This is a genomic window from Bradyrhizobium sp. NC92 (assembly GCF_025200865.1).
In the GTDB taxonomy this organism is placed as follows: Bacteria; Pseudomonadota; Alphaproteobacteria; order Rhizobiales; family Xanthobacteraceae; genus Bradyrhizobium.
In genome coordinates, this window is the sequence record NZ_CP104171.1 from 3,695,345 (window position 1) to 3,806,316 (window position 110,972).

Annotated in this window: 114 protein-coding genes and 1 pseudogene (2 of these 115 running past the window's edge); 63 read left to right on the top strand and 52 right to left on the bottom strand. The window is 65.3% G+C overall.

Features of this window, described 5'->3' with window-relative positions:
* The 3 genes in view from N2602_RS17080 to N2602_RS17090 are tightly spaced (at most 3 nt apart) and all read right to left on the bottom strand, a layout consistent with a single transcriptional unit that may run on beyond the window.
* A protein-coding gene (locus N2602_RS17080; protein ID WP_260383340.1) for a D-TA family PLP-dependent enzyme crosses the window boundary here: on the bottom strand, nt 1-786 show its 5' portion. 294 nt of this gene lie to the left of the window's left edge; only the first 786 of its 1,080 coding nucleotides appear in the window; the start codon lies at nt 784-786; the stop codon falls past the left edge of the window.
* Nucleotides 787-789: 3 nt separating this feature from the next.
* Nucleotides 790-2,604 (bottom strand): ABC-F family ATP-binding cassette domain-containing protein, encoded by a 1,815-nt coding sequence (locus N2602_RS17085; protein ID WP_260383341.1) that lies wholly within the window; start codon nt 2,602-2,604, stop codon nt 790-792.
* A gap of 3 nt (nt 2,605-2,607) precedes the next feature.
* Entirely contained in the window at nt 2,608-3,111 is a 504-nt protein-coding gene (locus N2602_RS17090) for a YaiI/YqxD family protein (RefSeq protein ID WP_260383342.1), read from the bottom strand.
* Nucleotides 3,112-3,217: 106 nt separating this feature from the next.
* On the opposite strand from N2602_RS17090, the gene N2602_RS17095 reads away from it, so the two are divergent.
* Complete coding sequence (locus N2602_RS17095) at nt 3,218-4,018, top strand: hypothetical protein (RefSeq protein ID WP_260383343.1); 801 nt, start codon at nt 3,218-3,220, stop codon at nt 4,016-4,018.
* Nucleotides 4,019-4,195: 177 nt separating this feature from the next.
* Here the strand turns inward: N2602_RS17095 and N2602_RS17100 are convergent, their stop codons facing one another.
* Nucleotides 4,196-6,568, bottom strand: coding sequence for a xanthine dehydrogenase family protein molybdopterin-binding subunit (locus N2602_RS17100; protein WP_260383344.1), 2,373 nt, complete (start codon nt 6,566-6,568; stop codon nt 4,196-4,198).
* A gap of 210 nt (nt 6,569-6,778) precedes the next feature.
* Here N2602_RS17100 and N2602_RS17105 point away from each other — a divergent pair, with 210 nt between their 5' ends.
* Together N2602_RS17105 and N2602_RS17110 are read left to right on the top strand one after the other, a co-directional pair.
* Nucleotides 6,779-7,864, top strand: coding sequence for a Ppx/GppA phosphatase family protein (locus N2602_RS17105; RefSeq protein WP_172786359.1), 1,086 nt, complete (start codon nt 6,779-6,781; stop codon nt 7,862-7,864).
* Between the two features lie 2 nt (nt 7,865-7,866).
* Entirely contained in the window at nt 7,867-8,550 is a 684-nt protein-coding gene (locus N2602_RS17110) for an RlmE family RNA methyltransferase (protein ID WP_260383345.1), read from the top strand.
* Between the two features lie 16 nt (nt 8,551-8,566).
* Here the strand turns inward: N2602_RS17110 and N2602_RS17115 are convergent, their stop codons facing one another.
* From N2602_RS17115 to N2602_RS17125, 3 genes are all read right to left on the bottom strand, one after another.
* Nucleotides 8,567-12,229, bottom strand: a complete 3,663-nt coding sequence (locus N2602_RS17115) for a CHAT domain-containing protein (protein ID WP_260383346.1) — start codon at nt 12,227-12,229, stop codon at nt 8,567-8,569.
* 60 nt (nt 12,230-12,289) lie between these two features.
* Nucleotides 12,290-13,096 carry a peptidylprolyl isomerase gene (locus tag N2602_RS17120; protein WP_260383347.1) on the bottom strand — a complete coding sequence of 269 codons (807 nt, stop codon included), beginning with the start codon at nt 13,094-13,096 and terminating at the stop codon, nt 12,290-12,292.
* 152 nt (nt 13,097-13,248) lie between these two features.
* Nucleotides 13,249-14,739: an MFS transporter gene (locus tag N2602_RS17125; RefSeq protein WP_260383348.1), complete on the bottom strand. Its 1,491-nt coding sequence runs from the start codon at nt 14,737-14,739 to the stop codon at nt 13,249-13,251.
* A 450-nt stretch (nt 14,740-15,189) separates the two neighbouring features.
* Here N2602_RS17125 and guaB point away from each other — a divergent pair, with 450 nt between their 5' ends.
* The 3 genes from guaB to N2602_RS17140 all read left to right on the top strand — a co-directional run bounded on the left by guaB (nt 15,190) and on the right by N2602_RS17140 (nt 18,470).
* The gene (guaB, locus tag N2602_RS17130; protein ID WP_172786362.1) at nt 15,190-16,683 is read left to right on the top strand and encodes an IMP dehydrogenase; all 1,494 of its coding nucleotides are present in this window, start codon (nt 15,190-15,192) and stop codon (nt 16,681-16,683) included.
* 300 nt (nt 16,684-16,983) lie between these two features.
* On the top strand, nt 16,984-18,006 hold the full coding sequence (locus N2602_RS17135) for an NADP-dependent oxidoreductase (RefSeq protein WP_260383349.1): 1,023 nt from the start codon (nt 16,984-16,986) through the stop codon (nt 18,004-18,006).
* Nucleotides 18,007-18,176: 170 nt separating this feature from the next.
* A complete protein-coding gene (locus tag N2602_RS17140; protein WP_260383350.1) occupies nt 18,177-18,470 on the top strand; it encodes a hypothetical protein in 294 nt (97 codons plus the stop codon).
* 10 nt (nt 18,471-18,480) lie between these two features.
* On the opposite strand, the gene N2602_RS17145 is transcribed toward N2602_RS17140, so the two are convergent.
* The 10 genes from N2602_RS17145 to N2602_RS17190 form a co-directional block, all read right to left on the bottom strand.
* Nucleotides 18,481-19,545 carry a LacI family DNA-binding transcriptional regulator gene (locus tag N2602_RS17145; RefSeq protein WP_260383351.1) on the bottom strand — a complete coding sequence of 355 codons (1,065 nt, stop codon included), beginning with the start codon at nt 19,543-19,545 and terminating at the stop codon, nt 18,481-18,483.
* A gap of 238 nt (nt 19,546-19,783) precedes the next feature.
* A complete protein-coding gene (locus N2602_RS17150) occupies nt 19,784-20,812 on the bottom strand; it encodes a succinylglutamate desuccinylase/aspartoacylase family protein (protein WP_260383352.1) in 1,029 nt (342 codons plus the stop codon).
* Nucleotides 20,813-20,873: 61 nt separating this feature from the next.
* Entirely contained in the window at nt 20,874-21,218 is a 345-nt protein-coding gene (locus N2602_RS17155; RefSeq protein WP_172786367.1) for a RidA family protein, read from the bottom strand.
* A gap of 55 nt (nt 21,219-21,273) precedes the next feature.
* Entirely contained in the window at nt 21,274-22,071 is a 798-nt protein-coding gene (locus tag N2602_RS17160; RefSeq protein WP_212257474.1) for a transporter substrate-binding domain-containing protein, read from the bottom strand.
* A gap of 26 nt (nt 22,072-22,097) precedes the next feature.
* On the bottom strand, nt 22,098-22,826 hold the full coding sequence (locus N2602_RS17165) for an amino acid ABC transporter ATP-binding protein (RefSeq protein WP_212257475.1): 729 nt from the start codon (nt 22,824-22,826) through the stop codon (nt 22,098-22,100).
* A complete protein-coding gene (locus N2602_RS17170) occupies nt 22,813-23,463 on the bottom strand; it encodes an amino acid ABC transporter permease (protein ID WP_212257476.1) in 651 nt (216 codons plus the stop codon). The genes N2602_RS17165 and N2602_RS17170 overlap by 14 nt, the downstream gene beginning before the upstream one ends.
* A gap of 11 nt (nt 23,464-23,474) precedes the next feature.
* Nucleotides 23,475-24,134, bottom strand: coding sequence for an amino acid ABC transporter permease (locus tag N2602_RS17175; protein WP_260383353.1), 660 nt, complete (start codon nt 24,132-24,134; stop codon nt 23,475-23,477).
* Nucleotides 24,135-24,144: 10 nt separating this feature from the next.
* Entirely contained in the window at nt 24,145-25,440 is a 1,296-nt protein-coding gene (locus N2602_RS17180) for an alanine racemase (RefSeq protein WP_260383354.1), read from the bottom strand.
* A gap of 143 nt (nt 25,441-25,583) precedes the next feature.
* The gene (locus N2602_RS17185) at nt 25,584-26,426 is read right to left on the bottom strand and encodes a metallophosphoesterase (RefSeq protein WP_172786373.1); all 843 of its coding nucleotides are present in this window, start codon (nt 26,424-26,426) and stop codon (nt 25,584-25,586) included.
* Between the two features lie 69 nt (nt 26,427-26,495).
* Nucleotides 26,496-27,110 carry an acriflavin resistance protein gene (locus N2602_RS17190; RefSeq protein ID WP_260383355.1) on the bottom strand — a complete coding sequence of 205 codons (615 nt, stop codon included), beginning with the start codon at nt 27,108-27,110 and terminating at the stop codon, nt 26,496-26,498.
* Between the two features lie 155 nt (nt 27,111-27,265).
* Here N2602_RS17190 and N2602_RS17195 point away from each other — a divergent pair, with 155 nt between their 5' ends.
* Together N2602_RS17195 and N2602_RS17200 are read left to right on the top strand one after the other, a co-directional pair.
* On the top strand, nt 27,266-27,688 hold the full coding sequence (locus tag N2602_RS17195; RefSeq protein WP_260383356.1) for an MAPEG family protein: 423 nt from the start codon (nt 27,266-27,268) through the stop codon (nt 27,686-27,688).
* A 35-nt stretch (nt 27,689-27,723) separates the two neighbouring features.
* A complete protein-coding gene (locus tag N2602_RS17200) occupies nt 27,724-29,025 on the top strand; it encodes an RsmB/NOP family class I SAM-dependent RNA methyltransferase (RefSeq protein ID WP_260383357.1) in 1,302 nt (433 codons plus the stop codon).
* Nucleotides 29,026-29,234: 209 nt separating this feature from the next.
* Here N2602_RS17200 and N2602_RS17205 read toward each other — a convergent pair whose 3' ends face one another.
* From N2602_RS17205 to N2602_RS17215, 3 genes are all read right to left on the bottom strand, one after another.
* A complete protein-coding gene (locus tag N2602_RS17205) occupies nt 29,235-29,444 on the bottom strand; it encodes a cold-shock protein (RefSeq protein WP_008141931.1) in 210 nt (69 codons plus the stop codon).
* 267 nt (nt 29,445-29,711) lie between these two features.
* Nucleotides 29,712-30,044, bottom strand: a complete 333-nt coding sequence (locus N2602_RS17210) for a DHCW motif cupin fold protein (RefSeq protein WP_260383358.1) — start codon at nt 30,042-30,044, stop codon at nt 29,712-29,714.
* A 185-nt stretch (nt 30,045-30,229) separates the two neighbouring features.
* Nucleotides 30,230-30,601: a nuclear transport factor 2 family protein gene (locus N2602_RS17215; protein WP_260383359.1), complete on the bottom strand. Its 372-nt coding sequence runs from the start codon at nt 30,599-30,601 to the stop codon at nt 30,230-30,232.
* Between the two features lie 147 nt (nt 30,602-30,748).
* On the opposite strand from N2602_RS17215, the gene guaA reads away from it, so the two are divergent.
* From guaA to N2602_RS17235, 4 genes are all read left to right on the top strand, one after another.
* Nucleotides 30,749-32,347: a glutamine-hydrolyzing GMP synthase gene (gene guaA / locus N2602_RS17220; protein ID WP_260383360.1), complete on the top strand. Its 1,599-nt coding sequence runs from the start codon at nt 30,749-30,751 to the stop codon at nt 32,345-32,347.
* 304 nt (nt 32,348-32,651) lie between these two features.
* Nucleotides 32,652-32,894, top strand: coding sequence for a type II toxin-antitoxin system Phd/YefM family antitoxin (locus N2602_RS17225; RefSeq protein WP_172786382.1), 243 nt, complete (start codon nt 32,652-32,654; stop codon nt 32,892-32,894).
* A 3-nt stretch (nt 32,895-32,897) separates the two neighbouring features.
* Nucleotides 32,898-33,335: a type II toxin-antitoxin system VapC family toxin gene (locus N2602_RS17230; RefSeq protein ID WP_172786383.1), complete on the top strand. Its 438-nt coding sequence runs from the start codon at nt 32,898-32,900 to the stop codon at nt 33,333-33,335.
* Between the two features lie 90 nt (nt 33,336-33,425).
* A complete protein-coding gene (locus N2602_RS17235; RefSeq protein ID WP_260383361.1) occupies nt 33,426-34,676 on the top strand; it encodes a serine hydrolase in 1,251 nt (416 codons plus the stop codon).
* A gap of 163 nt (nt 34,677-34,839) precedes the next feature.
* Here the strand turns inward: N2602_RS17235 and N2602_RS17240 are convergent, their stop codons facing one another.
* Nucleotides 34,840-35,190 (bottom strand): cupin domain-containing protein, encoded by a 351-nt coding sequence (locus N2602_RS17240; protein WP_260383362.1) that lies wholly within the window; start codon nt 35,188-35,190, stop codon nt 34,840-34,842.
* A 186-nt stretch (nt 35,191-35,376) separates the two neighbouring features.
* On the opposite strand from N2602_RS17240, the gene N2602_RS17245 reads away from it, so the two are divergent.
* Together N2602_RS17245 and N2602_RS17250 are read left to right on the top strand one after the other, a co-directional pair.
* Nucleotides 35,377-36,039: an SRPBCC family protein gene (locus N2602_RS17245; protein WP_260383363.1), complete on the top strand. Its 663-nt coding sequence runs from the start codon at nt 35,377-35,379 to the stop codon at nt 36,037-36,039.
* Nucleotides 36,039-36,401, top strand: a complete 363-nt coding sequence (locus tag N2602_RS17250) for a helix-turn-helix transcriptional regulator (RefSeq protein ID WP_260383364.1) — start codon at nt 36,039-36,041, stop codon at nt 36,399-36,401. The genes N2602_RS17245 and N2602_RS17250 overlap by 1 nt, the downstream gene beginning before the upstream one ends.
* Nucleotides 36,402-36,522: 121 nt before the next feature.
* On the opposite strand, the gene N2602_RS17255 is transcribed toward N2602_RS17250, so the two are convergent.
* On the bottom strand, nt 36,523-37,023 hold the full coding sequence (locus N2602_RS17255) for a peptide deformylase (RefSeq protein WP_260383365.1): 501 nt from the start codon (nt 37,021-37,023) through the stop codon (nt 36,523-36,525).
* Between the two features lie 79 nt (nt 37,024-37,102).
* Between N2602_RS17255 and N2602_RS17260 the strand changes: the two genes are divergently transcribed.
* Both N2602_RS17260 and N2602_RS17265 read left to right on the top strand, forming a co-directional pair.
* Nucleotides 37,103-37,687 (top strand): TetR/AcrR family transcriptional regulator, encoded by a 585-nt coding sequence (locus N2602_RS17260; RefSeq protein ID WP_260383366.1) that lies wholly within the window; start codon nt 37,103-37,105, stop codon nt 37,685-37,687.
* A gap of 78 nt (nt 37,688-37,765) precedes the next feature.
* Entirely contained in the window at nt 37,766-38,341 is a 576-nt protein-coding gene (locus tag N2602_RS17265; protein ID WP_260383367.1) for a DUF308 domain-containing protein, read from the top strand.
* Here the strand turns inward: N2602_RS17265 and N2602_RS17270 are convergent.
* Nucleotides 38,304-38,810, bottom strand: a complete 507-nt coding sequence (locus N2602_RS17270) for a cupin domain-containing protein (RefSeq protein ID WP_260383368.1) — start codon at nt 38,808-38,810, stop codon at nt 38,304-38,306. The two genes, N2602_RS17265 and N2602_RS17270, sit on opposite strands and share 38 nt — an antisense overlap.
* Before the next feature lie 88 nt (nt 38,811-38,898).
* Between N2602_RS17270 and N2602_RS17275 the strand changes: the two genes are divergently transcribed.
* From N2602_RS17275 to N2602_RS17285, 3 genes are all read left to right on the top strand, one after another.
* Complete coding sequence (locus N2602_RS17275; RefSeq protein WP_260383369.1) at nt 38,899-39,186, top strand: hypothetical protein; 288 nt, start codon at nt 38,899-38,901, stop codon at nt 39,184-39,186.
* Nucleotides 39,183-39,614 carry a PIN domain-containing protein gene (locus N2602_RS17280; RefSeq protein WP_260383670.1) on the top strand — a complete coding sequence of 144 codons (432 nt, stop codon included), beginning with the start codon at nt 39,183-39,185 and terminating at the stop codon, nt 39,612-39,614. Before N2602_RS17275 ends, N2602_RS17280 begins: the two co-directional genes overlap by 4 nt.
* Before the next feature lie 280 nt (nt 39,615-39,894).
* Complete coding sequence (locus N2602_RS17285) at nt 39,895-41,118, top strand: MFS transporter (RefSeq protein ID WP_260383370.1); 1,224 nt, start codon at nt 39,895-39,897, stop codon at nt 41,116-41,118.
* Nucleotides 41,119-41,139: 21 nt separating this feature from the next.
* On the opposite strand, the gene N2602_RS17290 is transcribed toward N2602_RS17285, so the two are convergent.
* From N2602_RS17290 to N2602_RS17305, 4 genes are all read right to left on the bottom strand, one after another.
* On the bottom strand, nt 41,140-41,526 hold the full coding sequence (locus N2602_RS17290) for an ester cyclase (RefSeq protein WP_260383371.1): 387 nt from the start codon (nt 41,524-41,526) through the stop codon (nt 41,140-41,142).
* A 52-nt stretch (nt 41,527-41,578) separates the two neighbouring features.
* The gene (locus N2602_RS17295; protein ID WP_260383372.1) at nt 41,579-42,451 is read right to left on the bottom strand and encodes a bifunctional helix-turn-helix transcriptional regulator/GNAT family N-acetyltransferase; all 873 of its coding nucleotides are present in this window, start codon (nt 42,449-42,451) and stop codon (nt 41,579-41,581) included.
* Between the two features lie 54 nt (nt 42,452-42,505).
* Nucleotides 42,506-42,919 (bottom strand): cupin domain-containing protein, encoded by a 414-nt coding sequence (locus tag N2602_RS17300; protein ID WP_260383373.1) that lies wholly within the window; start codon nt 42,917-42,919, stop codon nt 42,506-42,508.
* A gap of 77 nt (nt 42,920-42,996) precedes the next feature.
* A complete protein-coding gene (locus tag N2602_RS17305; protein WP_260383374.1) occupies nt 42,997-43,398 on the bottom strand; it encodes an Ohr family peroxiredoxin in 402 nt (133 codons plus the stop codon).
* A gap of 148 nt (nt 43,399-43,546) precedes the next feature.
* On the opposite strand from N2602_RS17305, the gene N2602_RS17310 reads away from it, so the two are divergent.
* A complete protein-coding gene (locus N2602_RS17310) occupies nt 43,547-44,005 on the top strand; it encodes a MarR family winged helix-turn-helix transcriptional regulator (RefSeq protein ID WP_212257500.1) in 459 nt (152 codons plus the stop codon).
* An 80-nt stretch (nt 44,006-44,085) separates the two neighbouring features.
* Complete coding sequence (locus N2602_RS17315; protein ID WP_260383375.1) at nt 44,086-44,829, top strand: 2-keto-4-pentenoate hydratase; 744 nt, start codon at nt 44,086-44,088, stop codon at nt 44,827-44,829.
* 53 nt (nt 44,830-44,882) lie between these two features.
* On the opposite strand, the gene N2602_RS17320 is transcribed toward N2602_RS17315, so the two are convergent.
* From N2602_RS17320 to N2602_RS17340, 5 genes are read right to left on the bottom strand one after another with little or no spacing between them, the layout of a single operon-like run.
* On the bottom strand, nt 44,883-46,064 hold the full coding sequence (locus tag N2602_RS17320; protein ID WP_260383376.1) for a VWA domain-containing protein: 1,182 nt from the start codon (nt 46,062-46,064) through the stop codon (nt 44,883-44,885).
* Nucleotides 46,061-48,286 (bottom strand): DUF5682 family protein, encoded by a 2,226-nt coding sequence (locus tag N2602_RS17325; RefSeq protein WP_260383377.1) that lies wholly within the window; start codon nt 48,284-48,286, stop codon nt 46,061-46,063. Before N2602_RS17325 ends, N2602_RS17320 begins: the two co-directional genes overlap by 4 nt.
* Before the next feature lie 16 nt (nt 48,287-48,302).
* Complete coding sequence (locus N2602_RS17330) at nt 48,303-49,379, bottom strand: AAA family ATPase (protein WP_260383378.1); 1,077 nt, start codon at nt 49,377-49,379, stop codon at nt 48,303-48,305.
* Entirely contained in the window at nt 49,376-50,806 is a 1,431-nt protein-coding gene (locus tag N2602_RS17335; protein WP_260383379.1) for a DUF5691 domain-containing protein, read from the bottom strand. Before N2602_RS17335 ends, N2602_RS17330 begins: the two co-directional genes overlap by 4 nt.
* Nucleotides 50,799-52,187, bottom strand: coding sequence for an SWIM zinc finger family protein (locus N2602_RS17340; protein WP_260383380.1), 1,389 nt, complete (start codon nt 52,185-52,187; stop codon nt 50,799-50,801). The genes N2602_RS17335 and N2602_RS17340 overlap by 8 nt, the downstream gene beginning before the upstream one ends.
* 58 nt (nt 52,188-52,245) lie before the next feature.
* On the opposite strand from N2602_RS17340, the gene N2602_RS17345 reads away from it, so the two are divergent.
* The 7 genes and pseudogenes from N2602_RS17345 (at nt 52,246) to N2602_RS17375 (ending at nt 57,528) form a co-directional block, all read left to right on the top strand.
* Nucleotides 52,246-52,458: a hypothetical protein gene (locus tag N2602_RS17345; RefSeq protein ID WP_260383381.1), complete on the top strand. Its 213-nt coding sequence runs from the start codon at nt 52,246-52,248 to the stop codon at nt 52,456-52,458.
* A 79-nt stretch (nt 52,459-52,537) separates the two neighbouring features.
* Nucleotides 52,538-54,202, top strand: a complete 1,665-nt coding sequence (locus tag N2602_RS17350; protein WP_260383382.1) for an acetolactate synthase large subunit — start codon at nt 52,538-52,540, stop codon at nt 54,200-54,202.
* 205 nt (nt 54,203-54,407) lie between these two features.
* A complete protein-coding gene (locus N2602_RS17355; protein ID WP_172786405.1) occupies nt 54,408-54,755 on the top strand; it encodes a Lin0512 family protein in 348 nt (115 codons plus the stop codon).
* Nucleotides 54,756-54,759: 4 nt separating this feature from the next.
* Nucleotides 54,760-55,452: a GNAT family N-acetyltransferase gene (locus N2602_RS17360; protein ID WP_260383383.1), complete on the top strand. Its 693-nt coding sequence runs from the start codon at nt 54,760-54,762 to the stop codon at nt 55,450-55,452.
* A 69-nt stretch (nt 55,453-55,521) separates the two neighbouring features.
* Nucleotides 55,522-56,706 (top strand): serine hydrolase, encoded by a 1,185-nt coding sequence (locus N2602_RS17365; RefSeq protein ID WP_260383384.1) that lies wholly within the window; start codon nt 55,522-55,524, stop codon nt 56,704-56,706.
* A gap of 94 nt (nt 56,707-56,800) precedes the next feature.
* A pseudogene (locus N2602_RS17370) lies at nt 56,801-57,007 on the top strand (DUF2892 domain-containing protein); the annotation flags it as partial.
* Nucleotides 56,971-57,528, top strand: a complete 558-nt coding sequence (locus tag N2602_RS17375; protein ID WP_260383671.1) for an RNA polymerase sigma factor — start codon at nt 56,971-56,973, stop codon at nt 57,526-57,528. The pseudogene N2602_RS17370 and the gene N2602_RS17375, both read left to right, overlap by 37 nt.
* Nucleotides 57,529-57,599: 71 nt before the next feature.
* Here the strand turns inward: N2602_RS17375 and N2602_RS17380 are convergent, their stop codons facing one another.
* On the bottom strand, nt 57,600-58,940 hold the full coding sequence (locus N2602_RS17380) for an RtcB family protein (protein WP_260383385.1): 1,341 nt from the start codon (nt 58,938-58,940) through the stop codon (nt 57,600-57,602).
* A gap of 108 nt (nt 58,941-59,048) precedes the next feature.
* Nucleotides 59,049-60,281 carry a TROVE domain-containing protein gene (locus N2602_RS17385; RefSeq protein WP_260383386.1) on the bottom strand — a complete coding sequence of 411 codons (1,233 nt, stop codon included), beginning with the start codon at nt 60,279-60,281 and terminating at the stop codon, nt 59,049-59,051.
* 1,255 nt (nt 60,282-61,536) lie between these two features.
* On the opposite strand from N2602_RS17385, the gene N2602_RS17390 reads away from it, so the two are divergent.
* On the top strand, nt 61,537-62,208 hold the full coding sequence (locus tag N2602_RS17390; protein ID WP_172786411.1) for a DUF429 domain-containing protein: 672 nt from the start codon (nt 61,537-61,539) through the stop codon (nt 62,206-62,208).
* Nucleotides 62,209-62,214: 6 nt separating this feature from the next.
* Here N2602_RS17390 and N2602_RS17395 read toward each other — a convergent pair whose 3' ends face one another.
* Nucleotides 62,215-62,418: a hypothetical protein gene (locus N2602_RS17395; RefSeq protein WP_172786412.1), complete on the bottom strand. Its 204-nt coding sequence runs from the start codon at nt 62,416-62,418 to the stop codon at nt 62,215-62,217.
* Between the two features lie 163 nt (nt 62,419-62,581).
* Between N2602_RS17395 and N2602_RS17400 the strand changes: the two genes are divergently transcribed.
* Both N2602_RS17400 and N2602_RS17405 read left to right on the top strand, forming a co-directional pair.
* On the top strand, nt 62,582-62,728 hold the full coding sequence (locus N2602_RS17400; RefSeq protein WP_175424029.1) for a hypothetical protein: 147 nt from the start codon (nt 62,582-62,584) through the stop codon (nt 62,726-62,728).
* Nucleotides 62,729-62,803: 75 nt separating this feature from the next.
* Nucleotides 62,804-63,508 carry a glutathione S-transferase family protein gene (locus N2602_RS17405; protein ID WP_260383387.1) on the top strand — a complete coding sequence of 235 codons (705 nt, stop codon included), beginning with the start codon at nt 62,804-62,806 and terminating at the stop codon, nt 63,506-63,508.
* Between the two features lie 6 nt (nt 63,509-63,514).
* Here the strand turns inward: N2602_RS17405 and N2602_RS17410 are convergent, their stop codons facing one another.
* Complete coding sequence (locus N2602_RS17410; protein WP_172786414.1) at nt 63,515-63,886, bottom strand: tRNA-binding protein; 372 nt, start codon at nt 63,884-63,886, stop codon at nt 63,515-63,517.
* A 106-nt stretch (nt 63,887-63,992) separates the two neighbouring features.
* Between N2602_RS17410 and N2602_RS17415 the strand changes: the two genes are divergently transcribed.
* A complete protein-coding gene (locus tag N2602_RS17415; RefSeq protein ID WP_212257515.1) occupies nt 63,993-64,352 on the top strand; it encodes an ArsC family reductase in 360 nt (119 codons plus the stop codon).
* A 3-nt stretch (nt 64,353-64,355) separates the two neighbouring features.
* Here N2602_RS17415 and N2602_RS17420 read toward each other — a convergent pair whose 3' ends face one another.
* The gene (locus N2602_RS17420; RefSeq protein ID WP_260383388.1) at nt 64,356-65,036 is read right to left on the bottom strand and encodes a hypothetical protein; all 681 of its coding nucleotides are present in this window, start codon (nt 65,034-65,036) and stop codon (nt 64,356-64,358) included.
* A 305-nt stretch (nt 65,037-65,341) separates the two neighbouring features.
* On the opposite strand from N2602_RS17420, the gene N2602_RS17425 reads away from it, so the two are divergent.
* From N2602_RS17425 to N2602_RS17455, 7 genes are all read left to right on the top strand, one after another.
* Nucleotides 65,342-66,097, top strand: coding sequence for an ABC transporter ATP-binding protein (locus N2602_RS17425; RefSeq protein ID WP_260383389.1), 756 nt, complete (start codon nt 65,342-65,344; stop codon nt 66,095-66,097).
* Nucleotides 66,090-66,836, top strand: coding sequence for an ABC transporter ATP-binding protein (locus tag N2602_RS17430; RefSeq protein WP_212257518.1), 747 nt, complete (start codon nt 66,090-66,092; stop codon nt 66,834-66,836). Before N2602_RS17425 ends, N2602_RS17430 begins: the two co-directional genes overlap by 8 nt.
* Nucleotides 66,837-66,891: 55 nt before the next feature.
* Nucleotides 66,892-68,112 (top strand): ABC transporter substrate-binding protein, encoded by a 1,221-nt coding sequence (locus tag N2602_RS17435; RefSeq protein WP_260383390.1) that lies wholly within the window; start codon nt 66,892-66,894, stop codon nt 68,110-68,112.
* A gap of 75 nt (nt 68,113-68,187) precedes the next feature.
* A complete protein-coding gene (locus tag N2602_RS17440) occupies nt 68,188-69,051 on the top strand; it encodes a branched-chain amino acid ABC transporter permease (RefSeq protein WP_036000843.1) in 864 nt (287 codons plus the stop codon).
* Between the two features lies 1 nt (nt 69,052).
* Nucleotides 69,053-70,021 carry a branched-chain amino acid ABC transporter permease gene (locus N2602_RS17445; RefSeq protein WP_172786420.1) on the top strand — a complete coding sequence of 323 codons (969 nt, stop codon included), beginning with the start codon at nt 69,053-69,055 and terminating at the stop codon, nt 70,019-70,021.
* A 155-nt stretch (nt 70,022-70,176) separates the two neighbouring features.
* Nucleotides 70,177-70,821, top strand: a complete 645-nt coding sequence (locus tag N2602_RS17450; protein WP_166816744.1) for a DUF47 domain-containing protein — start codon at nt 70,177-70,179, stop codon at nt 70,819-70,821.
* Nucleotides 70,822-70,830: 9 nt separating this feature from the next.
* Nucleotides 70,831-71,835 (top strand): inorganic phosphate transporter, encoded by a 1,005-nt coding sequence (locus N2602_RS17455; RefSeq protein WP_260383391.1) that lies wholly within the window; start codon nt 70,831-70,833, stop codon nt 71,833-71,835.
* On the opposite strand, the gene sugE is transcribed toward N2602_RS17455, so the two are convergent.
* Nucleotides 71,828-72,142, bottom strand: a complete 315-nt coding sequence (gene sugE, locus N2602_RS17460; RefSeq protein WP_172786422.1) for a quaternary ammonium compound efflux SMR transporter SugE — start codon at nt 72,140-72,142, stop codon at nt 71,828-71,830. The genes N2602_RS17455 and sugE overlap by 8 nt on opposite strands.
* A 174-nt stretch (nt 72,143-72,316) precedes the next feature.
* Between sugE and N2602_RS17465 the strand changes: the two genes are divergently transcribed.
* The 8 genes from N2602_RS17465 to N2602_RS17500 all read left to right on the top strand — a co-directional run bounded on the left by N2602_RS17465 (nt 72,317) and on the right by N2602_RS17500 (nt 81,263).
* Complete coding sequence (locus N2602_RS17465; protein WP_172786423.1) at nt 72,317-73,939, top strand: peptide chain release factor 3; 1,623 nt, start codon at nt 72,317-72,319, stop codon at nt 73,937-73,939.
* A gap of 272 nt (nt 73,940-74,211) precedes the next feature.
* On the top strand, nt 74,212-74,790 hold the full coding sequence (locus tag N2602_RS17470) for a hypothetical protein (RefSeq protein WP_260383672.1): 579 nt from the start codon (nt 74,212-74,214) through the stop codon (nt 74,788-74,790).
* A gap of 68 nt (nt 74,791-74,858) precedes the next feature.
* Nucleotides 74,859-75,443, top strand: coding sequence for an NnrU family protein (locus tag N2602_RS17475; protein ID WP_260383392.1), 585 nt, complete (start codon nt 74,859-74,861; stop codon nt 75,441-75,443).
* A 151-nt stretch (nt 75,444-75,594) separates the two neighbouring features.
* On the top strand, nt 75,595-77,187 hold the full coding sequence (locus tag N2602_RS17480; protein ID WP_260383393.1) for a class I adenylate-forming enzyme family protein: 1,593 nt from the start codon (nt 75,595-75,597) through the stop codon (nt 77,185-77,187).
* Nucleotides 77,188-77,352: 165 nt separating this feature from the next.
* Nucleotides 77,353-78,006, top strand: coding sequence for a tetratricopeptide repeat protein (locus N2602_RS17485; RefSeq protein WP_260383394.1), 654 nt, complete (start codon nt 77,353-77,355; stop codon nt 78,004-78,006).
* 31 nt (nt 78,007-78,037) lie between these two features.
* Complete coding sequence (locus tag N2602_RS17490) at nt 78,038-78,577, top strand: hypothetical protein (RefSeq protein WP_260383395.1); 540 nt, start codon at nt 78,038-78,040, stop codon at nt 78,575-78,577.
* Between the two features lie 50 nt (nt 78,578-78,627).
* The gene (der, locus tag N2602_RS17495) at nt 78,628-80,010 is read left to right on the top strand and encodes a ribosome biogenesis GTPase Der (protein ID WP_260383396.1); all 1,383 of its coding nucleotides are present in this window, start codon (nt 78,628-78,630) and stop codon (nt 80,008-80,010) included.
* Nucleotides 80,007-81,263: a TCR/Tet family MFS transporter gene (locus tag N2602_RS17500; RefSeq protein ID WP_260383397.1), complete on the top strand. Its 1,257-nt coding sequence runs from the start codon at nt 80,007-80,009 to the stop codon at nt 81,261-81,263. Before der ends, N2602_RS17500 begins: the two co-directional genes overlap by 4 nt.
* A 180-nt stretch (nt 81,264-81,443) precedes the next feature.
* Here the strand turns inward: N2602_RS17500 and N2602_RS17505 are convergent, their stop codons facing one another.
* The 5 genes from N2602_RS17505 to radA form a co-directional block, all read right to left on the bottom strand.
* A complete protein-coding gene (locus N2602_RS17505) occupies nt 81,444-82,667 on the bottom strand; it encodes an ABC transporter substrate-binding protein (RefSeq protein ID WP_172786430.1) in 1,224 nt (407 codons plus the stop codon).
* 268 nt (nt 82,668-82,935) lie between these two features.
* On the bottom strand, nt 82,936-83,676 hold the full coding sequence (locus tag N2602_RS17510) for an SDR family NAD(P)-dependent oxidoreductase (RefSeq protein WP_260383398.1): 741 nt from the start codon (nt 83,674-83,676) through the stop codon (nt 82,936-82,938).
* Nucleotides 83,677-83,857: 181 nt separating this feature from the next.
* Nucleotides 83,858-85,381 carry an amidophosphoribosyltransferase gene (purF, locus tag N2602_RS17515; RefSeq protein WP_212257527.1) on the bottom strand — a complete coding sequence of 508 codons (1,524 nt, stop codon included), beginning with the start codon at nt 85,379-85,381 and terminating at the stop codon, nt 83,858-83,860.
* Between the two features lie 28 nt (nt 85,382-85,409).
* On the bottom strand, nt 85,410-86,039 hold the full coding sequence (locus N2602_RS17520) for a CvpA family protein (protein WP_172786433.1): 630 nt from the start codon (nt 86,037-86,039) through the stop codon (nt 85,410-85,412).
* A gap of 167 nt (nt 86,040-86,206) precedes the next feature.
* Nucleotides 86,207-87,652, bottom strand: a complete 1,446-nt coding sequence (gene radA, locus N2602_RS17525; RefSeq protein WP_260383399.1) for a DNA repair protein RadA — start codon at nt 87,650-87,652, stop codon at nt 86,207-86,209.
* 190 nt (nt 87,653-87,842) lie between these two features.
* Here radA and N2602_RS17530 point away from each other — a divergent pair, with 190 nt between their 5' ends.
* Together N2602_RS17530 and N2602_RS17535 are read left to right on the top strand one after the other, a co-directional pair.
* The gene (locus tag N2602_RS17530) at nt 87,843-88,991 is read left to right on the top strand and encodes an ABC transporter substrate-binding protein (protein ID WP_260383400.1); all 1,149 of its coding nucleotides are present in this window, start codon (nt 87,843-87,845) and stop codon (nt 88,989-88,991) included.
* Entirely contained in the window at nt 88,991-91,060 is a 2,070-nt protein-coding gene (locus N2602_RS17535) for a bifunctional diguanylate cyclase/phosphodiesterase (RefSeq protein ID WP_260383673.1), read from the top strand. The genes N2602_RS17530 and N2602_RS17535 overlap by 1 nt, the downstream gene beginning before the upstream one ends.
* Nucleotides 91,061-91,072: 12 nt before the next feature.
* Here the strand turns inward: N2602_RS17535 and N2602_RS17540 are convergent, their stop codons facing one another.
* Nucleotides 91,073-91,798, bottom strand: a complete 726-nt coding sequence (locus N2602_RS17540) for a sulfite exporter TauE/SafE family protein (protein ID WP_260383401.1) — start codon at nt 91,796-91,798, stop codon at nt 91,073-91,075.
* Nucleotides 91,799-92,016: 218 nt separating this feature from the next.
* On the opposite strand from N2602_RS17540, the gene N2602_RS17545 reads away from it, so the two are divergent.
* Both N2602_RS17545 and N2602_RS17550 read left to right on the top strand, forming a co-directional pair.
* Nucleotides 92,017-92,793 carry a potassium channel family protein gene (locus N2602_RS17545; protein WP_260383402.1) on the top strand — a complete coding sequence of 259 codons (777 nt, stop codon included), beginning with the start codon at nt 92,017-92,019 and terminating at the stop codon, nt 92,791-92,793.
* A gap of 161 nt (nt 92,794-92,954) precedes the next feature.
* Complete coding sequence (locus tag N2602_RS17550) at nt 92,955-93,323, top strand: GFA family protein (protein WP_260383403.1); 369 nt, start codon at nt 92,955-92,957, stop codon at nt 93,321-93,323.
* Nucleotides 93,324-93,326: 3 nt separating this feature from the next.
* Here the strand turns inward: N2602_RS17550 and N2602_RS17555 are convergent, their stop codons facing one another.
* Entirely contained in the window at nt 93,327-94,097 is a 771-nt protein-coding gene (locus N2602_RS17555; protein WP_260383404.1) for an exodeoxyribonuclease III, read from the bottom strand.
* A gap of 40 nt (nt 94,098-94,137) precedes the next feature.
* Between N2602_RS17555 and N2602_RS17560 the strand changes: the two genes are divergently transcribed.
* Nucleotides 94,138-94,353 (top strand): hypothetical protein, encoded by a 216-nt coding sequence (locus N2602_RS17560; protein ID WP_172786439.1) that lies wholly within the window; start codon nt 94,138-94,140, stop codon nt 94,351-94,353.
* A gap of 135 nt (nt 94,354-94,488) precedes the next feature.
* On the opposite strand, the gene alr is transcribed toward N2602_RS17560, so the two are convergent.
* Entirely contained in the window at nt 94,489-95,763 is a 1,275-nt protein-coding gene (gene alr / locus N2602_RS17565; protein ID WP_260383674.1) for an alanine racemase, read from the bottom strand.
* 46 nt (nt 95,764-95,809) lie between these two features.
* Complete coding sequence (locus tag N2602_RS17570) at nt 95,810-97,321, bottom strand: replicative DNA helicase (RefSeq protein ID WP_061876691.1); 1,512 nt, start codon at nt 97,319-97,321, stop codon at nt 95,810-95,812.
* Nucleotides 97,322-97,872: 551 nt separating this feature from the next.
* On the opposite strand from N2602_RS17570, the gene N2602_RS17575 reads away from it, so the two are divergent.
* Entirely contained in the window at nt 97,873-98,079 is a 207-nt protein-coding gene (locus N2602_RS17575) for a transcriptional regulator (RefSeq protein WP_260383405.1), read from the top strand.
* Nucleotides 98,080-98,088: 9 nt separating this feature from the next.
* Here N2602_RS17575 and N2602_RS17580 read toward each other — a convergent pair whose 3' ends face one another.
* Nucleotides 98,089-99,339 (bottom strand): cyclopropane-fatty-acyl-phospholipid synthase family protein, encoded by a 1,251-nt coding sequence (locus N2602_RS17580; protein ID WP_172786440.1) that lies wholly within the window; start codon nt 99,337-99,339, stop codon nt 98,089-98,091.
* A gap of 276 nt (nt 99,340-99,615) precedes the next feature.
* On the opposite strand from N2602_RS17580, the gene N2602_RS17585 reads away from it, so the two are divergent.
* The 3 genes from N2602_RS17585 to N2602_RS17595 all read left to right on the top strand — a co-directional run bounded on the left by N2602_RS17585 (nt 99,616) and on the right by N2602_RS17595 (nt 101,712).
* Nucleotides 99,616-100,527 carry a hypothetical protein gene (locus tag N2602_RS17585; protein WP_260383406.1) on the top strand — a complete coding sequence of 304 codons (912 nt, stop codon included), beginning with the start codon at nt 99,616-99,618 and terminating at the stop codon, nt 100,525-100,527.
* A 109-nt stretch (nt 100,528-100,636) separates the two neighbouring features.
* Nucleotides 100,637-101,233 (top strand): TetR/AcrR family transcriptional regulator, encoded by a 597-nt coding sequence (locus N2602_RS17590; RefSeq protein WP_260383407.1) that lies wholly within the window; start codon nt 100,637-100,639, stop codon nt 101,231-101,233.
* An 11-nt stretch (nt 101,234-101,244) separates the two neighbouring features.
* Nucleotides 101,245-101,712 (top strand): PaaI family thioesterase, encoded by a 468-nt coding sequence (locus tag N2602_RS17595; protein ID WP_260383408.1) that lies wholly within the window; start codon nt 101,245-101,247, stop codon nt 101,710-101,712.
* A 74-nt stretch (nt 101,713-101,786) separates the two neighbouring features.
* Here N2602_RS17595 and rplI read toward each other — a convergent pair whose 3' ends face one another.
* The 4 genes from rplI to rpsF form a co-directional block, all read right to left on the bottom strand.
* On the bottom strand, nt 101,787-102,386 hold the full coding sequence (gene rplI / locus N2602_RS17600; protein ID WP_172786444.1) for a 50S ribosomal protein L9: 600 nt from the start codon (nt 102,384-102,386) through the stop codon (nt 101,787-101,789).
* Between the two features lie 51 nt (nt 102,387-102,437).
* Nucleotides 102,438-103,415, bottom strand: a complete 978-nt coding sequence (locus N2602_RS17605; protein ID WP_172786445.1) for a DUF2232 domain-containing protein — start codon at nt 103,413-103,415, stop codon at nt 102,438-102,440.
* 131 nt (nt 103,416-103,546) lie between these two features.
* Complete coding sequence (gene rpsR / locus N2602_RS17610; RefSeq protein WP_007592020.1) at nt 103,547-103,786, bottom strand: 30S ribosomal protein S18; 240 nt, start codon at nt 103,784-103,786, stop codon at nt 103,547-103,549.
* Between the two features lie 5 nt (nt 103,787-103,791).
* Nucleotides 103,792-104,259, bottom strand: coding sequence for a 30S ribosomal protein S6 (gene rpsF / locus N2602_RS17615; protein ID WP_025035823.1), 468 nt, complete (start codon nt 104,257-104,259; stop codon nt 103,792-103,794).
* A gap of 346 nt (nt 104,260-104,605) precedes the next feature.
* Here rpsF and N2602_RS17620 point away from each other — a divergent pair, with 346 nt between their 5' ends.
* From N2602_RS17620 to mltG, 7 genes are all read left to right on the top strand, one after another.
* Nucleotides 104,606-105,310, top strand: a complete 705-nt coding sequence (locus N2602_RS17620; RefSeq protein WP_260383409.1) for a TetR/AcrR family transcriptional regulator C-terminal domain-containing protein — start codon at nt 104,606-104,608, stop codon at nt 105,308-105,310.
* Between the two features lie 3 nt (nt 105,311-105,313).
* Nucleotides 105,314-106,339: a fatty acid desaturase family protein gene (locus tag N2602_RS17625; RefSeq protein WP_260383410.1), complete on the top strand. Its 1,026-nt coding sequence runs from the start codon at nt 105,314-105,316 to the stop codon at nt 106,337-106,339.
* Between the two features lie 203 nt (nt 106,340-106,542).
* Nucleotides 106,543-107,502, top strand: a complete 960-nt coding sequence (fabD, locus tag N2602_RS17630) for an ACP S-malonyltransferase (protein WP_260383411.1) — start codon at nt 106,543-106,545, stop codon at nt 107,500-107,502.
* Between the two features lie 10 nt (nt 107,503-107,512).
* The gene (fabG, locus tag N2602_RS17635) at nt 107,513-108,250 is read left to right on the top strand and encodes a 3-oxoacyl-[acyl-carrier-protein] reductase (RefSeq protein ID WP_260383412.1); all 738 of its coding nucleotides are present in this window, start codon (nt 107,513-107,515) and stop codon (nt 108,248-108,250) included.
* A gap of 310 nt (nt 108,251-108,560) precedes the next feature.
* Nucleotides 108,561-108,800 (top strand): acyl carrier protein, encoded by a 240-nt coding sequence (locus N2602_RS17640; protein WP_008551805.1) that lies wholly within the window; start codon nt 108,561-108,563, stop codon nt 108,798-108,800.
* A 107-nt stretch (nt 108,801-108,907) separates the two neighbouring features.
* On the top strand, nt 108,908-110,173 hold the full coding sequence (gene fabF / locus N2602_RS17645; RefSeq protein WP_212257540.1) for a beta-ketoacyl-ACP synthase II: 1,266 nt from the start codon (nt 108,908-108,910) through the stop codon (nt 110,171-110,173).
* A gap of 127 nt (nt 110,174-110,300) precedes the next feature.
* Nucleotides 110,301-110,972: the 5' portion of an endolytic transglycosylase MltG gene (gene mltG, locus N2602_RS17650; protein ID WP_260383413.1), read on the top strand. Its footprint extends 612 nt past the window's final position; only the first 672 of its 1,284 coding nucleotides appear in the window; it begins with the start codon at nt 110,301-110,303; its stop codon lies beyond the right edge, outside the window.

Below are 110,972 nucleotides of genomic sequence, written 5' to 3' on the forward strand. Positions count from 1 at the left end.
CGCGGCGCGGCTCACCACCGTCGAATAGATGTGCAGCGCGCAATCGTCCCACGTGGCCGAGCCGGCCGCGACCTGCATGCGGTCGTTATAGATGTAGGTGCCGAAGCGATGCTCGGTGCCGCCTTTGAGCTTGCCAATGTTGACGAGGTTCGGCGTGCCGCCGGTCGAGACGATTTTTGCATCGAGCCCGTGCGCGCGCACGCCGGCCAGCGCCTCGTCGTAGAATTTCTGCGCGTCAGCCCAGCCGGTCTCGGTCGGGTAGAGCATGAAGCCGGCAAACTCCAATCCCTTGGACGCGGCGATCTCGCGCGCCAGCGCGATCGCCTCCGCGGGCGTCTCGACGCCCGCGCGCTTGCGCCCCGTGTCGCATTCGACCACGACCGAGAGCGGACGGCCCGAGGCCGCGGCGGCCTTCGGCAAGCCCGCGACGACTGTCGAGTTATCGGCCGCCACCGTCATCTTGGTCTTGGCATTTAGCGCGCCGAGCCGCGCCATCTTCTCTTCGCCCAAGAGATTGTAGCTGATCAGGATGTCGTCGATGCCGGCATTGGCCATGATCTCGGCCTCGCCGATCTTCTGGCAGGTGATGCCTTTCGCTCCAGCCGCGACCTGCATCTTGGCGATGGTCGGGTTCTTGTGCGTCTTGATGTGCGGACGATTGGCGATGCCGGCATCGTCGCAGGCCTTCTGGATCCGCGTGATGTTGCGCTCGACCCTGTCCATGTCGATGACGGCGCAGGGCGTGCCATATTCGCGGGCGATTTTTGCGGCGAGAGTTGTTGTCATAAGTTATGCCTGTTCAATCTCTTCACGGAGCATTTCGAGTTCGAGCCAGCGCTCTTCGGCGGCGGACAGTTCTTCATGCGCCTTGGCGATGGCGGCCGAGGTGTCGTCGAATTTTTTGCGATCCTTCGCATAGAGATTGGGATCGTCCAGCACGCGCTGCAATTTTGCAATATCGGCGTGCAACGTTTCCATCTTCTTCGGCAGCGTTTCCAGCGCGTGCTTCTCGTTGAAGCTCAGCTTCCGCTTGGGCGCCGACGCGGCCGGAGCAGCGGCGCGCTCCTCTTTCTTCTCCACTGGCGCTTGCGCCTTCGCCGTCTCGCGCTTGAGGTCTGCGCCGCGCTGCGCCAGCATGTCGCTGTAGCCGCCGGCATATTCGATCCATTTGCCGTTACCCTCGGGCGCGATCACGGAGGTGACGACGCGGTCGAGGAAGTCGCGGTCGTGGCTGATCAGGATGATAGTGCCCTCGTAGTCGCCCAGCATCTCCTCGAGCACGTCGAGCGTTTCGAGATCGAGATCGTTGGTCGGCTCGTCCAGCACCAAGAGGTTTGACGGCTTTGCCAGCGCGCGCGCCAGCATCAGGCGGCCACGCTCGCCGCCGGAGAGTACTTCCACGGGCGTGCCACGCTGCTCCTGGCCGAACAGGAAGTCCTTCATGTAGCCGACGACGTGCTTCGGCTTGCCGCCGACCATGATCTGATCGCCGCGGCCGCCGGTGAGGGCTTCTGCCAGTGTCGATTTGGGATCGAGGCTTTCGCGGTGCTGATCGAGCGTGGCCGTTTCCAGATTGGCACCCAGCCGTACGATGCCGGAATCGGGTTGCCCGCCGCCGGTGAGCAGATTGACCAGGGTGGTCTTGCCGGCGCCGTTCGGGCCGATGATGCCGAGCCGGTCGCCGCGCTGGATGCGCGTCGAGAAGTTCTCGACGATTTTTCTCTCGCCATAGGCCTTGGTGATGCCCTTGGCCTCGATCACCAGCTTGCCGGATTGTTCGGCTTCCGCCGCAGCGAGACTCGCGGTGCCCGCCGTGCCGCGATAGTTGCGGCGCTGGTCGCGCAGCGCGTGAAGATTGGCGAGGCGCTTGACGTTGCGTTTGCGCCGTCCGGAGACGCCGTGGCGCAGCCAATGCTCCTCGTCGACGATCTTGCGGTCGAGCTTGTGCTGGTCGCGCTCTTCTTCCGCGAGCACCTCGTCGCGCCAGGTCTCGAACGAGGCAAAGCCGCGGTCGATCTGCTTGATCTTGCCGCGGTCGAGCCATGCCGTGGAGCGCGACAGATTTGTCAGGAAGCGGCGGTCATGACTGATGATCACCAGCGCCCCGCGGCGGCTGTCGAGCTCCTGCTCCAGCCACTCGATGGTGGAGAGGTCGAGATGGTTGGTGGGCTCGTCCAGCAGCAATATGTCGGGCGAGGGCGCCAGCACACAGGCGAGCACGGCGCGACGCGCCTCGCCGCCGGAGAGATTGTGCGGGTTCTCGTCGCCGGTGAGGCCAAGCTGCTCGAGGAGGTAGCGCGCCTGGTGATGGTCGTCGCCCGGCGCGAGCCCCGCCTCGACATAGGCGAGCGTGGTCTTGTGCTCGCCGAAATCCGGCTCCTGCGGCAGATAGCGCACGGTCGCGCCCGGCTGCACGAAGCGCGTGCCGCTGTCGGGCTCGACAAGGCCCGCCGCGATTCTGAGCAGCGTCGACTTGCCCGAGCCGTTGCGGCCGATCAGGCAGACGCGCTCGCCCGGCGCGACATTGAGCTCGACGCCCGACATCAGCGGCGTGCCGCCAAAAGTCAGCCGGATGTCTTTCAGTTGGATCAGCGGCGGCGCCATGAATCAGCCTTGACCCGAATTCTGGCTCGTTGCGGCAGCGTCAGTGGGGCGGCGCTGGATCCGGCGCAGCGTCTGGTCCAGGGCCGAAAGGAACGCGGAGCGATCGCGCGGCGCGAACGAGCGCGGGCCGCCGGTGACTTCGCCTGCGGAGCGCAGATCCGTCATCAGATTGCGCACCGCCAGGGTCATGCCGATGGACTCCTCAGTGAAGGGCTTGCCGTTCGGGGCGATCACGTCGGCGCCGGCCTTGACGCAGCGGCTCGCCAGCGGAATGTCCGATGTCACGACGACGTCGCCGGCCCTGGCCCGTTCGGCAATCCAGTCGTCGGCCGCGTCCATGCCGGCACCCGCGGCGATGCGCTCGATCAGCGGGTCCTGCGGCACGCGAATAAAATTGCCGGCGACGACGCTCACGGGCACGCCGTGCCGGAGCGCCACGCGGTAGATCTCGTCCTTCACCGGACAGGCGTCGGCGTCGACATAGATGCGGGTGAGAGCGTCGGTCATTCCGCCGCGTGGTACCCCATTCGGGCTGCAAAGGCGAGGGGATTGACCGATGTTCCCTGGGCCCTACGATCAGCCCTGAAACAACAAGAACAGGGAAGATGACCCCATGCCGAACCGGCTCGAAACCTACCGCGTCGAGGCCTACAACACCGCCAAGCAATCCGAAAACAAGATGCACGACGACAATGTGGCGCGCCGCTTCGGCTTTGAAGGCGGGCTGGTCCCGGGCGTCGACGTCTTCGCTTACATGATGCACGTGCCGATCGCGCGCTGGGGCCGCGATTTCCTTTCCCGTGGGCTGGTCGAGGCGCGCTTCATCAAGCCGGTCTATGACGGCGAGACTGCCGACGTCGACGCGACCGAGCACAACGGCTTGCTGACCATCGAGGTGTTCAGCCGTACCGAGCTCTGCGCGACCGGAACGGCGTCGCTGCCGGCGGAGGCGCCAGTGGTAGCATTGAGCGACTATGTCGAAGTCCCCGCTGTCGCCGAGCGCAAGCCGGTCAGTCCTGCGACGTTCGAACTGGGCAAGTGGCTGGGCACGACGCCGCGCCGCTGGGCCGGGCAGGACGCGGCCGACTATCTCACGGATGTCAGGGAGAAGGATCCGATCTTCGCGCGCGAGAGCCTCGGCCATCCCGGCCTGATCCAGCGGGTCATGAACCGCGTCCTCGTCGACAACACCATTCTGGGGCCCTGGATCCATGTCGGCAGCCGCATGCAGCTGCTGTCCGCCGCGCGCGCCGGTGACGAGATCACGGCGCGGGCCAAGGTCACCGCGAACTACGAGAAGAAGGGCCACCGCTTCGTCGAGCTCGACGCGCTGGTCGTCGCCAACGGCACGATGCCGCTCGCCCACTGCCTGCACACCGCAATCTACCAGCCGCGCGAGCAGGCGGCGGCGTAGCGGAGGCAAGCCTGTCACCACAAACGCGGTGTCATGCCCCGGCTTGACCGGGGCATCCAGTACGCCGCGGCCCATCCGTGAATCACGATTGCCTCGGAGTACTGGATCGCCCGATCAAGTCGGGCGATGACAGCTGTGCGTGTGGACGCGGCGAATGACCTTCTGCGATAGAGCCTCTTACGCCGCCTTGGCCTTCGCCTCCTGGATCGCGCGCCACACCCGCTCCGGGGTCAGCGGCATGTCGATGTGCTTGATGCCGTAATCCGACAGCGCATCGAGCACCGCGTTCACCACCGTCGAGAGACTGCCGGCGCAGCCTGCTTCGCCGCAGCCCTTGCTGCCGAGCGGATTGGTGGTGGCGGGCACCGGATGATCGCCGACCGTCATGTTGGGGACGTCCTCGGCACGCGGCAGGGCGTAGTCCATCAGCGAGCCCGTGATCGGCTGGCCGCTCTCGTCGTAGCGGATGTGCTCCATCAGCGCCTGGCCGATGCCCTGGACCACGCCGCCATGGAGCTGGCCCGCGACCAGCATCGGGTTGATCACCGTGCCGAAATCGTTGACCGCGCTGTAGCGCACGATCTGCACCACGCCGGTGTCCGGATCGATCTCGACCTCGGCGACGTGGCAGCCATTCGGGAACGCCGAGGCGACCGGATCGCTGGTGTGATCGACGTCGAGCGTATCAGGCACGCCCTCCGGCACCTTGCCGTCATGCAGCTTCTTCGCGAGCTCCATGATGTCGATGCTGCGATCGGTGCCGGCGATCGTAAAGCTGCCGTCAGCAAACTCGATATCGGCCTCGGACGCTTCCAGCATATGCGCGGCGGCGCGCTTGCCCTTCTCGATGACGAGCTTTGCGGCCCCCACGATGGCTTGGCCGGTCGCCGTGATCGAGCGCGAGCCGCCGGTGCCGTTGCCGGTGTGGACGATATCGCTGTCGCCCTGCACGAGCTTCACGCTCTCGAAGGGGACGCCGAGCTGCTCGGACAGCACCTGCGCGAACGGCGTGGCATGGCCCTGGCCGTAATCGAGCGTGCCGGTGATGAGCTGCACGGTGCCGTCAGCATCGAACACGATCTTGCCGAGCTCGGGGCTCGGCGGCGCCGTGACCTCGAGATAGGAGCCGACCGCGATGCCGCGCAGCTTGCCGGCCTTCTTGCTCTCCTTCTTGCGCTTGGCGAAGTTCTCGTGGTCGGAGATTTCGAGCGCCTTGTTGAATACGGCCTGGAAGTCGCCGCTGTCATAGGTGACGCCGGAGGAGGCCGCGAACGGGATCTGGTTTGGCTTGATGAAGTTGCGCTTGCGCAAGGTCAGCCGGTTGATGCCCATCTCGTCGGCGGCGCGGTCGATCAGGCGCTCCATGTAATAGTTCGCCTCGGGCCGGCCGGCACCGCGATAGGCGCCCATCAGCGTGGTGTTGGTGAGCACCGTCTTGATGTCGACCGCCATCAGCGGCGTGCGATAGACGCTGGAGAAGTTCTTGCCGGTGTTGAGCGAAAGCGGCCCCGGCGCGACGCCGGTGATGTAGGCGCCGAGATTGCCATAGCCGGACAGCTTTGCCGCGAGGAAGTGCCCCTCGGCATCGAGCGCGAGCTCGGCATGGATCTTCTGCGCGCGGCCGTGGCTGTCGGAGAGAAAGCTGGTGGAGCGCTCGTCCAGCCACTTCACCGGCCGTTCCAGCGCCTTCGCCGCATACAGGATGCACATGTACTCGGGATAGTTGATGTTCTTCATGCCGAAGGAGCCGCCGACATTGGCGGTGAGAATGCGCACCTTCTCGTTCGGCACCTTCAGGTTCTTGGCGAGATTGGCGCGATTGCCGGCGACGCCCTGGGTCGGCACCTGAAGCGTGTAGCGCTCGGTCTTCTTATCGTAGGAGGCAAGCCCGACGCGCGGCTCCATCGAGACCACGGCGACGCGGGTGTTCTCGATGTCGAGCCTGGTCACATGAGCGGCGCTGGCGAAGGCCGCGTTGACCTTGTCCATGTCGCCATAGTGGTAGTCGAGCGCGACGTTGTTCGGGATGTGGTCATAGAGCTGCGGCGCGCCGGGCTTGGCGGCTTCCTCGGGATCCGTCACCGCCGGCAGCGGCTCGATGTCGAGCTCGACCGCCTCGGCCGCGTCGCGCGCCTGGGCCAGCGTCTCCGCCACCACGAAGGCGACGGGGTCGCCGACGAAGCGGACCTTGTCGGTCGCCAGCGGCTGGCGGTTGGTCTGGAGCAGGGGCGAGCCGTCACGGCTCTTCAGCGGCAGGCCGCAGGTGAAGGGGCCATAGCCGGCGGCATCGAGGTCCTTGCCGGTCCACACCCCCAGCACGCCCGGCATCGCCTTGGCGGCATCAAGGCCAATGCCACGGATCATGCCATGGGCATGGGTGGAACGGACGACCACGGCATAGGCCTGGCCGGGCAGGTTGAAATCGTCGGTGTAGCGGCCCTTGCCGCGCACCAGGGTGTCGTCCTCCTTGCGGCGGACCGGTTGCCCGACGCCATATTTTTGCAGTGCAATAGCGTTCTCGAGCGTGGACGATTTGGTGTGTTCTTGCATGGAATTGACCTGAAAAGCCGGCATTTGCGCATTTTCGCGGCAGCGGAGCACCGGACTCCCTTGAGATAACCCACCACCCCCGTTCACGACAACGCACGATTGGGCATGGTCCCATGTGATGCGTTGTTGCGCAGGCCTGCCGCGCTGCTAATGTTTCAGGCGAATAATCAATTCCAGACCGGCCCGACCGGCCGCGGAAAGACAGTTTGTATGAATGACCACACGCGGCTCCGCGACGGCCATGTTAGCCAACATGGGCCGCACGGTGAGCTGAATGGGTCGATGGCGGCGGTGGCGTTGGCCACCGATCCGGCCGTCGGCGCGCAAGCGCCGGGAACCGGCGTCTATGCGGCGCTGGACCTCGGCACCAACAATTGCAGGCTGCTGATCGCCTGTCCGACCCAGGACGGCTTTCGCGTGGTCGATTCCTTCTCGCGCATCATCCGGCTCGGGGAGGGCGTCTCGGCGACAGGTTGCATCAGCGACGCCGCGATCGAGCGTGCCATCGCCGCGCTCAGCATCTGCCGGGACAAGATCAACTTACGGAAGGCGCGGCGGCTGCGGCTGATCGCGACCGAAGCCTGCCGCGCGGCTTCGAACGCGGAAGGTTTTCGCAGCCGCGTTGCGGCCGAGACGGGCATCGAGCTCGAGGTGATCGACCGCGAGACCGAGGCCACGCTCGCCGTGCTCGGCTGCTCGCCGCTGGTCGACCCGAGGGGGCGCGGCGCGATCCTGTTCGACATCGGCGGCGGCTCGACCGAGCTGGTGCGGATCGAGCGCGACCCGGAAAACCCGGAGCCGCGCATAAAAGCCTGGATGTCGATCCCCTATGGCGTGGTCACGCTCGCCGAGCAGTTCGGCGGACGCGACGTCACGCCGGAGATCTACGCCGCGATGGAGCAGGAGGTCGCAAGCCACGTCGCGCCGTTCGCGGAAGAGCACGGCCGCGATCTCGCCGACATGCACCTGCTCGGCACGTCGGGCACGGTGACGACGCTGGCCGGGATCCATCTCAATCTGGCGCGCTATGACCGACGCCGCATCGACAGCATCTGGATGAACGATGCCGACATCACCGCGACCATCAACAAGCTGCTCGGCATGAGCTACGAGGAGCGCGCGAACAACAGCTGCATCAGCGTCGAGCGTGCCGATCTCGTGCTCGCCGGCTGCGCCATTCTCGATGCTATCCGCCGCGCCTTTCCTCTGCCGCGCCTGCGCGTCGCCGACCGGGGCTTACGCGAAGGCATGCTGGTCGAGATGATGCGCGAGGACGGCGCGCTCAGGAGCTGGTGAGTATGGCCAAGGACACGACCGGCCGCTTGCACGTCCAGGTCAAGACCGGCGGCAAGCGCAAATTGTCGTCGAAGCTGTGGCTGGAGCGGCAGCTCAACGATCCCTATGTCGCGAAAGCCAAGGCTGCGGGCTATCGCTCGCGCGCCGCGTTCAAGCTCTTGGAGATGGACGACAAGTTCCGGCTCTTGAAGCCGGGCATGGCCGTGGTCGATCTCGGCGCGGCACCCGGTGGCTGGAGCCAGATCGCGGCCAAGCGCGTCGGCTCGACCGAAGGCAAGGGCAAGGTCGTCGCCATCGATCTGTTGGAGATGCCGGAGATTCCCGGCGTCGATTTCGCGCAGCTCGACTTCATGGACAACGACGCGCCCGAGAAGCTCACCGCGATGCTCGGCGGCAAGGCCGACGTTGTGATGTCCGACATGGCCGCCAACACCACCGGCCACCGCAAGACCGACCAGCTGCGCATCGTCGGCCTGGTCGAGACCGCCGCGGCGTTTGCCTGCGACGTGCTCAAACCCGGCGGCGCGTTTCTGGCCAAGACGTTCCAGAGCGGCGCCGATGCCGATCTGCTCGCCCAGCTCAAGCGCGACTTTGCCACCGTGCGTCACGTCAAGCCCGCCGCGAGCCGGCAGGATTCCTCGGAGCGCTACGTGCTGGCGACGGGATTTCGGGCACAGGCGAGATAGTGGTCGCCGTCTCTTACTACTCTCCAATCAGTGCGAAGGCACCCCAGTAGCTTGGATTGGCACGACGCCCCCCGGATTTCGATGTGCTTAGCATAGCTTGGCGCAGAGCTTCAGCACGACGAATTTTGGGATCCTGCTGCAGCAGTCGGAATGTCTCAGTGGTCAGGCTGACTGCAGCTTCCGACTCGACCGCCCAATGCGAGGCGAGAATGGATCGGGCGCCCGCGTAGAAGAACGATCGAGCAAGGCCGGACAAGGCTTCACCACCCGGAACATCACCCGCCAGTGTGTTACAAGCCGACAGAACGACCCAATCGGCGTTGAGCTTGAGTTGGGATATTTCGCTCGAGGTCAGAAGCCCGTCGTCTAGCTCGCTCGGATCTCTTGGCAGGGTCAACGCGAGTGACGGCTCGGCAACTCCCTTGACGTCTCCGGCAACCAAGCCATGCGTCGCGAAATAGACTATGCGGTAGTCCGATAGCTTACTGCGTTTGACAGATGTTTCGGTGGCTTCCGATCCGAAATAGAGCGAGCTTGCCCCGAAGCCCACCGCCTTTGCGACGCTAGTCAACTCCTGCTGGGTTTCCGGCAGCGGCGTGAGTGCAGTCGACAGCTTCTCCCGGTCGATTTCGACGCCTTTCCAGAACTCGCCATATGATCGGCTGACAGAGACGCGCTTTGCGCCTGTCGACGCAGCGCTTGGGCTCTTTGTGGGAGGCCGATTCCTGCGATCGTCTGTGAAGGAGGGGTTGCCGAACCCGACGAGAGGCCGGGGCGCGATGTCCCTTTGCGAAGGGCTGCGAAAGATGTCCAGGCTTGAAACAGAGGGCAGGACAGAGACGGCGTGGTGGCTGATCAGCCAGGATATCTCGGAGTAAGTATAGGCAAGGCCGGCTTTGACGGGGGCCGGCGGTTCGGTGACCAGTAAGTGAAACGGCATTGCCGTCCAGACACCCGCCGGCGCGATGAGCAGGTTACGCTTGTCGCGGATCACGCCTTCCATCTTGCCTAGCGTCTGCTGGTACAGATTGTACGAGTTGCCGGCATCAAACGACGCATCGTCGCCGCCGAGAAGCCCCGAGCGGAACGACTTAATGCGATCTTCGGGGTTCGGAACATGAATGTACTCCCACTCGAAACTGTCGGGAGAAACGGCAAAAACAAGGCCGATGTCGCCCTTGATCTGCCAAATCGAAACGAGAGCTTCGTCGCCCCGAAGCCTCCTCTGCACATCCGCTACCGAGGTCGGTTTTAGCCCTGCAATATCGAAATAAGCGGGATAGTCGTGTTTGAGTCTCTGATTGAGCTCAAGCAGCCTGTTCTCGATCCTGGCCAGTGCATCCAATGGGGGCGCTGCATTCGCCCCCGGAAGGCTTGCGGCCTTAGAGAGTTCGCCCCGCCATCGTTCGCGCTCCGCAAGAGCATCCTGGCGCTCGCGCACGATGGCCGCGATGCCGGGATTCTGAGTGCCGAGGCGGACGGTCATCTGCTTCATGGCGATTGAAGCGGTCGACTGACTGACCCACTGGGCAACCTCGAAGAGCTCCCGTCCGTTGCGCTCGTAAGTCTCCATGTCGACCCGGCTCGACAAGGTCAACGCGATGGCGAGGTTGCGGAACACGCCGATGCGGCCGTCGAGCGTATACTTTGCCGAGCCGTGGTCATCGATCGAAAGCTCCTGCGCCGAATGCTTGAGCACAAGGTCCACGGCCCTGCGTCCAAAATCGACCGCAGCTTCATACCTCTTCGTTTTCGTCATTAAGGTCGACAATTGGTCCAGCACGCGAACCGTATCCGGATGGTATGCGGGAAGCCGCGATTCGCAGATGGCGAGCGCCCGCTTCGAGATTTCAATGGCCTTTTCAGGATCCCTTTCGTGATAGGAGAATGACAGATCGACGAGTGCCCCGATCAGCGCCGGCGACTCCGAGCCGCTGACTTTCGCTTGGATTGCAATGGCGCGTTCGAGCGTAGCGGCTGCCCGGTCGAATTCTCCGCCTTCGTTCAGTCGGACGGCGAGATTTACGAGCGGCCCTACGAGCTCGAAAGAATCCGGAGCATAATGCTTTTCGGCGATTGCGAGCGCTCGGTCCAACAACGTCTTGGCTTCGGTTTGGCTTTCAGCCGTGATAGCCCGGTTGTTCAGTAACGTGAGCAACTCCGGCGAATCGTCGGCCCCCGACAACTGTCGCTGAAGGGCGTAGGCACGCTCGAACACGGCGCGCGCATCGCTTACGCGTTCGGTTTCGCGCAACAACAAGCCGAAACTATTGAGCGTATTGACGAGGCTCTTCTTGTCGCCGACGGATTGCGCGATCGCCACAGCGCGCTGCAAGTACCCGCCGGCGGCGCTGTATCGACCCTGCTGCAGGCAAGTGTTTGCGAGGCGATCGAGAAATGGCAGAAGTTCTATCGGCTGTGCCGCGATGTCCGCTTCAATTTGCCTGACGGAATCTTTCAGCACGGCTTCCGATTCCGCGTATTGTCCGACAACATCTAATAACTCGGCTAGCAGAAGATGCCCAGAGCGAGCCTCGCGCGTGTCGCCACCCTCTTTCTCGATGGCGATGATCCGGATTTGCGTTGCAATGGCGACAGAGTATTTGCCGGAAAAGATCTGCAGACGAAGTAGCTTTTGCAGCGCCGGGACGATTCTCGGGTCACGTTGCCCGAACTGGTGCTCCTTGAGCCTCACAAGTCGTTCAGATGCTGCTATCGCTTCGTCATTCCGTCCGGCGGCAAAGGAGCCGACCACGAGATTGCTGAGCGGAAGCTCGAGGAATGGGTTGTCTGGCCCCAACCGCGGATCGGACTCGACCAGTTTTATCGCCCGGCGGCTGACGACGACGGTTTCGTCGTAGCTTTTCAGTTCGTTCAAAGCCCGGCCAAGCTCGTACAAGATGATGGCGAGCGTAGCCGAGTTTTCACCTTCATTCTGTTCGCGGAGCTTGAGGGCCTGACGCATGTGGTCGCGCGCATCGGATGTCTTGCCGAGCGCGAATTCGGATTCCCCCAACTTCAAGAGTTGGAAGTCGAGCTGCCCGCGTTGCTGGTCGGGCGGCATCACTTCGAGCGCGGCGATGATGCGACGCCGAACCGCGATTGCCTGCTCATGCAGATCCTGTTCGGCATAAAGATACGCCAGCCGAAACAGGATTCTCATGTCCGGCTCGGATACCGTCCCCTGCTTGGGCAGGAGCGTGGAAATGCGGGCGTACCACTCGATTCCGCCTTTCTCGTCCTGCAGCAGGTCTGCCGCCGTGGCGAGGCATTCCAGGATACTCCTGAGAGCCGGATTGCGGGCACCCATGACGGCTTCGCCGATTGCCAGTGCCTGACGGCATTTGAGACCAGCCTGGTGGGCCTCGCTCTTGCCGTTCAAGGCCGATCCGACTTGCTGCAGAACCGTCGAGTGTTCCAGCGAGTTCGCACCGAAGTACTGGATGATCGCATTCTCCAGCGCCGGCGCGAGACTCAGCGCGTGATCGTAGTCCTTGCTCTCAATTGATGCGTCAAACTGGCGTTGGAGCGCGGCAATGTCGGCGAAAGAGGGGATTGGCGCGGCCTTCCGCTCCGACGAGGCCGCCCGCTTGTTCGATTGCGGCGCCGCACCCGCGCCGCTGTAGGACGCGGCGAGCAGGATTTGAGTGGCGATGACGGCGATCGTTCGGCGGAGCATCGGCGAGTCCGGAAGGTGTCGAACCGTTGGGAACTGTAGGGCCCGCGGCCTCGGCGCAAATTACTTCTTGTAGGGCGGGAGGTAGACGATTGTCGCTTTGTCGCGCAGGTGCTTGAGATAGCTGTCAACGACCTCCTTCGCCATTTCCTGGCGCAATTGCGCCTCGACCTGCTCGAATGGTGGGATATAATTCTCGTTTCGATCCTCGATCAGCAGAACGTGCCATCCGAAGCCCGTTTTGATCGGCTTGTTGACGACCTTGCCGACGGGCGATGAAAAGGCTGCCTCGGCAAACTCGGGAATCATGGCCTCTTTTCTGAACCAGCCGAGTTCACCGCCTTGATCCGCGCTGGGACCCTTGCTACGGGCTTTCGCGACGGTGCTGAAGTTCTGGAAAGTGACGGACTTCATGATCTCTCTGGCTTCAGCTTCGGTCGGCACGAGGATGTGCTTGGCCTTGACCGCTGGAAAACCGAGGTTTTGCTTGACTGCCGCGTAGCGCTGTCGGAGCGAATAATCGGTGAGCGATTCCTTGACGTAGCGTGCGACGACCGCATTTGCCTGTAACTGCAGCTTCACAAGTTCGAGTTGCTTTTGATAGTCCGGGTCATCCTCGACCTTTAGCCGGGTAGCTTCTTGCGCGACAATCTCCTGATCGATCACGCGATCCAACACTTGGCGGCGAGTTTCTTGCTCGCGCCCCTTGAGAAGATCCTCCGAAATCTGCGCCATTTGGTCGTCGATGCGCGACTGCCGTACGGCTATGCCGTTAACAGTCGCGACGATGGCGTTCGGAGCTTGGGCGAGGGCGGGCATGGCTACGAAGATGGCGAATAGACCTGCGGTAAAGCATTTCACGAATTTCATAATAAATGTCCCCGTCGGACCGCGAGACGAAGGGCGGCCCAAAGTCCTAATTGCTCAATTTCGATACCACGGGATGTGATGTGCGGCACAGAATTTTGGCAATGTGGGGTTGCGCTCGCATAGTGACCGACCAAGGTCTTTGGGGGCGCTAACTACCCCAACCTCTGATCCCGCACGTCCTGGGTGTCCTCCGTCGCGGTCTTGACCGCCGCCTTTTCCGCACCCTTGCCCGCGCCCTTGCGGCTGGCGATCTCCACGGCCTTGCGACCGGAGATCTCGTGGCCGGCATCCGCGGGCATCTGCCAGAAGAACCAGCTCGATGCCGCCGAGGTCAACGCGACCACGACGAAGGCCGGCGCGAACACCGTGGCGTCGATCTCGCTGATATGGTGGAACCACATCGTCGTTTCCACGCAGGCCGCGCCGACGGCGACGCCGGCGGAGACCGCGAGCTGCTGGTTGACGCTGACGAGGGTGGTGGCGCGGCTCATTTGCGCGGTCTCGACGTCGGCATAGGCGACCGTGTTGATCGCGGTGAACTCCAGCGAGCGGAAGAAGCCGCCGACCACCAGGATGACCATGATGATGAGCAGCGGCGTCGTCACCGTGAACAGCGCGCAGACGGCAAGAAAGAACGCGCTGATGATCGCGTTCACCGTCATCAGGTTGCGGAAGCCGAAGGTGCGGATGATCCGCGCGGCCAGCGTCTTCATGCCCATGGCCCCGAGCGAGGAAGCAAAGGTGACGAGGCCGGAATGGAACGGCGACAGGCCGAAGCCGATCTGCATCAGGAGCGGCAGCAGGAACGGCAGCGCGCCGATGCCGAGCCGGAACAGGAAGCCGCCGAACACGGCTGCGCGCAGTGTCGGCAGCCTCAGGAGCGAGAAGTCCAGCACCGGCGATCCGGTCCGCCGCGCGTGGATGACGTAGAGCGTCATCGAGATCGCACCGCCCACGACCAGCGCGGCCACCGTGCTCCATGGCAGCAGGTTGAGCCCGGCGACTGAAAGGCCAAAGGCGATCCCGGCAACGCCGATGCCGGCGAGCACCATGCCGTAGAGATCGAACGGCTCCTGCGCCTCGCTCTTGATGGGATCGATGAAGCGCAGCGCCATGAAGATGCCGAGCAGGCCGATCGGGATGTTGATCAGGAAGATCCAGTGCCAGGACGCATAGGTGGTGATGAAGCCGCCGAGCGGCGGGCCGATCACGGGGCCGATCAGGGCAGGGACCGTCACCCAGGCCATGGCGTTGACCAGCGCGCTCTTGTCGACTGAGCGCAGCAGCACGAGGCGTCCGACCGGCGTCATCATGGCACCGCCCATGCCTTGCAGGATGCGCGCGAATACGAAATCGGTGACCGAGGTCGAGAGCGCGCAGCCGACCGAGCCGACCATGAACACGCCGACCGCGATCGCGAATACCATCCGCGCGCCGAACCGGTCGGCGGTCCAGCCGCTCGCCGGGATGAACACCGCGAGCGACAGCAGGTAAGATGTGATCGCGAGCTTCAGCGTCAGCGGGCTGGTGCCGATGTCGGCCGCGATCGCCGGCAGCGAGGTGGCGATCACGGTCGAATCCATGTTCTCCATGAACAGAGCCGTGGCCACGATCAGCGGAATGACGCGTTGCTTGTCGACCATGAAATTAATGAAAGCTGAAGGAGGGGCGGAGTTGCGGCTTATCACCGCCGTCCGCCGCCGACCATTGCGGATCGGCGCATAGCACCTAAGTCCCGCGTAACAACGGTGTGACCGTCTTTCGTCATTCCGGGGCGCGCCCCGTGGCGCGAGCCCGGAATCTATTGGGCCACAGCGTTGCTGCGCGATGGATTCCGGGTTCGCGACTTCGTCGTGCCCCGGAATGACGCCGGAGGGGACGGCGGACGGAGCCGACCCCGCTAAATCGGCCCAAAAAAGCCTGTGCATGGCTGGCCAGCGGCCCGAATTGCTTTGATTCGTCACGCGGCCGTGCTATCGACCCGCGTCAACCCCACCGATGGGCTCCGATTCTCAAGGCGTTGCCGCAAGGGACGCCGAGGGCGGCGCTCATCCATTAGCATTTGCGGCAAGGCCGCAGGAAGGAGTTGGCAGATGGCCACGGTGCAACTTCAGGGCATCCGCGAAGCCTTTACGTTCGACGACGTGCTGTTGAAGCCGGGCCTGTCGGACGTCATGCCGGGCGAGGTCGACATCCGCTCCCGCGTCACCCGCGCCATCCCGCTCAACATCCCGATCATGGCCTCGGCCATGGACACCGTCACCGAGGCCCGCATGGCGATCGCCATGGCGCAGGCCGGCGGCCTCGGCGTCATCCACCGCAATTTCGATCCCGAAGGGCAGGCCGCCCAGGTGCGGCAGGTCAAGCGCTACGAGTCCGGCATGGTGGTGAACCCGCTCACCATCAGCCCCGACGCCACGCTCGACGATGCGCTCAAGCTGATGAGCGATCACGGCATCTCCGGCATTCCCGTCGTCACCGGCGCCGGCAAGAACACGCCCGGCAAGCTGGTCGGTATCCTCACCAACCGCGACGTGCGCTTTGCCACCGACCGCCGGCAAAAAGTCTCCGAGCTGATGACGCATGAAGGGCTCGTCACGGTCCGTGAGAATGTCAGCCAGGACGAGGCGCGGCGGATGCTGCACCAGCACCGCATCGAGAAGCTGCTGGTGGTCGACGATCAATATCGCTGCGTCGGTCTCATCACGGTGAAGGACATGGAGAAGGCGGTCGCCCATCCGCTCGCCTGCAAGGATGGGCAGGGCCGCCTTCGCGTCGCTGCCGCCACCACGGTCGGCGACACCGGCTTCGAGCGCACCGAGCGGCTGATCGATGCCGGCGTCGACCTCGTCGTCGTCGACACTGCGCACGGTCATTCCCGTCACGTGCTGCAGGCGGTGAACCGCATCAAGCGCCTGTCCAATTCGGTGCAGGTCGTCGCCGGCAACGTCGCCACCACGGAAGGCGCGCAGGCGCTGATCGACGCGGGCGCGGATTGCATCAAGGTCGGCATCGGCCCGGGCTCGATCTGCACCACCCGCATCGTCGCCGGCGTCGGCGTTCCCCAGCTCACCGCAATCATGGATGCGGTCGACGCGGCGAAGAAGGCCGATGTCCCCGTCATCGCCGACGGCGGCATCAAATATTCCGGCGACCTCGCCAAGGCGCTCGCGGCCGGCGCCGACATCGCCATGGTCGGCTCGCTGCTGGCCGGCACCGATGAGACGCCCGGCGAAGTGTTCCTGTGGCAGGGCCGCTCCTACAAGGCCTATCGCGGCATGGGCTCGGTCGGCGCGATGGCGCGGGGATCGGCCGACCGCTACTTCCAGCAGGACATCAAGGATACGCTCAAGCTCGTGCCTGAAGGCATCGAGGGCCAGGTGCCCTACAAGGGCCCGGTCGGCAATGTCATGCACCAGCTCGCCGGCGGCCTGCGCGCCGCGATGGGCTATGTCGGCGCGCGCGACATGAAGGAGCTGCACGACAAGGCCCAGTTCGTTCGCATTACCGGCGCCGGCCTGCGCGAAAGCCACGTCCACGACGTCACGATCACGCGCGAGAGCCCGAATTATCCGGGCGGGGGTTAGTCGTTCCATTCTCGGCGTCATCGCCCGCCTAGTGCGCACTTGCGCACAGGGGCGGGCGATCCAGTACGCCGCGGCTTCTCGGTCTAACAACGATTGTCTCGGAGTACTGGATGCCCCGCCTTCGCGGGGCATGACAGCGCCTGTGTGGCGTGCGCGTGCCACAAGCTCGTCATTGCGAGCCAACGGGTCCGCGCGAAGCGCGGCCCGATGACAGGCTCCGCGAAGCAATCCAGTCCTTTTGTATTGACGCGGCTGGATTGCTTCGCTTCGCTCGCAAGGACAGAAAAGTGGAGGAAGCCAATGGCCCAAGCCAAACGCATCGTTCTCGCCGCGCGTCCCGTCGGCGAACCCAAGCCGTCTGATTTTCGCCTGGAGGAATTCGCCGTGCCGACGCCAGGGCAGGGCGAAGTCCTGCTGCGCACGATCTGGCTGTCGCTCGATCCCTATATGCGCGGGCGCATGAACGATGCTCCGTCTTATGCCGCGCCGGTGCCGGTCGGCGGCGTGATGGAAGGCGAGGCGGTCAGCGAGGTCGTGGCCTCCAACAATTCCGATTTCGCGGTCGGCGACATCGTCCGCGCGCGCACCGGCTGGCAGTCGCACGCGATCTCGAACGGCAAGGGCCTGATCAAGGTGGATCCCAAGCTCGGTCCGATCTCGACGTCGATCGGGGTGCTCGGCATGCCCGGCATGACCGCCTATACGGGCCTGCTCGATATCGGCAAGCCGCAGCCGGGCGAGACCGTCGTCGTCGCCGGTGCGTCCGGCGCGGTCGGCTCGGCGGTGGGGCAGATCGCCAAGATCAAGGGCGCACGCGCGGTCGGCATCGCCGGCGGCAAGGACAAGTGCGACTACGTGGTGAAGGAGCTCGGCTTCGATGCCTGCATCGATCACCGCGATCCCGATCTCGCCGCCAAGTTGAAGGACGCCTGCCCTGGGGGTATCGACGTCTATTTCGAGAACGTCGGCGGTGCCGTGTTCGAGGCGGTGTTCCCGCTGCTCAACCCGTTTGCGCGCGTGCCCGTTTGCGGCCTGATCGCGCACTACAACGACACCGAGGCCAACCCGCCGAAATGGGCCGCCCGCCTGATGTTCGCGACGCTGACCAAGCGGCTGACCTTCCGCGGCTTCATCGTGTCGGACTTTGCCGCCCGCCATGGCGACTTCCTGCGCGACATGTCCGCCTGGGTTCGCGAGGGCAAGGTCAAGTACAAGGAGTTCGTCACCGAGGGCCTGGAGAGTGCGCCCGGCGCCTTCATGGGCCTGCTGAAGGGGGCCAATTTCGGCAAGCAGCTGGTCCGGGTCGGGCCGGACAAGGCCTAGCGCGACAGGGAATGGGACTCACGTGGCCCCGCGGCCACACGCCGGGTGGGGATAGTTAAGAGAGAGTCACCAAATGGTCACACCTGCCCGCAAAAGCCGCAGGTGTGACCGCCTGTTCATTGACGGCCGGAGGAAGGCATTGAATCATCGCGCATATTTTAGGTGCTGCGATGTTAGAGATTGGTATTTTCTGCGTAATCCTCCTGGCCGCCAGCTATTGGGCGACCATGTTCATCATGGGCCGTCGCGACGACGTCATCCATGGCAAGTTCGTTCACGCCGAGAACGAGGGCGAATTCACGCCGGCCGCAAGGCCTGCTCCACCGCCATTCCCGAAGCGCCCGGTGAAAGCTGCGCAGCCCGCCTCTGTTCAGCCGGTCGGCACCGCGGCCAAGCCGGTGAACAGCGCCGCGCTGCAATCGCTGCTCGCTGCCATCCAGCAGGATCTCAAGAGCGTCGCGTAAGCCGCAACGCTCAGACGCTGCCGCGCTCGACCAGGAACAGATCGACCGCGAGCCGCTGCTCGGCGCGCGGCGTGCCTGAGAGCCGCGCCAAAAGCAGTTCGCCCGCGAGACGTCCCACGGCCGCCGCGTCGAATGAGATGGTCGTAAGGCCGGGCATGATTTGATCGGCGACGTCGTTGTCACCGAAGCCGAGCACGGCCAGATCGCGCGGCACCGACAGGCCGCGGGCGCGAGCCTCGATCAGCGCACCGGTCGCGAGCAGGTCGTTGGCGCAGAACACGGCGTCGACGTCGCCGCTGCGCTCGAGCAGGGCGGTGAAGGCGGCACGGCCGTCGACGAGGCCCGTCACCTCTCCAACGAGGATTTCGTGAACGATCGTGAGGCCGAGCTGTGCGGCGGCGGCGCGAAAGCCGTCGCGGCGGAGTGCGCCGCGGCCGCTGCTGCGGCCGATGAAGGCGATGCGGCGATGTCCCGCCTGCGCCAGCCGGCGCGCCGCCATCGCGCCGGCATCCGCATTGGGCAGGCCGACCAGCATGTCGATGGGGTCGCGCGGAAACGCCCAGGTCTCGATCACGGGAATGCCGAGCTCGGCCAGCGCCGTGCGGTTCTCCTCGAGCTCGATGACGCCGGTGAACATCACCGCCGCGGGGCGGATGCCGCGCAGCGACTGGATCATCGCGACCTCCTTGGCATAGGAGTAGGAGGTCTGGCCGACCAGCACCTCGAAACCCTCCGGCTCGAGCGTCGCGGCAAAGCTGCGCACCGCAAGGCCAAACTGCTGGCTGAGGATGTTGGAGACGAAGGCGACGACCACGTTCGAGCGGCCCGAGCGCAGCGCGCGGGCATGCGGGTTGGAGGCATAGCCCGTCGCCTCGATCACCTCGAGGACTCGCTCGCGGGTCTTGCGATTGACCTTCTCGGGGTGGCGCAGCACCCGCGACACCGTGATCGGCGCGACGCCGGCGCGTTCTGCGACTTCCTCGATGCGCGGCGGCCGTCCGGTCGCATTGCTGCGGCCGGGCGGCGCCGGAATGCGCACGACGTCGTCATAGCTCGGCTTGGCCCGATCGGTCATCGAATTCCTGAAGAGACGTCAGGTTAGAGCATCATGAGATCAGATCGTACTGCAACCGCATTGGCACTGCGCTCCCTCCCCCGCTTGCGGGGGAGGGTTGGGGAGAGGGTGTCTCCACGTCGGGATCGTCCAAGGTTACGGACGAAATCCCCAAGAGGAGAAAGCCCTCACCCGGATCGCTTTCGCGATCCGACCTCTCCCGCAAGCGGGAGAGGTGCAATGAGCATGCGGCCGAAGCTCACCGTCCCAAAACTTCCTCACGCTTCAAGGCGCGGCCGACCTGCACCAGGCAGTCGCCGCTCTGGCTGTCGGTGTGCAGGCGCTGCGAGATCACGATGCCGTCGGCGGGGAAGCGCAGCACCTCTTCGGCAAGCTCGGGGCGCTCGAAGTCGTGATACCAGCCAGCGATGTCGCCCGCCTTCACGCGCGCACCGACGGTGACAGCGGGCTCGAACCAGCCACGGCGCGTCGCGAACACGGCCTGGGCATGGCTCTGCAGGGCCAGCAGTTCGGTCGCGCGCTCGACCGGCGCATGCGGCCCGAGCACGGGCGCCTGGACGAGGCCGAGCGCGAGCAGCAGCCGGTCGACCGCGCGCGCGGTGAACGCCATGGTCTGCGGCGTGACAGTGCCGCCGCCGCCGAATTCACCGGAGAGCCCGATCGCGCCGGCGCGCGCGGCCGCCGCCATCGAGGTCGGCGCCGTGGCGCCGTTCTCGGCGACGAAGGCGAAGGGCATCCCGAGCCCTTCCATCAGGCGCAGCGCGTGGCCGAACATTTCTGGCGGTCCCTGCCGCTCGATCAACGCGCAGGGCACGTGCGCCATCGACGTGCCGCCGGAGTGGATGTCGAAGACGACGTCGTGGCGCGGAAACAGCTCGTGCTCGAGGAAATGCGCCAGGCGGAAGGTCGGCGTGCCCGCGGCATCGCCCGGGAAGGCGCGGTTGAGATTGCCCTCGTCGAGCGGCGAGCGGCGCCGTGCCGCCATCACGGCGGGCCAATTGGCGAAGGGCAGGATGGTGATCTCGCCCTTGATGGCGCGCGCATCGAGCCGGCGATACAGCCGCGTCAGCGTGATCTCGCCCTCATATTCGTCGCCGTGATTGCCGGCCATCAGGAGCAGCTTCGGTCCGGCGCCGTTCTTGATCCGGAAGATCGGGATCTTGAGCTGATAGTAGGGGGAGCGATCGATCGAGAAGGGAATGCCGAGATGGCCGGACCATTTCTGGTCCTTCTCGAAATCGATCTCGTGAAACAGTCCGGTATGCATGGGAGGCCTCGTGGCCGCGCCGTCGCCGGCGCCGGCCGAAGGTTGAAAGAAAGGCGGCGGCTTAGAGCAAGGCGACCGCGGTCATCTCGACGCGCAAATCGGGATCGGCGAGGCGGGCTTCGACGCAGGCGCGCGCCGGCGGATTGGCCGGATCGATCCAGGCGTCATAGACCGAGTTCATGGTGTCGAAGTCGGTGATATGCGGCAGGAAGACGTTGACCGCGATCAGCTTGGAGCGGTCGGAGCCGGCCTCCTTGAGCAGCGCGTCGATCTTGCCGAGCACCTGCTCCGTCTGCGACACGATGCCGGCCTTGCGGTCATCCGCAACCTGGCCTGCGATGTGCACCATGCCGCCGGCGGCGACGGCCTGGCTCATGCGCGATCCCACGACGTAACGTTTGATCATCTCAATTCTCCTCGTAAAGGTGGGCTCTCACATAATGCGAGAGCCCGTCCAAAACTCACAGCGTCGGCAACGACTGCTCTTCCTTGAACCATTTCAGCTGAAGTGCGCCGAGCTTGCCGTTGAGCTTGTTGAAGAAGATGTCGGTGTTGATCCAGTTGAGCAGGTTCTGCTCGCCCTGGCGGACGCCGACATGGGCCGGCGACTGGCGGATCAGGAATTTCAGCTCGACCTCCTTGGTCGGGTTCTGGTCCTGCACCTTCAGTGCGATGGCGCTGTTCTCCGCGAACGTGTCGGCCTGTCCGGCGAGATAGGCCGCAATCGCAGCCGGAGTGTCCTCGAAGCGCACCAGCTTCACCTTCGGCGCGTTGTCGGTGAGCCAGACGTCGAGCGTCGTACCTTTGGCGACGGCTACCGTGCGGCCCTCCAGATTGTCGGGCTTCTTGCCGGTGGCGGAGGGGAGCGACTTGGCGCCATAAACGCCGAGATTCACCACCGCATAGGGCTGCGAGAACATCACCTGCTGGGCGCGCTCCGGCGTGGCGCCGAGACCGGCGATCAAAATGTCGAGCTTGTCCGAGAGCAGGCTCGGGATGCGCGCGGCACCCGTCACCGGCACCAGTTCGAGCTTCACGCCCATGTCGGCGGCGATCAGTTTTGCAAGATCGGCATCGAGGCCGGCGATCTCGCCCTTGTCGTCCTTGAAGCCCCACGGCGCGGCATCGGTGAGAATGCCGACGCGAATCTTGCCGGCGCCGAGCACGTCCTGGAGCTTGTCGGCCTTGGCAAGGCCGGGTGCGGCGAGGACGGCGAGGGCCGCCGCTGCAATGGTGAAGAGGGACTTCAACTTTCTCATGACTCTCTCCTTGAAGGGGACGGTTTTCACTTGGCAGATGCGATGAAGCTTGCGAGCTCGGGTGTCTCAGGACTGGCGAACAGTTTTGCCGGTGGGCCCTGTTCCCAGACGCGGCCCTGATGCATGAAGACGATGCGGTCGGCGACGTTGCGGGCAAAGCCCATCTCGTGGGTGACCAGGATCATGGTCATGCCCTGTTCCGCCATCGCTTCCATGACCTTCAGGACTTCGCCGACGAGCTCGGGGTCGAGCGCCGAGGTCACTTCGTCGAACAGCATGAGGTGGGGCGCCATGGCGAGACAGCGGGCGATGGCGACGCGCTGCTGCTGGCCGCCGGAGAGTTGCTCGGGCCAGGCGTCGATCTTGTCGGCGAGCCCGACGCGGGTCAGCACGTCCTCGGCCAAGGCCCGCGCTTTCGTCCTCTCGATGCGGCCGGTGAGCAGCGGAGCGAGCGTGATGTTGCGCTCGACCTTCAGATGCGGAAACAAATTGAAGGCTTGGAACACGATGCCGACGCGCTGACGGAATTTCTTCAGGTCTGGCATTTTGGCGTGAACCTTCTGGCCCTCGACCCGGATCTCGCCGGAATCGACGCTCTCCAGCGCGTTGATGCAGCGGAGCAGCGTCGACTTGCCCGAGCCGGAGCGCCCGATGATGGTGACGATCTCGCCTTCCTCGACCTCGAGCGAGACGCCCTTGAGCACCTCGACCTTGCCGAATGTCTTGCGCACGTCGCGGATTTCAACGAGAGCCATCGAGGCGGGCCTCCAGGGAGCGGGACCAGAGCGTGAGCGGCAGGCACAGCGCGAAATAGATCGCGGCGACCAGGGCGTAGGTGAGCAGCGGCTGGAACGTCGCCGCGCTCACCACCTGTCCGGCGCGGGCGAGCTCGACGAAGCCGAGGATCGAGGCGAGCGAGGTGCCCTTGATGAGCTGCACCAGGAAGCCGACGGTCGGCGGCAGCGACAGCCGCAGCGCCTGCGGCGCGATGATGTGGCGGAATTGCTGCCAGGCGGAGAGGCCGAGACAGGCGCCGGCCTCCCATTGCGCCTGCTTCACGGCCTCCAGGCCACCGCGCCAGATCTCGCCGAGGAAGGCGGCGGTGTAGAGCGTGTAGGCGACGGTCACGGCGATGAGCGCCGGCACCTGGATGCCGAGGAAGACCGGCATGCCGAAATAGAAGAAGAACAACAGTCCGAGCAGCGGCACGCTCTGGATCACCTGGATGCACGCCGCCATCGCCCAGCGCAGCCCTGCGAACCGGCTGATGCGGCCGAGCGCAAGCCCGAGCGCCAGTGGCGCACCGAAGAGAAGCGCGAGCACGACGAGGGTGACGGTCCAGCGCAGCGCCGCGAACAGCGAGACGAAATCGATGAGGGAGAAGGATCGCATCGCTTCGCTCCTCAGCGCCGCCGCGGCCAGCGGAAGGCCGCCAGGCCGATCACGGCGAACAGCGCCTTGAACGCCATCGCCATCGCGAAATAGACCGCGCAGATCACGGCATAGACCTCGAAGCTGCGATAGGTGCGGCTCTCGATGAAGCCGGCGACGTGGAACAGCTCATCCGTGGCGACCTGCGAGGCGAGCGAGGTGCCGAGCAGCAAAAGCACGAACTGGCTGGTCACGGCCGGATAGGCGTTGCGCAGCGCCGGCGGCAGGATGATGTGGCGAAACACCTGCCAGCCCGACAACCCCAAGCACTGGCCGGCCTCGACCTGGCTGCGCGGAATGGAATCGAGACCGGCGCGGATGATCTCGACGGAATAAGCGCCGAAATAGAGTGACAGCGCGACGGCCGCGGCCTCGAAGGCGGGCAGCTTCAGGCCGAAGTTCGGCAGCACGAAGAAGACGATGAAGATCTGGATCAGCGAGGGCGTGTTGCGGAACAGCTCGATGTAACCGCGCACCAGCCAGCGCAGCGACGTGATCCGCCCCTTCAGCGCGACCGCGCCGGCGATGCCGATCACGAGCCCGGCGAGCGCCGAGATCACCGTCAGCTCCAGCGTGACGATGGCGCCGTCGATGAGCTGGTTCTGATAGCGCCAGAGCGGCAGGAAGTTCATCGCGCCGCTCTCAGCCGAACTGGGTGGGGAGGGCGCGCGCCACGACGCCGTCGGCATCGAGGCCGAAGATCACCCGCCAGCGGTCGAGGCAGGTGCAGGGATGCGAGATGCCGAAGGCGATGATGTCGCCGACCGCAAGCGCAGCTTCGGATGCGACCGAGAGGAACGCGTGCTGGTCGTTGAGGCGGGTTACCGCGAGCGCCGCGGCAAGGCCTTGCTGCTCGACTCCGTCCCGGAACACGCGCAACGGCACGGGCAGTCCCTGGTCGAAGGAGGCGTCGCGCATGCCGAAGCCGGCGATCGCAAGTCCGTCTTCGGGCCGCGACAGCACCTCGGCCCAGAGCGTCAGCGTGGGCCGAAAGCTCTCCACGGCCGAGTGGTGCAGGCCTTCGATGAGGAGGCCGCCGCGCCGGTCGACTTCCGCGAAGGCGCGCGCATAGATGCCGTGATCGGCGAAGAACAGTGCGCCCGAGCGCAGGATCACACTGGCGTTGCCGTCGGCCTGAGCCGCGGGCGCAAGCGTCCGCGCGACGACATCGAAATAGGCCGAGCCGCCGGCACTCAGGATCAACGGCCGCTTCGGGGCGGCCGCGCGCACCAACGCAAATGTCTCGATGGTGAGCTCCAGCAGCACCGCGATGGCGCGCATCGTCTCGTCGGTATCGGACGTTGCAGCGGCGCCTTCGTAAGTGGCGACGCCGCCGAGCACGAGCCGGTCGGCGGCGAGCACGGCTGCGATCGTTGCCTCGACCGCGGCGCGGTCGCGCGCGCCGGTGCGGCCGGCGCCGAGTTCGACCAGCACCGATAATTCACTGCGTCCCGCGATCCGCGCGGCCTCGGCGAGAGCTGCCACCGCAGCCGGTGAATCCGCAAAAGCGTGAAATTCGACGTCGGGATAGGCGCCGAGCAGCGTGCCAAGGCGGCGGCCGGCGGCAAGCCCGCCGATCTCGTTGGCCAGCAGCAGGCGTCGCTCGCCGCTCGCGAGCAGCACGGCGGCCTGCTGGACGTTGGCAACCGTCGTGCCCCAGGCGCCGGCGGCGCGCAGCGAGCGGGCGAGCTCCGGCGACATCGGCGTCTTGGCGTGGGGCGCGACGGCAACGCCTGAACTCGCGCACCATTTCAGGAAGAGATCGCGGTTGGCCGCGAAGGCGGCTTCATCCAGGGTGAGGACGGGCAGGGCGAGATCGCCGTGTGCAGGCGACCAGCGCTGGTTGCCGATGTCCGCAGTGGCAACGCCATCGACCATGGGAATGCCCCGCACGGTCGCCGAAAGGCGTTGGTTCTCCCACCGGGACAAGAACTGCATCATCGCTCCCTCAGCGGCCCTCGACCGCTGCCAGGAAACGATACGGCTATATGACAACGTTGTCATTAGCGGATTTTAGCCAATCTGAGGCCAAATTCGGTGCAATGAGGTATCAAGGTAAGGTACGCTGCCCCTGGAGTAGGCTAATGCTCGCCGCCCATCTGGATGAGCAGCTCCTCGATGTCGACATCGACCTGGCCGGCGGCCCTAACGTGACGGACCTCCAGACTGTCGGGCTGGAAGCGGTATTCGACGAGGCCGACTTCCTTGATCGCGATCCGGTCCTGGCGCTGATCGTTGATGACGAAACCCGCTGAAGGCGCCCAGACGTGGCGTGTATGGCGAAAGGTGAAGTCGCGGCGCTGGTGCACGTGGCCGCTGGCGACAAGACGCAGGTCGACATTGCCGAACAACTCGATCAGCCGCGCCCGCGCTGGCTGCGGCACGTAGCGGATCGACGTCTCCGGCGTCTCGGCATCGTCGGGCAGGTTGAGAAACAGCGGCTTGTGCAGGAACAGCGCGACCGGCCTGCCGTTCGTGCGCGAGATTTCCTGAGACAGCCAGTCGAACTGCTCGGCCTCGAAGGCGAGGCCCGAATTCATCACCAGCGAATTGAGGCCGATGAAGCGCCAGCCCGCGGCTTCGAACGACCAATGGTCTTCGCCGATGATGTCGCAGAACTGCCGGCGCTGCGTCTCGCTGACCGGCGGCTTCGGCGCCGGCCCGATCGCGGTCGGATTGTCGCCGATGTCGTGATTGCCGGGGAGATAGCGGCAGGTGACGGGCAGCGCGTCGTGCAGGCCTTTGGCGAATTCGACGTCGTCGCGGCTGGTCGGCCCGTCGAACGAGACGTCGCCGGTGTTGACGACGAGATCCGGCCTGCCGGCGTCGATGTGCTCGCTGATGCGATGGAAGTTGGCGATCAGGCCGGGGAAACGCCGGCCGAGATGAGTGTCGGAAATCTGCGTGAGACGAAATTCGGACATGCGATCATCCTACCGGTCGCCGCGCGTCGGAACGATGACGGGCCGGGCATGGATCGCACCGAACAAAGTTTAAAGCACGCGGTAGCGGATGGTGTAGCCGTCCTGCGGGGCGACCGCGCCGGCGAGCGGGGAGGCGATGCGGTCGGCGAGGTGCCAGGGGCCGAACTCGACGGAACGATGCGGCTCGGCCGGCAGGCGGAGGCGGAACTCGAAGATGCCCTTGCCGGACAAGTTCACGACCAGAACGCGATCGGCCGTGCGGTGGTTGAGCACCACTGCGCCGCGCAGCACCGCCCGGCCGTCCGCGAGATCGCGCACGCCGTCGACCAGCGCCAGCGTCTGATTGCGATCGGTGTGCAGCTCGATCTGGCTGTCGCTCACCGCCGTCAGCATCTCCCGGGGCATGCGGATCTCGAACTCGACGGCAGGCTTGGAGGGATTGAGGCCGAGATAGGCAAGCGCAGCGTGGCGCATGTCGTAGGCGGCGAAGGCGAACAGGGCGACCGCGGCCAAGGCAGCCAGCCCATGGCGGGCGACGTCGCGCCAGGTCCGATAACTCAGGCGGAAGTAGACCGTCATGGCCAGTGCGACCGCGAGGGCTGCCGCGATCCCTGATAGGGCCGACATCAGGATGCCGAGCTGGCCATCGGCGGATTCGGTGAAGAAGCTGGATAAGGAATTCATGGCGCTATCTCGCCTGGGGGTCCACGGGCCCGAAATCGCTCTAACAATCTGTGGTTGGTCGCAGAAGCGGGAACGCCGGTTCAACTCGCTGATTGTCAGCGTGAGAAGCCGCGGCTAATGACGTCTGAGGCGTTCCGCCTTACGGGAAAGTTCCGATGTCCGTTCAAATGGTCTTGCTGCCGGTCTTCGTGCAGGTCGCTCTCACCTTCGCGCTGCTGATCGGCATGGTCCTGGCGCGCCGCAAGACCCTGGTCGCCGGCGAGACCAAGATCCGCGACATTGCCCTGGGCGAGCCGAACTGGCCGAAGGGCGCCACACAAATCGCCAATTGCTACCGCAACCAGTTCGAGCTGCCGGTGCTGTTCTACGTCCTGATCGCGCTGGCATTGCCCTTGCGCCGGGCCGACCTCTTCATCGTGCTGATGTCCTGGGTGTTCGTGGTGACGCGCTTTGCCCATGCCGGCGTGTTCGTCTCCTCCAACGATCTCGGCCGCCGCTCCACGGTCTGGCTCGCCGGCGTGCTGGTGTTGCTCGCGATGTGGATCTACTTCGCGCTGAAGCTCTTGTTGCTGATCTGAGCCTGACGCGCCGGATCCCATCTGAAAGATTTGAAATGACCCCCGCTGCCCGGCTGTCCGCAGCCATCGAAGTCATCGACACCATCGAGAGGGACCGCGTGCCCGCGGCGAAGGCGCTGAAGGAGTGGGGTACCGCGCACCGCTTCGCCGGCTCGGGCGACCGCGCCGCCATCGCCGGCCTCGTCTGGGACGTGCTGCGCCGCTACGCCTCGAGCGCCTGGCTGATGGATTCCGATACCGCGCGGGCCCGGCTGATCGGCATGCTCCGCCTCGAGCGCAACATGGACATGGCAACCATGGGCGCCTTGTTCGACGGCAGCCGCTTTGCGCCGGCGCCGCTGACCGAGGCCGAGCAGGCCGCACTCGCCTCGCGGTCCCTCGCGGACGCACCTGCCGCGATCGCCGGCGACTACCCGGAATGGCTCGACCCGTACCTTGCCAAAGTGTTCGGCGAGACCCGCCCGGCGGAAGCCGCGGCGATGGCGAGCCGGGCGCCGCTGGACTTGCGCGTCAACACGTTAAAATCCAATCGCGACAAGGTGCTGAAGGGGCTTTCTCATCTTCATGCAAAACCGACGCCCTGGTCCGCAACCGGCCTGCGCATCGAGCTTTCCGCCGATGCGCGCAACCCCGGCATCCAGGCGGAAGAGGATTTCATCAAGGGCGCCATTGAAGTGCAGGATGAGGGATCGCAGCTTGCGGCCCAGCTCGCCGCGGCAAAACCCGGCGAGCAGGTGATCGATCTCTGCGCCGGCGCCGGCGGCAAGACGCTGGCGCTCGCCGCCCTGATGCAGGGCAAGGGCCGGCTGATCGCGACCGACCGCGACAAGCGCCAGCTCGCCCCGATCCATGAGCGGCTGTCGCGCGCCGGCGTCCACAATGCCGATGTCCGCACGCCCAAGGGCGAGGCCGATCCGCTTGCCGACATCCGCGGCTCCGCCGACCTCGTCGTGATCGACGCGCCCTGCACGGGAACTGGCACTTGGCGCCGCAACCCCGATGCCAAATGGCGGATGCGCCCCGGCGCGCTCGAGATCCGCCTGCGCGACCAGGCCGAGGTGCTGGAGCGTGCGGTTCCGCTGGTCAAGCCGGGCGGCCGCATCGCCTACATCACCTGCTCGGTGCTGGCGGACGAGAACGGCGATCAGGTGAGGGCTTTCGTCGGCCGCCATTCCGAGTTCACGGTCGTCCCGCCCGAGCAGACCGCGAGCGTGCTCTGGAACCAGGCGGACGCTTTTGGCGAGGCCGCGCTGCAGTCCGCCGAGGGCTGGCTGATGACGCCGCGGCGCACCGGGACGGATGGGTTTTTCGTTTCGGTGCTGAAGAAATCGGGCTGATTTCTCTCCCCGTCATTCCGGGGCGCCCGCAGGGCGAGCCCGGAATCCATCGGGCGGCAGGGTCTGCGGCTCAATGGATTCCGGGCTCTCGCTTCGCGAGCCCCGGAATGACCGGGGCAAACAAAAGCCCCGCAGACCGAACCCGGTCGCGGGGCTTTCGAGTTCCAACGTTCTGCCGGTACGTCCGTGGTCAGAACGCTGCGCCGGCGTTAGCCGACGCGGAGATTGTCAGCCGACGACTTGCCGCTGCGGCGGTCGGCGACGATGTCGAACGAGACCTTCTGACCCTCGTTGAGGGAGGAGAGGCCAGCACGCTCGACGGCGCTGATGTGAACGAACACGTCCTTCTGGCCGTCATCCGGCTGGATGAAACCATAACCCTTTTGGGTGTTGAACCACTTCACGGTGCCCATAGCCATGGGAATTTCCTTTAGTTAGTTAGGTTGAGTACGCACGCAGACCGGTACGCAGCGTTGCGCCCATGGTCCCTGATGAGTCGATGTTTGGAGAATTCATCTGAAGCGTGCGCGCCCGTCAGCAACGAAGCGAAGCGGCCCAGTCGTTCGGCCAAGTATCGATGATCACAATATAGCGAGAATTTGGGGCCACTTCAAGGCACCACCCGCGGCCCGAAACCTCGCGCCACTTTGCTATTTTGCGGTGCAAATTAACCACGCGCTCGCGTCTCAGTCGACGATGAAAAGCGTCGCCCCCACAGCCGTCGAGGACCGGTGCGCGGCGTCGCCGAAATCCGACACCTGGTAGCTCATGCCCGTGGTGAGCTTGAATTTGCGCCCGTCGCGCAGCTCGCTATCGAGCTCGCCCTTCAGCACGTAGAGCACGTGGCCGCGATCGCACCAATGATCGGCCAGATAGCCCGGCGAGTACTCCACCATCCGAACCCGGAGATCGCCGATGTTGAGCGTGCGCCACTTGGCCTCTCCGCGTTCGCCGGGATGCGTGGTCGGCTCGACCTTGCTCCAGTCGGTGACGGTGAAGGGGGAGGCGGGGAGTTTCATGGGGAATCCTGTCTTGGAGCCGGCGGGCGCAGTGTTAGCGCACAGGCGTGCCGCAGTCTCCGTCATTGCGAGCGCAGCGAAGCAATCCAGTGATGCATCCGCGCCGGCAGTCTCGATTGCTTCGTCGCACCAGCGCAAAATTGCTTTGCAATTTTGTCGCGGGCTCCTCGCAATGACGGGGATAGTCAATGCGCCAAATGGTTCGCCGAGCCCTGCACGATCAGCCCCGCCTCATTCACCCGCAGATATTCGCAGATTTTCTTGCCCCGCTCGTTCTCGTAGAACACCACGAGGCTGTCCGGGCTGACGAACAGATCGATCAGCGAGAAATGCAGGTTGGGCAGCAGGGGCAGCGCCTTGCCCCAATAGGCGCGAAGGGCATCCTTGCCGCGCACCGTGCCGCTGGGGTCGAACCCCAGCATCGGAATGCGGTCCGAGGTCATCACGGCTGCCTCGTCGTAGAGCATGAGCACGCGGTCGAGATCGCGCGCATTCCAGGCCTCGACCCAGGTCCGGCCGAGCGCGGCAAGTGTTGACGGCTGATGGTGCTGTGACATGGCATTCTCCCTGATCGGCCCCTTTCTGAAACGGGGCACAATAGGTCAATAATACTTACCTATACCCCTTTGTCCATGCCCAAAGAAGCATGTGGGCGCACTGCTGCCGCGGTTGCGGCCCGCGCGCCGCCAGCGTATTGGCTGGCCATGACAGCAGCACAGAACGACCGCTCCGCGTCGACGCCCTCGGTGGCCTCGGCGCACGACAAGATTCTCATCGTCGACTTCGGCAGCCAGGTGACGCAGCTGATCGCGCGTCGCGTGCGCGAGGACGGCGTCTATTGCGAGATCGTCCCGTTCAACAAGGCCGAAGGGGCCTTCGAGGAGATGAAGCCGAAAGCGGTGATCCTCTCCGGCGGCCCCGAGTCGGTGCATGAAGCCGGCTCGCCCCGCGCGCCCCAGCTGATCTTCGCCTCCGGCGTGCCGGTGATGGGCATCTGCTACGGCCAGATGACCATGGCGGCCCAGCTCGGCGGTGAGGTCGAGGGCGGCCATCACCGCGAGTTCGGCCGCGCCGATGTCGAGGTCAAGGCCGACAGCCAGCTGTTCGCGGACGTCTGGTCGTCAGGCAGCAAGAACCAGGTGTGGATGAGCCATGGCGACCGCATCACCAAGATGCCGCCGGGCTTCTCCGTCGCCGGCACCTCGCCGAACGCGCCGTTCGCGATCATCCAGGACGAGAAACGCAAATATTACGGCCTGATGTTCCACCCAGAAGTGGTGCACACGCCCGACGGCGCAAAGCTCATCCGCAACTTCGTGCGCAAGATCGCCGGCCTCACCGGCGACTGGACCATGCGCGCCTTCCGCGAGGAGGAGATCGCAAAAATCCGCGCGCAGGTCGGCAAGGGCAGGGTGATCTGCGGCCTCTCCGGCGGCGTCGATTCGGCCGTGGCGGCAGTGCTGATCCACGAAGCCATCGGCGACCAGCTCACCTGCGTCTTCGTCGATCACGGATTGATGCGCCTCAACGAGGCCGAGCAGGTCGTCGACCTGTTCCGCCACCACTACAACATCCCGCTCGTGCACGTGGATGCCTCCAAGCAATTCCTCGGCGAGCTCGAAGGCGTCACCGACCCCGAAACCAAGCGCAAGACCATCGGCCGCCTCTTCATCGAGGTGTTTGAAGCTGAAGCCAAGAAGATCGGCGGCGCCGACTTCCTGGCGCAAGGCACGCTCTACCCCGATGTGATCGAGAGCGTCTCCTTCACCGGCGGCCCCTCGGTGACGATCAAGTCGCACCACAATGTCGGCGGTCTGCCCGAGCGCATGAACATGAAGCTCGTCGAGCCCCTGCGCGAGCTGTTCAAGGACGAGGTGCGCAAGCTCGGCCGTGAGCTCGGCCTGCCCGAAATCTTCGTCGGCCGCCACCCGTTCCCGGGCCCGGGCCTTGCCATCCGCTGCCCCGGCGAGATCACCAAGGACAAGCTCGACATCCTGCGCAAGGCTGACGCGGTCTACATCGACCAGATCCGCAAGCACGGCCTCTACGACGAAATCTGGCAGGCTTTCGCCGTGCTGCTCCCGGTGAAGACCGTCGGCGTCATGGGCGACGGCCGCACGTATGACTATGTGGTTGGCCTGCGCGCCGTCACCTCCACCGACGGCATGACCGCGGACTTCTACCAATTCGACATGAAGTTCTTGGGCGAGACCGCCACGCGCATCATCAACGAGGTGAAGGGCGTGAACCGGGTGGTGTACGACGTGACGAGCAAGCCGCCTGGGACGATTGAGTGGGAGTAGGGTGTCGCTTATCTGAGACATTGACTAGCCTTGCGCGTCGAGGGCGACTTCTATTAAAGCGCAGTTGGTAGGATGGGTAGAGCGCAGCGAAACCCATCGCGTTTGCAAAACGAACTTGATGGGTATCGCTTCTCTCCACCCCTCCTACGATCTACTTGTTTAATATCTCCGCTTCGTCAGGGATCGTTCACTGAGGCAACGAAGCGGGCGCCGGGCTGGAAAGCACTCTGAGGCGGGTACGGCCAAGCCGTCTTGAAAATCGGGCAGTTTACCTATATGACTACTGTAGTCATATAGGTGTCCCATGCGCGAAATTCAGCTTCGTGATGCGAAGGCCAACCTGTCCGCAGTCGTCGATGAGGCGGTCGACGGCAAGCCTGCGGTGATCACGCGTCACGGCAAGAAGCAGGCAGTGGTCTTGGGCTACGAGGAGTGGCAACGGCTGTCGAAGGTCCCAAGCTTCGGGCGGCTCCTGATGGCGGCCCCCACGAGTGCGGGCGATTTGCCGGCCCGGAATCGATCTAAGCTGCGCAAGACCGATTTTTGAGACGTGTACCTCGTTGACACAAACATTATATCTGCGGTGTCGCCGAACCGGCCAGTACCTGCGGCGCTGGTCGAATGGATGGATGCGCAATCCGGCATCCTCTATTTGTCGGTGGTGACGATTGCAGAAGTCGAGGATGGAATAGCAAAGCTGCGGCGCGAAAAGGCTACACGCAAGAGTAAGGACTTGGCGCAATGGCTTGACGCCGTGCTGCACCTCTACGGCGATCGTATCCTGCCGTTCGACATGCCGACCGCGCGGCTCGCGGGGCAGCTGTCGGATCGGGCTCGCGGGCTGGGGCATGCGCCTGGATTTGCCGACATCATCATTGCTGCGACGGCGCGCCAGCACGCGCTGATGATCCTGTCCCGCAACGTCAGGCATTTCGAGCCACTCGGCGTGCCCGTACTCGACCCCTTCACTAAATTGCCGCTCTCCTGATTGTTGCGCAGGTGATGCGCGCTTGCGTCGGGTGTGCGCTGTGGTGGTCCATGATACGACATCTGCATCACCTTTCCGGAGCCAAGCTTGATGTCGATTGCGCCCGCCGCCACTCAGCCTGCCACCACCACCGACCCCGAGCCCCTCGGCTGGATGCGCGGCTTCCCGCCTTCGCCCGACCGCACCATCGCCTTCCATGACGGCTCGTTCCGTAGCTTCCCCGAACTGCGCTGGGCCTGGAGCAACATCCGCCAGCTGGTGCCCACCGTGAACGTCTGGCGCGGGGCAGGGCCGGCGTCGCCTCTGCCGCGCGCGGACCACGACATCGGCGCGGTCGCCTCGACCACGATGGACGGCCGGCCCATGACCTTCGCAAAAATGCTGGAGGAGACCTACACCGACGGCATCGCGGTGCTGCATCGGGGCAGGCTGATCTATGAGCGCTATTTCGGCGCGTTGAAGCCGCACAAGCCGCATATCGCGATGTCGGTGACGAAGTCGTTCACCGGCGTGCTCGCAGGGATGCTGGTCGCCGAGGACAGGATCGATCCGCAGGCGCCGGTGACGGACTATGTGCCGGAGCTGAAGGCAAGCGCGTTCGGCGATGCGCGCGTGCGCGAGGTCATGGATATGACCACGGGGCTGCTCTACACCGAGGTCTATACCGACAAGAATTCGGACGTGTGGGGCCTGCGGCGCGCCAACGGCATGGCGCCGATCCCTCAGGGCTATGACGGCCCGACCACCATCTTCGATTTCCTCATCGCGCAGAAGAAGCAGGGCGAGCACGGCAAGGCCTTTGCCTACAAGACCGTCAACACCGACGTGCTCGCGTGGATCTGCCGGCGCGTTAGCGGCATGTCTCTCTCCGATCTTCTCTCCGAGCGGATCTGGCAGCCGATGGGTGCGGAGGAGGACGCGTATTATCACGTCGATCGCATCGGCACCGAGAGTGGCGGTGGCGGCCTCTCGACCTGCCTGCGGGATCTCGCCCGCTTCGGCGAGACCATGCGCAATCACGGCCGCTTCAACGGCCGCCAGATCGTGCCGTCGTCCGTGGTCGAGGACATCGCGCGCGGAGGCGACCCCGAAAAATTCAAGCCGGCCGGCTACACCACGCTGCCGGGCGCGTCCTACCGCAATCAATGGTGGGTGACGCACAACGAACACGGCGCCTACATGGCGCGCGGCGTCCACGGCCAGGGCATCTACATCGATCCCAAGGCCGAGATGGTGATCGCCCGCTACGCCTCGCATCCGATGGCGGGCAACGCCGCCAACGATCCCGTGACGCTGCCGGCCTACATGGCGCTGGCGAAGGCGCTGATGGCGGGCGGGTAGGGTGGATTAGCCTGCGGCTGCGCGAAGCGCAGTCCGCCGGCGTAATCCACCATCTCTCGCCGCGCCGTGTTGCCAGATGGCGGATTACGCCTTCGGCTAATCCGCCCTACGAGCTGGCGAAGGCGCTGATGGCGGGCGGGTAGTGCATCGCGAGGCTCGCGCCTCACTCGCGCGCCTCCTGCCAATGCGGATAGGTGACATAGGCGGTGAGGGCGCCTTGCTCGTTCGAGCGGATCGTGACCGTCTCGCCCTTCGGCATGTAGACGATCTCGCCGGGACCGGCGGTGACGGTGCTGCTGTCGCTGGTGACCGAGAGCTTTCCTTCCAGGACGAGCATGACGTCGTCGACTGCAAGCGTCTCGTTCAGGCTCTGGTTCGGCGCGTAGCGGCCGAAGCCGATGGTGATCGGTCCGCCGTGACGCTGATCGATCACATTGCCGGCGAAGATATCGCCGTCCTGTCCCGGCGAGCGTTCGAGCGAAGCATCGGCGATGGCGAATTTGCGAACTTTCATGAGTTCCTTCCGTTCTAGGCGGGGCTTGGTGGGAACAGGGCACCGATAGACGCCTGGACAGGTGTTTGGTTCGCGTCGGCGTGCGAGGCGGTTTGACGCAGTAGCGTCACTGAATATAAGGATTGACTTATATTAGTGGTGATCGATATTCATGACCTCACACGAAAGCGACAGGGAGAAGCGCCAATGGAATTCGACGTCGCCAGGGTCCTCGGGCTCGTCACACGTTCGGTGAGGAATTTCGCCAAGGATGGGAAACCGGCGAGCGTCGTGACCCTCACGCGGCTCTACGACACCGGCGTCGACGATCTCTGGGACGCCGTGACCAGCAGGGAGCGGATCCCGCGCTGGTTTGCGCCGGTCGAGGGCGACCTCCGGCTCGGCGGACGCTATCAGGTCAAAGGCAATGCGGGCGGCACCATCACGGCCTGTACGCCGCCGACCCATTTCGCCGCGACGTGGGAATTCGGCGGCTCGACGAGCTGGATCGACGTCAGCCTGACAGCCGAGCGAAGCCAGGCGCGCTTGACGCTTGAGCACACAGCGATCATCGAGGATCATTGGAATCAGTTCGGTCCGGGGGCGGTCGGTATCGGTTGGGACCTCGCGCTTGCGGGACTGGAGCGTTATCTTGCGACCGGGGCATCGGTCGATCATGAAACGGCGGAGGCCTGGATGGTCTCGCCCGAGGGCAAGGACTTCATGACGACGAGCGGCGAGCATTGGCGTGCGGCGCATGTCGCAAGTGGGGTCGATCCTGCCACGGCAAAAGAGCGCTCGGACCGCACCATCGCGTTCTACCGCGGCGAGATGCCGCCCGACATCGTTCATCCCGGCACCGGAAGCTGATGCACGCCTTCGAAGTCCTCGCCGATCCCGTGCGCCGCCGCATCCTCGAGCTGCTGGCGCCCGGTGAGTTGGCATCCGGCGAGGTCGTCGAAATCATCGGGGCCGAGTTCGGCATCACCCAGGCGGCGGTCTCGCAGCACCTCAAGGTGCTGCGCGAGAGCGGCTTTGCGAGCGTCCGGGCCGAGGCGCAAAGGCGGCTCTATTCGGTCGACGCGGCTGGGCTGCAAGCGGTCGATGCCTGGGTCGGCCAGTTCAGGAATTTCTGGGAGCCGAAGCTGGAAGCGCTGGCAACCGAGATCGCGCGCGGCAAGCGCGAACGCCGCAACGCGCCGATCACCAAGCGGAGCGGGAAGAGGGCGTGAGGAGAGAGAACGCGTAGGGTGGATTAGCAGACCGCTGCGCAGAGCGCGGCGGGCGGCGTGATCCACCATCTCCCTCGTTGCGTCATGTTCAGATTGGTGGATTACGCTTCGCTAATCCACCCTACGAATTCCGCGCCATCTTCTCGTACTTTTTCACCAGCCGCTCCCGCTTCAGCCGCGACAATCGCTGGATCCAGAATAGGCCGTCGAGTTGGTCGATCTCGTGCTGATGGCACACCGCGCGCAAGCCATCCGATTCCTCGGTGTGCATGTTGCCGTCGAGATCAGAATAGCCGATCCGCACCCGGGCATGGCGCTGCACCTCGTCGTTGACCCCTGGCATCGAGACGCTGCCTTCGCGATGCATGATCATCTCGGACGAGGCCCATGTGATCTCCGGATTGACGTAGGTCTGCGGGCCGTCCTTCGCGTCGAGCTCCAGCACCACGACGCGCAGGGGCACGCCGATATGCGGCGCAGTGATGCCGATGCCGGGCGCGGCGCGCATCGTGTCGAGCAGATCCTGCGCGAGCTCGCGCAAGGCATCGTCGAACACAGTGACGTGGCGGGCCGGCAGCGCAAGCCGGCGGTCGGGATAGCGCACGATCGGGCGAATGGTCATGCAGGCTCCTACCACTCGCTCACGGATCATTGAAGCATGTCTGCTTGACCATCTACCTACTGGAAGGTAGTTAAGCGCCATGAGCACCGTTTCCTCGACTGCCGACGACATTCTTGCCTGCGCCCGCACGCTGATCATCGCCGGCGGCTACAACGGCTTCAGTTACGCCGACATCGCCGATGTCGTCGGCATCCGCAAGCCGAGCATCCACCACCATTTCGCCAGCAAGGTCGACCTGGTCCGCACCCTCGTGTCGCGCTATCGCGAGGAGGCCCAGGCGGGACTGTCGGCGCTCGAACGCAATGTCGCCGACCCCGCCGAGCAGCTCAAAAGCTACGTCGCCTATTGGGAGGCGTGCATCAAGGACGCGACGGCTCCGTTCTGCGTCTGCGCGCTCCTTGCCAGCGAGCTTCCGATCCTGCCCGAGGAGGTGGCGCTCGAAGTCCGCGCGCATTTCCGCTCGTTGTCGTCCTGGCTGGCTGCGGTGATGGAGCGCGGCAAGCGGCAAGGCCGGCTCCATCTCTCCGGCACGGCGCGGGTCGAGGCGGAGGGATTCATGGCAACCGTTCACGGCGCGATGCTGTCCGCGCGGGCCTATGGCGATCCAAAAATCTTCGCGACCATCACCCGGCCGCTGCTGGAGCGGCTTTCCACCAGGCACTGACGTGATCGGCACAGGCCAGGGCGGTTCGAACCTTTCCGCTTCCACCAAAACTACCAACTAGTAGGTAAGGGATAGGCTATGAGAAACAGCGAGATGGCTTTGGGCGCCGATCCGGCGCAATGGCTGAAGCAGTACTATTTGATGCGTGCCGCGTTCTCCGCCGCCTGGGTTGTTGCGGCCTTCGCGCTCGCGCCCTCGTCGGCGGCGATCTCGGCGGCGTTGCTCGTCGCTTATCCCGCGTGGGACGCCGCGGCCAATTATCTCGACGCCCTAAACAGTGGCGGGCTGAACCAGAACCGCACGCAGGGCCTCAACGTGCTGGTCAGCCTCGCGACGACCATCGCGGTCATCCTGGCCTTGCAGGTCAGCATGAACTGGGTGCTCGGAATCTTCGGGGCCTGGGCCATCCTGTCCGGATTGCTCCAGCTCGGCACGGCCCTGCGGCGCTGGAAGCGTTTCGGCGCGCAATGGGCCATGGTGCTCAGCGGCGGCCAGTCGGCCCTGGCGGGCGGCTTCTTCATATTTCAGGCCGCGATGCCCGCGGTGCCGTCGATTGCGAATGTCGCGGGCTATGCCGCGGTCGGCGCGATCTACTTCCTGGTCTCGGCCGTGTGGCTCACGGTCGGCACCTGGCGCCGCAGCGCGGCCCTGTGAGCCGCGATGTCACTTGCGGATAAGGCGTGCCGTCCTTGTGCAGAAAGCGGCCGTCGGATGCCGGGCTCATCATGTCGATGTCGGAGCAGGTGATGAGGTCGCCTGGCGAGCGCGAGCCGATCTCGAGGTAGACCGCGGTGGCGTCCGAGCGGTTGATCATGTGATGGCCGTTGCCGCTGGCCTTGGGGAAGGCGGCGCAATCGCCGGCGCGCAGCACGGTTTCGCCGCCATCCTCGATCAGCGTCACTTCGCCTTCGAGAATGTAGACGAACTCGTCCTCGTGCGAATGCCAATGCCGCTGGCTCGACCAGCCGCCCGGTGGCAGGCGCATCAGATTGACGCCGAAATCCGACAGGCCGCCGGCATCGCCGAGCCGTTTGCGAATGCGCTCGGCGCAAGGCGCGCTGAAGGGCGCCGGATAGCCGGAGCCCTTGCGGGCCGGCACTTTGGCGACGTCGATCTTTGGCATGAGGGGACTCCAATCGTCGGTTACCGAGGTCGGCGCATTCGCGAACATCTTGCGATGTGTTACATAAGGGCGTATGTAAGTCAGCATCATGGCCCATATCAGCATCCGCGATCTACAGAAGATTTCCGGTGAAGCCATTGGTGCATTGCCCGGCCCGACGGCGGTGAAATCGGGTGAGCGAACGGTCGGGCTGCTCATCCCGCTCAAGGCGACCGATCCGGAGCGCTTGGCTGCCGTGCTGGCGCGCGCGGACCGGCTGGCCAAAGGGCGCGACGCGGCGGCGGACGATGCCGCGCTGGCCGAGTTCGGCGAGGTCGATCCGGTCGATTGGTCGATTGCTGCGGTGAAAGCCCTGACGCGCAAGCGGAAGACGTGAGACCACCGTCGGCAACAATCGTCATCGATGCGGCCATTCTGGTCGCCGCTGTTCGCGGTCGAAGTTCCGGGGCGCTTTTGGCCGCCGCGGAGAAGGTGGTCTTCGTGACAACGGACCGTGTCGTCCAGGAGGCACGCCGGCGCATCGCGCTCGGCATGCAGCGCCCCGAACTGCTCGATGTGCTCGACGAGCTCGCCGAGCTGTTGACGATCGTTCCCGTTGCGTCGCTGGAGCCGGTCATGGCCCGGTGCGAGGAGACCCTTCGCGATGCCGTGCCGAGCCGCAATGGATCGGTGCGCGATGCCCACGTGCTCGCGCTCGCGTGGAGCGTCGATGCCGATGTTTGGACCACCGACCGCGACTTCGCAGGAATCGGCGTGGCAACGTGGTCGACTCCCAATCTCGTGCGTGGTCTTGGCGAGATCTGAGCATCGAACCGCACAGCATGCGTGGCCCAGCGATGCTCTCGAATGGGGGGATGATGCCGTTATGCCGGTGTTTTGCCCGACGGGTCAACCCGCGCCTCGACCTTGCAAATGGCCGTTCTCGTAAGCCATTGATCCCGCTGGCGCCGGCTACTGTGCATGGGGTTGTTTTTCGAGTTTTGTTGGCAGGTCACGAAAGCGTGCGGCAAAAACGACGCCGGCCTGTCGGCCGGCGCAGTTCCCATTCGTCTTCCACGCGAGGCAGACCTGACGGGAGACTGAAATGACTTCTTCCAACTATCGCTGGGTGATCGTCGCCGCCGGCGGCGTGCTTGGCTGCGTCGCGATCGGCGGCATGTTTTCGCTGCCGGTGTTCCTGCAGCCGATCACCAAGGACACCGGCTGGTCGGTGACCGGCATCTCCAGCGCGATGACGATCGGCTTTCTGGCGATGGCCTTCACCAGCATGGCCTGGGGCACGCTGACGGACCGGTTCGGGCCGCTGCCGGTGGTGCTGACCGGATCGACCGTGCTGGCGCTCAGCCTGTTCGCGGCGAGCCTCGCCACCTCGCTGATCGTGTTCCAGATCGTGTTCGGCCTGTTGGTCGGCGCCGCCTGCGCGGCGATCTTCGCGCCGATGATGGCGACCGTCACCGGCTGGTTCGATACCAATCGCGGCCTTGCGGTGTCGCTGGTCTCGGCCGGCATGGGCATGGCGCCGATGACGATGTCGCCGCTGGCGGCCTGGCTCGTCTCCGGCCACGACTGGCGCACCTCGATGCAGATCATTGCGCTCGTGGTCGGCGCCATCATGATCCCGGTCTCGTTCCTGGTGCGCCGTCCGCCGGCGCTCGCGCAAGGCCCGGCGGCGCCCGTCGGCGAAGCCGCCGCCGGACAAAACGAGATGTCGATAGGTGAGGCGCTGCGTTCGCCGCAATTCCTGATCCTGCTCGCCACCAACTTCTTCTGCTGCGCGACGCATTCCGGCCCGATCATCCACACCGTCAGCTATGCCGTGAGCTGCGGCATCCCGCTGGTCGCGGCGGTGACGATCTACAGCATCGAGGGGTTTGCCGGCCTCGGCGGGCGCATCGCCTTCGGCCTGATGGGCGACCGCTTCGGCGCCAAGCGCGTGCTGGTCTCGGGCTTGCTGCTGCAGGCCTTCGGTGCGCTCGCCTATGTCTTCGCGCAACAGCTCACGACGTTCTATGCGGTCGGCGCGATCTTCGGCTTCATCTATGCCGGCACCATGCCGCTCTACGCCGTGCTCATCCGCGAGAACTTCCCGCTCAAGATGATGGGCACGGTGATCGGCGGCACGGCGATGGCCGGCAGCCTCGGCATGGCGACCGGCCCCCTCGCCGGCGGCCTGATCTACGATGCCTTCTCCAGCTATGCCTGGCTCTACATCGCCTCCTGGGCGATGGGCCTAGGGGCCTTCCTGATGGCGATGACGTTCCGCCCGTTCGCAAAGCCGCAAGGCGAGGTGGCGCCGGCGGCGGCATGAATTCGCGATCGAGGCGCGGCGTCAGAGCTGCGCCTCGATCGCGGCCTTGTCGATGACCGACCAGACCCGCCGGATCTTTCCGTCGCGAAATTCGTAGAACACGTTTTCGCAGAACGACACGCGCCGCCCGTTGACGGCAAGACCAAGGAACGGTCCAGCCGGCGTGCAGTCAAACTTCAATCGGACGGCGATGCGGGGAGGATCTGAGATCAGCATCTCGATGTGGAACTGCAGGTCGGGTATCTGCCGAACATCCTGCTCCAGCATCGCGCGATAGCCCTCAAGCCCAAGCGGCCGCGCGTTGTGAGCGACCTCATCATGCACGAATTGTCCGAGTGCCGGCCAATCCCGCCGATTCAGGCAGGTGATGTAGGCGCGGTAGATGTCGGCGAGGTCGTCTCTCGTCATATCGAAGCTCCCACTTCGACCTAACGCGCGAGGATCGCGAACCGGTCCGGCATCAGAGCCGCTTCTCGAAGAACAGGTCCGGGTAGGGATCGTCATTGAAGCGGGGAATCTCGCGCCAGCCGCTGGTGCGGTAGAGCTGGGCGGCCTCGGGCAGCGCGCTGTTGGTGTCGAGCCGCAGCAGCGTGATGCCGAGTTCGCGTGCTGCGGCCTCGGTCGCGTCCATCAGGCGCCGGCCGAGCCGCAGCCCGCGCGCGGCCGGGGCGACCCAGAGCCGCTTGATCTCGGCGTAGCCGTCATCGGTTCCCTTCAAGCCCACGCAGCCGATCGGCAGCGTGTCCGACATCGCGACGATGAAGGTGCCGCGCGGCCGGCGCATGTCCTTGGCATCGGGATCGCGCGACAGCGAGACGTCAAAGCCTTGTTTGAAGCGGCGGCCGAGCTCGGCATAGTACGCGCCGAGACAGTAGCGAGCTTGTTCGGACTGAGGGTCGATCTCGTCCAGCGAAACGCGCTCTCGCGTCAAGGCGGATGCGATCAGGTCCATCGCCGCGAGCAAGGCCTCGGATTGCGAATTCTGAGCGAGGAAGCCTTCGGCCTGCGCGTTCGAGAGCGCTTCGTAGGCTGTGAACTCGCGCCGGCCCGTGCGCGTCAGCCGCGCCACGCGGCGGCGCGCATCGTCCGCATGCGCGGTGGTCTCAACCAGTCCCTCGTCCTCGAGGCTGCGGAGCAACCGGCTCATCAGCCCGGAATCGAGCCCGAGATAGTCCCGGATCTCGGCGACGTCCGAACGCCCGTGCCCGATCGCATTGAGCACGCGCGCCGCGCCGAGCGGCCGACCGCGCCCGAGAAACGACGTATCGAGTGCTCCGACTGCCGAGGTGACGGCGCGGTTGAAGCGGCGAACGCGGGAGACGGCGTCGAGCATGATGTCTGACTTTAGTCAGATATCACGCGCAGGTCAATCGGGGGAGCGCCGGCGTCACTTCGCCGGCGTCAGCAGCGGCCTGTCCTTGGCGACGATATAGGTGGCAAGTTCGCTGGCGGTCTCACCGCCGACGTTCTTCGCCGCAGGCACCGTGCCGGCAGGGATGAACAGCACGTCGCCGGCTTTCAGCGTCACCGGTGGCTTGCCCTCGACGTCGTATTCGATCGCACCCGCCAGCACGTAGATGATCTCTTCGCCCGGATGGGTGTGCCGGCGGAACGCCACGCCCGGGGCAAGGTCGACGCGCACCTGCACAGCCTCGCGCCCGGGCGCGCTGAGATCGTGGCGCTGGAGGTCGGTGCGCGTGACGCCGGCCTGCGCCGCCGCGGCCGGCAATGTGAACAGGTTTCCCGCGAGCAGGACCGCGCTCGACAGCACGCGGAGGGTTCGCAGATGACGATGGCTCATGGTCGGATCCTTGTGGTCACGAGATTGTCCGCGCCGCGCGGGCCCGGCCGATGCCGGCCGGTCCGCGGCGTGGCGATTCAGACGAGGGTGGTGGTCACCTCGATATTGCCGTGCACCGCCTTGGAGTAGGGGCAGATGCCATGTGCAGCTTCGATCAGCTCCTGCGCCACCACGCGATCGACGCCGGGAACGCTGACGTCGAGACGGGCACGGAGGAAGAAGGCGCCGCCGGCGTTGTTCAGGTCGATCGCGGTGTCGACCGACGGCTCGCTCGGCAGCTTGACCTTGCGCTGGGCAGCGGCGAGCCCGAGCGCGCCGAGATAGCAGGCCGACCAGGCGGCGGCGAACAGGTTTTCGGCCGCCGGGTGCGGCTGGGCCAGCTTGACGTTCAGGAATCCGTCACTGGAGTGCGCGGTGCCGTCGGCGCCCGAGGTGACGTGGGTCTTGCCGGTGAAGAGAACCTTTGCAGCGGAGGTCATGGTCGTATCCTTCGGTTGAATTATTGGTCGTATCCGATCTAATCGGATGCGCATGGAAATATACTCGCCGCACCCATCGGTCAAGCTCTTCCGATTTAATCGGATACGATTTATATTGGTCGGCAGATCACGAATTGCGGAGGTTCCCGTGGCCCGTTCCCCCAAATCAGCCGGCAAAGACCGGAAATTGTCGAATTTCCTCTGCTTTGCGATCTATTCGGCCAATCTCGCTTTCGGCCGGGCCTATAAGCCCCTGCTGGACAAGGTCGGCCTGACCTATACCCAGTACATCGCCCTGGTGGCGCTGTCGGACGAGGATGAGCAGACCGTCAGCACACTGGGCGAGAAGCTGTTCCTGGAATCCAACACACTGACTCCGATCCTGAAGAAGCTCGAGCAGATGGGGCTGATCAAGCGCCACCGCGATCCTGCCGACGAGCGGCAGGTGCGCCTGAGCCTGACGCCCGCGGGGCGCAAGCTGATCGAGCAGGATCTCGGCGGGGCGCTGATTGAGGCGACAGGTCTTGGCGACGATTTTCCGGTGGTGCAGAAGACGGTGAGCAGATTGCGCGACAATCTGCTGCGTGCGACCAAGGCCGATGACTAGCACATCGAGACAGGACAGATCGGGAGTCCCCGCCGCGGCACGCCCGTTGCCGAGGCCGGGCCCCATTACGGGAGGACATCGTGAGCAACGCGAGTGAAGCGGCGGACCGGTTGATCGCAGCCCGAAGCAAAGGCGGATCGGTCGCCTGGCGCGCCATTCTCCCTTCGGATCGTGCGGTCGCCTACGCCATCCAGGATGCCACGCTTGCCCGGCTCGGTCCGCTCGGCGGCTGGAAGGTCGGGGCGTCGGGCCCGGATGCCGAGCCCGTCTGCGCGCCGCTGCCGGCATCCGGCCTGCTTGCCTCCGGCGCGCGGCTCGGTCCTGAATTCCGCCTGCGGGGTGTCGAAGTGGAGGTTGCGCTCCGGGTCGGGCGCGCGCTCGCGGCTGACGACGCCGCGTTGCCCGATCGCGAGCTGGCACGCGCCTTCGACGCCGTCTATCCCGCCATCGAGATCGTCGAGACGCGCCTCGAGGATTGGACGAACAGTGCCGCCCTGGCCCAGCTCGCGGATTTGCAGAGCCACGGCGCGTTGCTGATCGGAGCAGCCTCGACAGTCAGCCCTGCTGCCATCGATCTGAGGGCCGTCGAGGCGGATCTCTCGATCGGTGAAGACATCAGCCCTCGAACCACTGGCGGCAATCCGGCAGGAGACGTCTGGCGTCTGCTGCGCTGGCTCGTCCGTCATTGTGCGGACCGGGGTCTGCCTCTCTTGCCGGGCCAGATCGTCACGACCGGTTCGTGCACCGGCATGGTCTTCGCAGAAGCGGGGACCAGCGCCCGTGCAGGCCTTGTGGGTTTCGGCGAAGTTACTGTCGATTTCTGAGCAACGAGGCTTGCTTCGCTTCGGCGAGCCGCGACGCGCTTTCCGCATCACGCTCAGCTTTGGGGGCGGATCAACTTGATGTCCTGATCGGCTGCCCACGCGGCGACGTCCTCGCGCTTCAGCGCGGTCGCCATCAGATCCGGAAACTGATCCGGCGTGCAGGCGAAGACGGGGATGCCGAGACTTGCGACCTTTGCCGACAACGCAGGATCATAGGAGGGATGCCCTGTGTCGGTCAGTGCCAGCAGCACGATCACATTGACTCCGCGCGTTGCGAGCCGCGCCAGCCGGTCGACCAGCTCATTTGCATTGCCGCCCTCATAGAGGTCGGTGATCAGGACCAGATGCGCTTTCGACGGCCGTTCGATGCGCTCCTCGCAATAGGCGACGGCGCGGTTGATGTCGGTGCCACCGCCTAGCTGGACGCCGAACAGCACCTCGACGGGATCGGCGAGCTCCTCCGTCAGGTCGACGATCGCCGTGTCGAAACAGACGAGCTTGGTTGCGACCACCGGAAGCGAAGCCATCACCGCCGCGAAGATCGAGGCATAGACGACGGAGGTTGCCATCGACCCCGATTGGTCGACACACAGGATCACCTCGTCGAGATCGACGATGCGGCGCTGCTGGCGCAGGAAACCGATCAGCCGTTCGGGCACGATCGTGCGATGCTCCGCCTGATAGTGGCGCAGATTGGCCTTGATGGTGCGCGGCCAGTCGATGTCGGCAAAACGCGGGCGGTTGGTGCGCAGCGACCGGTTGAGGGCGCCGCGGACCGCATCCGCGGTGCGCCGCTCCAGCCGCTCCATCAGCTCGGCCACCACCTTGGCGATCACAGTGCGGGCGGTGTCCTTGGTCTTCTCAGGCATCACGCCGCGCAGCGCGACCAGATCGGCGATGAGGCTGACATCGGCCTCGACGGTCGCGAGGAATTCGGGCTCGACCAGCATCTGGCGCAGGCCCTTGCGCTCGAAGGCATCCTTTTGGATCACCTGGACCACCGGTGCGGGGAAGAACTCCCTGATATCCCCGAGCCATTTTGCGACGCGCGGTGCCGAGCCGCCGAGCCCGCCGCGGCCTTTCTTCGGGGCTTCGTCGCCGTCGCCGTAGAGCGCCGTCAACGCCTCGGACATGCGGCGATCGCTGGCGGACAGAGCAGGGCCTTTCTCGGCGCCTTCGGGGTCGACGCCGAGGGCGAGCGTCCAGCGGCGGCTGCGTTCATCGGCCTCGCTCATCGCGCCGCTCCCGCCTTGACAAGTTCGAGTACGCGGACCTGATGCGCCGGCCAGATCTCGTTTGCGCCGGCGATCAGCCGATAGCCTTTGGCGGCACCAGTGCTTCGCGCGAAGAGCGCGTCCATCAGCCGCCGGCGCTCGGTTCGGTCCAGGGCCGAGAAGACGCGGCGGAACAAGGGCAGGCTGGCGGTGAAGGCCTCCTCGTCCAGCATCATCAACCAGGCATCGACCGCGCCCCGTAGCGCCGCATCGTGGATCAGCCGTTGGCCGGCGCCCTCGAAGAAGCCTTCGAAGAATCCCGCCGCTTCCGCGACCGGCGTTCCGGGCGAGAGCATTCGGGTCAGCAGGTCCGCGGCATGATCGGCTGTCAGCAGTTCGGCTTCGTAGAGCAGCCGCGCGGCGGTGCCGGCGATCAGGCGGGTCGCGTGATCGTCATTCATCAGTGCCCGCAGCGCATCGCGCCAGCCGGCCACGATGTCGGCCTCGATCTGGGCGAGCTGGATCGCGGCGTCGGCCGCAAGGAGCGCACCGCGCAGCTTGGCTGCCGCCGGCTCATCGAGATTGCGCGCAGCATAGGGCAAGGCAAGTGCCGCCTGCACCACGATACGCGGCATCAGCGCCGTCAGATGCTCGACCGTGCCGGTGCGCGCCTCGCCATAGCGCAGGATATCGGCCATCGGGGGCAGTGCGGCAAGGAGCGACGGGCCGTCGCTCGTCAGCGCCGCCTTCGTCTCCAGCGCGGCGATGCCGAACTCGGTGGCGCGCGCCAGGTCGGCGATCATGGCATTGCGCACCAGGCTCGCCAGCGGGCCAAGCTCGGCTTCCTTGCCCATCGCTTCCATCAGGCGCCCGCCCGCGGCTTCCGCGATGGTCGAACCGTAGAGCAGATTTTCCACCAGCCTGACCGCGAATTCCGGCTCCCAGCGCAATTGCCAGTTCTCGCGGAACGTACCCCGGCTGCGCCCCACATCCGTCAACCGTCCCCAGGGCACGTCGAGCGCGTTCAGCCGGTGCAGTAGCGTGGAACGCATCAAGCCGCTTTCGCTGCGCAGATCGATTGTGAGCGCCCGCTCCAGCGCCTCCGGCTTGAGGCGCGTCGCTTTCTGCTGACGCTGGAGATCTTCGAGCAGCGGCGCGAGCGGTGTCGATGCTGGGATTGCACCGACGCCCGCGCCGATCAGGAGTTCGGCCGAAATGTCGTCCCACATGGCGCGCTCGCCGTTGCAGAGGCAGGCGATCGCCGCCTCGCGCAGCTCTGCAAAGCCCGGCGCGGGCCGGTCGCGCAGCGCCGCGAGTGCCGTCCCCAGCCGCTGCGCCTCGATCACCGAGGCGGTGGATACGAAATGGCCGCGATCGCGCAGCGCGCGCGTCACCTTGGCAAGCCACTCGGCAGCGCGATCGCGGTCGCGCGTGTCCCAGACATGTGCGCACCATCCCGGCGCCACGACGCCCGCGCCATAGCCGCTGGCGCGCGCCAGCCGCGGCGCGGTCCATGGCGCCCAGGTCGCCTTGATCTTGGTCCTGGGCCGGCCCTTGAGCAATTCGCGATCCGCAGCAAGGCTGCGGCGCTCGGCGAGCGCCGGCACGTGCCAGGCGCCGCAGACGACCGCAACGGCGCCGTCGCATTCTTTGGCCGCCTTCGCGATCTCGATCCGCATATGGGCTTCGCGCGCGGCCTCGCGCGCCGACAGTGATTTTTCGTCCGCACGCAGCGCGGTCATCGCATCGGCAACGGCCGTGAAGATCGGGCCCGTTGCGGGATTCTCCTCGATGACGTCGGACCACCAGGATTCGCCATCGTCATAGCCTGCGGCAGTTGCGAGCGCGCCGATCGGATCGTGGCTGACCGGGTCGGCCTCGGCCCTTGCTGCGATCTCCTCCGCGATATCGCCATCGCTGGCACCCAGCCGGTCCGATGCCGGCAGGTCGATGAAGCGCAAGGTCGCGCCGTGACGCACCGCCCAGCGTGCGGCCTGGTATTCCGGCGAATAATCGGCAAAGGGAAAGAAGCTGGCATTCGCCGGATTGTCCTCGGCATAGGTGAGGAGGGCCACCGGCGTTACCAGGTCGGGATCGGCGAGCATCGGCAGCAGCTCGGATGCATCCGCCGGGCCTTCGATCAGCACCGCCACAGGTTTCAGCGCGTCGAGCGCTTCCACCAGCCGCCGCGCAGAGCCGGGGCCGTGATGCCGGATGCCGAAGAGAGAGACCTGGCCCGCCATCGCTCGCGCCGCTCCGTCAGATCAAGTCGGTCAGCGACGCGTAATAGCCTTCGAAACCGCATCGCTTCTTCAGCACGGTCTCGAGATATTCGCCGAGCACGGCCGTGTCCTGCACCGGGTCCTTGACCACAGCGCCGATCATGTTGCTGGCGAGCGTTTGGGGCGTCAGCTTGCCGTCATTGAAGAAGGTCGCCTGGCTGATCCCGCCGATCATCACCGCGATCGCCTCGGCCGTCGACAAGCCGCCCGAGGGCGACTTCAGCGCGACCTTGCCGTCCTCGGTCGAACCCGAGCGCAGCTCGCGGAAGATCGAGACCACCCGCGCCACCTCGTCGGCGACGTTCTTCGGCGCCGGCAGGTCGAGAGTCTGCGCCATCTCGCCGACGCGCTTGACGATGATCGCCACTTCCTCCTCGGCGCTGTCTGGCAAGGGCAGCACGACGACGTTGAAGCGGCGCTTGAGCGCCGAGGACAGTTCATTGACGCCCTTGTCGCGGTTGTTCGCGGTCGCGATGATGTTGAAGCCGCGCTGGGCGTACACGGCGGTGTTGAGCTCGGGGATTGGCATCATCTTTTCCGACAGCACGGTGATCAGCGTGTCCTGCACGTCGCTGCCCATTCGCGTCAGCTCTTCGAAACGGCAAAGCTTGCCGCTCTCCATCGCGCGCATCAGCGGAGTAGGCACCAGGGCTTCGCGGCGCGGACCGTGTGCGAGCAATTGAGCGTAGTTCCAGCCGTAGCGGATCTGGTTCTCGTCGGTGCCAGCCGTGCACTGGATCACCAGGGTGGAGTCGCCGGTGATGCCCGCGGCGAGGTGCTCGGAGACCCATGACTTCGCCGTGCCCGGTACGCCCAGCAGCAACAGCGCGCGATCGGTCGCGAGCGTCGCAACGGCGGTCTCGATCAGACGCCGGTCTCCGACATACTTGGGCGTGATCACAGTGCCATCAACCGCCTTGCCGCCCATCAGATAGGTTACGACCTGCCGCGGTGCGAGTGCCCAGCCCGGTGGGCGATGCTGATCGCCCGTCGCAAGCGCCTTCAGCTCCGCCGCATAGCTCTCCTCGGCGGGCAGGCGCAGTTTCTCGCTCATGGTTTTGCTCCCTTGTCGTCCAACGCGGCGTTGAGCCGCAGCATGTCGAGGCGCGGGTCGCCTTGCAGCAGGCCTGCACCGGCTAGACCATTCAGCGCGCCTCGCGCGCCCTCGCGTGAGGCAATCAGGCCGAGCGCATGAAATTCCTCAGCGTCGTCGGAGGGCCTCGCATCGTCCCGCTGGAGCGCCGCAAGCAGCGTCTTGCCCGCAGGTGCGGACAGTGGATCTCGGAGCCGCGCAGCCGTTCCCGCGATCAGTTGCGCCAGCTCGAAACGGATGCCGCGCGCGTTCAAGGCCGCCTCGGCGTGCCTTGCGCGCTCGGCGGGCGCAAGCCGGGCAGCCAGCGATATGATGAGGCCAGTCGCATCGTGTTCGCTGACGGCGTCGGCCGCTTGCGAGACTTGCGCATCGGCTCCCGTGGCCACGATCAGATCGACCAGCGCCGCATCGGCGGTCTGGTCTGTGTTCCAGTCCCAGGCCGCGATCAGCTCCTGCGGTGCAAGGCCCAGCGCGTCGGCGAACGATGTAAGGTCGGCGTCATCGAACAGCGCCTTTCGGCGCAGCGATTGTGCCGCCGTCTTGAGCGGCTCGGCCTGGACCACGCGCGAGCGGCGCAACAGGCCCTTGGTCTTCACCGCAAAAAATCCGGCGAGCTCCGCCGTGTCCTCGCCCGCAGCAGGGCCGCGACCAAGGCGTGCGAGCAGCGAGGTCGCAAGCGCCTTGACCTTGGGGGCACGATCGTTCGCCGCGACGTCTTCGAGAAAGGCGAGATCCTCATCGGACAGGCGTTCCGTCAGCAAAGACAACAGGCGCCACCGCGTGTCGGCAGTCTCACCGGCGAGCTTTGCCTCCAGCACTGCGCGCGCCGCGGACGGGTCGCGCCTCCTGAGCTCGACCAACGCGACCTTGCGCGCTGCTGGGCAGAAATCGTCCCAATTCTCGGCGCTAAGTCGGTCATCCGTCTGCCGCCGCGCGGCGCCATCGGACGCTGCAATCGCCGCCCAGTCGCGCCACCCGGCATAGAGATCGGGCGCATCGTCATCATCGGCTTGGGGCATCCAGTCGGCAGGATGCATCGCCCAGCCGCGCGCCGCGAGGAAGTGGACGAGGTCGGTCTTGACCTTGCCCTGCTTCTTCGTGATCAGGATCCGGCGCACCAGCGGACGCAAGGTCTCGGGCACAGTCGGCAATGCAAGCGCGGGAATGTCGGGCAGAATGCGAAGCGATGAGGAGGGCTCCATCGTCAACGCGGTGCCGAGAAACTGACCCGAAAGTGCAAGCAGCCGCAACTCGGCCTCGACCGCATCGTCGCCGAGCTCGGCACGCCAGAACGAGGCTGCTGGCGCGGCTGGTGATCCCATGGTCCAGCGCGTGAGCACCGCACCCATCGCATCGTAGATCGTCTCGGCCTTGATGACATCACTCATCACTGCCGATCCGTCCCCAGGAGGTCTGTGCGGCCAGGATCGTGAGCCGGTTGCCCGACCAGATCGCGGCTGTGCGCATCAGCTCTGTTCCGGCCAGCAGGCCCTCCGCGTTGCCGGCGACGGGCAGCGTGGCGGTGCCGTCAGCGGCGCGCCACCAGGCACCCCCTGTCTCGTCGCGCGCGATCCGCCCCTGCGGCAGCAGCAGCGGCATTTCGATCACCCACGGCTCTGCGAGCAGGGGGCATGTCAACGCGTCGCCGAGCGCGCTGTCTGCAGCCGGCCATTCCAAGGCAGGTGTCTCTTCGCTCGCATCGCGCCGCACGAGCAGGGCGCGCAGCGGCTGCTGGGACGGATAGAAGACGAGCTCAGCCTGGAATCGGTCGCCGGGCGTGAATACCGAGCCGCGTCGTCCGGCACTCGCCGGGAAGAAGTCGAGCAGCATCGCAAAGCGCGGACCGTTCGGAGCCAGATTGAGCAGCCAGGTCGTTTGCGACACCAATCCGTCGCGGCGCGTCTGCACATGCTCGGTCAGGACCTCCCAGCGCGCATCGACCCGCAGCGCTTGCGGATCGCTCAGCACGGTCTCGCGCGTTTCCGATGCGGCGACGGCGCGCCTGATCTCGGCATCGCGCGGGGCGGCACGGAAGGCGCGCGCGAGCAGGACCAGCTTGCCGAGCTCGACCACGGCGGCACGTGGCCGGTCGCCTGCGGCAAGTGCGAGCAGGCGGGACGGCAGTTCGTCGATCCGGCCGGCGAGCACCGCGGCCTTGCCGTCGACCAGCCGTGCCGCGATCCGCCGGCATCGCGCGGTGGCATCGTCGATGAAGCCCGACAATCCCAGGCGCAATTGATCGCCGATCCATTGCTCGAGCGCATCCAGCGCGTCGAGAATGGCCCGCTCGGTCTCCTCGCTGCGTCTGGCGGCCTGGGCCTCGCGCCGCGCTATATCCTTTGGATCCTCGGCCACTTCGGGGTCGGCCGCGCGCGCGGCGCGCAAATCCTTGTCGCCGGCGGGCGGCGCATTGCTCCCGGGCTTTGCCGCGGACGTGCCGCGCCGGCGGCCCAGCCAATCGCTGACCCAGGCCGGTGTTTCCGCGGGCACGAACGGCACGATCGCTTCTGCATTCAGCCACAACAGGCCGAGCACGTGCTTGCAGGGGAATTTGCGCGAAGGGCAGGTGCACTTGTTGCCGAGATCGCGCAAGTCGGCCATCACGCGGTACGGATTGGCGCCGGAGCCCGCGCATTCGCCCCAGATCAGCGCGCCATCCTGGCTTGCGCCGACGCCGGACCATTTGGCGGGCTTGGCGAGGCCAGCTGCCGCCTTGAGCGAGGATTGATCGGTAGCGAGTTGCTCGACCGCTTTCAGATCAATCGCCACGCCGCTGTCCCAAATCGAATCCAGGAGCGGCAGTATATCGGTCCAGGATGAAAGCTCAATGTCGCCGCGAGCGATCCAGGTGCTGCACGCGGGGATGGTCGTGTCGCTCGGCTTCCGCCAAGTCGAGCTCAAGCTCATGGCGGACCTTCCGCGAGAGCTTTGCCGCGATCAGCACATGCGCCTGCATGAGTTAGGTCGTGAGCTCGGCGTCCGGCAGGGTGCTGTTGCTCGCATGGCAACAGCGAAGTTGATGTGCTGCCGCTCTTTGTGAGTTGTGCCGGGGCAGCGGACCGCTACCATGCGCCGGCTCTACTGGAACTCGAGAGCCAAGCACAACGAGCGGAGGCGACATGAGCGGCCAGCAACGCAAAGCGAAGGGATCGGACCTGTTCGTCGCGGCACTGGAGAATGAAGGTGTCGACCGCATCTTCGGCATTCCCGGCGAAGAGAATCTCGATCTGGTCGAATCGCTGCGCGCCTCCAGGATCGAGCTGGTCCTGACCCGCCACGAGCAGGCCGCCGCCTTCATGGCCGCCACGCATGGGCGGCTGACCGGCAAGCCCGGCGTTTGTCTGTCGACGCTCGGCCCCGGTGCACTCAACCTGTCCACGGGCGCCGCCTATGCGCATCTCGGTGCCATGCCGATGATCCTGATCACCGGCCAGAAGCCGATCATGAGCAGCCGGCAGGCGCGCTTCCAGATCGTGGACGTGGTCGCGACCATGAAGCCGCTCACGAAACTGTCGCGGCAGATCGTCAGCGCCTCGAGCATCCCGACCGTGGTGCGCGATGCGTTCCGCGCGGCGATGGAGGAGCGTCCGGGTCCGGTGCATCTCGAGCTGCCCGAGGACATCGCCGGCGACGAGGTGCCCGATGTCCCGGTGATCCCCGTTCACCCGATTGAAATCCCGGTCGCCCATCGCGCCGCGCTCGACCGCGCCGCCGAGATGATCATGGCCGCAAGGCGCCCGCTGGTGATGATGGGCGCTGCGACCAGCCGGCCGCGGTCGACGCATGGCATCGCAAGCTTCGTGCGGCGGACCGGCATTCCGTTCTTCACCACGCAGATGGGGAAGGGGACCGTGCCCGGCGGCACTAATCTCTACATGGGCACTGCGGCGCTGTCGGAGCGCGATTACGTTCACGACGCGATCGATGCCGCCGACCTGATTGTCGCGATCGGTCACGACCCGGTCGAGAAGCCGCCTTTCATCATGGGGCCTTCAGGGCCAAAGGTGATTCACGTCAGCTACACGCCGGCGAGCGTCGAGCAGGTCTATTTCCCCGATGCCGAGGTCGTCGGCGACGTCGGCCCGAGCCTGGAACTGCTGGCTGACCGGCTCGAAGGCAAGCTGCCGCAGGCCGCGGCGCTGCTCCCGCTGCGCGAAGAGATCCTGAAGCACATCGCCGACCGCGCCACCGAGGCGCGCTGGCCGCCGACGCCGCAGCGCATCGTGCACGACATCCGCCAGGTGATTCCCGAGAACGGCATCGTCGCGCTCGACAACGGCATGTACAAGATCTGGTTCGCGCGCAATTACCGCACCCGCGTCGCCAACACGCTGCTGCTCGACAATGCACTGGCGACCATGGGCGCCGGCCTGCCGTCGGCGATGATGGCTGCGATGCTCTATTCCGACCGCCGCGTGCTTGCGGTTGCCGGCGACGGCGGCTTCATGATGAACAGCCAGGAGATGGAGACGGCGGTCCGCCTCAAGCTCAACTTGGTCGTGCTGGTGCTGGAGGACAACGCCTACGGCATGATCCGCTGGAAGCAGGCGGTGGATCATTTCGCCGATTACGGCATGACTTTTGGCAATCCGGACTTTGCGCTTTACGCCAAGGCCTACGGGGCGAAGGGACATCGCATCGAGAGCATCGACAGCTTCGGCCCGACGCTCGACGCCGCCTTCAGGGAAGGCGGCGTGCATCTGGTCTCGATCCCGGTCGACTATTCGGAGAACGTGCGGGTGCTCGTCGACGAGCTGCGGGCGCATGAGAAGGCGAAGGGGTGATTGATGAGGACAAAACTGTTTCCACATCGTCATTGCGAGCGCAGCGAAGCAATCCAGACTGTCTCCGCGGAAAGATTCTGGATTGCTTCGCTGCGCTCGCAATGACGGGCGCTATCGGCGGTATCTCCAGCCAACTGAGATCCGCACTTGTACTGCGGATACCGATCCCCGACACTCAGTCATTCACCAACCACAGGACTATGAAATGACCCGCATTCGTTGTGTCACCGAGATGGGCATGGGCGTCGACGTCCACGGCCGGGACGCCACCAAGGCGGCGAAGAGGGCGGTGTCGGATGCCATCAGGCATTCCAGCCTCGGCTTCTTCCGGATGATCGGCAAGACCGCGAACGACATGTTCGTGGACGTCACGATCGGGGTTCCAAATCCCGAAGCCGTCGACAAGGAGGCTGTCGCCAAGGAGCTGCCTTACGGCACGGTGACCGTGACCGCGGTCAAGGGCGGGCTCGAGATTCCCTCGGCCACGGAAGTCGCCAACGACCCCATCCTCATTGCCAATGCCGCCGTCATCGTTAGCTTCGACAGGGACTAGGCCGATGTCGGCGAGCAATGAGGCGCTGCTGGATCGCCCGATCTGGAGCGCGTTGACGACGAGCCACAAGCATCTGGCGGAGGGCGGCCCGCAGGCTCTGCGCTATCCCGTGGACATGACGCCGTTTGCCGATATGCCAGACATGTCCGCCGCAAGCTTTGCGGCGCTCGGCGAACTCATGTCGGGCTCGCAAGTCGCGGTGCTGTTCACGCCCGAGCCGGTCGAAATTCCCGCCGGCTTCAAGGTGCTGCTCGCCGAGACCGGCGAGCAGATGATCGGCTCGCCCGCCGACACGTCGCTGCGTGATGCCGAGATCGTCCGCCTGGGCGCGGCCGACGTTCCCGCCATGATGGCGCTGATCGAGCTGACCAAGCCCGGGCCGTTCGCGGCGCGGACACACGAGCTCGGCACCTTCCTCGGCATCCGCGCGCACGGCGAGCTGGTCGCCATGGCCGGCGAGCGGATGAAGCCCGGCAATTTCACCGAGATGACGGCGGTCTGCGTGCATCCCGATCATCGCGGTCGCGGTTACGCGCAGGCGTTGCTCGCCGCCGTCGCGCGCCAGATCGAGGCGCGCGGGGAAATTCCGTTCCTGCACGTGTTCTCGAACAATACGTCGGCCATTGCGCTGTACCAGCGGCAGGGCATGCGGATTCGGCGGCGCCTGCACGTCACCGTGCTGATGAAGCAGGTCTGAGCTGCGCGGTGGGCTTCATATTCCGGCAAATCGCGCTATATCGATTCCAACCACAATTGGGGGGAGCACATGGACGCCAGAACGCCTGATTTTTCCGCCGTACGGACGGCGATGCAACGCTACGTCGATCAGGAGATCATTCCGGGCGTGTCCTGGGCCGTGCTGCGCGGCCGCGAGGTGGTCGATCAGCAATGCGTCGGTTTTGCCGACCGCGAGGCCAACACTGCGCTGCGGCCCGACCACATCTTCCGCGCGTTCTCCAACACCAAGATCTTCGTCACCTGCGCGATCATGCTGCTGGTCGAGCAAGGCCGCATCGGGCTCGATGATCCAGTCGAAAAGTTCCTGCCGCAGCTCGGCAACCGCAAGGTGCTGAAGCAGGACGCTTCAAGCCTCGCCGATGTCGAGCCGGCAAAGAGCCCGATCACGATCCGCCAGCTCCTGACCCACACCTCCGGCCTCAGCTACGGCATCTTCGATCCCGGCACGGTGCTGTTCAAAGGCTACAACGAGGCGCGGGTGCTCAATCCGCTGACGCCGCTCAGCGACATGATCGACAAGCTCGCCGACCTGCCGCTGTCCTATCACCCAGGTACGGCCTGGGAATATTCGGTGGCGACCGACGTGCTCGGCCGGATCGTCGAGGTCGTCTCCGGCCAGCCGCTCGATGCCTTCCTGAAGGCGCGCATCTTCGATTCCCTCGGCATGACCGACACCGGCTTTTATGTCCCCGAGGCCCGGCAGGGCAGGCTGGTCGCGCTCTACAATGGCGCCGATGTGCTCGATCCCATGAAGCCCGGCCTGACGCGCGCGGACAATCTGCCGTTTCCACAAGCCTATCGACGGCCGTTCCCGCGGCTCTCGGGCGGCGGTGGTCTGGTCTCGACCCTGCCGGACATGCTTGCGCTGGTCCGCGCGCTGCTGCCGGGCTCGGACGCGCTGCTGAAGCCGGAGACGCTGCGGCAGATGATGACGAACCAGCTGCCAGCGGGGCAGACCATCCGCTTCGCCAATCTCGGGCCGATCCCCGGCAAGGGTTTTGGCCTCGGCGGCGCCGTCACCTTCGCGCCGACGCCGTTCGATCCGCCGAACTCGACCGGCGAATTCCAATGGGGCGGCTTGGCCGGCACCCATTGGTGGATCTGCCCGGAGGCCAATACGGCCGGCGTCCTGATGGCCCAGCGCTATATGGGCTTCTGGAATCCGTTCTTCTTCGAGTTCAAGCGCCTGGCCTATCAGGCTGTCGGAAGCTGATCGCAAAGAATCTTCCGTCAGCGCGAATCCTTTTTGGCCGTCGCGTCCTCTTGATGGTCGAGGCAATCGGTCTCGGCCCATGTCGGAGGATGTGATGGGATTCTATCGAAAGAACATCGGCGGACTGCATCAGGCGGTGCGGGTCGTCCTGGGTATCGCGGTCGCGGTTGCGGCGTTCGTTTATCTTGCCGGTGCGGCGGCATGGCTGGTCGCGCTCGGTGGCGCCGGCTTCGCGCTGACCGGTCTCGTCGGTTATTGCCCGATGTGCGCGATGGCGGGCATCGGCAAGGGAGGGATGTCGAGAGTGCGGCGGCGATCTCGCCAAGTCTGTTCGAGGCCGCACGGCTCGGCGATATCAGGGCGATCGCGCGCCTGCTCGAGACGGCACAGCCGGACATCCGCCGCTACGCGCGCGCGACCTGCCGCAGCTCGGCGGACGCCGAGGATGCGACGCAGGAGGCGCTGTGGATTCTGTTCCGTCACGTCGGCACGATTCGTTCGCTGCTGGCATTGTCGGCCTGGTTGTTCAGCGTTGTCCGGCGCGAATGCCTGCGGCTTGCGCGTCGGGCCGGCCTTATGCCGGCTGTCGATGAGGGCGAGGCGGAGGCCGCACTGCTGTTGCGCCCTGAGGCCGACCTGCGGCTCGACGTCGCCGCGGCGTTCGAGGCGCTGCCGCCGCACTATCGGGATGTCGCGCTGATGCGCGACGTCAAGGAGATGACGATCGATGAGATTGCCGCCGCGCTCGGCGCGACCAGGCAGACCGTGAAGGCGCGGCTGCATCGCGCCCGCGCGTTGATGCGCGAATATCTGACGAGATGAGAGACGATCGAATTCAGAAAAATATGAAGTGACGTGGGCGGGAGACATCGCCTCCCGCCCACTGTTTCGCTTCAATCCTTCCACGGATCGAACTCGCCTTCGCCGGCCATGGCGACGGCGAACGGCCGCAGCGTGTGCAGCACCCGCACGGTGCCGGCATGCTGCGCGAGCACGTCCGGCAGGCGGCGATAGGCCATCGGGCTCTCGTCGAGGTCGGCACCAATCAAGGTGACGCCGCGCTCGTTCAGCCAACGGTCCATCTCCTCGCGCGAGAAGCGCCGCTTCGCCTCACGTCGTCCGAACAGGCGGCCGGCGCCGTGCACGGTCGAGTAGAGCGAAGCCTTGGCTTCCGGGCTGTCGACGCCTTCGAGGATGACGGCGTCGTCGCCCATCGAGCCGCCGACGAATCCCTTCTGGCCGGGAAACGCCGGGGTCGCGCCCTTGCGCACCACCCACAAATCCTTGCCGCCGTGGGTCTCACGCCAGGCATAATTGTGGTGGTTGTGCACGCTCTCGGTGACGCTGCCACCGATGATCCGGCGGACGCGCTCGACGACCCACTCGCGGCCCGCATAGGCGTAACGCCCGGCGAGCTGCATCGCCGCGATGTAGCGGCGGCCGAGCTCGCTGTCCTCGTCGACTACGGCGGGCGGGACGTTCATGCCGTCCTTTCCGCCGGCGGCCTTGAGGTAGCGCGTCGCGGAGGTGTGTCCGAGGCCGCGGCTGCCGAAATGGACGCCGATCCAGACGAAGCCTTCCTCGTCGCGCATGAGGTCGACATAGTGGTTGCCCGATCCGACCGTGCCGAGCTGCTTCACCGCCTTCTGACGGTAGTCCTCCATGTCGCTTTCGCGCCAGGCATCGCCGTCGTCGAACAGGTCGTGTTCGGCCCGTTCCGCGTTGGCACGTCCGACGCCGAACGAGATCACCTTGGCGACGTCGCGGATGATCGTGGGAGCGATCTCCGCAATGTCGTCGAAGCGGGTGTCGAGCCGGGCCGCCATGTTGCCGCAGCCGATGTCGAAGCCGACGCCGGAGATGCTGATCTGCTTCTCGTAGGCGATGACGCCGCCGACCGGCTGGGCGTAGCCGAGATGGCCGTCGGCGCAGATCACGCCGGAGACGACGTTGCCGATCGCCATGCAGTTGCGCATCTGCGCGATCGTCGCATCCTCGTGCGGGCCGAACACCTTCAGGGGCGCGTTCTGGAAGCGGGCGTCCTGCGTCCGGAACTCGGCGATCGAGCTCGCGGTCGCATTGGCCTCGCGGGCAAGATGCTCCTTGCGCGCGGCGTCCTTGTACAGGCACCAGGCCGGCTGGCCGCGTCCTTCGCCGACGCGCGAGTCGGGATCGACACCGGCGGCGAGGCAGAGCTCGCGGGCGCGTTCCATGTAGGGATCGGGTCGTCGCATGGTCCTAGGTCCTTGTCATTCCGCGCGCGCCATAACGGGGCGGGCGGTTCATTTCAGGGATTTGCTGGCCCCGGGCGCGGCTCGCGTCCGGGGCCATTGTCGTTGCGCTCAGTTCAACGCCGTCTCCGACGCCGCGATCCACGCGACCACGGCCTCGGAGAAGCCGTTGACGCGGGTCCAGGCGCCGTGGCCGACACCGTGCTGATACGAGGCCACGTTCACCATCGTGCCGCGCGCTTTGGGCTCGGGCACCTGGTCATGGCTCTGCTCGTCGGTGAAGACGATCAGGCGATCGCCCTTGCGGTCGATCTCCGCCACCGCCTTGCCGAGCCAGGTTCCGCTATGCGGCTGCGAGTCGATGATCGCATCTCGAAGCGCGAAGCCGCGGCGGGGAGGGACCTTCACCACCCTGTCGGAGAAGGTGAAGATCTCGACCTCGTCGCAGATCTCGCGCGCGAGGATGGAAAGGCCACACGCCGCCTCCGCGCGCGTCATTTCCGACTGCGCGGAGAGCGTCGCGAACATCGAGCCCGACACGTCGATCAGGAGCCGGGTACGGCCCGGAAGCCGCGCATGGTCCTTGACTGACTTGAGCATCGCGGCCTCGAGCTCGGGCTCGAAGTCCGGCGCATAGCGTGCCGCCGTGATGAAGCGATAGGGAAGGATACGATCCGTCCGCATCGCCTCGATCGCGCCTGCGATGGTCTCGCGCGGGACCTGCGCAGTCTGCATCAGGCGCAGATTGCGCAGCAGCGCGAGGCCGCCGAGCTTTCGCTCGGCGATCAGCCGCTCGAAGGTCTCGCGCTTGTCCTTGCCGGCCGAGAGCGAAACCTCCCAGGTGTCGGGGGAGGCGAGCTCGCCGTCGACGAGCTGCTTCCACACCTTCGCCTGTTCGGCATCCCTGGGCTTGGCGTGCACGAGGAACAAGACGTCCCTGATCCGCACCGCACCGTCGCGGTCCCACTTGGCGAGCTGGTAGGCGTCGAACTTGGTCAGCGCCCGGGCAAGACCCTTCTTCACCTGCGCCGACACCGGCTGCCGCTTGCGCTGCTGCATTGGCCCCAGCGCATCCGCCCAGTAGATCGCGAGCAGCTCCGTCATCTCGTCGGGACGCTGGATCACCTGAGCGAGCGTGTCCGCGACGAGGCCGCGGTGCTTCTCGTTCCGCGCCATCTCGCGGATGACGAGCAGCGGTGCGTGCCGCAGCTTCATCACCTCGCGGGCCTCGATCGCGAGCTGCGCGACGCGCTCCGGCGCCACCTTGGGCACGAGGGCCTTGATGCGGTCGGCGATCGCAACGCCGTCCTCATAGAACTGGTCCTCCCACAGGAGGCAGTTCATCAGTGCCCGCTTCAGCTCCATCTCGGGCGTGAAGCGCCTTGCACGCGCGCCCTCCCGCGTGAAGGGCGAACGATCTTGTTGAGCCTGACCATGACGGCCTCCTCTTGGGTTGACGGGGACATGAAACGGTGCCGGGGAACAGTCGAGGCTGTCCTGCCCACGAGGGGCTCCACATGCTCTACCGCTGAGCTACGGACTTTCGTCCGGAAGGAGTCGAACCTTCGACAGTGTGATCACGAAGTAACAGCACTCTTCACCACCGGCGGTGGCAGAACGGACACGATCCGGGAACAGGCGATTGCTGTACCCAGCGAGCCGAAGCTCGCCGGAAAGCGCTCTATCCTCTGAGCTACCGGTGCATGGAACACCGGGCGGGATTCGAACCCGCGACCTCTCGCGTTGCAGGCGAAGTAACAGAAATCTTCACCACGGACCGTGATGGGGTTAGCGGGGAACGATCGATGCTGTTGCTGCCCTTGCGGGCGATCCGCCTTTCGGCGCGCAGGGTTCGAACCTGCTCGGCGCTTTCGCGCCTTCACCACGAAGTAACAGACATCTTCACCACCGCCAGGCCGACGCCTTCGCATCGGCCGTTGATGGGTACGCTGGGGAACGGGCGATATCGCCTTGTTGGGATGGCAACCAGGTGTCCTCCACCCGTGACAATAGCGCAGAGCGCGTAAGTCAGAGGCGAAGTTCGAGCCCGCTCTTCCATCGTGTGAAGTATTCGATATCCTCACCACCAGCGTCGGTTGAGCCGCGACCACTCGCGGCAAACCGAGTTACATTCGATCGCGGCGCTGTCGACGCGCCGCATGTTGCGAACCCTGAAGGGTCGCTCTGCCATCGGTGTCCGGCTCATCGCCTCGTTCCCTCCGGCAGGCCCCGCGCACTTGGACACGCGCCTTCTCAGCGCGAGCCCGGGATCCGGGTCTCCCGTTCCGGCCATTGCCGGGTTGTTCGGTTGGGCCGCGCGGCGGGCAACAAAAAACCCTCCGGAGCGGCAGGCTCGGGAGGGTCCGTGAGAAGCGGACTGTCGATCTTGCGGTCAGGCAAGATCGCTCCCATGAGCCGGGCATGCGCAATCGAATAGCTTGTGGCTATTCGGCGTGCGGACATTTCTTTCGTAGCGGTACGACATCGCTCGGTTCATGGTGTCTGTCGCAAACGGAAGTGCTTGCGAGGGCGCGGGACATACGCCCGCAACTTGCGGATGTCAAGCGAGACGCGTGCGGAAACTGAAATTGACGGACGCATGACTTGCCAAAATTATTTGGGGCTCGACGGATTTCGTTTCGGCTGGGTCGCAGCGTGGATCGACGCGCGCGGCGATCACGGCTTCGATTATTCGCCTAGCCTGACGCGTCTGCTCGCATTGCCGCACGCCCGCGCGATGATCGACATGCCGATCGGACTGAACGTGAGCGGCTATCGTGCCTGCGATTTGCGCGCACGGGAGCTGATCGGCCCTGCCGTGTTTCTGGGCGCGCGCCGCGACCTCTGGACCTTTCCGGACCTGGCGGCGGCCAATCGCCATTACTGGAAGCACGAAGGCGAGGGCAGGGGCGTGTCGGCGCAGCTCTGGAATATCAGGGACAAGATCAGGGAAGTCGATGAGGCCATGACGCCGGCGCGGCAGGCGACGATCGGCGAAGCGCATCCGGAATTGATCTTCTGGAATCTGGCAGGGCGCGTGCGGCTCGAACCGAAGACCTCGCCGCGGGGGCGAGAGCAGCGTATCGCGTTGCTGGGAGACCGCGGCTTCACTGAGGTCGAGAGATGGCTCACGCTTCGCCACGGCACCGGGATCGGTCGCGACGACCTCATCGACGCCTGTGCCTGCGCCGTCGCAGCGCGCGACAGCGCGCAATCCGTTGGCGACGGCAGGACCGATCCGCGCGGATTGCGGATGGAGATCAACTTCTGACGGCGATCAGCCCTCGACTTCGCCTTCGAGCTGACCGCGGCTGTCGGGGTCTGGATATGAGCCGCCCTCGTCGTCCAGTCTCGTTGCTCGCGATTCGTACTCGTCGGCCATCGTCCGCAACCGTTGCGCGGCTTTGCTGTGCTCGAGATCGTTCGCGACGCGGCGACAGCGTTCAGCGTGGTCGAGCAGGGCGCGTTTCTCGATGTTCATCGAGCGACAACGCGCGAGGGGGCCATTGGTCCCTACGCAAGCCGCCGGAACAGCACGATCGCTTCGCAGCGAGATCGGGAAAAAATAGCAATATTTAGTGCCGCCTGGAACGTGACGCCTGAGCCGACGTTCTACGCCAGAGGCTGTCGAGGGACATAATACCATGTACGACGTGTGCCAATTGGCGACCGCGATGCTCGCGATCGCCTTTACGGCCCTGCTGTTGATCACGGGTCAACGGTTCATCGAATCTCGGCTGCAGCGTGAAGCAAAGCCCCCGATCGTAGCGATGGCGACGCTGCCGCCATAAGCACAGCCGGAAGTCACTTGCGCACTGCGGTATCTTGCCTAGATTGAGCACGCCTCAGTCCATGCAAAGGTCCCGATGTCCGATCTGTCCGTCTTCCCCATCACCAAGCGTTGGCCAGCCAAGCATCCCGAACGACTCCAGCTCTATTCGTTGCCGACGCCGAACGGCGTCAAGGTCTCGATCATGCTGGAGGAGATCGGGCTTCCTTACGAAGTCCACCTCGTCGATTTCGGCAAGGACGATCAGAAGACGGCCGAATTCCTCTCGCTCAATCCGAACGGCAAGATCCCGGCCATCCTCGATCCGAACGGCCCCGGCGGCAGGCCGCTGCCGCTGTTCGAATCCGGGGCGATCCTGCAATACCTCGCCGAAAAGACCGGAAAGCTGCTGCCGCAGGATGCCGCGCGGCGTTACCAGACGCTTCAGTGGCTGCACTTCCAGATGGGCGGCGTCGGGCCGATGTTCGGCCAGGTCGGCTTCTTCCACAAATTCGCCGGCAAGGATTACGAGGACAAACGGCCCCGCGACCGCTACGTCGCCGAAGCCAAGCGCCTGCTCGGCGTGATGGATGTGCATCTCGCCGGCCGGCAATGGTTCATGGACGATGACTACACCATCGCCGACATCTCCATGCTCGGCTGGGTGCGCAATCTCATCGGCTTTTATGGCGCCGGCGATCTCGTCGAGTTCACCCAGTTCAGGGCGGTCGGTGACTGGCTCGAGCGCGGGCTTGCGCGTCCGGCGGTGCGACGCGGATTGAACATTCCGCAGCGGCCGTAGGCCATCCTAGAACAGGCGCCCGCCGTTCGGCACCGGCTTGCTCGGCTGCACCAGCACGACCTTGCCGTTGGCATCGGGGAAGCCGAGCGTCAGCACCTCGGAGACGACCGGGCCGATCTGGCGCGGCGGGAAATTGACGACGGCCGCGACCTGTTGCCCCACGAGGGTTTCGAGCGGGTGGTTTTCAGTGATCTGGGCCGAGCTCTTGCGCACGCCGATGGCGGGGCCGAAATCGATCCACAGCCGCCACGCCGGCTTGCGCGCTTCCGGAAACGGTTTTGCGTCGACGATGGTGCCGACACGGACGTCGACCGCGAGAAAAGTGTCGAAATCGATGGTCGGTGCGGCGGCTGCGGCGGGATCGTGGGTGACGTGCATGGTGATGTCCGTTTAAAGAGTTGGCGCGTGCCGCAATATTGTCGCGCGACGCGGAGTTTCGTACAACGCCACGCACATCACCGATACGCCATGCGCGAGGACTGTCTTGCCCACCATCATCTACGGCATCAAGAACTGCGACACCATGAAGAAGGCCCGTGCCTGGCTCGATGCCCATGGCGTGGCGTACGCGTTTCACGACTACAAGGCCGCGGGTGTGGAGAAGGACAGGCTCGAGCAGTGGACCGACAAGGTCGGTTGGGAGACCCTGCTCAATCGCGCCGGGACGACCTTCAAGAAGCTCCCCGATTCTGACAAGGAAGCCCTCACCGAGAAGAAGGCGCTGGCATTGATGCTAGCGCAACCATCGATGATCAAGCGGCCGGTGCTCGAAATCGGAAGCAAGCTGCTGGTCGGCTTCAAGCCGGATATCTATGCCAAGGAGGTCGGTGGCAAGGCCCGCTGACGGCTAGTTCAGCTCGATGATCTCGTTTGAAATAGCGGGGCCCGGCTGGTCCGCGAACTCGACCGTCTCGGCGGGTGCGATGCGGCCGGGGGCGCGATGAAACAGCTCGCGGTCGATCACGGCCCGCAGCTTCGGGCGCGGCAGCGCGTCATTTCCGCGCATCAGATTCTTGATCTCGAAGCCGCCGTCCTCGCAGAAGGTCTTCACTGACGCGATGACGTGGCTGACTCTGCCGTCGGTCAGGAACGGCAGCAGCAGCCGCTCATACGCGACGATGCGGCCATAGGTGTCGTCGACGTCGGCAACGCTGTAGACCGGAAGGCCGCGCGCGACGCATTCGAGATAGACCGGCACCACGTAGGGTGCGAGCCGAGGTCCGACATAGTCATCGAGCGAAACGCCCTTGCCGGTATGCCCATAGGCGCGCGAGATGCGCGTGCCTTCGCTCTGGATGACGAGACGCGGCGTCGGCGTCGAAAGCTCCACCGTATAGTAGATCAGATCCGACAGCTCCTCCTCGAGCCGTGCGGGCTGATACTCCCAGATCGCCGGAGCGATCTGCTGACGCGCATAAAGTCGCAGCCACGTGTTCAGGAGATCGCGCTGCCGGATCGACTTGACGACGGAGGGAGCCGCGCTTGCAAAATCCAAAGCAATATTCTCCGCACGTGAAAACCCGCGCATGATCGGGCTTGCGGGGAAATTATTGATGAAGGCTGGCGCGGGAGACGAAAGACCGTTAACGACGGCTTGATGGCCGGTGCCTTGCGAACCGGGAAGGCCGGGCAGGCACGACATCGACCTCTGCGACTAAGGGAGCATTTGTATCCCAGCCGAAGGCTTGACCTGCTCAGCTTTCCGCCTTGCCTAACCCCCGTCACCTCCGGCATATTCCGCGCCCGGAGGCGGCGCCCCGGTGGGCTGCAAGTCCTCCGGACAGCCGAAGCAACAAGGACAGCCACGCGCCGCGCGGGCAGGGGGAAAACTGTTTGGCCGATGAGTTCATTCTCGAAACGGAAGGCTTGACCAAGGAGTTCGCGGGCTTCTTCGCCGTCCGCGACGTTGCGCTCAAGGTTCGCCGTGGGAGCATTCATGCGTTGATCGGCCCGAACGGGGCCGGCAAGACGACCTGCTTCAATCTCTTGACCAAGTTCCTCAAGCCGTCGGCCGGGAAAATCCTGTACAAGGGGCAGGACATCACCGCGATGGCGCCGGCGGATGTGGCCCGCATGGGTCTGGTCCGTTCGTTCCAGATTTCGGCGGTGTTTCCCCATCTCACCGCGCTGGAGAACGTCCGCGTCGCGCTGCAGCGCCAGCATGGCTCCTCGTTCGACTTCTGGCGCTCCAAGTCGGTGCTCAACCGCTTCAACGATCGGGCGCGCGAGCTTTTGAGCGACGTCGGCCTCAGCGAGTTTGCCAGTACGCCTGCGGTCGAGATGCCCTATGGGCGCAAGCGGGCGCTCGAGATCGCAACCACGCTCGCGCTCGACCCGGAGATGATGCTGCTCGACGAGCCGATGGCCGGCATGGGCCACGAGGACATCGACAAGATCGCGGCGCTGATCAAGCGCATCTCCGCGAAATACACCATCCTGATGGTCGAGCATAACTTGAGCGTCGTGGCCAACCTCTCCGACATCATCACCGTGCTGACGCGCGGGCAGGTGCTCGCGCAGGGCCATTACTCAGAGCTCACCAAGGACGAGCGCGTCAAGGAAGCTTACTTGGGAGCCGGTCATGCCTGACACTGCGATCGCCGAGGCTCCGGCCAAGGCTGCGACCGGCGGGAACATCCTGCAAGTCCGCAACCTCGAAGCCTGGTACGGCGAGTCCCACATCCTGCACGGGATCAATTTCGACGTGAATGCGGGCGAGGTCGTCACCCTGCTCGGGCGTAACGGCGCCGGCAAGACCACCACGCTGAAGTCGATCATGGGCATCATCGGCAAGCGTGCCGGTTCGGTGAAGTTCAACAACCAGGAGATCATCCGCGCGACCTCCGACAGGATCGCGCGCATGGGCATTGCCTTCTGCCCGGAAGAGCGGGGCATATTCTCCAGTCTCGACGTCCGCGAGAACTTGATGCTGCCGCCGGTGATCCGTGAAGGCGGATTGTCGCTCGAGCAGATCTTCGAGTTGTTCCCGAACCTGAAGGAGCGGCTGAACAGCCAGGGCACCAAGCTCTCGGGCGGCGAGCAGCAGATGCTCGCGATCGCGCGCATCCTGCGCACCGGCGCGAGCTTCCTGATGCTGGACGAGCCGACCGAGGGCCTCGCGCCCGTCATCATCCAGCAGATCGGCCACACCATTGCGCGGCTCAAGAAGGAGGGCTTCACGATCCTTCTGGTCGAGCAGAATTTCCGCTTCGCCTCCACCGTCGCCGACCGCTATTACGTGGTCGAACACGGCAAGATCATTGACGGATTTTCCAATTCCGAGCTTGCCGCCAACATGGACAAGCTCCACACCTATCTCGGTGTGTAGCCGAGCAGGGCGGACGATCGAGAGTAACTATCAAATGAATATTGGGAGGCTGATTATGAAGCACGGCATTTCGGCAATGTTGCTCGGGACGGCCCTGGCGCTCGGCGCGGCAGGTGGCGCAGTCGCGCAGGACAAGAACATCAAGATCGGCGTGCTGACCGACAATTCGGGACTTTATGCCGACCTCGGTGGCGCTGGCTCGACCGTCGCCGCACAGATGGCGATCGAGGATTCCGGGCTCGCTGCCAAGGGCTGGAAGCTCGACCTGATCTCCGCCGACCATCAGAACAAGCCCGACATCGGCTCCACGATTGCTCGGCAATGGATCGACGTCGAGAAGGTCGACATCTTCATGGATGTGCTGAACTCCGGCGTTGCGCTGGCGGTGAACAACATCGTCAAAGAGAAGAATTCCATCCTGATCAACACAGGTGCAGCGACGTCGGATCTCACCAACGCGCAATGCTCGCCGAACACGGTCCACTGGGTCTATGATACCTATATGCTGGCCAACAGCACCGGGCAGGCGCTGGTGAAGGCGGGCGGCGACACCTGGTATTTCCTCACCGCGGACTACGCCTTTGGCCATGCCCTCGAGCGCGACACCGCCGCGGTCGTGGTGAAGTCGGGCGGCAAGGTGATCGGCAATGTCAAGCATCCGCTGAATACTGCCGACTTCTCGTCCTTCCTGCTTCAGGCGCAGGCCTCCAAAGCCAAGATCATCGGCATGGCGAATGCCGGCGGCGACACCACCAACACCATCAAGCAGGCAGCGGAGTTCGGCATCGTCTCCGGCGGCCAGAAGCTTGCGGGCCTGCTGCTCTTCATCACCGACGTGCACTCGCTCGGTCTGAAGGTGGCGCAGGGCCTGAACTTCACCGAGACCTTCTATTGGGACATGAACGACGGTACGCGCGCGTTCTCCAAGCGCTTCTCCGAGCGCATGAAGAACAAGGCGATGCCCTCGATGGTGCAGGCCGGCGTCTACTCGGGTCTGCTGCATTATTTCAAGGCGCTGGAGGCGATGGGCGGCAACCCGCATGACGGGGCCAAGGTGGTCGCCAAGATGAAGGAGATGCCGACGGAGGATCCGCTGTTCGGCAAGGGAACGATCCGTGCGGACGGCCGCAAGCTACATCCCGCCTATCTGTTCGAGGTCAAAAAGCCCGAGGAATCCAAGGCGCCCTGGGACTATTACAAGCTGATCGGCACGACCCCCGGCGACCAGGCCTTCCGGCCGCTGTCGGAAAGCGCCTGTCCTCTGGTGAAGAAGTAACGGTGAACGATGCAGGCCGGTGCGCAACGGCGCCGGCCTGTTGTTGAGGAATAAAAGGGACCGGGTGCGGGATCGATGCAGGCTCTTTACGCTCAGCTACTGGTGGGACTGATCAACGGCTCGTTCTACGCGCTGCTCAGCCTCGGGCTTGCCGTCATCTTCGGCATGCTCAACATCATCAATTTCGCCCACGGCGCGCTCTACATGATGGGCGCCTTCGTCGCCTATTTCCTGTTGAACCTCGGCGGCATCAATTATTGGTGGGCGCTGCTGCTGGCGCCGATCATCGTCGGCATCTTCGGCATGATCCTGGAGCGGACCATGCTGCAATGGCTGACCGGGCTCGATCATCTCTACGGCCTGCTCCTGACCTTCGGCATCGCGCTGATCGTGCAGGGCGTGTTCCAGAACTATTTCGGCTCCTCGGGTCTGCCTTACGCCATTCCCGACCAGCTCAGGGGCGGCATGAATCTCGGCTTCATGTTCCTGCCGATCTACCGCGGCTGGGTCGTCGTGTTCTCGCTGGCGGTGTGCCTTGCGACCTGGTTCCTGATCGAGAAGACGCAACTCGGCGCTTACCTGCGCGCCGCCACCGAAAATCCGACGCTGGTGCGCGCCTTTGGCATCAACGTGCCGCGCATGATCACGCTCACCTACGGTCTCGGCGTCGGCCTTGCCGCGCTCGCCGGCGTGCTCTCCGCGCCGATCAACCAAGTGCGGCCGCTGATGGGCGCCGACCTCATCATCGTCGTGTTCGCGGTGGTCGTGATCGGCGGCATGGGTTCGATCATGGGCTCCATCATCACCGGCTTCGCGCTCGGTGTGATCGAGGGCCTGACCAAGTATTTCTACCCCGAGGCCTCCAACACCGTCGTGTTCGTGCTGATGGTGCTGGTGCTCCTGGTGAAGCCAACGGGATTGACGGGAAGGGCGGCCTGAGATGACAACCCTGACGGACGACACGCTGCCGACAACCCCGCGCGCGATGCGCGACGAGATGACCGTGTTCGTGGCGATGGCGCTGCTGCTGGCAGCGGTGCCGTTCACGGGCCTCTACCCGTTCTTCGTGATGCAGGCGCTGTGCTTTGCGCTGCTCGCCTGCGCGTTCAACCTGCTGGTCGGCTATGGCGGCCTGCTGTCGTTCGGCCACGCCATGTTCTTGGGGACAGCCGGCTATTGCAGCGCGCATGCGCTGAAAGTGTGGGCGCTGCCGCCGGAGCTCGGCATTCTCGTCGGCGTGGCCGCGGCGTTCGTGCTCTCGATCATCACGGGCTACATCTCAATCCGCCGCCAGGGCATCTATTTCTCGATGATCACGCTGGCGCTGTCGCAGCTGTTGTACTTCATCTATCTCCAGGCCCCGTTCACCCATGGTGAGGACGGCATCCAGGGCATCCCGCAAGGACGCATGTTCGGCCTGCTCGATCTCTCCAAGCCGACGGTGCTGTACTATGTCGTGCTGGTCGGCTTCCTCGCCGGCTTCCTCCTGATCTTCCGCATCATCAACTCGCCGTTCGGCGAGGTGCTGAAGTCGATCCGCGAGAACGAGCAGCGCGCGATCTCGCTCGGCTACCGCACCGACCAGTACAAGTTCCTGGCCTTCGTCCTGTCGGGGACGCTCGCCGGCTTTGCCGGCGCGCTGAAGGTGTTCGTGGCGCAGAACGCCTCGCTCACCGACGTGCACTGGTCGATGTCGGGCGAGGTCGTGCTGATGACCCTGGTCGGGGGGCTCGGCACCATTTTCGGTCCCGTGGTCGGCGCCTTCGTGATCATCGCCATGCAGCAATATCTGGCGGGTTTCGGCCAGTGGGTGACGGTGATCCAGGGCGCGATCTTCGTGGTCTGCGTGCTCACCTTCCGCCGCGGCGTCATCGGCGAAATCGCGCATTACTTCCGGCGATCGCTCTAAGTGGCTGATATTGCATCAATTTCATTGGTGCAGGAAAGCGGTGGATGATCCGGCTCCGCGGGCGTGAGATGACGCGCGCGGATCGAAAATGGTCTATGACAGTTTTATGACAGCCCCTCGCGGGCCTGACCATTTTCAACCGGTAGCCTATCCCCATGATGCGATGGTTTCGTGCGTTCCTGCCCAAGGAAGAACGGTTCTTCGACCTGTTCGACCGGCATGCCCAGACCGTGATCCAGGGCGCAATCGCCCTGCAGGGCATGCTCAATGGGGGTGAGGAGACGCCGGTCTATTGCCAGCGCGTCAACCAGTTCGAGAACGACGCGGATAACATCACCCGCGAGGTGCTGACGGCGGTGCGCCGCACCTTCATCACCCCGTTCGACCGCGGCGACATCAAGAACCTGATCACCTCTCTGGACGATGCCATCGACCAGATGCAGCAGACAGCCAAGGCCGTGATGCTGTTCGAGGTGCGCGCCTTCGAGCCGCCGATGCGCGAGATCGGCGGACTCCTGATCGAATGCGCCAATCTGGTGGGACGCGCGCTGCCTTTGATGCAGTCGATCGGTCCGAACGTCGCCATGCTGACCGCGATCACGGAAGAGCTCGGCAAGCTGGAGGGCCGGGTCGACGATCTCCACGATATCGGGCTGAAGGAGCTGTTCCTCAAGCATCGCGACGGCAATGCGATGGATTTCATCGTCGGGGTCGAGATCTACGACCATCTCGAGAAGGTGGCCGACCGCTTCGATGACGTTGCGAACGAAATCAACAGCATCGTCATCGAGCAGGTATAGGGCCTCGCCGTGGATGCCGCGTTGGGTCTTCCCGTCCTGGTCGGCTTGATCGCCGTCGCGCTGCTGTTCGACTTCCTGAACGGCCTGCACGACGCCGCCAATTCGATCGCGACCATCGTCTCGACCCGCGTTCTGCGGCCGCAATTCGCGGTGTTCTGGGCTGCCTTCTTCAATTTCATCGCCTTCCTGGTGTTCGGGCTGCACGTCGCCCAGACCATCGGCACCGGCATCATCGATCCCGCGGTCGTCGACGCCCAGGTGATCTTCGCAGCGCTCGTCGGCGCCATCGTCTGGAATCTCGTGACCTGGGCGCTCGGCATTCCGTCCTCGTCCTCGCACGCACTGATCGGCGGGCTGGTCGGCGGCGGCATGGCCAAGGCCGGCATCTCGGCCGCGGTGTGGAGCGGCCTGTCCAAGACCGTGCTTGCGATCGTACTGTCGCCGCTGGTCGGCTTCCTGCTCGCGATGTTGCTGGTGGCGATCGTGTCCTGGGCCTCGGTGCGCTCGACGCCGTTCGCGGTCGACCGCGCCTTCCGCATCCTGCAATTCGCCTCCGCCTCGCTCTATTCGCTCGGCCATGGCGGCAACGACGCGCAGAAGACCATGGGCATCATCGCGGTGCTGCTCTATTCGCAGGGCCATCTCGGCAGCGACTTCTCGGTGCCGTTCTGGGTGGTGCTGTCCTGCCAGGCGGCGATGGCGCTGGGCACGCTGATGGGCGGCTGGCGCATCGTCCGCACCATGGGCCTGCGCATCACCAAGCTGACGCCGATGCAGGGCTTTTGCGCCGAGACCGGGGGCGCGGCGACGCTGTTCATGGCGACCTATCTCGGGGTTCCCGTCTCGACCACCCACACCATCACAGGCGCCATCGTCGGCGTCGGCGCCGCCCGCCGCGTCTCGGCGGTGCGTTGGAACGTCGCCAGCTCGATCGTCTACGCCTGGGTGATCACGATCCCGGCCTCGGCCATCGTGGCCGCGCTGACCTGGTGGGTGGTCCAGCTCGTCAGGTAACGAGCTTCAGTCCGATGATGCCGGCGACGATCAGGCCGATGCTGGCGAGGCGGAAGGCCGTAGCCGGCTCGCCGAACAGGACAATGCCGAGCGTCGCCGTGCCGACCGCGCCGATGCCGGTCCAGACCGCATAGGCGGTTCCGACGGGCAGGGATTTGAGCGCAAGCCCGAGCAGGATGACGCTGCCGGCCATGGCCGCAAGCGTGACCGCGGACGGAACAAGCTTGCTGAAACCTTCGGTGTATTTCAGGCCGATCGCCCAGGTGATCTCGAGAAGACCGGCGACGAACAGGATGCTCCAGGCCATGACGACCCTCCATCAAGGCAGGGTCGTCCCCGCGGCTGAGGTGCTGATGGGCGGGGAAGGCCGTCCTCCCCCAAGACTGATATAATCAAGCGTCGATATGGGGCTGGCCGGAAGTCCCCGCAATCACCAAATGAGGCTTGATCAGGCCCGTTTTCCCTGCCACACGCTCCCGCCATGTCCGACATCGCCACCACCACAGCCGAATCGCCGGCCCGTTCCCCGCTTGCCGCTGAGGTGGCGCGGCGGCGGACCTTTGCGATCATCTCCCACCCCGACGCCGGCAAGACCACGCTGACCGAGAAGCTGCTGCTGTTCGGCGGCGCCATCAACCTCGCCGGCCAGGTCAAGGCCAAGGGCGAGCGGCGCAACACGCGTTCGGACTGGATGAAGATCGAGCGCGAGCGCGGCATCTCGGTCGTGACCTCGGTGATGACCTTCGAGTTCGAGGGCCTCGTGTTCAACCTCCTGGACACGCCGGGCCACGAGGACTTTTCGGAAGACACCTATCGCACGCTGACGGCGGTCGATTCCGCCGTGATGGTGATCGACGCCGCCAAGGGCATCGAGGCGCGCACCCGAAAACTGTTCGAGGTGTGCCGGCTGCGCGACATCCCGATCATCACCTTCATCAACAAGATGGACCGCGAGAGCCGCGACGTGTTCGAGCTGCTCGACGAGATCGAGAAGACGCTGGCGCTCGACACCACGCCGATGACCTGGCCGGTCGGCCGTGGCCGCGACTTCCTCGGCACCTATGACGTCGTCAATGGCGGCGTGCGCCTGCTCGAAGGCGGCGGCGCCAAGACCGGCGCGGCGCAGCAGATCGCGATCGAGGAATTGGCCAAGCTCAACGCCAATCTCGACGTCTCCGCCGTGAAGGACGAGCTCGAGCTCGTCACCGCGGCGTCGAAGCCGTTCGAGCTGGAAGCGTTCCGCGAGGGCCATCTGACGCCGGTCTATTTCGGTAGCGCGCTGCGCAATTTCGGCGTCGGCGATCTGCTGGAAGGTCTCGGCAAGTTCGCGCCCGAGCCGCGCGCGCAGGACAGCGACCAGCGCAAGGTCGAGGCCACCGATCCGCGCATGAGCGCGTTCGTGTTCAAGATCCAGGCCAACATGGATCCGAACCACCGCGACCGCATCGCCTTTGCGCGCCTCTGCTCCGGCAAGCTCAGCCGCGGCATGAAGGCCAAGCTCGTGCGCACCGGCAAGAGCATGCCGCTGTCGAGCCCGCAATTCTTCTTCGCGCAGGACCGCTCGGTCGCGGACGAAGCCTTTGCCGGCGACGTCGTCGGCATTCCCAACCACGGCACGCTGCGCATCGGCGACACGCTGACGGAAGGCGAGGAATTCAACTTCGTCGGCGTGCCGAGCTTTGCGCCGGAAATCGTCCGCCGCGTCCGTCTCACCGACGCGATGAAGGCGAAGAAGCTGAAGGAAGCGCTGCAGCAGATGTCGGAAGAGGGCGTCGTGCAGGTGTTCCGCCCCCGCGATGGCGCCCCGGCGCTGGTCGGCGTGGTCGGCGCGCTGCAGCTCGACGTGCTCAAGGCGCGGCTCGAGGCGGAATATTCGCTGCCGGTCGAGTTCGAGGTCAGCGAGTTCCAGCTGGCGCGCTGGGTCTCTTCGGAGGACCGCAAGAAGCTCGACACCTTCATCGCCGCCAACACCTCGAGCATCGCCGACGACGTCGACGGCGATCCCGTCTATCTCGCCCGCAACGAGTTCTATCTCGGCTACACCCGGGAGCGGGCCGAGGGCATCGAGTTCAGCAATGTCAAGGACGTCAAGAAGAAGGGGTAGGGCGGCGCGCCCTCCGCTGGGCGGCCACATACCCGCTGCGCAAGCACACCCTCCGCTGTCACGCAAGCACACCTTCCGCTGTCATGCCCCGGCTTGACCGGGACATCCAGTACGCCGCGGCCTGTCGATTCAGCCACTACCGTCTCGGAGTACTGGGTCGCCCGGTCAAGCCGGGCGACGACAGCGTGCCTGAACGCGAGCATGTGAACGCGCGCGGACTTGACGCGTTCATGGACAGCGCCACTTTTCTCGTGACCTTGCGAGCTCACTCCATGTGGCGCGGCATTCTCGTTCTGATCCTGCTGACGATCTCAACGATCGTCGTCGACGCACGGCCGCGCCAGATCAATCCGATCCCGTTCGCGCACGAGCCTTGCAGCGTGCTCGACGGCGAGCCCTGCACGCCGTCCTATTGCAGCCCGCTCGAACCCGGGCCATGCATTCCCGAGATCGATTACCCTTACGGCCAGAACCTCCAACTCACCGTCGAAAGCGTGCCGGCGGAAGCTGATCGCGCCAAATATCAAAAGCCCGATCACGACCTCGATACGATCGGCGACCTCTTCGCCGCGCTGCGCAGCTGCTGGTCGCCGCCATCGGACCGTGCGCGCACGGGCATGCAGATGTCGGTGCGTTTCAGCTTCAACAAGGCCGGCGGCCTGATCGGCCCGCCGCGCCTCACATACGCGACTGCGGGTGTGCCGGCGGATATCCGAACCACCTATCTCAACGCGATCAATTCATCGCTGAAGGCCTGCCTGCCGCTGAAGTTCACGAGCGGTCTTGGCGGGGCGTTGGCCGGGCGACCCATCGCCATCCGTTATGTCGACAATCGGGAGCTCGGCAAGTAGCGCGAGTTGCGAGCGGCAGCCAATCGATGATACCTCAGAGCCGGGGGCTGCTTTGCGGGGAGGGTGTCGTGGGTCTGCTGGTCATGATCCTGGGGCTGGTGCTGTTTTTTGCATCCCATATCTTCACAACCAAACGAGAGGCACGGGCGCAGGCGATCGCGAGGCTGGGCGAGGGGACCTACAAGCTGCTCTATTCGGCGGTCTCGCTGGCAGGGCTGGCGCTGATCATCTGGGGCTATGCCCACTACCGCAGCTCCGGCTGGATCGACGTCTGGTATCCGCCGAAGGCGATGAAGCACATCACGCTGGCCTTGATGCTGCCTGCAGTCATCCTCGTGGTGGCGTCCTACATGCGTGGCCGCATCTACGCGACGCTGAAGCATCCAATGCTGGCCGGCATCAAGCTGTGGGCCGCGGCGCATCTTTTGGCCAATGGCGATCTCGGCTCCATCATCCTGTTCGGCTCGTTCCTGGGCTGGGCGGTCTATGACCGCATCTCGCTTAAAGCTCGCACCGACGCCGGCGGCCCGCCGATTCCGGTCGGCGGCGTCACCAACGATCTGATCGCGGTCGCGGTCGGCGTGGTCGCCTATCTGGCCCTGGCCTTCGCGTTCCATCCGGTGGTGATCGGTGTGCCCGTGATCGGGGTCTAGCGCATGATCCGGAAAAGTGTGCAACGGTTTTCCGATAAGATCATGCGCAAGAATTAAGTCAGCTGGTCAGCACAAGACGAAACCCGGATGTCCATGCGCGGAAGATAAGAAGATAACAAGATAACAAGAGCAACAAGCCGAGGGCATCCCGATGGACTGGTCGCAATCTCAGATCCCGCCGATGGGGCTCGTGGCGCGCTTTGGCGATCGAGTAGTGCCGGCGTTTTGCGATCGGCCATCGAGCCTCTGGGCGATGATCGCGGACGCCTGCGCCCGCAATGCCGAGGGCGAAGCGTTGATCTGCGGCAATGTCCGCCTGAGCTGGGGCCACGCGGTGGAGCAGGCCGCGCGGATCGCTGCGGGATTTCGCAAGCTTGGATTGCAGCGCGGCGATCGTGTTGCGATCCTGCTCGGCAATCGCATCGAATTTCCGCTGCTGCTGTTTGCCGCCGCGCATGAGGGGCTGGTCACCGTGCTGCTCAGCACACGCCAGCAGAAGCCGGAGATCGCCTATGTGCTCGCCGATTGCGGTGCCAAGATCCTGATCCACGAAGCCGCGCTCGCCGAGCGGCTGCCCGATGCGCATGATGTGCCCGATGTGATCCATCGCATCGCCGTCGCCGATGATCCGGCTCTGTCGCGTTTCGCAGGGCTCGCCGACAACCCGCCGGCCGTGGCACCGATCGAGGTGGGCGAGGAGGACACCGCGATGATCCTCTACACCTCCGGCACCACGGGCAAGCCGAAGGGCGCGATGCTGGCCCATTGCAACATCGTCCATTCCTCCATGGTGTTCGTGTCCTGCCTGCAATTGACGGAGGCCGATCGCTCGATCGCAGCGGTGCCGCTCGGCCATGTCACGGGCGTCGTCGCCAACATCACCACCATGATCCGCTGCGGCGGGGCGCTGATCATCATGCCCGAGTTCAAGGCCGCCGATTACCTCAAGCTCGCCGCGCGCGAGCGCGTGACCTACACGGTGATGGTGCCGGCGATGTACAATCTCTGCCTGCTCCAGCCCGATTTCGACGGCTGCGATCTGTCGAGCTGGCGCATCGGCGGCTTCGGCGGCGCACCGATGCCGGTCGCCACCATCGAGAAGCTCAAGGCGAACATTCCCGGCCTGAAGCTGATGAACTGCTACGGCGCGACCGAGACGACCTCGCCCTCGACGATCATGCCGGGCGAGCTGACCGAGAGCCACATCGACAGCGTCGGCCTGCCGTGCCCCGGCGCGCGCATCGTGGTGATGGGCCCGGACGGACGCGAGCTGCCTCCCGGCGAGATCGGCGAGCTCTGGATCCAGAGCGCCTCCGTCATCAAGGGCTACTGGAATAATCCGAAGGCCACCGCCGAAAGCTTCACGGGCGGATTCTGGCATTCGGGCGATCTCGGCTCGGTCGATGCGGAAGGGTTCGTTCGCGTGTTCGACCGGCAGAAGGACATGATCAATCGCGGCGGCCTGAAGATCTATTCGGCCGAGGTCGAATCCGTGCTCGCCGGCCATCCCGCCGTGGTCGAGAGCGCGATCATCGCCAAGGCCTGCCCGGTGCTGGGCGAGCGCGTCCACGCCGTGGTGGTGACGCGACAGCCGGTGGCCGATACGGACCTGCGCGCCTGGTGCGCCGAGCGCCTGTCCGACTACAAGGTTCCCGAAACCATCGCGATCACGGCAGACCCGCTGCCGCGCAACGCCAACGGCAAGGTGCTGAAGCGGCAGCTGCGGGAGCTGCTGGGAGCTTGAGCCGGGCAGCGGCATCCGGGCTGTCCCGGGTGGTTAACGCCTTGATCGGGCTCGCTTTGCCTTGCCACCGCCATATCGTTAGGCTACCTCGCCGCCACGCGGGGACGGGATTCCTGACGCGAACGCCTTGGCGCGCGCACCCGGACGGGCATGGGATTAGCATAAGTGTCTGAATTCTTTAACGAAGTCGACGAGGAAGTACGTCGCGAACAGCTCAAAAAGCTGTGGGACAGGTATTCGATCTACTTCATCGCCCTGATGGTGCTGGTCGTGGCCGCCGTCGGCGGTTGGCGCGCCTATCAATATTTCGAGGCCAGGAAGGCCGCCGAGGCCGGCGCCGTGTTCGAGAAGGCCGTCGAGCTGTCCGAGCAGGGCAAGCACGAGGACGCCGAGAAGGCGTTCACCGAGCTCGCTGCCAAGGCACCGTCCGGCTATCGCACCTTGGCGCGGCTGCGCGCTGCGGCCGAGGCCGCGAGCCGCGATCCCAAGGCGGGCGCGAAGATGTATGACGACATTGCCGCGGACCGCAGCATTGGCGGTGAGTGGCAGGATCTGGCCAAGATCCGCGCGGCCGGCCTCGTGCTCGACAGCGCCAGCTACGCCGACATGCAGCAGCGGCTGGAATCTTCCGCCGCGCCCAAATCGACCTTCCGCCACAGCGCCCGCGAGATGCTGGCGCTGTCGGCCTGGCGCAACAACGACATGACCGCAGCCCGCAAATGGCTCGAGGCGATTGACGGAGACGGCGAAACGCCGCCCGGCCTGCGCTCGCGCGCCGAGGCGCTCCAGGCTTTGTTGCCACCCGTCGCCAAAAGCTGACGACGGTTCTCTGACGTAACGAGACACCAAGATGCGCCGCACGCCCCGCTTGATCGCAGCCGCCGTCCTGATCGCCTTCACCGGCGCCCTGGGCGGCTGCTCCAGCTTCGATCCGAGCGACCTGCTCGACTTCCTCGACACCAAGAAGAAGCTGCCGGGCGACCGCAAGCCGGTCTTCCCCGAAGGCGTGCCGGGGCTCGAGCAGGGCGTGCCGAGGGATCTGTACAAGGGCGCGCAGCAGCAGCAACCCGACCCGAACGCACCTGCCGTGGCGGCATTGCCCGCGGAGCCGGAGCCGGCCAAGCCGGCGAAGGGGGCCAAGGCAAAGCATACCAAGCAGCCCGCCACGGCGGCCGCGCCAGCCGCAGCACCCGCCGGCGAGGTCGATGGCGAAGCCCAGCCGGAGGCCGCGCCAGCGACGTCCGCTCCGCCGCCCAAGCACAAGATCGTCCGCAGGCGCACCACCGCGCCGGATCAGCCGGCGCAGCCGGCGCAACCCGCCCCGGCCGCGCAGCAGCAATCGCAGAGCGCCTTCCCGGCGCCGCTGCCGAGCGGCAGCTTCTCGCGCTAGTAATTCCACCTGCATTGACAGGCGCAGCCCCGGCAGCGCACGAATGACCGATGTCCTTCACGATCGCCATCATCGGCCGGCCCAATGTCGGCAAATCGACGCTGTTCAACCGCCTGGTTGGGCAGAAGCTCGCGCTGGTCGATGATCTACCCGGCGTCACCCGCGACCGCCGGGAAGGCGAGGCCAGGCTCGGTGATCTCCGCTTCACCATCATCGATACCGCCGGCCTCGACGAGGGCGCCAAGGGCTCGCTGACGGCGCGCATGCAGGAGCAGACCGAGACCGCGATCGCGCAGGCGGACGCGCTGTTCTTCGTCGTCGACGCCCGCATCGGCCTGACGCCGACCGATCGCGCCTTCGCCGATTTCGCCCGCAAGGCCAACAAGCCGGTGCTGCTCGTCGCCAACAAGAGCGAGGGCAAGCACGGCGATGCCGGTGCGATGGAATCCTTCGCGCTCGGCCTCGGCGATCCCATCCAGATCTCGGCCGAGCACGGCGAGGGCATGGGCGAGCTCTACGATGCGCTCGCCGGCCTGATGCCGGAGCCCGTCGAGGAAGACGAGGATGAGGACGACGCGCCGCTCACCGAGGAGGAGGCCGCGACGCGCCCGATCCGCGTCGCCATCGTCGGCCGGCCCAATGCCGGCAAGTCGACGCTGATCAACCATCTGCTCGGCGAGGAGCGCCTGCTGACGAGCCCCGAGGCCGGCACGACGCGCGACTCCATCGCCGTCGAGATCAACTGGAAGGGCCGCGACTTTCGCGTGTTCGACACCGCGGGCCTGCGCCGGCGCTCGCGCATCGAGGAGAAGCTGGAGAAACTCTCGGTCGCCGACGCGCTGCGCGCGGTGCGCTTTGCCGAAGTGGTCGTGCTGATGATGGACACGCAGAACCGCTTCGAGGAGCAGGACCTGCGCATCGCCGACCTGATCGAGCGCGAGGGACGGGCGGTCGTGCTGGCCGTCAACAAATGGGATCTGATGGAGACCAAGGGCGGCGGCGCGATCTCGGGCCTGCGCCGCGACGCCGACCATTGGCTGCCGCAGCTCAAGGGCGTGCCCATCGTCGCCGTCTCGGGCTTGATGGGCGAGGGCATCGACCGCCTGATGCAGGCGATCCAGGACGCCTATGCGATCTGGAACCGGCGCGTGCCGACCTCAGCACTCAATCGCTGGTTCGAGCAGGCGATCCAGGCCAACCCGCCGCCCGCGGTCTCCGGCCGCAGGCTGAAGCTGAACTACATCACCCAGACCAAGGCGCGCCCGCCGAGCTTCGTGCTGTTCTGCTCGCGCGCGGACGCCGTGCCGCAATCCTACTTGCGCTATCTCACCAATTCGATGCGCGAGACCTTCGAGCTGCCGGGCACGCCGGTGCGCATCACGCTGCGCGAGAAGGCCAATCCCTTCGCGCACAAGCGCAAGCGGCCGTCGTGAGCGACGGCGCGGGCGAAGTGGTGGTGCACGGCGCAGCGCCGGCCAGGGGCGGCGCCGTCGCCTTCATCTTCGTCACCATCCTCCTCGACATGCTCGCGCTCGGCGTGATCATGCCGATCCTGCCGAAGCTGATCGAAAGTTTCGTCGACAACGACACCGCACATGCCGCGCGCATATTCGGCGTGTTCGGCACCGCCTGGGCCTTGATGCAGTTCGTGTTCTCGCCGGTGCTCGGGGCGCTGTCCGATCGTTTCGGACGGCGGCCGGTGGTGCTGCTGTCGAATTTCGGGCTCGCGGCCGATTACGTCTTGATGGCGCTGGCGCCGTCGCTTGCGTGGCTGTTCGTCGGCCGCGTCATCTCCGGCATCACCTCGGCGAGCATCTCGACCGCCTTCGCCTATATCGCCGACATCACGCCGCCGGAACGGCGTGCGGCGGTCTTCGGCCGGATTGGGGCGGCCTTCGGCGCCGGCTTCATCTTAGGGCCGGCGCTCGGCGGCCTGCTCGGCGATATCGATCCGCGCCTGCCGTTCTGGGCCTCGGCGGCCCTGAGCTTCGCCAACGCGCTCTATGGCCTGTTCGTGCTGCCGGAGTCGCTTGCGCCCGACAAGCGCGCGCCGTTCCACTGGCGCAGCGCTAATCCGCTCGGGGCGCTGCAGCTGCTGCGCTCCAACGCGGTGCTGGCCGCCTTGTCGATCGTCAACTTCATCGCGCAGGTCGCCCACGTCGTGCTGCCCTCGACCTTCGTGCTCTATGCGACCTATCGCTATGGCTGGGATTCCAAGACGGTCGGCTTGACGCTCGCCATGGTCGGCATCTGCGCCATGGTGGTGCAGGGGTTTGCGATCGGCCCCATCGTGCGCGCGCTCGGCGAGCGGAATGCGCTGCTGCTCGGCCTGTGCTGCGGCGCGGTCGGCTTCGTGGTGCTCGGCGCTGCGCCGACCGGACCGCTGTCGTGGCTCGGGATTCCCGTTCTGGCGCTGTGGGGCATCTCCGGTGCCGCCTCGCAAGCGCTGATGACGCGGCTCGTCGCGCCGGATCAGCAGGGCCAGCTGCAGGGCGCGACCGCGAGCGTGCAGAGCGTATCGCAGCTCGTCGGCCCGTTCCTGTTCACGCTGACGTTTTCCTACTTCATCGGCGCCAGCGCGCCGCTGCATCTGCCCGGCGCGCCGTTCCTGCTCGCCGCGGTGCTGATGGTGGTGTGCGTTGCGATCGCGGTGCGCTCGCTGGGCGTTACGAAGACGGTCTCGTAAGATGGGCAAAGGCGCGTAAGCGCCGTGCCCACGATCTGTTCATGCTACGAAACAGTGGTGGGCACGCTTCGCTTTGCCCACCCTACGGCAGTGTCGCATGTCGCGCGAGATCCCGGGTCTGGTGCTGCGGGCCGCGCTTCGCGGTCCCGTGCGCACCATCCCGGGATGACCGCTACACGGTCACTTCTTCACCAGCGGGCAGTCGCTGTCCTTGAGCGGCTTGGCCGCATCTTCCGGCGCGATGGTGGCGACCAGCTTGTAATAGTCCCACGGTCCCTTCGACTCCTCGGGCTTCTTCACCTCGAACAGATAGGCGGGGATGAGGCGGCGTCCGTCCTGGCGCAGCGGGCCCTTGCCGAACAGCGGATCGTCGGTCGGCAGCTCCTTCATCTTGGCGACGACCTTGGCGCCGTCATGCGGATTGCTGCCGAGCGCTTCCATTGCCTTCAGGTAATGCAGGATCTCGGCGTAGAGCCCCGCAACCGTCATCGAGGGCATCGAGCCCTTGGGCGAGACCTTCTGGAAGCGCTTCGACCATTCGCGGGTCTGGTCGTTGAGGTCCCAGTAGAAGGATTCAGTGAAGGTCAGGCCCTGCGCCGTCTTCAGGCCGAGCGAGTGCACGTCGTTGATGAACAGCAGCAGCGCGGCGAGCTTCTGTCCGCCCTGGACGATCCCGAATTCGGCGGCCTGCTTGATCGCGTTGGTGGTGTCGCCGCCCGCGTTGGCAAGGCCGATGATCTTGGCCTTGGAGGACTGGGCCTGCAGCAGGAAGGAGGAGAAGTCCGCCGTGTTCAGCGGGTGCTTGACGCCGCCGAGCACCTTGCCGCCGGTCGCCGTGACGACCGCGCCGGTATCACGCTCCAGCGCATGGCCGAACGCGTAATCCGCGGTGAGGAAGAACCAGCTGTCGCCGCCCGCCTTGGTCAGCGCCTTGCCGGTGCCGTTGGCGAGCATGTAGGTGTCGTAGGTGAAGGACACGGTGTTGGGCGTGCAGGCCTTGCCGGTGAGGTCGGCGGTGGCCGCACCTGAATTGAGCAGCACCGCGTTCTTTTCCTTGACGAGGTTGCTCACCGCGAGCGCCACGCCGGAGCTCGGCGTGTCGGCGATGGCGTCGACCTTGTCGGCGTCGATCCATTGCCGGGCGATGTTGACGCCGATGTCGGGCTTGTTCTGGTGATCGCCGGAGAGCACCTCGATGGTCCAGCCCTTCGCCTTCAGGCCGGAATCCTCGACCGCCATCTTCACTGCCGCGACCGAGTTCGGACCGCCGATGTCGGCATAGAGGCTCGACATGTCGTTGAGCACGCCGATCTTGATGGTCTTGTCCTGCGCGAAGGCGGATGTGGCAAAGCCGAAAGCGGCACAGGCCAGAAGGGCCGCGGTGCGGCGTGCGGGCATCGTCATAAAAGGCTTCCTCCATTGTCAAATATGCGAACGGCTCTCTTTGGGAGCCTTGTTCCAAGTGATCGCTCTACCGTGTCCCACGGCCGACGGCAATGCACCTAAAGCCGGATGACGCTGCGTCCTAGCGTCATCCTTCGGTTAACTTTTGGGCAAAATGCGTTGAGACGCTATTTCAGCGCGTGAGATGTCAGCGTGAATTTCTGATTGCGCTTTCCGGCACCGACTTCGGCGGTATGGCCATGCCCCCGGGCATGGCGTCCGAAGGCAATCAGGCCGGAGCGCGGAAGCTCATCAGGGTGCGGGTCTTGTAGTCGTAGAACTTGCCGGTCTCGGTCCAGTCGGGCGCGCACAGCGGCACGATGAATTCGGCAACCTGCTCGGGCGTGTCGAGCGTCGCCGGATCCTCGCCGGGCATCAGCGTTGCGCGCATGCGGGTGCGCACCGGGCCGGGATTGAACAGATTGACACGCAGCTTCGTGTTTGCGGTTTCCTGTGCCCAGGCGCGTGCCAGCGTCTCCAGTGCGGCCTTGGACGCCGCGTAGGGGCTGACGTAAGCGGTGGCCTTGTTGGCGGCACCCGAGGTGATGAACACGGCGCGGCCGGCATCGGACTGCTTCAGCAGCGGCTCCATGCAGCGGATCAGCTGGAAATTCGCGGAGACGTTCACCGCCATCACCTCGTTGAAGGTCTTCAGCTCGATATGGCCGATCGGCGAGGAAGGGCCGAGCACGCCGGCATTGCCGACGAGGATGTCGAGCTTGCCGTAGCGATCGTGCAGGCCGGCGCCGAGACGCGCGATGCCGTCGGAATCGGTGAGGTTGAGCGGCACCAGGGTGGCACTGCCACCCTCTTTCCGGATCTCGTCGTCGAGCTCTTCGAGCCCGCCTTGCGTACGCGCGGTGGCAACGATATGCGCCCCGGCTTTGGCCAGTGCGATAGCGGTGGCATAGCCGATGCCGCGCGAGGCGCCGGTGACGAGAGCGATACGGTCAGCGAGGGGCTTTGTCATGGCGGGGTTTTACAGCCGTGGACGGCCGGGACAAGCCCTCCGCATGGTCGTCATTCCGGGGCGATGCGAAGCATCGAACCCGGAATCCAGAGGTTTGAGGCAACATGTCGAGATCCTCAGGTGCGCAATTGCGCACCATAGTTCGGTCCTTACGGACTGCCCCGCGATGACGCGTTCGCCGTCAGCTCGCCTCCGCCAGCAGCGACAGCTGCCGCGGCTGCGGCTCGGTCTGGGTCTGGTCGGTAAGATGGGTCGGATAGACGCCGGTGAAGCAGTGATCCGCGAACTTTGGATTGGCGGGATCGCGGCCGGGCTCGCCCATGGCGCGGTACATGCCGTCGATCGACAGGAAGGCGAGTGAGTCCGCACCGATGAGCTCGCGCATCTCCTCCAGCGAATGCGTCGCTGCCAGCAGGCCGCCGCGGTCGGGCAGGTCGATGCCGTAATAGTCAGGGTAGAGGATCGGTGGCGAGGCGAGACGGAAATGCACCTCCTTGGCACCGGCATCGCGCATCATGCGCACGATCTTCTTCGAGGTGGTGCCGCGCACCAGGGAGTCGTCGATCAGGATGATGCGCTTGCCTTCGATCGCGGCGCGGTTGGCCGAGTGCTTCATGCGCACGCCGGATTCGCGGATCGCCTGCGTCGGTTGGATGAAGGTGCGGCCGACATAATGGTTGCGGATGATGCCGAGCTCGAACGGCACGCCCGAATGCTGGCTGTAGCCGACCGCCGCGGGCACCCCGGAATCCGGCACCGGCACGACGACGTCGACAGGCACATGGCTCTCGCGTGCGAGCTGCGCGCCGAAATTCTTGCGCACCTCGTAGACCGAGCGGCCGTGGACGATGGAATCCGGTCGCGAGAAGTAGATGTATTCGAAGATGCAGGGGCGCGGCGCCATCGGCGGGAACGGCTTGTGGATGTCCTGGCCGTTCTCGTCGAACACGATGACCTCGCCGGGCTCGATGTCGCGCACGAAGCGGGCGCCGATGATGTCGAGCGCGCAGGTCTCAGACGTCAGGATCGGGCAGCCGTCGAGCTCGCCGAGCACCAGCGGGCGGATGCCGCGCGGATCGCGCGCGCCGACCAGCTTCTTGTTGGTGAGCGAGACCAGTGCATAGGCGCCTTCGATCTCGCGCAGCGCGTCGATATAGCGCTCGATGAAGCGGCTGCGCCTCGAGCGCGCCACCAGATGCAGGATCACCTCGGTGTCGGAGGTCGACTGCATCATCGCGCCGTTCTTGACGAGTTCGCGGCGCAGCGTCAGGCCGTTGGAGAGGTTGCCGTTGTGGGCGACCGCAAGGCCACCGGCATTGAGCTCGGCGAACAGCGGCTGCACGTTGCGCAGGATGGTGGCGCCGGTCGTGGCGTAGCGGACATGGCCGACCGCGACACTGCCGGGCAGGCGGTCGATCACCTCGCGGCGGGAGAAGGTGTCGCCGACGAGGCCGAGGCGGCGTTCTGAATGAAAGCGGCTGCCGTCGTAGGAGACGATGCCGGCGGCCTCCTGGCCGCGATGCTGCAGGGCGTGAAGGCCGAGCGCGGTGATGGCGGCCGCATCAGGATGGCCGTAGATGCCGAAGACGCCGCATTCCTCGCGCAGCGTATCGCCTTCCAGATCGTCCTGAAGCTCGAGTGCGGCCGGGCCTGGACCGGCGTTTGGATCGAGATCAAGCAGGGCGTCCTGGTCAGGGTGTCGCATCTCGTTCTCGCCTCTCTCTAGGGCTGTATCAACGCGCCGCAGGTTTCTCGATCAGCTTTTTCATGCCGTCACGAGCCGATTTACTGTACCCGTCGCCACTGCCCGAAGGCTGCTGCTCGGATTCAGCTTGATCATCATCTGGTTTGTTTTTCTTGAATCTCTTCAAGATGGTGTTCTCGGGGTCGTCAGGCAAGAGGGCCATCAGCCAATCGCCGGTTCCCTGGAGCACGACGCGGGACTTGGCCCCGGTGACCCAGTCCGGCCGCTGCTTGTCCGGCACCAGCCAGGTGAAGAACAGGAAGGCAACCACCACGATCAAAAGCCCGCGAGCCAGCCCAAACAGGAAGCCGAGGGTGCGATCCAGCGCGCCGATCCGCGAATCCAGGATCATGTCGGAGATCCGGACCGTGATGACGGAGACCACGACCAGGGTGCCGACGAACACGCCCGCGACCACGACCACGCTCGCGACCGTATCGTTGTTGAAATAGCTCTTGGCGGTGGGCAGCAGCTTCGAGAAGGAATACAGCGTCACGATCGCCGCCGCACCCCAGGCCGCGATCGACAGGATTTCGCGCATGAAGCCGCGGACCATGGCGAGCAGGCCCGAGATCAGCATCACACCGAGCAGGATCAGGTCGAGGAGTGTTACTGGCATCGGCTGGTCTGGTCCGCTCGTACTTCAAAGGTGCTCTAGCGAATCGGTGTTTGGCCGCTGCCCTAAAAGAAGGGCAGACGGCGTTCCCGGCAAGGCCGCAACCACGCAATCCCATGCTGCTTTTGTGACGGCTGTATAGCGGCGAGGGCCTCCGGCGTCACCTCCACCTAACCCTCTCCGCGGCGGAATCTTGCCGGTGTGGCATTTTTCTCTGGCTGCGCGCTGGATTCGCCCCGGCGGGAGCCCCGGGCTGCGATCTCGGCGACCAATGTCGTCAGGCTGTTCACCGTGTTCAGGGACAGGCCGGCGTCGCCGCCCGCATCGCCCCGTGCCGATTCGGGCAGCACCGCGCGCTGGAAGCCGAGCTTTGCCGCCTCCTTCAGCCGGGCCGGGGTCTGCGCCACCGGGCGCACCACGCCCGACAGCGAGATTTCGCCGAAATAGACGGCATCGGTGGGTAACTGCGCATTAACCAGCGACGACACCAGGGCCGCGGCGGCGGCGAGATCGGCCGCGGGCTCGTGGATGCGCAGGCCGCCGGCAACGTTCAGATAGACGTCGTGGCCGGACAGCTTGACCCCGCAATGGGCCTCCAGCACGGCCAGCACCATCGAGAGCCGGCTCGGATCCCAGCCGACCACGGCCCGGCGCGGGGTGCCGAGCGAGGTTGGGGCCACCAGTGCCTGCAATTCGACCAGAACGGGCCTCGTGCCCTCGATGCCGGCGAAGACCGCCGTGCCGGGCGTGCCGAGATCGCGCTCGGACAGGAACAGCTCCGACGGGTTGGTGACCTCGCGCAGGCCAAGGCCGGTCATCTCGAACACGCCGATCTCGTCGGTCGGACCGAAGCGGTTCTTCACCGCGCGCAGGATGCGGAATTGCTGCGAGCCTTCGCCCTCGAACGACATCACCGCATCGACCATGTGCTCGACCACGCGGGGGCCGGCGATCTGGCCGTCCTTGGTGACGTGGCCGACCAGGATGATGGCGGCTCCGGTCTTCTTGGCGAAGCGGATCAGCGCCTGCGCCGAAGCGCGCACCTGCGTCACCGTGCCGGGCGCCGATTCCACCGTGTCGGTCCACATGGTCTGGATCGAGTCGATCACGATCAGCCGGGGCACTGCGCCCTCCGACAGCGTCGAGACGATGTCCTCGACCGAGGTCTCGGCCGCGAGCTGCACCGGCGCGTCCGACAGCCCGAACCGCTCGGCGCGCAGGCGCACCTGGGCGACCGCCTCTTCGCCGGAGATGTAGACGACGCGGTGGCCGGCGCGCGCCAGGAGACTGGTCGCCTGCGTCAGCAGCGTCGACTTGCCGATGCCGGGATCGCCGCCGACCAGCAGCACCGAGCCGCGCACGAAGCCGCCGCCGGTGACACGGTCGAGCTCGGTCATCCCCGAGGACAGGCGCGGCGCGTCCGGGCTCTTGCCGGCAAGGCTCTCCAGCGCAAACGTTCGGCCCTTGCGTTTGGAGCGGATCGACACCGGCACGCTGCCGCTGGTGTCTTCTTCCGCGAGCGTATTCCACTCGCCGCAGGACTCGCACTTGCCCTGCCAGCGGTTATAGGCCGCGCCGCAGTTCTGGCAGACGAAGGACAGCGTGGATTTGGCCATGGGGAGCGCGAGTCGCGGGTTTCGGATGTGCTGATAGCACGGAATGGCGGGCCGATCGCCGGAGCTTCGAATATCTCAATTTGGCACCGGAGATATACCCTTCGTTAGCTCTGTGCCGCCGTGCCCGGCTGGATTTTGCCAATTCTTAGCGGACGGGGGCCCAATCTCGGAACCAACGGGGGCGGCGAAGATGACGAGATTTCTGCGAATATTGCTCGCGGCGGGCGTGGCCTGCGGCGTTTTCGGGTCCGCTGGCCGCAGCCTTGCCAAGCCCCTCAACATCGTCTTCGTCAATCCCGGCAAGTCCGGCGAGGTCTATTGGGACATGGTCGCGCAGACCATGCAGGCTGCCGGCCGCAAGCTCGACGCGCATGTCGAGGTGCTGACCAGCGAGCGGAACTACCGCACCATGCAGGAGCTCGGCTTCGGCGTGGTGGCCCGTGCCGACAAGCCGGACTTCCTCATCCTGTCGAACGAGGAATCCGCCGCCGTTCCCATCCTGGAGGCCGCCGAGGCCGCGGGCGTCAAGACGCTGCTGCTTTCGAACACGCTGATCGGCGAGGACGCGGTGCGTCTTGGACCGCCGAGGCACAAGCTCAAGACCTGGCTCGGCGACATCACGACCGATCTTCAGATTGCGGGCGCGCGGATGGCCGATGCGCTGATCACGGCCGCGCGTGCCGAGAAATGGCAGAGCGCGGACGGCAAGATCCACATTCTCGGCATCGGTGGCGACGAGACCACGCCCGCCTCGATCGCCCGCAATGCCGGCCTCAAGCTCGCGGCGGATGCTGCGTCCGACGTCGTGGTGGACCGCATGCTGTTCGCCAACTGGACGCAGTCCGAGGCCGAGCGGGTTACGGCAAACTATCTGAGCTGGGCCGCACGCAAGGAAATCCGGCCTGCCGGGATTTGGGCTGGAAACGATCCGATGGCGCTCGGCGCGCTGCGTGCGGCAATCGCCGCGGGCCTCGTGCCCGGCCAGAACATCCAGGTGGTCGGCCTCAACTGGTCGGAGGATGCGATGCGCGAGATCAAGGCCGGTCGCATGCTCCTGACCGATGGTGGGCATTTCCTGCTCGGCGGCTGGTCCGTCGTTCTGCTGCGCGACTATGCCGACGGCTGCGATTTCGCCGCCGTTTCGCCCCGCGTCGAGGTCAAGACGTCGGCGATCACCCGCGACAATCTCGCGTCTGTCGGCGACCTCATCAGGACCCGGGCGTTCGACCGGATCGACTTCACGCGGTTCCGGGCGCAGGCCGGGCGCTGCGGCCAATATGACTTCTCCCTCGGTGCGCTCATCTCGTCGCTGCCGCTTGCCGAAGGCGTCGCGGATTGATGCGCAAGGGTGAGGCGATGACCGATCCGGATCGCAAGCAGCAGGCAGCGCCACCGCGCTTGCGCTCGGTCGTCCACGCGATGATCTGGGCCACCGTGCCCGTTCTGCTGCTGGTGCAATTGCTCGCCTCCGCCGGCGTCGAGGCATCGAGCTTCTGGTCGCAGCTGAGGCAGCTCGACGCCCGCATGGCCCGCGTCGCCGAGAGCCGCGCCGAGCTGATCGCCGAGCCGCTCTGGAAGATGCGTTACGACCAGGTCACGGGCGTGCTCAACGAGATCATGCACGACGAGACCATCGCGGCGGCGGCCGTCTACGACGATACAGGCGCCGCGATCGCCCGTGTGGTCGCGCGCTCGGAAGGCCAGTCGGTTGCTGAGGTCTCGCACCCGATCCGCTACAGCAACGGCAATATGGCCGTTCAGGCCGGCCGCATCGCCATCGCCTATTCGCGTACGGCGCTCTACGCGGATGCGGGCAGCCGCCTGATGCTGCTGCTCGTCGTCGGGCTGCTCGCAACCTTCGCGACCCTGATCGCCATGCGGATCTCCGCCAACATCTTCATCGGCAGGCCGCTCGCGGCCATGATGTCGGCGATCCAGCGCAGCAAGCAGGACGGCCGGGCCTATCCGGCTGATGTCACGTCCTCGAACGAATTCGGCCAGCTCGCGCGCGCCTTCAACGCCATGCAGCACACGACGTCAGGCGCGCTGGACCGGCTCGGGCACATGGCGACGCACGATCCGCTGACCGGGCTGCCGAACCGGCGCTCCCTGACCGAGCGCCTCGCCGTGACGAGCCAGAATGGAGGCGCGGCGGATACGCTGGTCGCGTTCTGCTTCATCGATCTCGACGACTTCAAGGGCATCAACGATACCTTCGGACACGAGGCCGGCGATGCGTTCCTGGTCCAGATCTCGCGGCGCCTTCGTCGCGCGGTCGAAGCCGAGGACTGGGTTGCCCGGCTCGGCGGCGACGAGTTCGTCGTCATTCGCCCCGAGGTGCGCGACGAACAGGCCGCGCACGCATTCGCTCAACGCGTGCTGGATGCCATTTCCGAGCCGATCCGCCTCCACGACAAGCAGGTGGTGCCGCGCGCCAGCATCGGCCTTGCCGTGCGCCACGCCGACGATCCGGAGCTGTCGCATCTGCCGACGCTCGCCGACATCGCGCTCTATCATGCCAAGAGCAAGGCGCCCGGCACGGTCGCCGTGCTGGACGAAGCGCTCCAGCGCGACTATCGCCGGCGCAGGGATCTCGAGCTCGCCATTCCCACCGGCTTTGCCGAGGGCCAGTTCGAGGTCTGGTACCAGAGCCAGGTCGATCTCGACAGCCATGAGGTGGTCGGCCTGGAAGCGCTGATCCGCTGGCGCCATCCCGAGCACGGCGTGATCGGCCCCGGCGAATTCCTGTCGCTGATCGAGCGCAGCGGCAACAATGCGCGGCTGACCCGGTACGTGCTGACCGATGCCTGCCGGGCCTTGCAGCAATTGGCGGCTGCGGGCAGGCCGCAGATCCGGATCGCGATCAATCTGCCGCCGTCCGAGCTTGCCGACCATTCGCTCGCCGCCGAGCTGCGCGCGACCTGCGCGCGCTTCGGTGTCGCGGCATCGATGCTCGAGCTCGAGATCACCGAGGGATCGCTGATCAACAACATCGCCAGCGCCTCCGAAACGCTGCATCGCCTGCGGCGCCTGGGCGCCACGATCGCGCTCGACGATTTCGGCACCGGCTACTCTTCGCTCGCCCATCTGCGCCGGTTTCCGCTCGACAAGGTGAAGATCGACAAGGCGTTCATCAGCGAAATTCCCGGCAGCGCGGAGGACAAGGCGATCGTCGGCGTCATCGCATCGCTCGCCGCCACGTTGGGGCTGACATTGGTCGCCGAAGGCATCGAGCGCGCCGAGCAGGCCGCGGCCATGCGCGAGATGGGCGTGCGGCTCGGACAGGGATTCCTCTACCAGCGGCCGCAGCCGCTCGAGGCCGTGCTGCAATGGCTCGATGGCCAGCCGGCGGCGGCGAGCCGCGTCATGGCTGACAGCCCATCGATCACCCCGGAATTCGCCGCCTGAGCCGTGGCCGGGTTACGGCTGCGCTGCGTTCCAGAGCATCGAGAGCCCGGCCGCGATCATGATCGCGTCCATCACCAGGCGGAACACGTCCGGCTTCAGGTGCAGCACGAAGCGCTTGGCGATGAAGGCGCCCGACATCAGCGAGGAGCCCGCGATCAGGCCCTTGATGAAGACCTCGCCGGTCAGCGCGCCGAAACGCTCGAAGGTCACCGACTTCGCGAAATAGAGGCCGAGCGAGGAGGCCGCCTCCGTGGCGAGAAAGGCGCCCTTGGACAGGCCGTAGAACAGGAACAGCGGCACGCTGAGCGGCCCGGTCGAGACCACGATGCCGGTGAGATAGCCGATCACCGCGCCGCCGATCGCAAGATGCCAGAGATTGGCCTTGAGGTCGTGCCGCGCCAGCCAGTGCCGCACCGGCACCATCGCGATCAGGAAGAGGCCGATGGCGAGATCGACGGCATGCGCGGGCAGTGCCAGCAACGTCCGCGCGCCGAGCGCCGCCGCCGGAATGCCCGTAACCGAATAGGCCGCACAAGCCCGCCAATCGACCTCGCGCCACCACGCCAGGATCCGGGAGAAGTTCGCCATCACGGAGGCCACCGCCATGATCGGCACGGCCTCCTTCGGCCCGTAGGCATAGACCAGCACCGGCATCAGCATGATCGACGAGCCGGTGCCGACGATGCCTGAGATGGTGCCGGCAATGAGGCCGGTGGTGAGGACGAACAGGAAGGCCAAGGGGAGCGCTCCGGGAATCGGGGCAGTGTAGCCGGAGGGGCTGGAGAGGGCGAACATTGTCGCGAGTGCTGCCTCGTCTCCTCGTTCCTGAATTGCGCGCGCCATTCTTTCGGGGGCGGCAACGTTCTGCTGCTCCGGCAGAAACAGCGCGATTGGGGCGGACCTTGCGGCACCCGTTCCGAGTTGGCATCATTCGTGCGAACCGCGATCATGGTGCCGTGACCATAACGTCTCTCCGAAGCAAGGTCCGCCGCCTTTACGAGGGCGCAACGCCGGACGGCGTGCGCTTCCGCTATGCGCTGCTCGTCTTCGATATCGTGACGGTGCTGTTGATCATTGCAACCTCGTTCCTGCAGCCCAGTGACATCGTCGAGACGCTCGATGTTCTGTTCGGCGCCATACTGCTTCTCGACTTCTCGGCTCGGCTCCTGGTCGATCGGCATCCGCTTCGGAAGTTCACCCAGCTCGCGACCTGGGCAGACATGGTCGCGATCGTGTCCTTCCTGGCGCCGCTTGCCGGCGAAGCGGGCGGCTTTCTCCGGATCCTGCGGACGTTGGGGCTGCTTCGCGACTACCAGATGCTGGTGAGGCTCCGCCTCGATTCTCCATTCTTTCGTCGCAATGAAGACGTCATCTTCGCCGTCACGAATCTGGCGGTCTTCATCTTCGTCATGACCGGCGTCGTCTACGAGACCCAGAAGTTTCGGAACGATGAGATCCGGAACTATGCCGATGCCCTGTATTTCACCGTCACGGCACTGACGACGACCGGCTTCGGCGACATTACCCTGCCGGGCACGGTCGGCCGCTTGATCACCGTCGTGATCATGATTTTCGGCGTCACGCTGTTCTTCAATCTCGCCCGCGCACTGCTCAGTCCGCACAAGGTGCGATTTCCGTGCCCGACTTGCGGACTCCAGAGGCATGATGCCGACGCCGTCCATTGTAAGGCCTGCGGCAATGTTCTCAATATTCCCGACGAGGGGGCCACCTGAAGAGCCTCTCACGCCGGCGCGGTGCGCTGTGTGACCGGACTGAGGTCTCCTACTGTGCATGGGGTTGTTTTCACCTTTTTGTTTTGACCGTGCCGCTGCTGACAGCATGTTGGCAGCAGCGGCCGGCTACGACCGCGCTCCTGACAAAACGGGAGCGGATCATGCCGATCGAGGCAAGCTGTCATTGCGGTGAGACGGTGTTCGAGGTGACGGAGGCGCCTTCGAGCGTGACGCGCTGCACCTGCACGCTCTGCGCCAAGCGCGGCGCGCTGTGGGCCTATTACAAGCCGGCGCAGTTCCGATTGCTGTCGCCGCCGGAGAACGTGGCGACCTATCTCTGGGGCAGCCGTACCGTCAAACACCATTTTTGCGCGACGTGCGGCTGCGGCACCTTTTCGGAGTCGCCGGACTGGTCGAGCGGCAAGCCCGATTTCGACAATCCCAAGGTCGCCGTCAACGCGCGCCTGTTCGACGATTTCGATCTGGAGGCCGTGCCGGTGAACGTGATCGACGGCAGGAATTTGTGGTGAGGGTCACCGCAACACCACCCACGCCGGCGCGTGGTCGCTTGCGCCATCCTCGCCGCGGATCTTCTTGTCCACCCCGGCCTTCGTTAGCCGTGAGGCCAAGGCTGGGCTGAGCAGGAGATGGTCGAGCCGCAGGCCCGCATCGCGCGGCCAGCGGTTCCGCATGTAGTCCCAGAACGTGTAGATGCGCTTGTCCGGATGCAATTCGCGGATCGCGTCGCACCAGCCTTGCTCGACCAGCGCGGCAAAGGCCGCGCGGCTCTTCGGCTGGATCAGCGCATCCTTGTCCCATGAACGCGTCGGATAGATGTCGATCTCCGTGGGCGCGACGTTGTAGTCGCCGGCGAGCACCACCGGCAGGTCCTGCTTGATGAAGGTCTTGGCGTGGCGCCGCAGCCGCGCGAACCAGTCGAGCTTGTAGTCGAATTTCGGTCCCGGCTGCGGATTGCCGTTGGGCAGGTAGATGCTGGTGACGATGACGCCGCGCACGGCGGCCTCGATGTAGCGCGCTTCGAGATCGGCGGGCTTTCCCGGCAATCGGTCGCGCGTCAGCACAGGCTCGGCGTTGCGGGCGAGGATGGCGACGCCGTTCCACGTCTTTTGTCCACGCCACACCGCGCCATAGCCGGCCTTTTCGATGGCGGCCGCCGGAAATTCGCCATCACTTGCCTTCAACTCCTGAAGCGCGACGACATCGGGCTTCGCCGCGCGCAGCCATGCCAACAGATTGGGCAGGCGGCGGTTGATGTTGTTGATGTTGAATGTCGCGATCTTCATGTAGAGCTACCGGCTCCTGCCTTCCGTCCTCGGAGATACAATGTTCAAATTGAGCTTTGCCGCTACTGCATTCGTCGTCGCGTTCTCCGGGGCCACGGCACAGTCAGCCGAAACGCGCGGCGCGTGCAAGGCGGACTATGACAAATTCTGCGCCGGCATCGCGCCGGGCGGCGGCATCGTCGCCTGTCTCAACGCCAAGCGCGACCAGCTCAGCGCCACCTGCAAGACAGCGCTGGACAGCAGAAAGAAGAAGTAGCCCTCGTGTCCCGGACGCGCGGAGCGCGAGCCGGGATCCAGAAGGCGACACGGCACACTGTCGAGAGATGGGCCCCGGCTCTGCAGCGGAGCGCTGAAGGAGCGCTGCACTGCGTCCGGGGCACGAGAGCGTCGCTTAACTTGGCAGCGGCGGCAACGCCGGCGGCTGCTCGATTGGCGGGGCGGGCGGCTGCCCGGCGTTCGACGCGGGCTCCGGCTTCGTCAGCGGCTCCTCGACATTGCCGCCCTTGTAGACGCGGGCATAGCGGTGGCCGAGGCTGGTCAGCACCTCATAGCCGATCGTGCCGAAATGGTGCGCGAGCTCGTCGACGGTGATGCCTTCGCCGAACAGCGTCACCATGTGGCCGCGCCGCACCGCGTTCGGCGCCAGATCGGTGATGTCGATCGCGATCAGGTCCATGGAGATGCGGCCCGCGATAGGGCAGCGCTTGCCGGCCACGATGACATCGGCGCCGCGGGTGCCGTCATTGGAGCTCGCAGCACGGAAATAGCCGTCGGCGTAACCGACCGCGATGATCGCGAGTTTCGTCGGACGCCGCGCGGTCCAGGTGCCGCCATAGCCGACGGTCTCGCCGCGATCGATGGTGCGGATCTGCACGATGCGCGCCTTGAGGTCGACCACCTGCTGCATGGGATTGTCGGCCTCCGGCGTCGGATTGACGCCGTAGAGCGCAGCTCCCGGCCGCACCAGGTCGAACTGGAACGGCGCGCCGAGGAAGATGCCGGAGGAGTTGGCGAGCGCCGCCGGCACGCCTGTGAACTCACTGGCGATGCTGCGGAAGGCCGCGAGCTGTCTGGCATTGATCGGGCTGTTGAGCTGCTCGGCCGAGACCAGATGGCTCATCACCAGCGTAATGCCGTGATCGCCGGCATTGATGCGGGGGATGATGGCCTGCGCTTCCGACAGCGTCAGCCCGAGCCGGTTCATGCCGGTGTCGATGTGAATAGCAGCGCCCCCGTTCCAGCCGGTGCGGCGGCAGAACACGTCCCATTCGGCGAGCTCGTTGAGATCGCCGATCACCGGACGGCAATTGATCTTGGCGTAGTGCTCGCCGGTGTTCTGGAAGTAGCCGCCGAGCACGTAGATCGTGGGCTCGGGAACGGCGGCGCGCACCTTGCGCGCTTCCTCGATGGTGGCGACGAAGAAGGTCTTGCAGCCGGCTTTGCTGAGGGCTCGCGACACCTGCTCTGCGCCGCAGCCATAGGCGTCGGCCTTGATCACCGCCGAACATTCGGCCGGCACCGCCGTCTTCTCGAGCTTGCGCCAATTGGCGATGATCGCGTCGAGATCGACGGTCAGCACGCCGCCATAGGCCGCGAGCGCGGCGGCCTGGTTGGCCTCCGCGGAGAGTGGGCCGGATTGCGGGATCGATTTCGGGGCGGACGCCATTGTCATGGCGCCGTTTTACGCAAGAGGTAGGTCCGGTTCAAGGAACTCAGTAGTCGTTGTCGCTGCGAGCCGGCAGCTGACTGTCGGGTGCCAGGTCGCCGAACCGCGTGACCGAGGCTTCGAACGCCAAATCGACGGTGCCGGTCGGGCCATGGCGCTGCTTGCCGATGATGACCTCGGCCTTTCCGTGCGCAAGACTCATGTCGAGCTGCCACTTCTCGTGTTCAGGCGTGCCTGGGCGGGGTTCCTTCATGGCGAGGTAATATTCCTCGCGGTAAACGAACAGCACAACGTCGGCGTCCTGCTCGATTGATCCGGATTCACGCAAGTCTGAGAGCTGCGGCCGTTTGTCGTCGCGGGACTCGACTTGGCGCGATAGCTGGGACAGCGCGATCACGGGAACGTTGAGCTCCTTGGCGAGCGCCTTAAGGCTGGTCGTGATCTCCGTGATTTCCTGCACGCGGCTGTCGCTGGCGCGTTTGCTCGAACCCGAGAGCAGCTGGATGTAGTCGATCACCAGGAGATCGAGACCCTTCTGGCGCTTCAGCCGGCGCGCGCGCGCCATCAGCTGCGCGATCGACAGGCCGCCGGTGGCGTCGACATAGAATGGCAGCGATTGCAGCTCGATCGAGACCTCCCGGATCTTCTCGAAATCGGCTTCCGAGATGCCGCCGCGGCGGATGTGGGAGGAGGGAACACCGGTGCGCTCGGCCACGATACGCGTGGCGAGCTGGTCGGCCGACATTTCGCAGGAGAAAAAGCCGATCACGCCGCCATTGGCGGCCTTCGTGGTGCCGTCGGCCTGGAGTTCCGGAACGTAGGCTCGTGCGACATTGTAGGCGATGTTGGTCGCGAGCGAGGTCTTGCCCATGCCGGGACGGCCCGCGACGATGATTAGGTCGGAGTGCTGCAGGCCGCCCATCTTGGTGTCGAGGTCGCGCATGCCCGTCGAGATGCCGGACAGTTTTCCGTCGCGCTGGAACGCCTTGGCCGCGAGATCGACCGCGACCGCCAGCGCCTGCGAGAACTTCTGGAAGCCGCCGTCATAGCGGCCGGATTCGGCTAGTTCGTACAGCTTTCGCTCGGCGTCCTCGATCTGTGCCCGCGGCTGGAAGTCGACCGGCGCGTCATAGGCGACGTTGACCATGTCCTCGCCGATGCCGATCAGGTCGCGGCGCAAGGACAGATCGTAGATGGTGCGGCCATAATCCTGGGCGTTGATGATGGTGGTCGCTTCGGCCGCAAGCCGCGCCAGATATTGGCCGATGGTCATGCCGCCGACGTCGGTATCGGCCGGCAGGAACGTCTTCAGCGTGACCGGGGTGGCGATCTTGCCCATCCGGATCAGGCTGCCGGCGGTCTCGAAGATGGTCTGGTGCAGCGGCTCGAAGAAGTGCTTCGCCTCCAGGAAGTCGGAGACGCGGTAGAAGGCGTCGTTGTTGACCAGGATCGCGCCCAGAAGGCTCTGTTCCGCCTCGATATTGTGCGGCGCGCTCCGATAGGCGGGAGTTCCGGCATCGGGCGCGAGTTTGAGAACGTTCGAATCAGTCAGTGCCATGGTCGGACGTGCTTAGCAATTTTCTTGGGCGGATGCGGGGCCGGGATAAAGCGCCGCCTCGGTGCAAAGCGGAAGCGAAAGCTGACCGCTATCAACCGCTCAGTTAAAATGGTGGATGATTAGCAGCCGCAGCATGCGCCGCGCTTGACTGGATTTTGGCGGAGCTCGCTCGTCCGAAAGGGGCCGCGGTCGCGCGTTGGAAAAATCCTGAAACCCATGAACCCTGTCGGCTGGCGCGCAGACCTATGGGGAGGCGCGCGAAATGACGCAGCGCAGCCGCATTCGGCTCGGCTTTAGACCAGCAGGAGGTAGACCAGCGCAACCAGGGCCGCCCCGACGCCGGTGACGATCAGGGCGTAATCGGTGCGGAGGTCGTCCTGCACGTCGAATGAGGTTTGGGTCTCTTTGCTCATGGCGACGGTCTAAGCCAGGCCCGACCAGACTTATGTGAAACAGATCACATCTCCCCGGATTCTTTCGGGGGCATGCCGGAACAGGCAGGCGGGCAGAGGATTATCTCATTCCCCGCCGACAGGGATACGAGGCGAGCGATGCAGCCAGAACGGCAGCACCAGAACTGGCGAAGCGAGGCAGGCAGCCGGCTTTGGCTGTCCGGGTTGATCGCTGCCATGAAGCATGCGGAGCGGCCCGAGGTGCGTCGCCAGCCGGTCGCCCCCGAAATCCTGCTGGAATTGCGGGCGCAATTGGCGTTAACGGCGTCTTTCCGGACATCCAGGATTTCGACGCTTCGTCACTAGGATCCGGACCTATTCACCAGCCAGCTTGAGCCTCGGCGTGGCCGCGCCCTCCCGCGCGCGCAGCCGGGCTTCCTCCCGCGGGACGTAGTCGCGGGTCATCGGCACCACGCCCTGGCGACGGGTGATCTGGATCTGGAAGTTCATCATGGCTTGCTTGCGGAACGTCATCTCGCAGGCCGCCAGGTAGAATTCCCACATCAGGGCGAAGCGCTCGTCGTAGAGCTGCACGGCTTCCTCGCGCCGCGCCATGAAGCGCTCGCGCCAAGCCCTCAGCGTCTCGGCATAGTGCAGGCGCAGAATCTCGATGTCGCAGACAAGGAGGCCCGCACGCTCGATCGCCGGCAGCACCTCCGACAGCGCGGGGATGTAGCCGCCGGGGAAGATGTATTTGGCGATCCAGGGATTGGTCGAATCCGGGCCCTGCGAACGGCCGATCGAATGCAGCAGCATGACGCCGTCTTCCTTCAGCAGTTCGGCGCAGCGCTGGAAGTAGGCGTCGTAGAACCTTGCCCCGACATGCTCGAACATGCCGACGGAGACGATGCGATCGAACGTACCGTCGACGTCGCGATAATCCTGGAGCAGGAATCTGGCCGAGCCCGCCACGCCCTTTTCGGCGGCGCGCGCATTGGCGACCTGCAGCTGTTCGGTCGACAGCGTCACGCCGGTGACGTCGGCGCCTGCAATCTCGGCGAAATAGAGCCCGAGGCCGCCCCAGCCGGAGCCGATGTCGAGCACGCGCTGGCCGTCCCTGACGAGAAGCTTCGCGGCGATGTGCCTTTTTTTGGCAAGCTGCGCGTCGTCCAGCGACATCTCGGGCGTCTCGAAATAGGCGCAGCTATATTGCTTGTCGGCGTCGAGAAAGAGCGAATAGAGCCGGCCGTCGAGATCGTAGTGATGCGCGACGTTTTGACGGGAGCGGGGGCGGGGATTGAACTGCTTGAGGTGCCGCGTCAGGTAACGCAGGTGCCACCACGGCTTTGCCCACTGCGGCAATAGGTCGGGTTGATCGAGCAGGATCGCGAGGGCATCAGCTATGCTGCCACGCTCGACTACGAACTCGCCGTTCATGTAGGCCTCGCCAAGCCCCAGCTCGGGATTGATGAGGACCCTCCGCTCGGCGTCCGCGGTGACGAAGCGGACCGCGACCGGCTCGCCGGAGCCGTCGCCGACGGTGAACTTCGATCCGCTGGCGCCGGTCACCGTCAGCGAGCCGCGGCGGATGAATTGAGACAGGAATCGACGCAACAGACGGTCCATCGGCACTCCTCTCGAGCGAACCCGAAAGATGCGACTAACCCGGCCTTCATATCTGACGCCCAGGCGCCGCAGCGGTTCCTATGCGTTTGCATCTAAATCTAGCGAGCCGGTTCCGGCCGCGCTATTGCACTGTATTCAAAGTAGATATTCGAAAACCGCTTAACCACATCCTTGCGCGTGGACCTGCTTCCATTCGCGGCTCAATCGGTTAAAAGGTGACCGCCGCCGCACCGGATGCCGGCTGCTTCGCAGTAAAATTCAACGGAGATCATGGGAATGTCGAGCCGAGCGCTCAGCCTCGCGACGGTGATGCTTCTGATTGGCTTCGGTGCGGCCGATTCCGTTCTTGCGCAGGCGACGAACCTCGAGGCCGGCAAGTCCCCGTCCCAGCTGTTCGCGCAAACCTGCAATGCCTGCCACAAGAGCCCGCGCGGACTGTTGAAGTCCGTGTCGCCCGGCTCGCTGTCCGGTTTCCTGCGCCAGCACTACACCACAAGCTCGGACATGGCGGGCGTCCTCTCCGCCTATCTGGTCTCCAATGGGGCCACCGACACCCGCTACCAGGCCAAGGACGGCAAGAAGGACGGCGCTTCGCCGGAGCAGCAGGGCCGACGCCCGCGCGCGCAGGAGGCCGCCAGGCCCGAGGGCGAGGGCGCCACTCCGGCCGCCGAGGGCACGCGCCAGAAGCGTGCCGCACGGCCGGCCGATGACGGCGCGAAGCCCGAGGGACAGGCTGCGCCCGAGGGACGCAAGGGCAAGCGCCGCGCCAAGCCCGGGACCGAGGAAGCCCCGAAGGTCGATGCGGCCGCACCGGCGGTTGACGACAAGAAGAGCGAGCCGAAGCCGGAGGCCGTCAAGCCTGACAGTGCCAAGGCCGAGCCAGACAGCGGCAAGGCATCGGAGAAGCCGGTCGAGGCCAAGCCTGATAGCGCCAAGCCTGATACTGCGAAGGTCGAGCCGCGCGGCGACGCTCCGGCCTCGCGACCCGACCCCGTCCCGCAGGTGACGCCGGCTGCACCTGCCGCCGCGAAGCCTGCCGAGCCGGCGGCGCCAAAGCCGGCCGAAGAGGCTGCTTCCAGGCCGGCCGCCCCCGCAGCCAGCTCCGAGCCGGCGGCCAGGCCGCAGCCGGCCCCGCCCGCGGCGCCGGCCGAGTCCTCCGGTCCGCCGGCACCGCCAATCTCGCGGTAAGTCTCTTACAGTCCTTAGACAGGCGAGCGGAGGCCGCCTTCATGGCGGCCTCCGCTTCGTATTGACCGGCTCTAGAGTATTGCTCTAGAGTAATACTCCAGGAGGCGCGATGGCAGCGGGCGTGCGAGACGATCTGTTGGCGGCCGGGCTGATGGTGTTCGACCGCGTCGGCTTCGAGGCCGCGACGGTGGCCGCGATCCGCAGCCGGGCGCGCGCCTCCAATGGCAGCTTCTTCCACGTCTTCGCCTCGAAGAAGGAGCTCGCCGGTGCGTTGTTTCTGGACGTTCTGCGGCACTATCACGCCGCGGTGCTGGCCGCGCTCGATCCCGTGCCCGATGCCGAGCACGGCATCGATCGCTTGATTCGGGCGCATCTCGACTGGGTCGTCACCAGCCGGCGCGAGGCGCGCTACCTCTTCGAGATCTCGCGCAGCGAATGGGGCGAGGACGTGCGCGACGCCCAGCGGGCGCAGAATGCGCGGCTTGCCGAAGGCATCGAGCGCTGGCGCGCGCCGCTGGTCGCAAGCGGCGAGCTTCTGCCGATGACGCCGGCAATGTTCATAAGCCAGCTGATCGGTCCGGCGCAGATCTTCTGCCGCGCCTTCCTGTCGGGGCGCGACCGCACCGATCCGCGCATCGAGGCGGACACGCTGATCGCCTGCGCCAAGCGCGCGCTGAGGCCGTTCGATCGCATCAACAAGCAATAAGGGGAGACCGCATGCGGGCCGAAGCTGATCCGGAATTTGCGCCGATTGCCGAGCGCATTCACGCCAATGTCGGCCGGCAGGGTTTCATGAACCTGGTCGGCGCCGAGCTCTCCGAATTGTCGCGCGGCACCTGCACCATCGCCGTACAGCGACGGCCGGAGCTCTTGCAGCAGCACGGCTTCTTCCACGGCGGCGTCACCGCCTTCCTGGTCGACAACGCCACGACGATTGCGGCCGCCACCTCGCGCGGCCAGCCGGCGCTGACGGCGGAATACAAGCTCAATCTGTTGTCGCCCGCGGTCGGCGAGAAGCTGATCTGCCGTGCCAGGGTGATCAAGCCCGGCCGCCAGGTCGCGGTGGTCGCGGCTGACGTGTTCTGCGTCAGCGACGGCGTCGAGAAGCATACGGCCACCGCGCTGGCATCGATCGCGTTGCTGAGCGAGGACGTCGCTGCAAAAACGAAAAGCCCGGCCGCGTGACGCGACCGGGCTGATCCATATCTCGAGCTTCCGGGTCTGGTCCTTCGGACCATCCCGGAATGACGTGATCGGAGTTACTTCTCTTCCGCGGCCGGCGCCGGCGCGACGTCGTCGTGCTGGGCTTCCGGATCGAAGAACTCGCCGGCGGCGGCGATCGCTTCGGCAGCCGCATCGCGATCCTCGTTGCGGGTCGAGATGTCCTCGCCGCGGTTGATGCGCTCGGCCTCGTCCTGGCTGCGTGCGACGGTCACGGTGATCTCGACCTCGACCTCGGGGTGAACGGCAACGGTGATCGAGTGCTTGCCGATGGTCTTGATCGGCGCGTCGAGCTGGATCTGCGGACGGGCGAGCGAAACGCCGTCGGCTTCGAACGCGATCACGATGTCGCGCACGTTGACCGAGCCGAACAGCTGGCCGGCTTCCGACGCCTGACGGATCACGATGATGTTCTTGCCCTCGATCTTCTCGGCGACCTTGGACGCCTCGGCCTTCGAGGCGAGATTGCGCGCTTCGAGCTCGGCCTTCATGCCGTCATACTTGGCCCGGTTGTCGGCGGTGGCGCGCAGCGCCTTGCCGCGCTTGAGCAGGAAATTGCGAGCGTAGCCGTCGCGAACTTTCACGACTTCGCCCATCTGGCCGAGCTTGTTGACGCGTTCCAGCAAAATGACTTCCATATTCGTTCTCCTTTTGAAGTGCTCTGTAGGGTTTCAGTTTCGGGGTTGAACTCAGGGGGTAGGCAGTGGTGGCGGCTGCCGGCTGCGCAGGAAGCGCTCGCGGAAGCCGAACACGGCGTCCGCAAGGCCGAGGATCACCATCGCGATCACGGGCCACCCGAACACGACGACGGCGGCGTAGGTCGAGCCGAGCCAGAACGTGCGGCCGTTCAGCGCGAGCGTCAGCGTATGCAGCACGGCGAAACCCGCCAGCGCATAGCTCATCATCAGCGCAGCGGTGGCGATCTGCGCCACGATGGCCAGCAGCCCACCGGTGAAGCAGAAGGCAAGCGAGATGCACAGCACAACCAGCGTCATCTGCGGCAGCTCGGTGGCCTTGAGATCCGGCCAGGGACGGCGCAGCCGGCCCGATGTCGCGGTCACCTTGGCGCTGAGCCAGAGGTTGAGAGTGAGCGTCATCGTCGCAGCGATGGTGGCGGCGGCCGGTGCGATGCGCACCAAGGCGTCGACGAACTGACTGGCTTCACCCGAAGTTTGCGGGTCGGTGGCGCGCAGGAGGCGCATCAGGCCACGGCGCAACGTGCCGGTGATGGTCTCCGCGTCGGTCCCAAGCGTGAGCAGAGCGGCCATCGTGGTCAGCGTGGCGAAGCCTGCAATCCAGAGCAGGATGCGGCCGACCGGGTACCACTCGATGTCCGGCTCCGCGGCGGGCGCCGTGCCGGTCGCAGGCGCTGTGCTTCCCACCTGACGCCCGAGCAGGACCAGATGGCCGAGCCACCACGCCGGCAACGCGACGGTGACGGCGAAGGCGATGCAGTAGGGCAGGCCGAACAGGGCGCCAAGGCCGATCGCGGCAGCGATGCCGCCGAGGCTCGCGCAAAGCGGGCCCCAGCCGATCGCGGCGACCATCAGAGGGAGCGGAGCGAGATAGAACAGGACGAGCGAGATCAGCGCGCCCGAAATGATCGAGGCGAACATCAGGGCCGACGCAGCGCCGGCGATCAGGGCTATCAGTCCAAAGGCCATCATCAGCTGTCCCGCTCCCTTCGAGCGGTTAGAGGCATCGTTTGCCCCAACCATCGGCGACCGGACGACCCGGAAGCCTTATGAGTTCGAAGTCGCGACCGGCGGCTGAGCGGCCGCCGGTCGAATTGGTCGTATCAGCGAATGACGTAGGGCAAGAGGCCCAGGAAGCGCGCGCGCTTGATGGCGCGGGCGAGCTCACGCTGCTTCTTCGCGGACACCGCGGTGATGCGGCTCGGCACGATCTTGCCGCGCTCGGAGACGTAACGCATCAAGAGCTTGGAGTCCTTGTAGTCGATCTTCGGAGCATTGGCGCCCGTGAACGGGCAGCTCTTGCGACGACGGAAAAACGGGCGGCGTGCACCAGCTTCAGCCATGATTCTTACTCCCCATCCGTGGTTTCAGCTTCGTCACGCGGGCGGCGCGGGCCGCGATCGCCGCGGAAACCGCCCTCGCGGTCGCCACGGAAGCCGCCTTCGCGCTCACCGCGGAAGCCACCGCCACGGTCGTCACGCTCGCGGTCGCGATCGGCCTTGCGCATCATCGCGGACGGGCCTTCCTCGAGCTCCTCAACGCGGACGCTGAGATAGCGGATCACGTCCTCGCTGATGCGCTCCTGGCGCTCGATCTCGGCGATCGCCGCGGACGGCGCGTCGATGTTGAGCAGCACGAAGTGCGCCTTGCGGTTCTTGTTCATGCGGTAGGTGAGGGACCGCACGCCCCAATTCTCGGTCTTGGTGATCTTGCCGCCGAGACCCTCGACGATACCGGTCATCTGCGCAGTCAGCTCTTCGACCTGCTGCGGGCTCGCGTCCTGACGCGCGAGAAAAACATGCTCGTAAAGAGGCATGGTCGTCCTTTCCTCATGTTGGCGCATCGCCCGGCGTCAAACCCTTAAGAGGCCTTCGGAAAGGACTCTGGGATCAAGCTCAGAAGGCGGAAACACGGGACGACGGGCCGACTGGCCCTGCCACACCAAAATCACGAATGATTTGCTGAGACCGTCCGTTCAGCTCCCGGCCGGGGTCTGCGGATGGGCGCCTTATACGGATTTTGGCCGGCTTTGCAAGGTTGGAGGGGCATTTTCGAGCCGTGTTCTCCCTTCCCACACCGGCAGGACCCCCATCCTCCAATACCAAGATTCGCTTGATCTATTTGTTTGTATGACATACAAATAAGCCAGCGGAGAGGATCCCATGGCGGAAACGTCGGCCGATGCGCCGATCGAGGCGGCAGGCGACCCCAAGCACGCCGCGCGCGCGACGCGCTCGGCCGGCCGCAAGATGCGGTCGCTGCTTCTGGATGCTGCGAGCCCGCTGTTTCGGGAGCGGGGGCTGTCCGGCACGGCGATCACCGACATCGCGGCCGCCGCGGACGCATTCCCGAGCCAGATCACCTATTACTTCCGCACCAAGGAGGCGCTGTTCGTCGAATGCGCCTGCCGCGATCTCTTGTACCTGGCGCGTGCCACCGAGCAGGCGGCGCTGAAGGCGAAGACGCCCCGGGAATACACCCGCGCGCTGGCCGAGACCGTGACGGCGAGCGATTCGGTCGCCTTCTTTGCCGAAGCGCTGACGCTGACGCGGCGGCGCCAGGATCTCGCGCCATTGGTCGAGCGGACCATCGAGCGCCTGCACAGCGAGGGTGCGCGCGCTTATGCGGGACAGGTCGAGCGGCACGGCTGGCGCTCGCTGCGCGCGCCCGACGAAAGCTCGCGGCGCTTCTGGGCCGTCGCCATCGGCGTCATTCTCGAAGGCGATGCGATGGGCCGTTCGCCCGAGGCGCTCTGCGCCGAGATGCTGCGCGTGCTGGGCGAGCAGGCGAAATCCACTGAAGACACCGGGCGCCTGCGTCTCGTCGAGGCGCGTGAAGCATCCGACAATTCGAATGGAGAGGGCTAGGCCATGACCGCGCTTCGCATGCGTGCCCGCGATTTCCTGACCGATGATCAATTGGCGGAGGTGCGTCAGCGCGCGACGTGGAAAGGCGCTGCGCTGATCGCGCACGCCTGGGCACTGATCATTGCTGCCATCGCGCTGGTGGCGTGGTGGCCCAATCCGCTCACCTATATCTTTGCCGTCGCCATCATCGGCTCACGCCAGCTCGGCCTTGCGATCCTGATGCATGACGGTGCGCATGGCTGCCTGTCCGCCGACGAGAAAACCAATCTGGCGCTGAGCCAGTGGTTCTGCGCCTATCCGCTGTTTGCGGAGACACGCAGCTACCGGCGCTACCACCTTCAGCACCATGCGCGCACCCAGCAGGAGGACGATCCCGATCTGGTGCTGTCGGCGCCGTTTCCGATCACCAAGCTGAGCTATCGCCGCAAGTTCATCCGCGACATCACCGGGCAGACCGGCTATCAGCAGCGCAAGGCGCAGCTGCTCAACGCGCTTGGGCCAAGGAACTGGTCATGGCGGCAGCGTGCAGCGCATTTCTGGGAGATGCTCGGCCCGCAATGTGTGGTCAATGCGATCATGTTTGCCGCGCTCGCGGCGGCCGGCGTGTGGTGGGCCTATCCGCTGCTCTGGCTGGTGCCGCTATTGACCTGGATGATGGTCATCACCCGCATCCGCAACATCGCCGAGCACGCCGTCGTCCCCGATAGCAGCGACCCCTTGCGCAACACGCGCACGACGCACGCCAATTTTCTCGAGCGCCTGTTCATCGCGCCGTATTACGTGAACTATCACCTCGAGCATCATCTCTTGTTCTACGTGCCCTGCTACAATCTGCCGAAGGTGCATCGGCTGCTGAGTGCGAGCCGGTACGCGGGCCGCATGGAGGTGCAGCCGAACTACGCTTCGGTGCTGCGGCTGGCCACGGCAAGGCCGGACCGTGAGGATCGGCCGGGGCAACTCGTCAACAGTGCGCGCCGCGCGCGGGCCGGGGCGGACGTTGATGCCAACCAGACCGCCGGCGGGTTTTGAGGGGGCTCATTCCCCGTCGAATGCTGCTCCAGGTTCCCGTCTCGGCTTGACAGTGCGGCCCCGGACGGTGTCTACGGCCCCCTTTGGAGCATGATCCGGAACCATGGCCCAAGGAACCATGGCCAAGGAACCACGGACCAAGGCCGCGCGTAATCGGCTGCCGGTTCTCGAAAGGGATCATGCCTGACAAGCAGGGAGCGCCGATGACGGCTGCATTCACATTTCCTGGGCAGGGTTCCCAGGCGGTCGGCATGGGCAAAGCCCTGGCCGAGGCCTTTCCGGTGGCGCGCGCCGTGTTCGACGAGGTCGATGCCGCGCTCGGCGAGAAGCTGACGGCCATCATCTGGGAAGGTCCGGCCGAAACCCTCCAGCTCACCGAGAACGCCCAGCCGGCGCTGATGGCGGTATCTGTCGCGACCTTGCGCGTGCTCGAGGCTGAGGCTGGTTTTTCCGTGGGACGAGACGCGGCCTTCGTCGCCGGCCACTCGCTCGGTGAATATTCGGCGCTGGCAGCGGCCGGCAGCCTGACGGTGTCGGATACTGCGCGTCTGCTTCGCACCCGCGGTCTCGCAATGCAAAAGGCGGTCCCGGTCGGCGCCGGCGCGATGGCCGCGCTGCTCGGTCTCGACTACGAGGCCGCCATGGAGGTCGCCGGCGAGGCGGCGCAGGGGCAGGTCTGCCAGGCCGCCAACGACAATGGCGGCGGCCAGGTCGTCGTCTCCGGCGACAAGGCCGCGGTCGATCGCGCCGTCGAGATCGCCAAGGCCAAGGGCGCCAAGCGTGCGATGCTGCTGCCGGTGTCCGCCCCGTTCCATTGCAAGCTGATGCAGCCGGCTGCGGATGCCATGGCGGAGGCGCTCTCGAAGGTCACGATCAAGGCGCCGGCGGCACCGCTGGTGTCGAACGTGCTGGCGAGCGCCATCACCGATCCCGACGAGATCCGCCGCCGTCTGGTCGAGCAGGTCACCGGCACGGTGCGCTGGCGCGAGTCGGTGGCCTATATGGCCGGGCAGGGCGTCACCCGCTTCTTCGAGATCGGCGCCGGCAAGGTGCTGACCGGTCTCGTCAAGCGCATCGCGGACGGCGCCGTCGGCATTGCGGTCGGCGGCCCGAACGACATTGCCGCCGCCAGGGATGCATTGGCCGCTGCGAAGCAGGCTTAGGGAGTCATCAATGTTCGATCTGACTGGCCGAAAGGCGCTCGTCACCGGCGCGACCGGCGGCATCGGCGGCGCGATCGCGCAGGCGCTGCACGTGCAGGGCGCCACCGTCGCCATATCAGGGACGCGCAAGGAGGTGCTGGACGAGCTGGCCGGCAAGCTCGGCGAGCGCGCCCATGTGCTGCCCTGCAATCTCTCCAAGGCCGATGAGGTCGAGGCGCTGGTGCCGGCTGCGGAAGCGGCGATGGGCCAGGTCGACATTCTCGTCGCCAATGCCGGCATCACGCGCGACAATCTCTTCGTGCAGCTTCGCGACGAGGACTGGGACGAGGTCATCAACGTCAATCTGACCGCGACCTTCCGCCTGGCGCGCGCCGCGACCAAGCTGATGATGCGCAAGCGCTTCGGCCGCATCGTCGCCATCACCTCGGTGGTCGGCGTCACCGGCAATCCCGGGCAGGGCAATTATACGGCGTCGAAGGCCGGCCTGATCGGCATGATCAAGACGTTGGGGGCCGAATACGCCAAGCGTGGCGTGACCGCGAACTGCATCGCGCCGGGCTTCATCAAGACGCCGATGACCGATGCGCTCAACGACAAGCAGCGCGAAACGATTCTGACCAAGGTTCCGGCCGCCCGCCTGGGAACGCCCGAGGACATCGCGGCGGCGGCCGTCTATCTGAGCTCGAACGAAGCAGCCTATGTCACCGGGCAGACCATCCACGTCAACGGCGGCATGGCCATGATCTGATGTCTCGTGCCGCAGCGCCCGTCAGGGCGGTGCGGCATGCGGCAAACGGCCGTTTCCGGAGCGAAATGAGGCTTGTAGTCAAGGCAATTGAAGTATGATAACCGGACCTTCAACGGATGGGCAAAGAACGCCATTGCAGGTTTTTGAAACCCTGTATATTGGCGATGCGGAGCCTTTGGCCGTCGTTCGCCGGAGCCTCCATCGGTTAGGATGGGCCAAATCAAGTTCGTAAGCGAAGGCAGTCAAACGACCACGAGGCTCGTATCGTCCCGGGGGGTCGGGTCTACAGGGAACAACACGAGGTTAAGCAATGAGTGACATTGGCGAGCGGGTTAAGAAGATCGTGGTCGAACACCTTGGTGTTGAACCCGAGAAGGTTGTCGACAACGCGAGCTTCATCGACGACCTCGGCGCCGACAGTCTGGATACCGTCGAGCTGGTGATGGCGTTCGAAGAGGAATTCGGTTGCGAGATTCCGGACGACGCTGCGGAAACGATTCTCACCGTCGGCGACGCCACGAAGTTTCTCGAGAAGAACGCGAAGAGCTAAGGCTCTTCATTTCGCGGGGACAGCATTGAAACCGGACGGGCCGCTTCGCAGCGGCCAGCCGGTTTCTTGTTATTGGCCGTGAATCTTTCGATGCGGAGTTTTCGGATATGAGGCGGGTTGTCGTCACGGGTCTCGGCATGGTCTCGCCACTCGGCTGTGGCGTCGAGCCGACCTGGAAGCGCATCCTCAACGGCGAAAGCGGTGCGCGCAGGATCGAGAGCTTCGATGTCTCCGATCTGCAGACCAAGATCGCCTGCACGGTCGTGCGCGGCGACGGGTCGAACGACAGCTTCAATCCGGACAAATGGATGGAGCCGAAGGACCAGCGCAAGGTCGACGACTTCATCATCTTCGGCATGGCCGCGGCCGGCCAGGCGCTCGACGACGCCAACTGGCATCCCGAGACCGAAGAGGACAAGTGTGCGACCGGCACCATGATCGGCTCCGGCATCGGCGGCCTCAACGGCATTGCCGACACCGCGATCCTGCTGAAGGAGCGCGGACCGCGCCGGGTGTCGCCGTTCTTCATTCCGGGCCGCCTGATCAATCTCGCCTCCGGCTACGTCTCGATCGCGCACGGGCTCAAGGGACCGAACCATTCGGTGGTCACCGCCTGCTCGACCGGCGCGCATGCGGTCGGCGATGCCGCCCGCCTGATCGCGCTCGGCGATGCCGACGTGATGGTCGCGGGCGGCGCCGAGTCGCCGATCAGCCGCATCGGCATTGCCGGCTTCAACGCCGCGCGCGCGCTTTCGACCGGTTTCAATGAGACGCCCGAGAAGGCCTCGCGCCCCTACGACAAGGACCGTGACGGCTTCGTGATGGGCGAGGGCGCCGGCGTCCTCGTGCTGGAAGAGCTGGAGCACGCCAGGCGCCGCGGCGCGAAGATCTATGCCGAGGTGATCGGCTACGGTCTTTCCGGCGATGCCTATCACATCACGTCGCCGTCGCCCGATGGCGATGGCGGCTTCCGCAGCATGTCGGCCGCGCTCAAGCGCGCCGGGCTGACGCCGTCCGATCTCGACTACATCAACGCGCACGGGACCTCGACGCCGCTCGGCGACGAGATCGAGCTCGGCGCGGTCGAGCGTCTGCTCGGCAACGCCGCCTCCAAGGTCGCGATGTCCTCGACCAAGTCGTCGACCGGCCATCTGCTCGGTGCGGCCGGTGCCATCGAAGCGATCTTCGCGATTCTGGCGATTCGCGATAATGTCGTGCCGCCGACGATCAATCTCGACGCTCCGTCGGTCGAGACTGCAATCGATCTCGTGCCGCATAAGGCAAAGCAGCGTGAGGTCAACGTCGCGTTGTCGAACTCTTTTGGTTTTGGCGGTACCAATGCGTCGGTGATCGTCCGGCGCCTTGTTAGTTAGTTTGTGTTTGAGACGAATCCACCGTTTTGCCGTATTCGGCGATAGTCATGGACGTGGGCGCGTGCGTTTTTGGCAGGGCAAGCGATTGTCGGGCCGCGATTGAACCGGCAGGATTCAGGTTGTTTCGATGAGTGAAAGGCCGCCCATTTCACCCCGGAGTCCGCGGGCCGCGCTCGAGCCCGAGCAACTCCCGCCGCCGCCCAGGCGGTCGGACCGTGCGCGCAATCCGTTCGTCATCGTCGGCAACGCCATCATCACCCTTCTGCTGATCGCCATGCTCGGCGCCGGCGGCGTCTATTATTACGGCCGCCAGGTGCTTGAGGCGCCCGGACCGCTGAAGGAGGACAAGATCGTCAACATCCCGCAGCGTGCGGGCAAGCGCGACATCGCCGAGACGCTGAACCGGGAAGGCGTGACCGACGTCAATCCCTGGGTGTTCATCGCCAGCGTCGCCGCGTTGAAGGCGAGCTCGGACCTCAAGCCAGGTGAGTATTCGTTCCAGAAGAACGCCTCGCTGCGCGACGTCATCGGCACCATCGTCGAGGGCAAGGTGGTGCAGCACGCCGTCACGATACCGGAAGGGTTGACCTCCGAGCAGATCGTGGCGCGGCTGTCCGACAACGACATCTTCACCGGCAGCGTGCGCGAGCTGCCGCGCGAAGGCACGCTGCTTCCGGAGACCTACAAATTCCCGCGCGGCACGCCGCGCGAGCAGGTGGTCCAGCGCATGCAGCAGGCGCACAAGCGCGTGCTGACGGAGATCTGGGAACGCCGCAATCCCGACATTCCGGTCAAGACG

Excerpts from the sequence above, each read along its gene's own strand:
- N2602_RS17430 (WP_212257518.1), top strand. The coding sequence starts at position 66,090 with ATGCCTGACACTGCGATCGCCGAGGCTCCGGCCAAGGCTGCGACCGGC.
- N2602_RS17265 (WP_260383367.1), top strand. The coding sequence starts at position 37,766 with ATGAGAAACAGCGAGATGGCTTTGGGCGCCGATCCGGCGCAATGGCTG.
- N2602_RS17135 (WP_260383349.1), top strand. The coding sequence starts at position 16,984 with ATGGCCCAAGCCAAACGCATCGTTCTCGCCGCGCGTCCCGTCGGCGAA.
- N2602_RS17155 (WP_172786367.1), bottom strand. The coding sequence starts at position 21,218 with ATGATCAAACGTTACGTCGTGGGATCGCGCATGAGCCAGGCCGTCGCC.
- N2602_RS17295 (WP_260383372.1), bottom strand. The coding sequence starts at position 42,451 with ATGCTCGACGCCGTCTCCCGCGTTCGCCGCTTCAACCGCGCCGTCACC.
- N2602_RS17160 (WP_212257474.1), bottom strand. The coding sequence starts at position 22,071 with ATGAGAAAGTTGAAGTCCCTCTTCACCATTGCAGCGGCGGCCCTCGCC.
- N2602_RS17355 (WP_172786405.1), top strand. The coding sequence starts at position 54,408 with ATGACCCGCATTCGTTGTGTCACCGAGATGGGCATGGGCGTCGACGTC.
- N2602_RS17640 (WP_008551805.1), top strand. The coding sequence starts at position 108,561 with ATGAGTGACATTGGCGAGCGGGTTAAGAAGATCGTGGTCGAACACCTT.
- N2602_RS17085 (WP_260383341.1), bottom strand. The coding sequence starts at position 2,604 with ATGGCGCCGCCGCTGATCCAACTGAAAGACATCCGGCTGACTTTTGGC.
- guaB (WP_172786362.1), top strand. The coding sequence starts at position 15,190 with ATGGCCACGGTGCAACTTCAGGGCATCCGCGAAGCCTTTACGTTCGAC.
- N2602_RS17215 (WP_260383359.1), bottom strand. The coding sequence starts at position 30,601 with ATGTCACAGCACCATCAGCCGTCAACACTTGCCGCGCTCGGCCGGACC.
- N2602_RS17095 (WP_260383343.1), top strand. The coding sequence starts at position 3,218 with ATGCCGAACCGGCTCGAAACCTACCGCGTCGAGGCCTACAACACCGCC.
- N2602_RS17105 (WP_172786359.1), top strand. The coding sequence starts at position 6,779 with ATGAATGACCACACGCGGCTCCGCGACGGCCATGTTAGCCAACATGGG.
- N2602_RS17360 (WP_260383383.1), top strand. The coding sequence starts at position 54,760 with ATGTCGGCGAGCAATGAGGCGCTGCTGGATCGCCCGATCTGGAGCGCG.
- rplI (WP_172786444.1), bottom strand. The coding sequence starts at position 102,386 with ATGGAAGTCATTTTGCTGGAACGCGTCAACAAGCTCGGCCAGATGGGC.
- fabF (WP_212257540.1), top strand. The coding sequence starts at position 108,908 with ATGAGGCGGGTTGTCGTCACGGGTCTCGGCATGGTCTCGCCACTCGGC.
- N2602_RS17165 (WP_212257475.1), bottom strand. The coding sequence starts at position 22,826 with ATGGCTCTCGTTGAAATCCGCGACGTGCGCAAGACATTCGGCAAGGTC.
- N2602_RS17350 (WP_260383382.1), top strand. The coding sequence starts at position 52,538 with ATGAGCGGCCAGCAACGCAAAGCGAAGGGATCGGACCTGTTCGTCGCG.
- N2602_RS17605 (WP_172786445.1), bottom strand. The coding sequence starts at position 103,415 with ATGATGGCCTTTGGACTGATAGCCCTGATCGCCGGCGCTGCGTCGGCC.
- N2602_RS17110 (WP_260383345.1), top strand. The coding sequence starts at position 7,867 with ATGGCCAAGGACACGACCGGCCGCTTGCACGTCCAGGTCAAGACCGGC.
- N2602_RS17225 (WP_172786382.1), top strand. The coding sequence starts at position 32,652 with ATGCGCGAAATTCAGCTTCGTGATGCGAAGGCCAACCTGTCCGCAGTC.
- N2602_RS17590 (WP_260383407.1), top strand. The coding sequence starts at position 100,637 with ATGGCAGCGGGCGTGCGAGACGATCTGTTGGCGGCCGGGCTGATGGTG.
- N2602_RS17480 (WP_260383393.1), top strand. The coding sequence starts at position 75,595 with ATGGACTGGTCGCAATCTCAGATCCCGCCGATGGGGCTCGTGGCGCGC.
- N2602_RS17395 (WP_172786412.1), bottom strand. The coding sequence starts at position 62,418 with ATGAACATCGAGAAACGCGCCCTGCTCGACCACGCTGAACGCTGTCGC.
- N2602_RS17210 (WP_260383358.1), bottom strand. The coding sequence starts at position 30,044 with ATGAAACTCCCCGCCTCCCCCTTCACCGTCACCGACTGGAGCAAGGTC.
- N2602_RS17530 (WP_260383400.1), top strand. The coding sequence starts at position 87,843 with ATGACGAGATTTCTGCGAATATTGCTCGCGGCGGGCGTGGCCTGCGGC.
- N2602_RS17255 (WP_260383365.1), bottom strand. The coding sequence starts at position 37,023 with ATGACCATTCGCCCGATCGTGCGCTATCCCGACCGCCGGCTTGCGCTG.
- guaA (WP_260383360.1), top strand. The coding sequence starts at position 30,749 with ATGACAGCAGCACAGAACGACCGCTCCGCGTCGACGCCCTCGGTGGCC.
- N2602_RS17185 (WP_172786373.1), bottom strand. The coding sequence starts at position 26,426 with ATGTCCGAATTTCGTCTCACGCAGATTTCCGACACTCATCTCGGCCGG.
- rpsF (WP_025035823.1), bottom strand. The coding sequence starts at position 104,259 with ATGCCTCTTTACGAGCATGTTTTTCTCGCGCGTCAGGACGCGAGCCCG.
- N2602_RS17365 (WP_260383384.1), top strand. The coding sequence starts at position 55,522 with ATGGACGCCAGAACGCCTGATTTTTCCGCCGTACGGACGGCGATGCAA.
- purF (WP_212257527.1), bottom strand. The coding sequence starts at position 85,381 with ATGCGACACCCTGACCAGGACGCCCTGCTTGATCTCGATCCAAACGCC.
- N2602_RS17555 (WP_260383404.1), bottom strand. The coding sequence starts at position 94,097 with ATGAAGATCGCGACATTCAACATCAACAACATCAACCGCCGCCTGCCC.
- N2602_RS17620 (WP_260383409.1), top strand. The coding sequence starts at position 104,606 with ATGGCGGAAACGTCGGCCGATGCGCCGATCGAGGCGGCAGGCGACCCC.
- N2602_RS17190 (WP_260383355.1), bottom strand. The coding sequence starts at position 27,110 with ATGAATTCCTTATCCAGCTTCTTCACCGAATCCGCCGATGGCCAGCTC.
- N2602_RS17385 (WP_260383386.1), bottom strand. The coding sequence starts at position 60,281 with ATGAACTGCCTCCTGTGGGAGGACCAGTTCTATGAGGACGGCGTTGCG.
- N2602_RS17200 (WP_260383357.1), top strand. The coding sequence starts at position 27,724 with ATGACCCCCGCTGCCCGGCTGTCCGCAGCCATCGAAGTCATCGACACC.
- radA (WP_260383399.1), bottom strand. The coding sequence starts at position 87,652 with ATGGCCAAATCCACGCTGTCCTTCGTCTGCCAGAACTGCGGCGCGGCC.
- N2602_RS17465 (WP_172786423.1), top strand. The coding sequence starts at position 72,317 with ATGTCCGACATCGCCACCACCACAGCCGAATCGCCGGCCCGTTCCCCG.
- rpsR (WP_007592020.1), bottom strand. The coding sequence starts at position 103,786 with ATGGCTGAAGCTGGTGCACGCCGCCCGTTTTTCCGTCGTCGCAAGAGC.
- N2602_RS17235 (WP_260383361.1), top strand. The coding sequence starts at position 33,426 with ATGTCGATTGCGCCCGCCGCCACTCAGCCTGCCACCACCACCGACCCC.
- N2602_RS17240 (WP_260383362.1), bottom strand. The coding sequence starts at position 35,190 with ATGAAAGTTCGCAAATTCGCCATCGCCGATGCTTCGCTCGAACGCTCG.
- N2602_RS17100 (WP_260383344.1), bottom strand. The coding sequence starts at position 6,568 with ATGCAAGAACACACCAAATCGTCCACGCTCGAGAACGCTATTGCACTG.
- N2602_RS17150 (WP_260383352.1), bottom strand. The coding sequence starts at position 20,812 with ATGCATACCGGACTGTTTCACGAGATCGATTTCGAGAAGGACCAGAAA.
- N2602_RS17505 (WP_172786430.1), bottom strand. The coding sequence starts at position 82,667 with ATGACGATGCCCGCACGCCGCACCGCGGCCCTTCTGGCCTGTGCCGCT.
- sugE (WP_172786422.1), bottom strand. The coding sequence starts at position 72,142 with ATGGCCTGGAGCATCCTGTTCGTCGCCGGTCTTCTCGAGATCACCTGG.
- N2602_RS17170 (WP_212257476.1), bottom strand. The coding sequence starts at position 23,463 with ATGCGATCCTTCTCCCTCATCGATTTCGTCTCGCTGTTCGCGGCGCTG.
- N2602_RS17550 (WP_260383403.1), top strand. The coding sequence starts at position 92,955 with ATGCCGATCGAGGCAAGCTGTCATTGCGGTGAGACGGTGTTCGAGGTG.
- N2602_RS17405 (WP_260383387.1), top strand. The coding sequence starts at position 62,804 with ATGTCCGATCTGTCCGTCTTCCCCATCACCAAGCGTTGGCCAGCCAAG.
- alr (WP_260383674.1), bottom strand. The coding sequence starts at position 95,763 with ATGGCGTCCGCCCCGAAATCGATCCCGCAATCCGGCCCACTCTCCGCG.
- N2602_RS17300 (WP_260383373.1), bottom strand. The coding sequence starts at position 42,919 with ATGAGCCATCGTCATCTGCGAACCCTCCGCGTGCTGTCGAGCGCGGTC.
- der (WP_260383396.1), top strand. The coding sequence starts at position 78,628 with ATGTCCTTCACGATCGCCATCATCGGCCGGCCCAATGTCGGCAAATCG.
- N2602_RS17285 (WP_260383370.1), top strand. The coding sequence starts at position 39,895 with ATGACTTCTTCCAACTATCGCTGGGTGATCGTCGCCGCCGGCGGCGTG.
- N2602_RS17260 (WP_260383366.1), top strand. The coding sequence starts at position 37,103 with ATGAGCACCGTTTCCTCGACTGCCGACGACATTCTTGCCTGCGCCCGC.
- N2602_RS17145 (WP_260383351.1), bottom strand. The coding sequence starts at position 19,545 with ATGACCGATCGGGCCAAGCCGAGCTATGACGACGTCGTGCGCATTCCG.
- N2602_RS17175 (WP_260383353.1), bottom strand. The coding sequence starts at position 24,134 with ATGAACTTCCTGCCGCTCTGGCGCTATCAGAACCAGCTCATCGACGGC.
- N2602_RS17400 (WP_175424029.1), top strand. The coding sequence starts at position 62,582 with ATGTACGACGTGTGCCAATTGGCGACCGCGATGCTCGCGATCGCCTTT.
- N2602_RS17180 (WP_260383354.1), bottom strand. The coding sequence starts at position 25,440 with ATGCAGTTCTTGTCCCGGTGGGAGAACCAACGCCTTTCGGCGACCGTG.
- N2602_RS17450 (WP_166816744.1), top strand. The coding sequence starts at position 70,177 with ATGATGCGATGGTTTCGTGCGTTCCTGCCCAAGGAAGAACGGTTCTTC.
- N2602_RS17195 (WP_260383356.1), top strand. The coding sequence starts at position 27,266 with ATGTCCGTTCAAATGGTCTTGCTGCCGGTCTTCGTGCAGGTCGCTCTC.
- N2602_RS17445 (WP_172786420.1), top strand. The coding sequence starts at position 69,053 with ATGACAACCCTGACGGACGACACGCTGCCGACAACCCCGCGCGCGATG.
- N2602_RS17435 (WP_260383390.1), top strand. The coding sequence starts at position 66,892 with ATGAAGCACGGCATTTCGGCAATGTTGCTCGGGACGGCCCTGGCGCTC.
- N2602_RS17490 (WP_260383395.1), top strand. The coding sequence starts at position 78,038 with ATGCGCCGCACGCCCCGCTTGATCGCAGCCGCCGTCCTGATCGCCTTC.
- N2602_RS17325 (WP_260383377.1), bottom strand. The coding sequence starts at position 48,286 with ATGGCGGGCCAGGTCTCTCTCTTCGGCATCCGGCATCACGGCCCCGGC.
- N2602_RS17250 (WP_260383364.1), top strand. The coding sequence starts at position 36,039 with ATGCACGCCTTCGAAGTCCTCGCCGATCCCGTGCGCCGCCGCATCCTC.
- N2602_RS17535 (WP_260383673.1), top strand. The coding sequence starts at position 88,991 with ATGCGCAAGGGTGAGGCGATGACCGATCCGGATCGCAAGCAGCAGGCA.
- N2602_RS17470 (WP_260383672.1), top strand. The coding sequence starts at position 74,212 with ATGTGGCGCGGCATTCTCGTTCTGATCCTGCTGACGATCTCAACGATC.
- N2602_RS17580 (WP_172786440.1), bottom strand. The coding sequence starts at position 99,339 with ATGGACCGTCTGTTGCGTCGATTCCTGTCTCAATTCATCCGCCGCGGC.
- N2602_RS17290 (WP_260383371.1), bottom strand. The coding sequence starts at position 41,526 with ATGACGAGAGACGACCTCGCCGACATCTACCGCGCCTACATCACCTGC.
- N2602_RS17575 (WP_260383405.1), top strand. The coding sequence starts at position 97,873 with ATGCAGCCAGAACGGCAGCACCAGAACTGGCGAAGCGAGGCAGGCAGC.
- N2602_RS17120 (WP_260383347.1), bottom strand. The coding sequence starts at position 13,096 with ATGAAATTCGTGAAATGCTTTACCGCAGGTCTATTCGCCATCTTCGTA.
- N2602_RS17625 (WP_260383410.1), top strand. The coding sequence starts at position 105,314 with ATGACCGCGCTTCGCATGCGTGCCCGCGATTTCCTGACCGATGATCAA.
- N2602_RS17125 (WP_260383348.1), bottom strand. The coding sequence starts at position 14,739 with ATGGTCGACAAGCAACGCGTCATTCCGCTGATCGTGGCCACGGCTCTG.
- N2602_RS17245 (WP_260383363.1), top strand. The coding sequence starts at position 35,377 with ATGGAATTCGACGTCGCCAGGGTCCTCGGGCTCGTCACACGTTCGGTG.
- fabD (WP_260383411.1), top strand. The coding sequence starts at position 106,543 with ATGACGGCTGCATTCACATTTCCTGGGCAGGGTTCCCAGGCGGTCGGC.
- N2602_RS17305 (WP_260383374.1), bottom strand. The coding sequence starts at position 43,398 with ATGACCTCCGCTGCAAAGGTTCTCTTCACCGGCAAGACCCACGTCACC.
- fabG (WP_260383412.1), top strand. The coding sequence starts at position 107,513 with ATGTTCGATCTGACTGGCCGAAAGGCGCTCGTCACCGGCGCGACCGGC.
- N2602_RS17420 (WP_260383388.1), bottom strand. The coding sequence starts at position 65,036 with ATGCGCGGGTTTTCACGTGCGGAGAATATTGCTTTGGATTTTGCAAGC.
- N2602_RS17345 (WP_260383381.1), top strand. The coding sequence starts at position 52,246 with ATGTCGCCGCGAGCGATCCAGGTGCTGCACGCGGGGATGGTCGTGTCG.
- N2602_RS17380 (WP_260383385.1), bottom strand. The coding sequence starts at position 58,940 with ATGCGACGACCCGATCCCTACATGGAACGCGCCCGCGAGCTCTGCCTC.
- N2602_RS17270 (WP_260383368.1), bottom strand. The coding sequence starts at position 38,810 with ATGCCAAAGATCGACGTCGCCAAAGTGCCGGCCCGCAAGGGCTCCGGC.
- N2602_RS17115 (WP_260383346.1), bottom strand. The coding sequence starts at position 12,229 with ATGCTCCGCCGAACGATCGCCGTCATCGCCACTCAAATCCTGCTCGCC.
- N2602_RS17595 (WP_260383408.1), top strand. The coding sequence starts at position 101,245 with ATGCGGGCCGAAGCTGATCCGGAATTTGCGCCGATTGCCGAGCGCATT.
- N2602_RS17140 (WP_260383350.1), top strand. The coding sequence starts at position 18,177 with ATGTTAGAGATTGGTATTTTCTGCGTAATCCTCCTGGCCGCCAGCTAT.
- N2602_RS17510 (WP_260383398.1), bottom strand. The coding sequence starts at position 83,676 with ATGACAAAGCCCCTCGCTGACCGTATCGCTCTCGTCACCGGCGCCTCG.
- N2602_RS17560 (WP_172786439.1), top strand. The coding sequence starts at position 94,138 with ATGTTCAAATTGAGCTTTGCCGCTACTGCATTCGTCGTCGCGTTCTCC.
- N2602_RS17090 (WP_260383342.1), bottom strand. The coding sequence starts at position 3,111 with ATGACCGACGCTCTCACCCGCATCTATGTCGACGCCGACGCCTGTCCG.
- N2602_RS17275 (WP_260383369.1), top strand. The coding sequence starts at position 38,899 with ATGGCCCATATCAGCATCCGCGATCTACAGAAGATTTCCGGTGAAGCC.
- N2602_RS17585 (WP_260383406.1), top strand. The coding sequence starts at position 99,616 with ATGTCGAGCCGAGCGCTCAGCCTCGCGACGGTGATGCTTCTGATTGGC.
- N2602_RS17440 (WP_036000843.1), top strand. The coding sequence starts at position 68,188 with ATGCAGGCTCTTTACGCTCAGCTACTGGTGGGACTGATCAACGGCTCG.
- N2602_RS17205 (WP_008141931.1), bottom strand. The coding sequence starts at position 29,444 with ATGGCTATGGGCACCGTGAAGTGGTTCAACACCCAAAAGGGTTATGGT.
- N2602_RS17335 (WP_260383379.1), bottom strand. The coding sequence starts at position 50,806 with ATGAGTGATGTCATCAAGGCCGAGACGATCTACGATGCGATGGGTGCG.
- N2602_RS17390 (WP_172786411.1), top strand. The coding sequence starts at position 61,537 with ATGACTTGCCAAAATTATTTGGGGCTCGACGGATTTCGTTTCGGCTGG.
- N2602_RS17320 (WP_260383376.1), bottom strand. The coding sequence starts at position 46,064 with ATGAGCGAGGCCGATGAACGCAGCCGCCGCTGGACGCTCGCCCTCGGC.
- N2602_RS17520 (WP_172786433.1), bottom strand. The coding sequence starts at position 86,039 with ATGCCAGTAACACTCCTCGACCTGATCCTGCTCGGTGTGATGCTGATC.
- N2602_RS17410 (WP_172786414.1), bottom strand. The coding sequence starts at position 63,886 with ATGCACGTCACCCACGATCCCGCCGCAGCCGCCGCACCGACCATCGAT.
- N2602_RS17570 (WP_061876691.1), bottom strand. The coding sequence starts at position 97,321 with ATGGCACTGACTGATTCGAACGTTCTCAAACTCGCGCCCGATGCCGGA.
- N2602_RS17330 (WP_260383378.1), bottom strand. The coding sequence starts at position 49,379 with ATGAGCGAGAAACTGCGCCTGCCCGCCGAGGAGAGCTATGCGGCGGAG.